At 67.3% G+C, this 113,165-nt stretch carries 102 protein-coding genes, 2 tRNA genes and 4 pseudogenes (2 of these 108 cut by a window edge); 49 read left to right on the top strand and 59 right to left on the bottom strand.

Translation table 11 applies throughout. The features are described from left to right. From DAETH_RS00960 to pgeF, 3 genes are all read right to left on the bottom strand, one after another. Window positions 1–2,649, bottom strand: partial view of a type II/IV secretion system protein gene (locus DAETH_RS00960; protein ID WP_264776092.1) — the 5' portion only. 24 nt of this gene lie to the left of the window's left edge; only the first 2,649 of its 2,673 coding nucleotides appear in the window; its start codon is at window positions 2,647–2,649; its stop codon lies off the left edge, out of view. An 82-nt stretch (window positions 2,650–2,731) separates the two neighbouring features. Then, window positions 2,732–3,250, bottom strand: coding sequence for a YqeG family HAD IIIA-type phosphatase (locus tag DAETH_RS00955; RefSeq protein ID WP_264776091.1), 519 nt, complete (start codon window positions 3,248–3,250; stop codon window positions 2,732–2,734). Beyond that, a complete protein-coding gene (gene pgeF, locus DAETH_RS00950) occupies window positions 3,247–4,020 on the bottom strand; it encodes a peptidoglycan editing factor PgeF (protein ID WP_264776090.1) in 774 nt (257 codons plus the stop codon). The genes DAETH_RS00955 and pgeF overlap by 4 nt, the downstream gene beginning before the upstream one ends. A 257-nt stretch (window positions 4,021–4,277) precedes the next feature. Between pgeF and DAETH_RS00945 the strand changes: the two genes are divergently transcribed. From DAETH_RS00945 to DAETH_RS00895, 11 genes and pseudogenes are all read left to right on the top strand, one after another. Beyond that, a complete protein-coding gene (locus DAETH_RS00945; RefSeq protein WP_264774762.1) occupies window positions 4,278–4,577 on the top strand; it encodes a transposase in 300 nt (99 codons plus the stop codon). Beyond that, the gene (locus DAETH_RS00940; protein WP_264774761.1) at window positions 4,574–5,221 is read left to right on the top strand and encodes an IS3 family transposase; all 648 of its coding nucleotides are present in this window, start codon (window positions 4,574–4,576) and stop codon (window positions 5,219–5,221) included. The genes DAETH_RS00945 and DAETH_RS00940 overlap by 4 nt, the downstream gene beginning before the upstream one ends. Next, complete coding sequence (locus DAETH_RS00935; RefSeq protein ID WP_264774760.1) at window positions 5,193–6,596, top strand: IS30 family transposase; 1,404 nt, start codon at window positions 5,193–5,195, stop codon at window positions 6,594–6,596. Before DAETH_RS00940 ends, DAETH_RS00935 begins: the two co-directional genes overlap by 29 nt. 43 nt (window positions 6,597–6,639) lie before the next feature. Next, window positions 6,640–6,885 (top strand): annotated as a pseudogene (locus DAETH_RS00930) (transposase); the annotation flags it as partial. 295 nt (window positions 6,886–7,180) lie between these two features. Then, window positions 7,181–7,966: an enoyl-ACP reductase FabI gene (locus DAETH_RS00925; protein WP_264777360.1), complete on the top strand. Its 786-nt coding sequence runs from the start codon at window positions 7,181–7,183 to the stop codon at window positions 7,964–7,966. Between the two features lie 82 nt (window positions 7,967–8,048). Continuing rightward, window positions 8,049–8,483 carry an isochorismatase family protein gene (locus tag DAETH_RS00920; RefSeq protein WP_264776089.1) on the top strand — a complete coding sequence of 145 codons (435 nt, stop codon included), beginning with the start codon at window positions 8,049–8,051 and terminating at the stop codon, window positions 8,481–8,483. A gap of 157 nt (window positions 8,484–8,640) precedes the next feature. After that, a complete protein-coding gene (locus tag DAETH_RS00915) occupies window positions 8,641–9,543 on the top strand; it encodes an acyltransferase (RefSeq protein ID WP_264776088.1) in 903 nt (300 codons plus the stop codon). A 24-nt stretch (window positions 9,544–9,567) separates the two neighbouring features. Then, a complete protein-coding gene (locus DAETH_RS00910; protein ID WP_264776087.1) occupies window positions 9,568–10,137 on the top strand; it encodes a DinB family protein in 570 nt (189 codons plus the stop codon). A gap of 55 nt (window positions 10,138–10,192) precedes the next feature. Beyond that, window positions 10,193–10,651, top strand: coding sequence for a DUF488 domain-containing protein (locus tag DAETH_RS00905; RefSeq protein WP_264776086.1), 459 nt, complete (start codon window positions 10,193–10,195; stop codon window positions 10,649–10,651). A 50-nt stretch (window positions 10,652–10,701) separates the two neighbouring features. After that, window positions 10,702–11,781, top strand: a complete 1,080-nt coding sequence (locus tag DAETH_RS00900) for a PilT/PilU family type 4a pilus ATPase (RefSeq protein WP_264776085.1) — start codon at window positions 10,702–10,704, stop codon at window positions 11,779–11,781. Window positions 11,782–11,886: 105 nt separating this feature from the next. Continuing rightward, complete coding sequence (locus DAETH_RS00895; RefSeq protein WP_264776084.1) at window positions 11,887–12,072, top strand: hypothetical protein; 186 nt, start codon at window positions 11,887–11,889, stop codon at window positions 12,070–12,072. A gap of 30 nt (window positions 12,073–12,102) precedes the next feature. On the opposite strand, the gene DAETH_RS00890 is transcribed toward DAETH_RS00895, so the two are convergent. The 4 genes from DAETH_RS00890 to dnaE form a co-directional block, all read right to left on the bottom strand. Beyond that, window positions 12,103–12,495 carry a type II toxin-antitoxin system death-on-curing family toxin gene (locus DAETH_RS00890; protein WP_264776083.1) on the bottom strand — a complete coding sequence of 131 codons (393 nt, stop codon included), beginning with the start codon at window positions 12,493–12,495 and terminating at the stop codon, window positions 12,103–12,105. Continuing rightward, a complete protein-coding gene (locus tag DAETH_RS00885) occupies window positions 12,492–12,707 on the bottom strand; it encodes an AbrB/MazE/SpoVT family DNA-binding domain-containing protein (RefSeq protein WP_264776082.1) in 216 nt (71 codons plus the stop codon). Before DAETH_RS00885 ends, DAETH_RS00890 begins: the two co-directional genes overlap by 4 nt. Before the next feature lie 362 nt (window positions 12,708–13,069). Beyond that, complete coding sequence (locus tag DAETH_RS00880; protein ID WP_264776081.1) at window positions 13,070–13,867, bottom strand: hypothetical protein; 798 nt, start codon at window positions 13,865–13,867, stop codon at window positions 13,070–13,072. A gap of 522 nt (window positions 13,868–14,389) precedes the next feature. Then, window positions 14,390–19,681, bottom strand: a complete 5,292-nt coding sequence (gene dnaE / locus DAETH_RS00875) for a DNA polymerase III subunit alpha (protein WP_264776080.1) — start codon at window positions 19,679–19,681, stop codon at window positions 14,390–14,392. A 483-nt stretch (window positions 19,682–20,164) separates the two neighbouring features. Here dnaE and DAETH_RS00870 point away from each other — a divergent pair, with 483 nt between their 5' ends. Further along, window positions 20,165–22,069: an N-acetylmuramoyl-L-alanine amidase gene (locus tag DAETH_RS00870; RefSeq protein ID WP_264776079.1), complete on the top strand. Its 1,905-nt coding sequence runs from the start codon at window positions 20,165–20,167 to the stop codon at window positions 22,067–22,069. Between the two features lie 59 nt (window positions 22,070–22,128). Here the strand turns inward: DAETH_RS00870 and DAETH_RS00865 are convergent, their stop codons facing one another. Beyond that, window positions 22,129–23,409 carry a cation:proton antiporter gene (locus DAETH_RS00865; protein WP_264776078.1) on the bottom strand — a complete coding sequence of 427 codons (1,281 nt, stop codon included), beginning with the start codon at window positions 23,407–23,409 and terminating at the stop codon, window positions 22,129–22,131. Window positions 23,410–23,499: 90 nt separating this feature from the next. Next, entirely contained in the window at window positions 23,500–23,799 is a 300-nt protein-coding gene (gene rpoZ, locus DAETH_RS00860) for a DNA-directed RNA polymerase subunit omega (protein ID WP_026332496.1), read from the bottom strand. A 199-nt stretch (window positions 23,800–23,998) separates the two neighbouring features. Between rpoZ and DAETH_RS00855 the strand changes: the two genes are divergently transcribed. After that, the gene (locus tag DAETH_RS00855) at window positions 23,999–24,595 is read left to right on the top strand and encodes a DedA family protein (protein WP_264776077.1); all 597 of its coding nucleotides are present in this window, start codon (window positions 23,999–24,001) and stop codon (window positions 24,593–24,595) included. Between the two features lie 5 nt (window positions 24,596–24,600). On the opposite strand, the gene DAETH_RS00850 is transcribed toward DAETH_RS00855, so the two are convergent. After that, complete coding sequence (locus tag DAETH_RS00850) at window positions 24,601–25,098, bottom strand: vitamin K epoxide reductase family protein (RefSeq protein WP_264776076.1); 498 nt, start codon at window positions 25,096–25,098, stop codon at window positions 24,601–24,603. A gap of 172 nt (window positions 25,099–25,270) precedes the next feature. Between DAETH_RS00850 and DAETH_RS00845 the strand changes: the two genes are divergently transcribed. The 6 genes from DAETH_RS00845 to DAETH_RS24605 all read left to right on the top strand — a co-directional run bounded on the left by DAETH_RS00845 (window position 25,271) and on the right by DAETH_RS24605 (window position 30,254). After that, the gene (locus tag DAETH_RS00845) at window positions 25,271–26,170 is read left to right on the top strand and encodes a lysophospholipid acyltransferase family protein (protein WP_264776075.1); all 900 of its coding nucleotides are present in this window, start codon (window positions 25,271–25,273) and stop codon (window positions 26,168–26,170) included. A 399-nt stretch (window positions 26,171–26,569) separates the two neighbouring features. Beyond that, window positions 26,570–27,043, top strand: coding sequence for a hypothetical protein (locus tag DAETH_RS00840; RefSeq protein WP_264776074.1), 474 nt, complete (start codon window positions 26,570–26,572; stop codon window positions 27,041–27,043). Between the two features lie 65 nt (window positions 27,044–27,108). Continuing rightward, a complete protein-coding gene (locus tag DAETH_RS00835; RefSeq protein WP_264776073.1) occupies window positions 27,109–27,297 on the top strand; it encodes a helix-turn-helix domain-containing protein in 189 nt (62 codons plus the stop codon). Window positions 27,298–27,427: 130 nt separating this feature from the next. Continuing rightward, window positions 27,428–28,666, top strand: a complete 1,239-nt coding sequence (locus tag DAETH_RS00830; RefSeq protein WP_264776072.1) for a hypothetical protein — start codon at window positions 27,428–27,430, stop codon at window positions 28,664–28,666. Continuing rightward, window positions 28,663–29,805 carry an AAA family ATPase gene (locus DAETH_RS00825; protein ID WP_264776071.1) on the top strand — a complete coding sequence of 381 codons (1,143 nt, stop codon included), beginning with the start codon at window positions 28,663–28,665 and terminating at the stop codon, window positions 29,803–29,805. Before DAETH_RS00830 ends, DAETH_RS00825 begins: the two co-directional genes overlap by 4 nt. Beyond that, on the top strand, window positions 29,799–30,254 hold the full coding sequence (locus DAETH_RS24605) for a TubC N-terminal docking domain-related protein (protein WP_406585090.1): 456 nt from the start codon (window positions 29,799–29,801) through the stop codon (window positions 30,252–30,254). Before DAETH_RS00825 ends, DAETH_RS24605 begins: the two co-directional genes overlap by 7 nt. Here DAETH_RS24605 and DAETH_RS00815 read toward each other — a convergent pair. Beyond that, the gene (locus DAETH_RS00815) at window positions 30,205–30,447 is read right to left on the bottom strand and encodes a hypothetical protein (RefSeq protein ID WP_264776069.1); all 243 of its coding nucleotides are present in this window, start codon (window positions 30,445–30,447) and stop codon (window positions 30,205–30,207) included. The genes DAETH_RS24605 and DAETH_RS00815 overlap by 50 nt on opposite strands. A 91-nt stretch (window positions 30,448–30,538) precedes the next feature. Here DAETH_RS00815 and DAETH_RS00810 point away from each other — a divergent pair, with 91 nt between their 5' ends. Next, window positions 30,539–30,823: a helix-turn-helix domain-containing protein gene (locus DAETH_RS00810; RefSeq protein ID WP_264776068.1), complete on the top strand. Its 285-nt coding sequence runs from the start codon at window positions 30,539–30,541 to the stop codon at window positions 30,821–30,823. After that, window positions 30,820–31,989, top strand: a complete 1,170-nt coding sequence (locus DAETH_RS00805) for a tyrosine-type recombinase/integrase (RefSeq protein WP_264776067.1) — start codon at window positions 30,820–30,822, stop codon at window positions 31,987–31,989. Before DAETH_RS00810 ends, DAETH_RS00805 begins: the two co-directional genes overlap by 4 nt. Window positions 31,990–32,083: 94 nt before the next feature. On the opposite strand, the gene DAETH_RS00800 is transcribed toward DAETH_RS00805, so the two are convergent. From DAETH_RS00800 to DAETH_RS00770, 7 genes and pseudogenes are all read right to left on the bottom strand, one after another. Beyond that, complete coding sequence (locus tag DAETH_RS00800) at window positions 32,084–33,379, bottom strand: hypothetical protein (protein WP_264776066.1); 1,296 nt, start codon at window positions 33,377–33,379, stop codon at window positions 32,084–32,086. A 153-nt stretch (window positions 33,380–33,532) separates the two neighbouring features. Then, window positions 33,533–33,607 (bottom strand) — tRNA-Thr (locus DAETH_RS00795). 1,238 nt (window positions 33,608–34,845) lie between these two features. Then, window positions 34,846–35,376: pseudogene (locus tag DAETH_RS24600) on the bottom strand (dynamin family protein); the annotation flags it as partial. Between the two features lie 62 nt (window positions 35,377–35,438). Continuing rightward, window positions 35,439–36,239, bottom strand: a complete 801-nt coding sequence (locus DAETH_RS00785; protein ID WP_264776064.1) for a type II secretion system protein — start codon at window positions 36,237–36,239, stop codon at window positions 35,439–35,441. Further along, window positions 36,236–36,700 (bottom strand): prepilin-type N-terminal cleavage/methylation domain-containing protein, encoded by a 465-nt coding sequence (locus tag DAETH_RS00780; RefSeq protein WP_264776063.1) that lies wholly within the window; start codon window positions 36,698–36,700, stop codon window positions 36,236–36,238. Before DAETH_RS00780 ends, DAETH_RS00785 begins: the two co-directional genes overlap by 4 nt. Window positions 36,701–36,704: 4 nt before the next feature. Continuing rightward, window positions 36,705–37,169, bottom strand: coding sequence for a prepilin-type N-terminal cleavage/methylation domain-containing protein (locus tag DAETH_RS00775; protein ID WP_264776062.1), 465 nt, complete (start codon window positions 37,167–37,169; stop codon window positions 36,705–36,707). Between the two features lie 8 nt (window positions 37,170–37,177). Next, complete coding sequence (locus tag DAETH_RS00770) at window positions 37,178–39,301, bottom strand: DUF4900 domain-containing protein (protein WP_264776061.1); 2,124 nt, start codon at window positions 39,299–39,301, stop codon at window positions 37,178–37,180. 213 nt (window positions 39,302–39,514) lie between these two features. On the opposite strand from DAETH_RS00770, the gene DAETH_RS00765 reads away from it, so the two are divergent. Next, window positions 39,515–39,721 (top strand): hypothetical protein, encoded by a 207-nt coding sequence (locus DAETH_RS00765; protein ID WP_264776060.1) that lies wholly within the window; start codon window positions 39,515–39,517, stop codon window positions 39,719–39,721. A gap of 75 nt (window positions 39,722–39,796) precedes the next feature. On the opposite strand, the gene DAETH_RS00760 is transcribed toward DAETH_RS00765, so the two are convergent. The 8 genes from DAETH_RS00760 to DAETH_RS00725 form a co-directional block, all read right to left on the bottom strand. Then, window positions 39,797–40,453 carry a M48 family metallopeptidase gene (locus DAETH_RS00760; protein WP_264776059.1) on the bottom strand — a complete coding sequence of 219 codons (657 nt, stop codon included), beginning with the start codon at window positions 40,451–40,453 and terminating at the stop codon, window positions 39,797–39,799. Between the two features lie 103 nt (window positions 40,454–40,556). Further along, window positions 40,557–41,414, bottom strand: a complete 858-nt coding sequence (ypfJ, locus tag DAETH_RS00755) for a KPN_02809 family neutral zinc metallopeptidase (protein ID WP_264777359.1) — start codon at window positions 41,412–41,414, stop codon at window positions 40,557–40,559. Window positions 41,415–41,611: 197 nt separating this feature from the next. Beyond that, window positions 41,612–45,043 carry an efflux RND transporter permease subunit gene (locus DAETH_RS00750; protein WP_264776058.1) on the bottom strand — a complete coding sequence of 1,144 codons (3,432 nt, stop codon included), beginning with the start codon at window positions 45,041–45,043 and terminating at the stop codon, window positions 41,612–41,614. Next, window positions 45,040–46,335: an efflux RND transporter periplasmic adaptor subunit gene (locus DAETH_RS00745; RefSeq protein WP_264776057.1), complete on the bottom strand. Its 1,296-nt coding sequence runs from the start codon at window positions 46,333–46,335 to the stop codon at window positions 45,040–45,042. Before DAETH_RS00745 ends, DAETH_RS00750 begins: the two co-directional genes overlap by 4 nt. 5 nt (window positions 46,336–46,340) lie before the next feature. Continuing rightward, on the bottom strand, window positions 46,341–47,390 hold the full coding sequence (locus DAETH_RS00740) for a TolC family protein (protein ID WP_264776056.1): 1,050 nt from the start codon (window positions 47,388–47,390) through the stop codon (window positions 46,341–46,343). Further along, the gene (locus DAETH_RS00735; protein WP_264776055.1) at window positions 47,387–48,853 is read right to left on the bottom strand and encodes a TolC family protein; all 1,467 of its coding nucleotides are present in this window, start codon (window positions 48,851–48,853) and stop codon (window positions 47,387–47,389) included. Before DAETH_RS00735 ends, DAETH_RS00740 begins: the two co-directional genes overlap by 4 nt. 92 nt (window positions 48,854–48,945) lie before the next feature. Then, the gene (locus tag DAETH_RS00730) at window positions 48,946–49,539 is read right to left on the bottom strand and encodes a TetR/AcrR family transcriptional regulator (RefSeq protein WP_264776054.1); all 594 of its coding nucleotides are present in this window, start codon (window positions 49,537–49,539) and stop codon (window positions 48,946–48,948) included. Window positions 49,540–49,642: 103 nt separating this feature from the next. Continuing rightward, window positions 49,643–50,662, bottom strand: a complete 1,020-nt coding sequence (locus DAETH_RS00725; protein WP_264776053.1) for a D-alanine--D-alanine ligase family protein — start codon at window positions 50,660–50,662, stop codon at window positions 49,643–49,645. Window positions 50,663–50,870: 208 nt separating this feature from the next. On the opposite strand from DAETH_RS00725, the gene DAETH_RS00720 reads away from it, so the two are divergent. The 3 genes from DAETH_RS00720 (at window position 50,871) to DAETH_RS00710 (ending at window position 54,713) form a co-directional block, all read left to right on the top strand. Beyond that, window positions 50,871–52,595, top strand: coding sequence for an ABC transporter substrate-binding protein (locus DAETH_RS00720; RefSeq protein ID WP_264776052.1), 1,725 nt, complete (start codon window positions 50,871–50,873; stop codon window positions 52,593–52,595). Between the two features lie 85 nt (window positions 52,596–52,680). Beyond that, window positions 52,681–53,703 (top strand): ABC transporter permease, encoded by a 1,023-nt coding sequence (locus DAETH_RS00715; RefSeq protein ID WP_264776051.1) that lies wholly within the window; start codon window positions 52,681–52,683, stop codon window positions 53,701–53,703. Beyond that, on the top strand, window positions 53,703–54,713 hold the full coding sequence (locus tag DAETH_RS00710) for an ABC transporter permease (RefSeq protein ID WP_264776050.1): 1,011 nt from the start codon (window positions 53,703–53,705) through the stop codon (window positions 54,711–54,713). Before DAETH_RS00715 ends, DAETH_RS00710 begins: the two co-directional genes overlap by 1 nt. A gap of 305 nt (window positions 54,714–55,018) precedes the next feature. Here DAETH_RS00710 and DAETH_RS00705 read toward each other — a convergent pair whose 3' ends face one another. The 3 genes from DAETH_RS00705 to DAETH_RS00695 form a co-directional block, all read right to left on the bottom strand. After that, complete coding sequence (locus tag DAETH_RS00705) at window positions 55,019–55,456, bottom strand: hypothetical protein (protein ID WP_264776049.1); 438 nt, start codon at window positions 55,454–55,456, stop codon at window positions 55,019–55,021. Continuing rightward, window positions 55,449–56,327, bottom strand: coding sequence for a CAF17-like 4Fe-4S cluster assembly/insertion protein YgfZ (gene ygfZ / locus DAETH_RS00700; RefSeq protein WP_264776048.1), 879 nt, complete (start codon window positions 56,325–56,327; stop codon window positions 55,449–55,451). Before ygfZ ends, DAETH_RS00705 begins: the two co-directional genes overlap by 8 nt. A gap of 94 nt (window positions 56,328–56,421) precedes the next feature. Further along, a complete protein-coding gene (locus DAETH_RS00695; protein ID WP_264776047.1) occupies window positions 56,422–56,829 on the bottom strand; it encodes a transposase in 408 nt (135 codons plus the stop codon). 244 nt (window positions 56,830–57,073) lie between these two features. Here DAETH_RS00695 and rimO point away from each other — a divergent pair, with 244 nt between their 5' ends. Both rimO and DAETH_RS00685 read left to right on the top strand, forming a co-directional pair. After that, complete coding sequence (rimO, locus tag DAETH_RS00690; RefSeq protein WP_264777358.1) at window positions 57,074–58,552, top strand: 30S ribosomal protein S12 methylthiotransferase RimO; 1,479 nt, start codon at window positions 57,074–57,076, stop codon at window positions 58,550–58,552. A gap of 99 nt (window positions 58,553–58,651) precedes the next feature. After that, window positions 58,652–59,794 carry a prepilin peptidase gene (locus tag DAETH_RS00685; RefSeq protein ID WP_264776046.1) on the top strand — a complete coding sequence of 381 codons (1,143 nt, stop codon included), beginning with the start codon at window positions 58,652–58,654 and terminating at the stop codon, window positions 59,792–59,794. A gap of 240 nt (window positions 59,795–60,034) precedes the next feature. Here the strand turns inward: DAETH_RS00685 and DAETH_RS00680 are convergent, their stop codons facing one another. The 4 genes and pseudogenes from DAETH_RS00680 to DAETH_RS00665 form a co-directional block, all read right to left on the bottom strand. After that, window positions 60,035–60,409 (bottom strand): hypothetical protein, encoded by a 375-nt coding sequence (locus DAETH_RS00680; protein ID WP_264776045.1) that lies wholly within the window; start codon window positions 60,407–60,409, stop codon window positions 60,035–60,037. Then, window positions 60,406–60,951 (bottom strand): VUT family protein, encoded by a 546-nt coding sequence (locus DAETH_RS00675; protein WP_264776044.1) that lies wholly within the window; start codon window positions 60,949–60,951, stop codon window positions 60,406–60,408. The genes DAETH_RS00680 and DAETH_RS00675 overlap by 4 nt, the downstream gene beginning before the upstream one ends. 85 nt (window positions 60,952–61,036) lie before the next feature. Beyond that, window positions 61,037–61,723, bottom strand: a complete 687-nt coding sequence (locus DAETH_RS00670) for an arginase (protein WP_264776043.1) — start codon at window positions 61,721–61,723, stop codon at window positions 61,037–61,039. A 666-nt stretch (window positions 61,724–62,389) separates the two neighbouring features. After that, window positions 62,390–62,638: pseudogene (locus tag DAETH_RS00665) on the bottom strand (IS701 family transposase); the annotation flags it as partial. Between the two features lie 54 nt (window positions 62,639–62,692). Here DAETH_RS00665 and DAETH_RS00660 point away from each other — a divergent pair. Continuing rightward, window positions 62,693–63,478, top strand: coding sequence for an IS982 family transposase (locus tag DAETH_RS00660; RefSeq protein WP_264774389.1), 786 nt, complete (start codon window positions 62,693–62,695; stop codon window positions 63,476–63,478). Between the two features lie 36 nt (window positions 63,479–63,514). On the opposite strand, the pseudogene DAETH_RS00655 reads toward DAETH_RS00660, so the two are convergent. The 4 genes and pseudogenes from DAETH_RS00655 to DAETH_RS00640 all read right to left on the bottom strand — a co-directional run. Continuing rightward, a pseudogene (locus DAETH_RS00655) lies at window positions 63,515–64,474 on the bottom strand (IS701 family transposase); the annotation flags it as partial. A gap of 36 nt (window positions 64,475–64,510) precedes the next feature. Further along, on the bottom strand, window positions 64,511–65,470 hold the full coding sequence (locus tag DAETH_RS00650) for a GNAT family N-acetyltransferase (protein WP_264776042.1): 960 nt from the start codon (window positions 65,468–65,470) through the stop codon (window positions 64,511–64,513). Next, on the bottom strand, window positions 65,467–66,435 hold the full coding sequence (locus tag DAETH_RS00645) for a GNAT family N-acetyltransferase (RefSeq protein ID WP_264776041.1): 969 nt from the start codon (window positions 66,433–66,435) through the stop codon (window positions 65,467–65,469). The genes DAETH_RS00650 and DAETH_RS00645 overlap by 4 nt, the downstream gene beginning before the upstream one ends. Next, entirely contained in the window at window positions 66,432–67,433 is a 1,002-nt protein-coding gene (locus DAETH_RS00640; protein ID WP_319993724.1) for a GNAT family N-acetyltransferase, read from the bottom strand. The genes DAETH_RS00645 and DAETH_RS00640 overlap by 4 nt, the downstream gene beginning before the upstream one ends. A gap of 73 nt (window positions 67,434–67,506) precedes the next feature. Between DAETH_RS00640 and DAETH_RS00635 the strand changes: the two genes are divergently transcribed. Then, window positions 67,507–68,187 (top strand): PIG-L deacetylase family protein, encoded by a 681-nt coding sequence (locus tag DAETH_RS00635; protein WP_264776040.1) that lies wholly within the window; start codon window positions 67,507–67,509, stop codon window positions 68,185–68,187. Beyond that, window positions 68,174–68,998, top strand: coding sequence for a phosphotransferase family protein (locus DAETH_RS00630; RefSeq protein WP_264776039.1), 825 nt, complete (start codon window positions 68,174–68,176; stop codon window positions 68,996–68,998). Before DAETH_RS00635 ends, DAETH_RS00630 begins: the two co-directional genes overlap by 14 nt. Before the next feature lie 179 nt (window positions 68,999–69,177). On the opposite strand, the gene DAETH_RS00625 is transcribed toward DAETH_RS00630, so the two are convergent. From DAETH_RS00625 to DAETH_RS00615, 3 genes are all read right to left on the bottom strand, one after another. Further along, window positions 69,178–69,477 carry a hypothetical protein gene (locus DAETH_RS00625; RefSeq protein WP_264776038.1) on the bottom strand — a complete coding sequence of 100 codons (300 nt, stop codon included), beginning with the start codon at window positions 69,475–69,477 and terminating at the stop codon, window positions 69,178–69,180. A 71-nt stretch (window positions 69,478–69,548) separates the two neighbouring features. Further along, window positions 69,549–70,643, bottom strand: coding sequence for a M20 family metallopeptidase (locus tag DAETH_RS00620; RefSeq protein ID WP_264776037.1), 1,095 nt, complete (start codon window positions 70,641–70,643; stop codon window positions 69,549–69,551). 79 nt (window positions 70,644–70,722) lie between these two features. After that, on the bottom strand, window positions 70,723–70,914 hold the full coding sequence (locus DAETH_RS00615; RefSeq protein ID WP_264776036.1) for a hypothetical protein: 192 nt from the start codon (window positions 70,912–70,914) through the stop codon (window positions 70,723–70,725). 295 nt (window positions 70,915–71,209) lie between these two features. Between DAETH_RS00615 and DAETH_RS00610 the strand changes: the two genes are divergently transcribed. After that, the gene (locus tag DAETH_RS00610) at window positions 71,210–73,231 is read left to right on the top strand and encodes a S9 family peptidase (RefSeq protein WP_264776035.1); all 2,022 of its coding nucleotides are present in this window, start codon (window positions 71,210–71,212) and stop codon (window positions 73,229–73,231) included. Between the two features lie 213 nt (window positions 73,232–73,444). Here DAETH_RS00610 and DAETH_RS00605 read toward each other — a convergent pair whose 3' ends face one another. After that, window positions 73,445–74,356: a hypothetical protein gene (locus DAETH_RS00605; protein WP_264776034.1), complete on the bottom strand. Its 912-nt coding sequence runs from the start codon at window positions 74,354–74,356 to the stop codon at window positions 73,445–73,447. A 293-nt stretch (window positions 74,357–74,649) separates the two neighbouring features. Between DAETH_RS00605 and DAETH_RS00600 the strand changes: the two genes are divergently transcribed. After that, window positions 74,650–75,621, top strand: a complete 972-nt coding sequence (locus tag DAETH_RS00600; protein WP_264776033.1) for an ABC transporter substrate-binding protein — start codon at window positions 74,650–74,652, stop codon at window positions 75,619–75,621. Window positions 75,622–75,890: 269 nt separating this feature from the next. Here DAETH_RS00600 and DAETH_RS00595 read toward each other — a convergent pair whose 3' ends face one another. Continuing rightward, complete coding sequence (locus DAETH_RS00595) at window positions 75,891–76,091, bottom strand: DUF2795 domain-containing protein (RefSeq protein WP_264776032.1); 201 nt, start codon at window positions 76,089–76,091, stop codon at window positions 75,891–75,893. Between the two features lie 56 nt (window positions 76,092–76,147). Beyond that, on the bottom strand, window positions 76,148–78,007 hold the full coding sequence (locus DAETH_RS00590; protein WP_264776031.1) for a RecQ family ATP-dependent DNA helicase: 1,860 nt from the start codon (window positions 78,005–78,007) through the stop codon (window positions 76,148–76,150). Between the two features lie 506 nt (window positions 78,008–78,513). Here DAETH_RS00590 and DAETH_RS00585 point away from each other — a divergent pair. From DAETH_RS00585 to lpdA, 7 genes are all read left to right on the top strand, one after another. Then, window positions 78,514–79,395, top strand: a complete 882-nt coding sequence (locus DAETH_RS00585) for an RIO1 family regulatory kinase/ATPase domain-containing protein (protein ID WP_264776030.1) — start codon at window positions 78,514–78,516, stop codon at window positions 79,393–79,395. 79 nt (window positions 79,396–79,474) lie between these two features. Beyond that, window positions 79,475–79,855 carry a VOC family protein gene (locus DAETH_RS00580; RefSeq protein WP_264776029.1) on the top strand — a complete coding sequence of 127 codons (381 nt, stop codon included), beginning with the start codon at window positions 79,475–79,477 and terminating at the stop codon, window positions 79,853–79,855. A 138-nt stretch (window positions 79,856–79,993) separates the two neighbouring features. Further along, complete coding sequence (locus DAETH_RS24595) at window positions 79,994–80,428, top strand: helix-turn-helix domain-containing protein (protein ID WP_406585089.1); 435 nt, start codon at window positions 79,994–79,996, stop codon at window positions 80,426–80,428. Then, a complete protein-coding gene (locus tag DAETH_RS24590; RefSeq protein ID WP_406585088.1) occupies window positions 80,425–81,108 on the top strand; it encodes an IS630 family transposase in 684 nt (227 codons plus the stop codon). The genes DAETH_RS24595 and DAETH_RS24590 overlap by 4 nt, the downstream gene beginning before the upstream one ends. Before the next feature lie 37 nt (window positions 81,109–81,145). Beyond that, window positions 81,146–81,646 carry a hypothetical protein gene (locus DAETH_RS00570; RefSeq protein WP_264776027.1) on the top strand — a complete coding sequence of 167 codons (501 nt, stop codon included), beginning with the start codon at window positions 81,146–81,148 and terminating at the stop codon, window positions 81,644–81,646. A 92-nt stretch (window positions 81,647–81,738) separates the two neighbouring features. Continuing rightward, the gene (locus DAETH_RS00565) at window positions 81,739–82,563 is read left to right on the top strand and encodes an HpcH/HpaI aldolase/citrate lyase family protein (protein WP_264776026.1); all 825 of its coding nucleotides are present in this window, start codon (window positions 81,739–81,741) and stop codon (window positions 82,561–82,563) included. 172 nt (window positions 82,564–82,735) lie between these two features. Beyond that, the gene (lpdA, locus tag DAETH_RS00560; RefSeq protein WP_264776025.1) at window positions 82,736–84,142 is read left to right on the top strand and encodes a dihydrolipoyl dehydrogenase; all 1,407 of its coding nucleotides are present in this window, start codon (window positions 82,736–82,738) and stop codon (window positions 84,140–84,142) included. 62 nt (window positions 84,143–84,204) lie between these two features. Here the strand turns inward: lpdA and DAETH_RS00555 are convergent, their stop codons facing one another. Then, on the bottom strand, window positions 84,205–85,632 hold the full coding sequence (locus DAETH_RS00555; RefSeq protein WP_264776024.1) for a phosphoglucomutase/phosphomannomutase family protein: 1,428 nt from the start codon (window positions 85,630–85,632) through the stop codon (window positions 84,205–84,207). A gap of 150 nt (window positions 85,633–85,782) precedes the next feature. Here DAETH_RS00555 and DAETH_RS00550 point away from each other — a divergent pair. Both DAETH_RS00550 and DAETH_RS00545 read left to right on the top strand, forming a co-directional pair. Then, window positions 85,783–85,857 (top strand) — tRNA-Glu (locus DAETH_RS00550). A 71-nt stretch (window positions 85,858–85,928) separates the two neighbouring features. Beyond that, on the top strand, window positions 85,929–87,449 hold the full coding sequence (locus tag DAETH_RS00545) for an O-antigen ligase family protein (protein WP_264777356.1): 1,521 nt from the start codon (window positions 85,929–85,931) through the stop codon (window positions 87,447–87,449). A gap of 155 nt (window positions 87,450–87,604) precedes the next feature. Here DAETH_RS00545 and DAETH_RS00540 read toward each other — a convergent pair whose 3' ends face one another. The 8 genes from DAETH_RS00540 to DAETH_RS00505 form a co-directional block, all read right to left on the bottom strand. After that, complete coding sequence (locus tag DAETH_RS00540) at window positions 87,605–89,431, bottom strand: polysaccharide biosynthesis protein (RefSeq protein ID WP_264776023.1); 1,827 nt, start codon at window positions 89,429–89,431, stop codon at window positions 87,605–87,607. An 89-nt stretch (window positions 89,432–89,520) separates the two neighbouring features. Continuing rightward, window positions 89,521–90,111 carry a sugar transferase gene (locus DAETH_RS00535; protein ID WP_264776022.1) on the bottom strand — a complete coding sequence of 197 codons (591 nt, stop codon included), beginning with the start codon at window positions 90,109–90,111 and terminating at the stop codon, window positions 89,521–89,523. Between the two features lie 26 nt (window positions 90,112–90,137). After that, complete coding sequence (locus tag DAETH_RS00530; RefSeq protein ID WP_264776021.1) at window positions 90,138–91,016, bottom strand: SDR family oxidoreductase; 879 nt, start codon at window positions 91,014–91,016, stop codon at window positions 90,138–90,140. Next, on the bottom strand, window positions 91,013–92,257 hold the full coding sequence (locus DAETH_RS00525) for a glycosyltransferase family 4 protein (RefSeq protein ID WP_264776020.1): 1,245 nt from the start codon (window positions 92,255–92,257) through the stop codon (window positions 91,013–91,015). Before DAETH_RS00525 ends, DAETH_RS00530 begins: the two co-directional genes overlap by 4 nt. 5 nt (window positions 92,258–92,262) lie before the next feature. Then, window positions 92,263–93,288 (bottom strand): UDP-glucose 4-epimerase GalE, encoded by a 1,026-nt coding sequence (gene galE / locus DAETH_RS00520; RefSeq protein WP_264776019.1) that lies wholly within the window; start codon window positions 93,286–93,288, stop codon window positions 92,263–92,265. Beyond that, complete coding sequence (locus DAETH_RS00515; RefSeq protein ID WP_264776018.1) at window positions 93,285–94,151, bottom strand: glycosyltransferase; 867 nt, start codon at window positions 94,149–94,151, stop codon at window positions 93,285–93,287. The genes galE and DAETH_RS00515 overlap by 4 nt, the downstream gene beginning before the upstream one ends. A gap of 26 nt (window positions 94,152–94,177) precedes the next feature. After that, a complete protein-coding gene (locus tag DAETH_RS00510; protein ID WP_264776017.1) occupies window positions 94,178–95,350 on the bottom strand; it encodes a glycosyltransferase family 4 protein in 1,173 nt (390 codons plus the stop codon). Then, window positions 95,347–96,564, bottom strand: a complete 1,218-nt coding sequence (locus DAETH_RS00505; protein ID WP_264777355.1) for an oligosaccharide flippase family protein — start codon at window positions 96,562–96,564, stop codon at window positions 95,347–95,349. Before DAETH_RS00505 ends, DAETH_RS00510 begins: the two co-directional genes overlap by 4 nt. A 649-nt stretch (window positions 96,565–97,213) precedes the next feature. Here DAETH_RS00505 and DAETH_RS00500 point away from each other — a divergent pair. Further along, complete coding sequence (locus DAETH_RS00500) at window positions 97,214–97,810, top strand: hypothetical protein (RefSeq protein ID WP_264776016.1); 597 nt, start codon at window positions 97,214–97,216, stop codon at window positions 97,808–97,810. Further along, window positions 97,810–98,853, top strand: coding sequence for an EpsG family protein (locus tag DAETH_RS24585; RefSeq protein WP_406585087.1), 1,044 nt, complete (start codon window positions 97,810–97,812; stop codon window positions 98,851–98,853). Before DAETH_RS00500 ends, DAETH_RS24585 begins: the two co-directional genes overlap by 1 nt. A 122-nt stretch (window positions 98,854–98,975) precedes the next feature. Here the strand turns inward: DAETH_RS24585 and DAETH_RS00490 are convergent, their stop codons facing one another. Both DAETH_RS00490 and DAETH_RS00485 read right to left on the bottom strand, forming a co-directional pair. Continuing rightward, a complete protein-coding gene (locus DAETH_RS00490) occupies window positions 98,976–100,604 on the bottom strand; it encodes a tyrosine-protein kinase domain-containing protein (protein ID WP_264776014.1) in 1,629 nt (542 codons plus the stop codon). A 52-nt stretch (window positions 100,605–100,656) separates the two neighbouring features. Beyond that, on the bottom strand, window positions 100,657–101,736 hold the full coding sequence (locus tag DAETH_RS00485) for a mannose-1-phosphate guanylyltransferase (protein WP_264776013.1): 1,080 nt from the start codon (window positions 101,734–101,736) through the stop codon (window positions 100,657–100,659). 405 nt (window positions 101,737–102,141) lie between these two features. Here DAETH_RS00485 and DAETH_RS00480 point away from each other — a divergent pair, with 405 nt between their 5' ends. The 5 genes from DAETH_RS00480 to DAETH_RS00460 all read left to right on the top strand — a co-directional run bounded on the left by DAETH_RS00480 (window position 102,142) and on the right by DAETH_RS00460 (window position 106,547). Further along, window positions 102,142–103,200, top strand: coding sequence for a glucose-1-phosphate thymidylyltransferase (locus DAETH_RS00480; RefSeq protein ID WP_264776012.1), 1,059 nt, complete (start codon window positions 102,142–102,144; stop codon window positions 103,198–103,200). 377 nt (window positions 103,201–103,577) lie between these two features. Next, window positions 103,578–103,754, top strand: coding sequence for a thioredoxin domain-containing protein (locus tag DAETH_RS00475; protein WP_264776011.1), 177 nt, complete (start codon window positions 103,578–103,580; stop codon window positions 103,752–103,754). 61 nt (window positions 103,755–103,815) lie between these two features. Next, window positions 103,816–104,418: a DUF177 domain-containing protein gene (locus DAETH_RS00470; RefSeq protein ID WP_264776010.1), complete on the top strand. Its 603-nt coding sequence runs from the start codon at window positions 103,816–103,818 to the stop codon at window positions 104,416–104,418. Between the two features lie 2 nt (window positions 104,419–104,420). Next, window positions 104,421–104,912: a cyclic pyranopterin monophosphate synthase MoaC gene (gene moaC / locus DAETH_RS00465; RefSeq protein WP_264776009.1), complete on the top strand. Its 492-nt coding sequence runs from the start codon at window positions 104,421–104,423 to the stop codon at window positions 104,910–104,912. A 45-nt stretch (window positions 104,913–104,957) separates the two neighbouring features. Next, a complete protein-coding gene (locus DAETH_RS00460) occupies window positions 104,958–106,547 on the top strand; it encodes a bactofilin family protein (RefSeq protein WP_264776008.1) in 1,590 nt (529 codons plus the stop codon). A gap of 62 nt (window positions 106,548–106,609) precedes the next feature. Here the strand turns inward: DAETH_RS00460 and DAETH_RS00455 are convergent, their stop codons facing one another. Next, window positions 106,610–106,999, bottom strand: coding sequence for a helix-turn-helix domain-containing protein (locus DAETH_RS00455; RefSeq protein ID WP_264776007.1), 390 nt, complete (start codon window positions 106,997–106,999; stop codon window positions 106,610–106,612). 289 nt (window positions 107,000–107,288) lie between these two features. Between DAETH_RS00455 and DAETH_RS00450 the strand changes: the two genes are divergently transcribed. Next, on the top strand, window positions 107,289–107,540 hold the full coding sequence (locus DAETH_RS00450; protein WP_264776006.1) for a hypothetical protein: 252 nt from the start codon (window positions 107,289–107,291) through the stop codon (window positions 107,538–107,540). 47 nt (window positions 107,541–107,587) lie between these two features. Here DAETH_RS00450 and DAETH_RS00445 read toward each other — a convergent pair whose 3' ends face one another. The 4 genes from DAETH_RS00445 to DAETH_RS00430 form a co-directional block, all read right to left on the bottom strand. Next, window positions 107,588–109,087 carry a carboxypeptidase M32 gene (locus tag DAETH_RS00445; RefSeq protein ID WP_264776005.1) on the bottom strand — a complete coding sequence of 500 codons (1,500 nt, stop codon included), beginning with the start codon at window positions 109,085–109,087 and terminating at the stop codon, window positions 107,588–107,590. A gap of 25 nt (window positions 109,088–109,112) precedes the next feature. Beyond that, entirely contained in the window at window positions 109,113–110,366 is a 1,254-nt protein-coding gene (locus DAETH_RS00440) for a bifunctional folylpolyglutamate synthase/dihydrofolate synthase (RefSeq protein WP_264776004.1), read from the bottom strand. Between the two features lie 50 nt (window positions 110,367–110,416). Continuing rightward, window positions 110,417–111,370 carry a manganese-dependent inorganic pyrophosphatase gene (locus DAETH_RS00435; RefSeq protein WP_264776003.1) on the bottom strand — a complete coding sequence of 318 codons (954 nt, stop codon included), beginning with the start codon at window positions 111,368–111,370 and terminating at the stop codon, window positions 110,417–110,419. 67 nt (window positions 111,371–111,437) lie between these two features. Next, a protein-coding gene (locus DAETH_RS00430; protein ID WP_264776002.1) for an S-layer homology domain-containing protein crosses the window boundary here: on the bottom strand, window positions 111,438–113,165 show its 3' portion. Its footprint extends 1,137 nt past the window's final position; the window shows 1,728 of its 2,865 coding nt (coding positions 1,138–2,865); its start codon lies beyond the right edge, outside the window — the gene reads right to left on this strand; it ends in the stop codon at window positions 111,438–111,440.

Raw genomic sequence — 113,165 nt, 5'->3', positions numbered from 1 at the left:
TTCCTCCAGGGTGGTCAGCCCCTGCAAGGCCTTCTCGATGCCGTCTTGCCGGAGGGTCCGCATCTCGCTCTCGGCCAGGGCCACGTCGCGGATCTCGGCGGCGGTCCTCCCCGCCCCGATGGCGCGGCGCAGGGGATCGTCGATCACCATGAGTTCGTGGATGCCCATACGGCCCTTGTAGCCCGTGCCGCCGCAACGGGGGCAGCCCGAGCCGCGCACGAGGTTGCCGCCGCTGACCTGGGCCTCGGTCAGCCCCAGGCGGCGCAGGACGTTGGGGTCGGCGTTCGTGGACTGCTTGCACTCGCCGCACACCCTTCTGACGAGGCGCTGAGCGAGCACGCCCACCACGGCGGCGGCGATGTTGAAGTGCTCCACGCCCATCTCCTCCAACCTCGTGATCGCGCCGGGGGCGTCGTTCGTGTGCAGGGTCGCCAGCACGAGGTGGCCGGTCAGCGCGGCCTCGGTGGCGATCTTGGCGGTCTCCACGTCGCGGACCTCGCCCACGAAGATGATGTCGGGGTCCTGGCGCAGGAAGGCCCGCAGCGCCCGCGCGAAGGTCATCCCTGCCGCCACGTTGACCTGCGACTGCACGATGCCCGGAATCTCGTACTCGATGGGGTCCTCGATGGTCGTCGTGTTCTTCTCGGGGCGGGCGATGCGCTTGAGGGTCGAAAAGGAGGTGAAGGACTTGCCCGAGCCCGTCGGCCCGGTGATCAGGAAGATGCCGTTGGGCTTGTCCGTCACGTCCAGATACCGCTGGAAGTTGTGCTCGGAGAAGCCGAGCTGCTCGACCTCCGGGATGTTGCTCGCCTTTTGCAGCAGGCGCATCACGGCCTTCTCGCCGTACACGGTGGGCAGGGTCGAGAGGCGCAGGTCGATGTCGATGGAACCCTTCTTGAAGCGGATGCGGCCGTCCTGGGGCACCCGGCGCTCGGAGATGTCGAGGCTTCCCATGATCTTGATGCGGGCGAGGATGCTCTGGGCGCTTCCCCTGGGCAGCTCGTTCTGCTCGCGCAGCACGCCGTCGATGCGGTAGCGCACCCGCAGGGACGTCTCGGTGGGCTCGATGTGGATGTCGGAGGCCTCCATCAGGGCGGCCTCGCGGATCAGGTTGTCCACCACCCGGACGACGGCGTTGTCGTCGAGGGCGGAGACGTCCACGTCCTCCTGCTTCTTGGCCTCGCGGCTCTTGCTCTCGGCGGCGAGCCTCTTGCCCAGGTCGGCCATGTCCTGACTGCCGAAGTAGCGCTCGATCAGCCGGGTGATGTCTTTCTCCGCCATCACCGCCGGGACGATTTCGCGCCCCGTGATGAGCTTGAGGTCGTCCAGCGCGAAGACGTTGCGCGGGTCCTTCATGGCGATGACGAGCGATTCGCCCTGGAACCGCACGGGCACCACCAGGTAGCGCCGCGCCGTCGACTCCGGGATCATCAGCGCGACCTTGGCGTCGGGCGGATTCCGGGCGGGATCGAGGAACTCGTAGCCGAGCTGTGCGGCGAGCGAGCGGGCGAGCATCTCGGGGCTGAGCTTGCCCGACTGGACGAGGGTATCCTCCAGGCGGCCCCCGCCCGCGTTCTGCTTTTGCAACGCCCCCTCGATCTCGTCCGCCTTGGCGAAGCCCAGTTCGAGAATCACCTCGCCGAGCGGCTTGACCTTGCCGCCGCGCGCCTGAACCTGAAGGGCTTCGCGCAGTTGCGCCCGCGAGAGGGTCCCCTGCTGGACCATCTGCTCGCCCAGGCGGCCACGCTGCGGGTAGAAGCGCTCGATCAGGGCCTCCACGTCGCGCGGCTTGGCGAGGACGAGCTGCACCGGGCGCCCGAGCACCGCCGCGAGGTCGTCGCGCTTTCGGGGGTCGCTCGCCACGGCGACCACGCCCTGCGGGCCCTCGTCCACCGGCACGGCCTGGAGTCGCAGGGCGTCCGCGCGCAGCATCCCGCCCAGCACGTCCTCGGTGGGTTGGAAGTCGCGCGGGTTGCGCACGAAAGCGACCCCAGCCTGCTCGGCCAGAACCTCGTAGAGCTGGTCCTCGTTGAGGATTCCCTGGGTGACCAGGGTGTTGCCCAGCGGCTCGCCGGTCTGCTGCTGCACGTCGAGCGCGACCCCAAGCTGCGACTCGTTCAGGAGGCCCCGAGCGATCAGGCGCTGCCCGAGCCGCCCACCCCCCGCGCTGTCCCCCTGCGACTCGGCAGGCATGGGGGCCGAGAGGTCCAGCTCCGGGTAATGGGTGGCGATGGACCACAGGATCTGGTCGCGCAGCGCCTGGTACGGCTCGATCATCAGCCCGCTGTCGTCCTCCAGCGCCTCGATGGCCACGCTGGAGAGGGGGTCGGCCAGGGCCACCCGCAGCGTCTCGCCGTCCAGCGCGAAGGGGAAGGCCTGCACCGTCTGCGCCGTCTGGGCACTGATCGCCGCGACCGCCGCTGGCTCGGGCGTGATGACCAGCAGGTCCACCAGGGGAATGCCCAGCGCCTCCTCGATGGCCCGCGCGATGCGTTTCTCGCCCACCATCCCCGAGTCGATCAGGATGTCGCTGAGACGACCCCCCACCTCCGCGTGGCGCACGAGCGCCTTTTGCAGGTCGAGGTCGTTCACGTACCCCTGCTCCAGCAGGATTGCGCCGAGGCGCCGGTCACCTATCGAGAGTGCCACTGTCAGTCCTCCGTGTTCAGGCGTTGGGAGTTCCGGCCTGGGGAGGGCCGGGGGAGTCGGGGTGGAAGGCGGGGCCGGTCATTCAGGGCCGCCAGTCGTGGCCGTAGCGTTTGAGGACCGCCCGTTCGAGCTTGCGGGCCGCGCGGGTGTGCGGGAGGGCGTTCACCGCCAGGGGCCGCACCAGGACGGTGTACATCCCGGCGAGGTTGCCGCCCAGCACGTCGGTGAAGAGCTGGTCACCCACCATCCCCACCTGCCGGGCGGGCAGGTCGAGCGAGGCGAGGGCCCGGTGGAAGGCACGCGGGTTGGGTTTCCCCGCCATCCCGACCCCCTCGAAGCCCAACTTGTCGACCCAGAAGCGGGCGCGCTTGCCGGTCGCGTTGCTCAGCAGGTAGAGCCGCGTGTCCGCCCGGCGCAGGTCGGCGGCCCAGCGCATCACGTCCGCCCGCTCCTCGTAGCTGCCGTAGGGGATCAGGGTGTTGTCGAGGTCGAGGAGCAGCCCGCGCAGCCCACGCTCGGCGAGGAAATCGGGGGTGATGTCGTGGATATGGTCGATCACGTCGCGCGGGCGCAGCAGACCCCGGGGGACAGAAAGACTCACGCCGCGCCCCCCTTCGCCCCCGGCAGGCCGATCACGGCCCACATCCGGCCCGTGTGCCCCCCGTCGCGGCGGTAGGAGTAGAAGTCGGGCTCGGTAGAACACCGCCCGCTCACCCAGATGTTCCCCGGGAGGAGGCCCGTCGAGAGCAGCACGGCCCGGTTCGCTCCCGCGAGATCGAGGTGGGGGGCGCCGCCCTTCTCCAGCACGAACTCGCCGAGGCCAGCCTCCCGGAACTGCCGCGCCACGTCCGCGCCCACCGGATACCGCTTGCCGCAGATGCCGGGACCGACCGCCGCCCGGAGACGTTCGGGGGTGGCACCGCGAGCCACCATCGCCTCCACCGTGCGCGCCCCGATCCTTCCCAACGTGCCGCGCCAGCCCGCGTGCGCCGCGCCGACCACGCCCGCCGTCTCGTCCGCGAGCAGGATGGGGTAGCAGTCCGCCGTGCCGATGGCGAGGAGAAGCCCCGGCTCGGTCGTCACCAGGGCGTCGCCGTCTTGCACACCCGCTCGCGCCTCGCAAACCTCGGTGCCGTGGATTTGGTTGAGCCTCGCCACCCGCTCCTCGTCAAAACCCAGGGCACCGGCCAGGCGGCGGCGGTTCTCGGTGACGAGGCCGGGGTCGTCCTCGCGTTCGTCGAGGTTCAACCCCCCGCCCTCAGACGCACCGTAGGCGCCCGTGGACACGCCCCCGGCGCGCGTCGTGAACGCGTGCGGCAGCGGCAGCAGGGGGGAACGCAGCAGCATCAGGGGGTCAGTATCGGTTCGCATCTCTCACCGAATTCTGACGGTCTACCCGGGCGGCGGGGGCAGCTAGGTTACGCTTGGAGCGTGGTGCGAAGACCGATCCTGGCCTGGGCGCTGACCCCGGACGAGAAACGCGACCCGCTGCGGGTGTGGTCACGGCCAGACGTGGTGTTCTTCAGCGCGGGGGCGTGCCACGTTGGAATGACCCCCCAGGAGCGGACCAGGAGGCAAGGCACTTCGCCCCCGTCAGCCCGTAGGCTGACGGCACCGAAGGAGCCCCTATGCCCGGACGCACCCACAGCCGTGAGTTCAAGCTCGACATTGTGAACCAGGTCAACGGGGGTCAAAAGACGACTGCCCAGCTCTGCCGGGAGCATGCCCTCTCACCCAGCCTCATTCACCGGTGGCGGAAGGAGGTCGAGGCCCGAGGGGAAGCGGCCTTCACCGACCAGGCCAAACCCGACCAGTCGTTGGAACAACGTATTGCCGAGCTGGAGCGGTTCTGCGGGCAGTTGTCGCTGGAGAACACGATCCTGAAAAAGTCGTTGGCGACGTACCGCTCGAAAGGAGGCACCAAATGATTCAGGATGCGCGGAGCGCGCATCCTGAGGTGTCGGTACGTCGCCTGTGTGAGCTGCATGGGGTCAGCCGCTCGTGGTTCTACAAACAGGAGGGCCGGGAGGAGGTAGACGTCGACCAGGCGCTGGTGAGCGACATCGAGGCGGTTGTGGAGGAGTTCGTCGGCTACGGGTATCGGCGCGTGACCCGCGAGTTGGCTCGACGAGGCCGCCCGGTGAATCACAAACGGGTGCTGCGGGTCATGCGGGAACGCCGCTTGTTGTGCCGCCCTAAACGTCGCTACCGAGCGACGACCCACTCGAACCACAGCGAGGCGCGCTTCCCCAACCTGCTGCCCGAGGTCATCCCGGTACGACCGGATCAGGTGTGGCAGGCCGACCTGACCTACGTGCGGGTCCAGCAAGGCTTTGTCTACCTGGCCTGCGTTCTGGACGGCTTCACCCGTGAAGTTGTCGGCTGGTCCATGTCCAGGTTCCTCGACGCGGACTTGCCGCTGACGGCCTTGAACAACGCGCTGGCCGCGCGTTGTCCGGCCCCAGGGCTCCTGCATCATTCGGACCAGGGCGTGCAGGGTGGATTCAAGTGGTCGTCGCAACACCCTGACCAAGGAGGGTGGGATGAGCACTGGGAAGCGAAAATCAGATAGTGCGGGGCGCTGTAAGCTGCATTCGCCAGGACGGCCAAGCGTCGCCCGACGGGAGCACCAGCGGCAGTTCTGGGTGTTGATTGCGGCGGGTCAAGGGAGTGAAGATGCAGCCACAGCCGTCGGTGTCTCGCCTGCGGTGGGCACGCGATGGTTTCGAGAGGCAGGTGGTATGCCCCCCACAACATTGGCTCCCTGGAACGCCACGCCGTCAGGGCGGTATCTGTCCTTCGCCCAGCGGGAAGAGATCGCGCTCCGTCGAGCACAAGGTCATGGCGTGCGGGAGATTGCGAGGCACTTGGCAAGGTCCCCGTCGACCATCTCGCGTGAACTGCGGCGTAACGCCGCCACGCGTGGCGGCGGCCTGGAGTACCGGGCGACGACTGCCCAGTGGCACGCCGAACGGTCCGCCCGCCGACCAAAACCAGCCAAACTCGCGGTGAACGTGGCGCTGCGGGCGTACGTGCAAGACCGCCTGGCCGGGCAGGTCACCTCGCCCTGCGGGGCAACTATTCCTGGGCCGACTGTGGCGTTCAAGGGCCGTCGGCACGGGCGGCGACAGAGTCGCCGCTGGGCCAGTGCGTGGAGTCCACAGCAGATCGCCCGCCGACTGCAACTCGACTTTCCGAATGACCGCACCATGCGCATCAGCCACGAGGCCATTTACCAGGCGCTGTACATCGAAGGGCGGGGTGGGCTGCGCCGTGAGCTGGTCACCTGTCTGCGAACCGGTCGAACGTTGCGTGTTCCTCGAGCGCGTCGCGCCCGAATGAGCAAGCCGTTCGTCGCCCCCGAAGTCATGCTCAAAGAGCGTCCAGGAGAAGCGGCGGATCGGACGGTGGCGGGCCACTGGGAAGGCGACCTCATCCTCGGCCTGGGGAGCTCGGCCATCGGGACCTTGGTGGAGCGCTCGACGCGGTTCACGTTGTTGCTTCATCTCCCTCGTCTGCCCAGCCACGGTGTGGAAGCTCGCGTCAAGAATGGCCCGGCGCTGGCTGGACACGGTGCTGAAGCGGTGCGTGACGCTGTGACGAGCGCACTCACCCTCCTGCCGGAGCAGCTCCGACGGTCACTGACGTGGGATCAGGGTGCTGAGATGAGCCAGCACGCTAAACTGCGCGGTGAAACCGGGGTCGCCGTCTATTTCTGCGAGCCGCAGAGCCCGTGGCAGCGAGGCACGAACGAGAACACGAACGGTCTGTTGCGCCAATATTTTCCAAAGGGCACGGACCTGAGCGTGCACAGCGCGGACGACCTTGCCGCCGTGGCCGCTACCTTGAACGCCCGACCTCGCAAGGTGCTCGACTGGCGAACACCCAAGGAGGCCTTCGAACACGCGCTGCACGCCATTCATACTGCTGTTGCAACGACCGCTTGAATCCGCCCAGTACGCCAGCCGGGTCTACGTCAACCGACTCCGCGAAGTGGGCATCACGCCCAGCATGTCCAGAACGGGGAATCCGTACGACAACGCCAAGATGGAGAGCTTTTACAAGACCCTGAAGACCGAGGAGGTTGATCTGCAAGAGTACGTTGATCTGGAAGACGCATGGCGGCACATTGATGCCTTTATTGCGAACCTGTACAACCGCCGCCGACTGCACTCCAGCCTGGGGTACGTCCCGCCTGCCGAATTCGCCGCTCGGTACACTGCCCCCCAGATGTGACTTGCCCTGCGGTCCGCTCGATTGGGGTCACTCCACGCAGGGCTTCGTTTCCGAGCGGGCGCTGCTTCGCCAGCACGTCCGGGCCTACCGCGCCCTCGACCCTGGGTGGCGGGCCGATCTCCACGCGGGCGGTCCTGACCTCGCCGCCTGCTGCTCCCGCTTCGGCCCGCGACCTCCCGAGGCGTTCCTGCACGATCCTTTCCCGCGCGCCAAGGCGTATCTGGCCCGCTTTCCCACTCCCGCCGCTTACACCCGCTCCAACGCCCGGCCCCGCCGGGTTGCTACAGTCACGCCCATGACCGTTTCCGTTGACCTGTCCGGCAAGACCGCCCTCGTGATGGGGGTCGCCAACGCCCGCAGCCTCGGCTGGGCCATCGCGGAGCAGCTTCTCGCGGCGGGGTGCCGGGTGGGCTTTTCCTACCAGGGCGAGCGGCTGAGGGGCGAACTCGACAAGCTCCTGGCGGGCCGGGAGGGCGTGTGGTCCCAGCAGGCCGACGCGACGAGCGAGGAGGACCTGACCGCCCTATTCAGCCGGGTGCGGGACGAGTTCGGCAGCCTCGACATCCTGGTCCACTCCATCGCCTTCGCCCCCCGCACGGCGATGGAGGGACGCTTCATCGACACGACGCCGGAGGACTGGAACACGGCCCTCACTGTCAGTGCCTACACGCTCGTCTCCACCGCCCGCCACGCCGAGCCCCTGCTCAGAGACGGCGGGAGCATCGTCAGCCTGACGTACCACGCCTCCCAACAGGTCGTGCCCAAGTACAACGTCATGGGCGTGGCGAAGGCGGCGTTGGAGGCGGCCACCCGCTACCTCGCCTCCGAAATGGGCGCGGCGGGCGTGCGGGTGAACACCATCAGCGCCGGGCCGATGCGCACCATCGCCGCCCGCTCGATCCCCGGCTTCGGCACGATGTACGAGAAGGCCGCCGCGAGCGCGCCCCTGGGCCGCAACGCCACCCCAGAGGAGGTCGGCAAGCTGGCCCTCTTCCTGCTCTCGGACCTGGGCAGCGGCGTGACCGGGCAGACGGTGTACGTGGACGCCGGGGCGAGCATCATGAGCATGAAGGTGGAGTAGGACGTGGAAGGCGGCGCGCAGCGAAGGGAGTTCTTTCCCGCGTCCTGCGTCCCATGCCCCTCACCCCGTTATCATCTCCACCATGACTTCCACGCCCGTCGCCCTCGTCCTGCTCACCGCCCAGCGACACCACCTGGAAGACCACCCGCAGGAGCAGGCGCTGTCGGCGGCGTGGCAGAAACGGCTGCAATCGGCGCGGGCGGCGGGGCACCTCGTCGTTCACGTGCAGTGGGACGGGGCCCTGGGCACGCCGGGCGAGACCTTCTCGCGGGGGTGGGTGCTGCACCCCGACTTCCGGGCGGAGACGGGCGATCTGCCGCTCAGGGCCACGCACCCGAACGCCTTCGCGGGCTCGGGGCTGGACGCCGAGTTGCGGCGGCGGGGGGTCACGGAACTCCACCTGCTGACCCTGCCCGGCACCGAGATGCTGCCCGCCACGGCGGAGGCGGCGCGGGGGCTGGGGTACGGGGTGCGGGTGCTGGAGACCCAACCCCAGATGCTGGGCACCCCGGGTTGAGCGGCACCCACCCCACCTGTCTAGGACCCGTGCCGGGCGCCTTCTGTTCTCCAGCACGACACTTTTCCCAGTGAAGGGGCGTGGGCGGCACCAGAACGATTTCCAAAACTGCTTTAAACTCTATGGTGGTGGGCGGAGGCGCGCTACAGTGGCGGGCGTGACGTGGCTGAAGCCGGTGAGCATCGACGGGGACGCGCAGGCCGCGTTTGGCGAATTCCTGCGTGACCTGGAATCACGCCTTGCAGACCCGGCAACCGACCGGAACGTCCTCGCGCGGGACCTCCTCGCGCAGGCGATGTACGGGCGGGCGTACGGGCAACTCCTCGCGGACGCGCCGGTCGCGGCCCTGAACCTCGACGCGCGCAACGTGACCTTCGAGGCCGAGTACTACATGGCGACCGACGCCGAGAAGTTCGCCCGGGTCAAGCCCCTGCTGTGGCTGTGGAAGAACCTCGACCTCACGCCGGTCGGGCAGAACCCGGTGACGGGCATCCCTGTCCGGCGCGTCCTCGCCGAGCGCATCTTCAAGCGGGTCGGGCGCAACTTCAAGTGCTGGCAGAACGTCGAGTTCTCGGTCGGGTACAACATGGAGGTCGGCGACGACGTGGTGGTCCACCGCTACGTCCTGCTCGACGACATCGGCGGGATCGAGCTGCACGACAACGCCTCGGTGAGCGACTACGTCAATATTTACAGCCACACGCATTCGGTCCTCGACGGGCCGGACGTGACCCTGCGACGCACGGTGATCGGGCGGGGCGCACGCATCACCTACCACTCGACGGTGCTGGCGGGCAGCGTGATCAGCGACGACGCCATGCTCGCCACCCACGCCCTGTTGCGCAGCGACATTCCGCCGCACGGCATTGCTATGGGCGTGCCCGCCAAGGTGACGCGCTTCAAGCTGCGCCCCCCGCAGACGTACGACGTGGACGCCCGCGTGTACCCGCACGACTCAGGCCGCAAGGCCAACCCGCAGTTCCCGAACCCGACGCCCAACCAGACGCGCAAGCCCACGCCCGAGGAGAGCCAGACCAGGACCCCGCAGGAACAGAGCTGAGCCGGGGGCCCGTACACTGGGGGCATGACCAAACGCAGCAAGGTGTTCGTGCCCGCCGTGGTGACGGTCGCCAGCGTCGGCGTCGCCGCCGGGGCGGCCTTTGTGGCCCGCAACCGCAAGGAGGACGTCAAGGACTTCCTCGTCGCCCAGGTGTTCGAGCGACCAGCGGCGCGGGTGAGCTATACCGAACTCGGGCAGGCGCTCGAACGGGGCGGCAACTTCCTGGCCCAGCGCGCTGCCCGCACCGCCGACACCGAGGCGAACCGCGCGGTCCTCTCCCACATCATCGGGATCGAGCGGTGGGGGCAGAATCGGCTACGGGTGGCGCTTGGGCAGCGCGAGTTCGTGCGCGACGAGAATCACGCCTACAGGCCGCCCGCCGACGCCACCCTGCGCGAGTTGCAGGACCTTCTCTCGCAGACCCGCTCGCAGACGGTGGACCTCGCCCGGCAACTCCACACGGTCCCCCCGCCTGAAGGCACGACCGTCGAGCACAACGACCTGGGGCCGCTCACCTCGAAGGGGTGGCTACGCTACCTGAACCAGCACGCCGACCTGGAGAGCCGCCGGTTACGCGGGGCCAAGGAAGGCTAGCCCCAAGCCAACCCCCGCCACCCTCCCGCCCGCGCCCGGCCCCTACGCTGGGCGCGTGACGTTGCCCTCCCTCCTCACCCTCGGCTACGAGAACGCCGACCTCGACGTCTTCCTCGCCACCCTCACCCGGAGCGGGGTGACCCTGCTCGTGGATACCCGAGAGCGGGCGCAGAGCCGCCGCCGGGGCTACAGCAAGACAGCGCTGGCGAACGTTCTGCGGGAACGCGGTATCGAGTACCGGCACCTGCGCGCCCTCGGGACCCCGCCCAGCCTCCGCAAGGAGTACCGGCTGAGCCACGACTTCGGCCTCCTCACGCGCGGCTACCACGCCCACCTCGCCACGCAGGGAGAGGCGCTGGAGGAACTGGGCACCCTTGCCGCCGAGCACCGCGCCTGCCTGCTGTGCTATGAGGCGGACCCCGGCGCGTGCCACCGCTCGCTGATCGCCCGGCGGTTACAGGAGTTGGGGCTGGTCGGGGAGGTGGAGCACCTCCATGTCGGCGGTCCGGGATGAGCTTGGAGAACGCATAAAAGTGTAAGAGGGCCGCACGTACCCTCGGGGCGATGAGCGTTCTGAACGGACTACTACAGGTCATGGTCAAGGGGGGGGCCAGCGACATTCACCTGCGGGCCGGGTCGGCCCCGGCGGGCCGCGTGAACGGGCTGATCCAACGCTTCGGCGAGGCGCGGCTGACCCCCGAACACGTCGAGGTCTTCGCCCGCGAGATGATGGGGCGCCCCGGCATGTGGGAGGAATTCGTCCAGCGCCGTGAGGCCGACTTCGCCTATGGAGTGCCGGGCCTGGCCCGCTTCCGGGTGAACGCGTACTTCCAGCGGGGCTCGGTGGGCCTGATCATGCGCGTGATCGAGGACAAGCCCATCCCCTCCTTCGCGGACCTCGGCCTGCCCGCCCACACCTTCGAAGGCCTCGCCGCCCACGAGCGCGGCCTGATCCTGGTCACTGGGCCCACGGGCTCGGGCAAGACGACCACCCTCGCCTCCATCATCGACTACATCAACGCGACGAGCGCGGTGAACATCGTGACCCTGGAAGACCCCGTTGAGGTCGTCCACCGCGACAAGACCGCCCTGATCTCCCAGCGCGAACTCGGCACCGACACCATGAGCTTCTCCGCCGGGCTGCGCGCCGCCATGCGCCAGGACCCCGACGTGATCCTGATCGGCGAGATGCGCGACAAGGAGACGGTGGAGGCCGCCCTCTCCGCCGCGCAGACGGGGCACCTCGTCTTCTCCACCCTGCATACTCAGGACGCCGTGCGGACGGTCAACCGCATCATCGACTTCTTCGCCCCCCACGAGCGCGACCAGATTCGCCTGGGCCTCTCCGAAAGCCTCGTCGCCGTCATCAGTCAGCGGCTGCTCCCCCGGCTGGGCGGCGGGCGCGTGCTGGGCATGGAAATTTTGCTGGGCACCCCTACCGTCCGCGAGTGCCTCAAGGACGTGGACCGCATGGAGGAGATCAAGCAGGCCCTGATGGAGGGCGGCTCACGCGGGATGCACACCTTCGACCAGCACCTCGCCGAACTCGTCGCCTCCGGCCTGATGAGCGAGGAAGACGCCATGCAGGCCGCCACCAGCCCCCACGAACTCAAGATCATGATGATGACCCGGCAGTACGCGTAGGGCCGGGGGAATAGGTTGACTTCCCCTTTGACCGTCCCTTGAGCGGGCCTCCACACAGTGAGGGGGCGCGGGATTGTTGCGCTGCGCCGGGCGTCCAATGCCCCCATGCAGAATGGACAGATGGACCCCTCGGAGCGGCTGGTGGCGGGCTTCGTCGGGCTGATGGTGGGGTTCTTCGCCTTCTCCTACGGCAAACCGGCCCAGAAGGTGATCATCGGGGGCTTCGCCGTGGTGGTGCTGCTGGTGGCGGCACTAGGAAGAAACCCGCTGGCGGGCGGGGCGGAGGAGTAGGGGGAAGAGGCGGGCCGGGAGGTCCGCTTTCTACTTGGCTACAACGACGGCAAGGCGTTCAGCGACCATTCGCGGGTCTGCCAGTTCACCGCGCGCAGTTGCTAGCACAAGATCGAACACCTCTTGGTCCTGCTCGGGTCCAGACAGCTCTGCCCCGTTCACCAACAAAAACATGGCGGCGCAGGTGTAGGCTGTGCGCTTGTTCCCATCAACAAAGGCATGGTTACGCGCAAGGAAGAAGAGGTAGGCGGCGGCCTTCTCTAGCAGCGTCGGATACATCTCCACCCCAAACGCTTCCATAGCCGGTTGAGCGAGAGCCGAGGCAAGTGCCCCCGGGTCCCGGACGCCGAGCGAGCCGCCGAAAGCCGCCATTGCGTCGTCGTGGAGTTCCAGCGCCTGCTCCAGGGTCAGGTAAACCGTCACGCGTTGCTGAGGCGTTCGAGCAAATCGCGCTTCTCGCGGAACAGCTTCGCCTTCGCCTCCTCAAAGCTCAGCCCCTTCCGCGCGGGCCGCAGCATCAGGCCGCCCTCCGCCGGTTCGATCTCCACCTCCTCGGTGAAGCCGTACAGCTCCAGCAACTCCTTGGGGAGGATGACGGCTCGGGATTTGCCGACGGTGGTAAGGCGCTTACGCATCCCTAAACTATAACCGGGTTAAAGCCATGTAGCGGCGGCGCAGCCGACACTGCCCTATGTGATTCTGGGGCAAAACCCGCTGGCGAAGGAGTAGAGGAAGGAGGCGGGCCGGGGCGCCCACTTTTTCATGTTCAGGCTTCGCTCAACCGTTTCAGGAGGTCGTGCTTCTCGCGGAACACGATCTCCTTCGCTTCCTCGAAGGTCAGCCGTCGCCGCCGAGCCTTGACCTACCGCCTGGGCCCGGGCTTCCGCTTGAATTTCAACCTGTGCATGGACACATCATAGGTGAGAGGGTTGGTAAAATTATAATAACAGGAGGCAAAAGGTTTTGCCTCCTGTCTCCCAGGTAATTATATGTCAGTTTAAAAAGGACTTCTATCGAAAAACTCGATGAAGCGACTCTCCAAGGGAGGAAAGTCTTGCAAAATGTATTTGACGATGGAATTCATACTTCCACGAGAAACACCCATTTTTTCTATCTCCTTATAAGCCTTTTCCCTGTTATCCGGATTGAAATTATATACTACGTGGCGCTTTCCCTCCGAATCCTTAATTGTAGTTTTATCGATTGCATCATTACTGCTAGATAGGTTTTGATAGAGCTTCATTGGATAAAGCTCTATCCAACGCGAATCCGGCGCTAAATCATTTTTCTTGAGCATGTCATAAAACTTTGACGCTAAGTCATTCTCAGCAGGGTCTACGTAAACCATTCCCAACTCATCAAGCAGCAGTTGAAGCAGCCTAGTCATGTCATTAAAATTATAGTTCTTGTTTCTACCCCCTATGGAGCGTACATCATTTAAAAATCTGGATGTAAACTCAGGAACAACATCGTACCATTCACCATCTTCGAGGGTTGGATAACCTTCTATAGCAAGAGACTCGACGAGTTCATCAACACTACCGTAGGTTATAATCGCGTTTTTTAAAGTATTCTCTGGGTAGTCAGCATCTAACTTCTTTCGAAGATTAACTTCAAACAATCGTACAATTCGCTCAGCCCGCTCTCTGTCAAATTCTAAATCTTTAGTAGACCAGTTCGAATCGGCCGCTTGAATCAACTCTGCAACATCCTCCAGAATTCTCCAATATGCATTAGAGTGTTTACTATTTTCTGTACCAGAAAGATTGGGTTCGATCTTATAAGTTAATGCCATATTGAACCACCTATGTTTAGAAGCACAGGCGATTATCTGCCGCCTGTGCTCACAAGTTATCTTGCTCGTCTATTGGCAGCCAACATGCTCAGAATTCTTCTCTCTCGGTAGAGAGACCCTGGCATGTGCCGCCAGTGAGCAGAGGGGACGCACCCGTGGCCTGCGCACGGCGTAACTGGTTCGCAATCCGGTTCAAAATCGAACCATTTGTGACCAGAACGTCGCAGCCTCGCCGTATCCTCGCGGGGATGCAGCCGCCAAGGATTACCGTAACCATCTCTGGCTTCGGTCATCGTCAACTCCTGGTGCAGCGCGTTGTTTCCTCAAGCTAGCCCTGCTAGCGCCCCAAACATCTGGAAGATTGAGCTACCCGGTCCTGCCCTCACTCGAAAATCGAGCTTAGAAATTAGACCTCAGTGTCCTGCGCCGTTATCTTCCAGATGTCTGATGTCCGGAGGCATCCGACTGGCAGCCCTGACGCTCGTTCCAGCGTAGCACAAGGGTCACCCAGTGGGTGCTTTCTTATGCTCTAATCCCCCCACCCTTGTTCGCCCATGCAGGCGGCTTGGGCGCGAAGCGGCTGAGAATGGTGCCCTGGTCGTAGGCGAGGTAGGCGTCGGCCCAGGGGAAGGTGGAGTTCAGGACGCGGATAGCCTCGGGGCTCCCCATGTTGTAATCGAGCTGGTAGAGCACGAACTGCTCGGGGGTCTCCAGGCGCAGGTAGGTGGGCATGGACCCGGCGTGTTCGTCGAGCACGCTCTGGAACTCGCCCACGGCGTCAGGGCTGGCGGTCTCCAGGTCAATGGTCACGTACATGACCTTGGGCACCTCGGCGAGTTGCTCGACCCCCACGACCTCCTCGGCGATGGCGCGCAGGCCGCCGTCCTCGGACTCCAGTTCGACGATGACGAGGGCGGGCGTGTCGTTGATCAGCTTCTCCTGGATGCGGTCGTAGGCGCGGGAGAAGGCGACGAGTTCCGTCTGCCCCGACTCGTCGGCGAGGATGAAGCGGGCCATCATGCCGCCCGACTTGGTGGGCTTCTTGACCACGCTCTCGATCATGCCCGCGAGCACCGCCTTGACCCGCTTGCCCGGCGCGACGTTCTGGGTGGTGAACCAGGCGTCGAGGTCGGAGATGCGGCAACTGGCGGCCTCGCGCAAGCCCTCGTGCTGCTCCAGCGGGTGCCCGGAGATGTAGAGGCCCAGCGATTCCTTCTCGATGGCGAGGCGCTGGAGGTCGGTGTAGGGGTCGATGCCCGGCCTGAGCTTCGGCTCCGGCGCCGTCTCGCTCATGCCGAAGAGGGCGTCCATGCCGCTGTTCGCCATCGCGGCGGCTCCCTGTGCCCAACTCAGCGCGTCCTCCAGGCTCTCCATCAGTTGCCGCCGCTCGCCGAAGCGGTCGAAGGCGCCGGACTTGATCAGCGACTCCATCGCCTTGCGGTTGCAGACCTTGTTGCCCAGCCGCGAGCAGAAGTCGGCGAGGGACTTGAAAACACCCGCACGCTGCCGCTCCTCCAGAATCTTCTGCACCGCCGCCTCGCCCAGCCCCTTGATCGCGTACAACCCGAACAGGATTTCCTCGCCCTGTACCGCGAAGTCGGCGGCGGAACGGTTGATGTCGGGTGGCAGCACCCGCACGTCCATCTTGCGGGCGTCGGAGACGTACTCGGCCACCTTGTCGGAGTCGCGGCGCTCGACGGTGAGGAGGGCAGCCATGAACTCGACGGGGTAGTTTGCCTTTAGCCAGGCGGTTTGGTATGTAATTACGCCGTATGCGGCGGAGTGGCTGTTGTGGACCACGAGGTCGTTTGCCACGAAGTTGTGGGTGCCGGGCACTTCCAGGTCGTAGGTCCGCGCCTCACCTGCGGGCTCGATGCTGACGATGGTGTCCCAGTACAGGTCGTCCGAGCAGGCGTCCAGCAGGTCCGGCGACTCGAAGAACTCTCCGAGTTGCCGGATGGTGTCGCGGCGGAAGCCCTCCTTATGGGCCTTGGGGGTGCCGTAGAACTCCTTGGTGCAGACGCCGGACTGGGCCTCGATCTGGCGCCAGGTCAGCCCGCTGCCGTCCTTCGCCCGCTGAACCCTGGCCTTGACGCTGGCGGGCAGGGTATCCACCGTCTCGCGGCCCGCCGGAACGCCCGCATAGTAGGCACGCAGGGCGGCAAGTTGAGCGTCCCGGCCCCTGACGTGCGGCGCGACGACCTCCAGAAAACGGTCGATGCTGCGCCGTCCGACGAGGTGGACGGTATAGCCCGCACGCCCCGCCGTGTCCTCACCGCGCGTGTAGGCAAAGTGCTTGCGGGTAATTTTGGAGACGATGCCCAGCCGCAGCAACACGTGGGCGAGGTCGTCCGCAAGTCGGCGGGAGGAGGTGGCGGCGAAAGGCGTCGTGTTCCCCACCCCGAAGAGAAAGCCGTCGCCCGACCAGTAGCGTCCCACCAGCACGGCGAGCGAGGCGTTACCCAGGCGGAAGGCCGCAGCGGGCAGGAACTTCTCGGTCGCCTTCACGCCGACCAGCCCCAGTTCCTCCAACCACAGCCGCGCGCCGGACTTGCCCCCGGCGCTGCCCCGGATGCCGCTTCCCAGGTACACCTCATGCACGTCCTGCCGCTCGGGGCGGGCTTTGGCGGTCGGGCGGGTGTTCGGAAACTGGGAGGCGAGCGCGACCATGTCCTCCACCTGCGCCGCGCTCTTGCTGTAGAGGTAGGCCCCGTGAGGGTGGCAGGTGTTGCCCTCGGCCAGAATCCAGCCGAGCAGAGCCGCCTCGTGTTCGGCCCAGGTTTCGGTGCCGAGTTCGGGCAGGCAGGCGGGAGCGGCGATGCGGTCGCCGGGTTGCAAGTCCTCCACGTTCCGCCAGCCGTCCAGCGTGAGGAGCGGGTGGTTGGCGGTGGCGGTCAGCCGCTTGCCGAGAGCCGTGCGGACCTCGAAGACGGGCTTTACACCATTGTCGAAAAATTGCCCCGTCGGGCGTAGTTCCAGCCGGTACTCGCCGTTCACGCTGGGAAGCTGCACGGGCCGCCCCTCGCGGTACAGGTCCTCGATACGGCGCAACTCCCCGCCTTGAACAGGAATAAGCGTATCCCCCGTCAAACATTTGTTGAAGCCGTAATTCGCAAATGCGTCAAGCAAATCGAATAGCCTATCACCTTCGTCCTTCGGAACGCCATTCTTCTCGGCTCCGTCCACGAAGATTTGCCGCTGACGCTTCATCTCCTCCGCGTCCTTCTTGCCCATCGCGCGGCGCAACAAGTCGGCTCCACCCAGGCTAAACCCGGCGACCTCCGAAGCGATCTGCATGATCTGCTCCTGATAGACGGGAATGCCATACGTCTCGGCCAGAATCTTTTCCAGCCACTGCGCGGAGTTGGGAAAGCCGTCCTTGACGTAATCCACCTCCTCGACCCCGTGGTGGCGGCGGACATAGGTGGGGATGTTCTCCATCGGGCCGGGGCGGTAGAGGGCCGAGAGGGCGATGATATCGGCGAGGCGGCGGGGCTTGAGGCGGCGGGAGGCGTCGGCGATGCCCGCCCCTTCGAGCTGGAAGACGCCCTTGTTGTCCCCGCGTGAGAGCAGCTCGAAGGTCTTCTCGTCGTCGAAGGGGATCGTGTCGAAGTCGATCTCGATGCCGCGCGACTCGCGCATGATGCGCTTGGCTTCGTCGAGGAAGGACAGGGTGCGGAGGCCCAGGAAGTCCATCTTGATCAGGCCGATGTCCTCCACGGCCTTCATGTCGTACTGACAGACCATGCCCTCGCCGGAGGTGTCGCGCATCACGGGCACGAGGTCGGTGAGCTGCGTCTTGCCGATCACGACCCCCGCCGCGTGGACGGAGGCGTGGCGGGTCAGGCCCTCCAGCTTCAGGGCGAACTCGTAGGCTTCCTTGAGCTGGGCGTCCTCTTCGAGCATCTGCTGGATGTCGGGCACGGCGTCGCGCGCCTGCTCCAGCGAGTAGGACTTGCCGAACTTGATGGGGATGAGCTTGGAGACCTTATCGACCTTGGCGTACTCCAGGCCCATCACCCGCGCCACGTCCTTGAGGCACGCCTTGCTCGCCATCGTTCCGAAGGTGGCGATCTGGGCCACCCGGTCGTCGCCGTACTTGCCCTGCACGTACTCGATGACCTCGCCACGCCGGGCGTCGTTGAAGTCGATGTCGAAGTCGGGCATCGAGATGCGGTCGGGGTTGAGGAAGCGTTCGAACAGCAGCTCGAACTCCAGGGGGTCGAGGTTGGTGATGCGGATGGCGTAGGCGACGAGCGAGCCCGCGCCCGAGCCGCGCCCCGGCCCCACGCTGATCCCCTGATCCTTCGCCCAGTTGATGTAGTCGGCGACGATCAGGAAGTAGTCGGGGAAACCCATGTTGTTGATGACCGAGAGTTCGTACTCGGCGCGGCGCAGGATGACGAGGGCGTGCCCGTGGTGGGCCGTCGTCGTCTCCTCGCCGTCGGCCTCGGGATCGAGTTCGATACTCGTGTCGCTGTCGCCGCGCCGGGCCTTGCGGCAGTCCTCGTGGGCGTAGGCGGGGAGCTTCCCGGCTTCGGCCTCCGTCTCCATGATCTCCAGCGCGGGGTATCCGGTGTACTTCTCCCCTGCCGCCTTTCCGCGCGCCTCCCACTCGCTTCCCATAAAGGCGAGGAGCGTGAAGAGGGTTTCGAGGTCGCAGGTTCTGGCATCGCAGCCGTTCACGCGGGCGAGAACGCGCGCCCTGTCTTCTGCTCCCAGCGCCTCCAACGAACGCTGGGCGTAATCGCGCAACAGGTTCTCCGTCGCATGTGCTGGGTACCGCTTCACCGTGCCCCGGTATGTCTGCACCCGCAGTTCCTCGGCCATCGTTCGGCCTTCCGGGATGGGCAGGGCGGGCATCTGGTACACGCGCTTCTTGCCCACAGGAAGCTCGACGTTACACATCTGGGCGATCATCGCCGTGTTGTCGAACGGCTCCTCGCCCCACTCGCTCACCGGAAGGGCCGCCTGCATCTCGTCCAGGCCCTTCACGTAGAACTCGTCGCAGGGGAACTTGAAGCGGTTCTCGTCGGCCAGCGTCGCCTTCGTCTGGATGGCGAGCAGCGTTTCGTGGGCCGTGGCGTCCGTCTTCTTGACGTAGTGGCCGTCGTTCGTGGCGACCATGCCGATGCCGAGTTCCTGGGCCCAGGCCTTCAGGACCGGGTTGTTCTTCCGCTGCTCGGGCAGCCCGTGGTCCTGAATCTCGATGAAGTAGTTCTCGCCGAAGAGGTCACGGTACCAGAGGAGGCGCTGCTTCGCCTCGTCCTCGCGGCCCTGGAGCAGGAGTTGCTGCACCTCCGAGCCCAGGCAGCCGGAAAAGGCGATGACGCCCTTGTGGTGCTCCTGCAACAGTTCGTGGTCGATACGTGGCTTGTAGTAGTACCCCTCGGTGTAGCCGCGCGAACTCAGGCGGCAGAGGTTCTGGTAGCCCTCGAAGTCGCGGGCCAGGAGGGTGAGGTGGAAGATGCCCTTCTCGCCGCTCACGCCAGGCTTCTTGTCGCGCCGGTTGCCGAAACCGGGGACGACGTAGGCCTCGTAACCGAGAATCGGCTTGACGCCCATGCCGGTCGCGTAGTTGTAGAAGTGCACCGCCCCGTGCATGTTGCCGTGGTCGGTCATGGCACAGGCGGGGTCGTTCGGCGTGACCTCCTTGACCCACTTCAGGAGGTCTTTCAGCTTGGCTGCGCCGTCGAGCAGGCTGTACTGGGTGTGCTGGTGCAGGTGCGCGAATCTCCTGGGAGCACAGCAGGAGCCGTCCGGGAGGTGAATGTGCCCGTCATGGGGGTGGGGTTGAGGCTCGGCGGCGGTCATGCCCAGAGTCTAGGCCGGGGGCACCCGAAGGTCAGTGACGGCGGAGGTTGACGGCCGCCGCCCCGCGCCAAACGGGGGGAGGAAAGACGCCGACCTCACCTCAACTTGCTCCTCGGCCCCGGTGGCACTCATCCCCACGGCAGGGGTTACTTCTGCCAGCCGGATTGCTCCCTTCACATGGGGAGGACATGAGGAACAGGCTGGGGGACTGGGAGGCGTCCGCTCCTGCAAACAGGACTAGGAATTATCGAAGGCCATACCAACGCTCCGCAGCACCGGGGAGAAGGTCTGGAAGCTGGCCCGGACAAAGCACCGTCGTCGGGCTGGCCGGGCTCCTCTCACCCATTGCTCCCCTTCAACTCCCTGGACCGAGTTCAGGCCGGGTAAAGAATTGTTGTTTTCCTTCCCATTCAGCCTATAATCGTGGACCTCATGAGGCGAAATGTGCGCTTCTCACGAGCCGTGGGTTCAATATGGAAACCCATGAAGCCGCGTGTCATCTTGCTCTCATCTCTTCTGTCGTGCGGGGTGACGGGGTCCTGGGCGGCGGCTCAGGCGGACCCCTTCCAACGTTCGGCGCCCGCGCAGGCCACACCTTCTCTTCGCGGCGCGTCACCTGCCCAGGCACCGGCGAGCGGCGCGGCGAATTCGGTGGAGGCGACCACGGTGCCAGCGGGGTCGGGAACGCTGAACCTGACCGGCATGACGGGGGCCACCTTCGGCCTGCCGCGAGCGAGCAGCGACGGGAGCCTGACGCGGGTGGTGTTCGACCTCGCGCCGGGGGTGACGTACCTGCTGACGCCGACCTTCGGGGGGCTGAGGATCGACGTGCGGGGGGCGCGGGTGCTGCCCGCCGTGAGCGCGCGGCTGGGCACCAGCGTGGCGGAGTACCGGGCGGGGGGCGGGCAGGTCACGCTCGTGACGCCCTTTCCGCTCTCGCTGACGGACGGCTGGCGGGCTTCCGAGACGACGGTGGCGACCGGGGCGCGGGTGCTGATCGTGGAATTCGCGCCGACACTGGCGGGGGGGGCCAGCGCCTCGCTGCGGTCGCTCGTGCGCGCGACGGCGGCGCCCGCGACTCCCGACGCGCGAAGCGTCCTGAGTGCGCCTCTGAGCACCGTTGCGACGGCGACTGCCGCGACGGCGGCGCCTCCACCCACCGCCCCGGCCCCCGCCCCCGCTTCTGCCCCGGCGGCCTCACGCCCCGCCCCGCCCGCCCCCCTTCCCGAGGGGTTGCCACCGGGGGACACGGTGTCTGCGGCGGGGAAGACGGCGGCTCCCCCGCCTGCCCCAGCCCTGCAAGGTCAGGACACCGACAAGCCGAGTCCCCTGAGCGGACGGGCGCCGGGGAACTCCCAGCCCGGGGCAGCGCTCACCGTGCCCAGGCTGGGCAAGAACCCCGGCCTGACGCGGGTGGTGATCGACCTGCCGCCCGGGGCGACGTACCGGATGGTGCCGGGCGGGGTGGGCCTGCGGGTGGAACTCGCGGGGGTGACGGCGAGCGCCCAGACCGGGCAGAACGTGAGCCCCGAGCTGCGGGCGTGGCGCTTCGAGCCGACTGAGGGGGGCGTGAACGTGACGCTGCTGACCGGAACGCCCGTGACCCCGCGCAGCGGGTGGCGGGCGCAACTGCTGCCCCCGGCGGCGGGGAGTGACCGCTCACGGCTCGCCATCGACCTGGCCCCGGCGCTGGCGGACCTCACGCCACTGACCTCCAGGGAGCGGGTGGTCACGGCGGTGCCCCCGGTGCCCGTGACGCGCGGCACGGCGATTCTGGCCCTGAGCGCGAGCCTCGTGCAGCCGCGCGTGGTGATCGACCCCGGGCACGGCGGGCGCGATCCGGGCGCGGTGGGCGCGATCACCGAGAAGGAGGTCACGCTGGACGTGGCCCTGCGGGTGCGGGCCCTGCTGCGCGCGGCGGGGGTGGACGCGGTGCTCACCCGCGAGACGGACACGGCCCTGCACGGCAACAAGGCGACCGACCTGGAGATGCGCGCGAGGACGGGCACGCCCGGCACCCAACTCTTCCTGAGCATCCACGTGAATGCGATGGACGCCCGCTCCGCCCTGCGCGGGTACGGGGTCGAGACGTGGTGGAACCCCAACCACCCCCTGTCGAACACCTTCGCCGCCCTGATCCAGAAGAACGTGGTGGGCGTGACGGGCGCGTACTCGCAGGGCCTGAAGGGCAACCGTTCCCTCTCGGTGCTGCGCAACAGCCGCATTCCCGCCGCGCTCGTGGAGATCGGGTACACCAGCCACCCGGTCGACGGCCTCAACCTCAAGGACGAGAACTACCTCGACCGGGTCGCCCTCGGCATCGCGCAGGGCATCCGCGAGGCGCTCGTCACCGGGGTCACGGCAGGCGGTGTGGCGGCGGGCAAGTAGCGCCGGGACGGTGGGCGGGGCGCTGGGGCGAGATGTCCGGCGCCCCGCCCCGTCTTTCCTCAGTGCTGTGCCGGGTCGGCCTGCGGCGGGGCTGCCTCGCCGCTCGCCCGGGCGGCGCGGTGGACGAGCGGCATGATGGTCAGCCCCTGCACGGCGATGGTGAAGAGCACCACCGCATAGGTGGCCGTGACGACGTGGGGGCGGTAGGGGCTTTCCGGCAGGCTGAGGGCGAGGCTGATGGCGATGCCGCCCCGCAGGCCGCCCCAGGTCAGCAGCCGCACGGTGAAGGCCCCGTACCCCTCGCGTGAGCGCACGAGCGCGAAGGGAAGCGCGACGCTGACCCAGCGGGCGGCGAGGGCCACGCCGATGAGCAGCACGCTCGCCGCGATCTGTGGCCCGGTCGTCTCGGTGAGGAGCACGTCGAGACCGATGAAGGCGAAGAGCAGGATGTTGAGCACCTGATCGATGGTCTCCCAGAAGCCCTCGACATGGGCGCGCGTCTGGGCCCCGAAGGCGCGGTCCTTCGTCGCCGAGATGATCAGTCCCGCGACCACCATCGCCAGCGGCCCGCTGACCCCCAGGGCGGAGGCGGCCACGTACCCCCCGATGACGACCGCGAGCGTGATCAGCACCTCGACCGCGTGCTGCTCGATGGAGTGCAGCAGAGCGTAGCCCACTCCGCCGAGCAGGGCGCCGAAGAGGACCCCCCCCAGTGCCTCGCGCACGAAGAGGCTCAGGGCGCCGGGGAGCCCCGCAGGCGCGTGGTGCTCGCCGAAGCCCGCCAGCCCCGCCAGCACGAGGAAGATCACCACGCCCACCCCGTCGTTGAAGAGGCTCTCGCCCGCGATCAGGGTCTCGATCCTGGCGGGAACCTGCGCCCGTTTGAGCAGGTCGAGCACCGCCACCGGGTCGGTCGGGCTGATGAGCGCCCCAAAGAGCAGCGCCCAGATCAGGGGCACGTTCAACCCCACGAGCGCGAACACGAAGTACGCCGCAAAGCCGATCAACCCCGTGCTGATCAGGGTGCTGAGCAGCGCCAGCGTCAGGATGCTGACCCGTTGTCGCAGCATCTGCCCCGCGTCCAGCCCCAGCGCCCCGGCGAAGAGCAGGATGCTCAGAATTCCGTTCAGAACGAAGTCGGTGAAGTTCAGCGTTTGAAGGAGTTCTCTCGCCCAGCCCCGCAGCCCCGGCACGCCCAGCGCGTCGAGCGCGATCAGCCCGATGCTCGCCAGCGCCCCCGCAAGGGTCACGCCTACGGTGGTGGGAAAGCGCAGCGTGCGCTCGTTGAGGTACGCCAACACGGCGGTCACGCTCAGGAGGACGGCGAAGGCGGTCAGCATGGGGCCCACTCTAGCCCGGGTCCTGTCGGCCGCGATTCCCACAGGAGAAGGGGCGAACCCCGTCGGGTCCGCCCCTCTTCGCTTCCCGGCTCAGTCGCGCTCGCGTTCGCGCTCGGCGTTGAGTTGTGCCTGGAGCTGGGCCTGCTTCTGGCGCACGTAGTCCTGATGAAAACGGCCCTCGTCCATCAGCTCGGTGCCGACCGTGAGCTTGCCGGTCGCCAGCTCGCGCATCGCCTGGGTGACCAGATTGCGGGTCCGCACACGCTGCTCGACCGGGAGTACGCTGGGCGCCCCCGACCGGAGTTGCAGGGCGCGTTTGGCGGTTACGACCGACAGCCGGTACTTGCTGTCAGTGAGGGAAAGCAACTTGTCGATATCCTTTTCGGCCACGGTGATACCCCTTTCGGTCCGGTGGGCCCCTTACGGAAAACAGTTTCCGGGGGCGCGGTGAGCACCGGCCACGCCACTTCCGGCGCGCTTCAGCCGTTCAGTCTACCCCGGGGTGGGGGGGTCGTACCACCCCGAGAGTCCGGGCCTTGTCTACAGGAAGGGGCGCCCCTTCTCCTGTCCGGGTCCCTACAGTGAGGCCATGAATCTCCCCGACCTGCCCGCCCTGCTCTCCGTCGCGGGTTACGCGGGCATCCTCGCCATCGTGTTCGCGGAGACCGGGCTCCTGCTCGGATTCTTCCTGCCCGGCGACAGCCTGCTCATCACGGCGGGAATCGTGGCGGCGCAGGGCAGCCTGGACGTGCGGGGCGTGATGGCGGCGGTGATCGTCGGGGCGATCCTGGGGGACACGACGGGATACCTGATCGGGCGGCGCTTCGGCCCGGCGGTCTTCCGGCAGCAGGATTCACGCCTGCTGCGGCCCGAGTTCCTCACCCGGACGCAGGAGGTCTTCGGGCGGTACGGCCGCCTCGCGGTGGTTGTGGCCCGCTTCATCCCGGTCGTGCGGACGATGACCCCCACCCTGGCGGGCGTCGGGCGGCTGCCCTACCCGGTCTTCCTGGGCTTCAGCGTCCTCGGGGCGGTGTTGTGGGGCGTCGGCGTGCCGCTGGCGGGCTACTGGCTGGGCGGGCTGATCCCGCACCTCGACCGCTACATCCTGCTCCTCGTGGCCGGGGTGCTCCTCGTCTCCGCCGTGCCGGTGGCGCTGGGGTGGCGGCGGGCGCGGCGACCGGGCTGAACCTCTCAGCGGCGCAGCAGGTTCCCCAGGGCCCGGCGGGTCTCGGGGAAGGCCAGCGGGATGGACGCGAGCGAGGCCAGGGTCGCCACCTGGCAGTAGGCGCACAGGGCCTTGTTGTCCCGCCACTCCTCGCGCCCGAGTTCGACGGCGGTCAGGGTGTCGCCCAGGATCTTGAGGCCCATCGCCACGGGGAGCAGGGGCAGGTCGGTCGCCCGGTCCTTGCCCCCCGCCGCCGCGAGCCACGCGGTCGCCCCGTAGCTCACGACCATCATCAGGGCGTCGGGCGTTTGCAGGCGCTTGTAGGCGTAATCCGAGGCGTCCACCCGGGCCGAGTCGAAGGGGCCGGGCGGATCGGGCAGGTCCTTGAGGATGCCCGTCTGGTACAGCGACACGACCTGCCCCATCGCCACGCCGAGGAGGGACAGCCCGACGATCCAGCGGCGGCGGTGGAGGTCGGGGGTGTGGGCTTCGCGCAGTTCACGGCTGAGTTGGGTGGGGTCCACGGCTTTTTCCTCCCTTGCGGGCGCGGGCGCCCGTGCCCGTCCACTCTCCCGGGCGTGGGCCACCGCCCGGATGAAAGGCGGGTGGCCTCGCCTTGGCCCAGGGAAAGGCCGGGGTTTATCGTCCGCACGTCTGTCGGGTTGCTGACGGCCCCGGCCGTGTGGGGAGGGCACGATGACGGGCAGCGTGCCTCCCGACTCTCCCCCCCCACCCCGACTGCGGCTGCGCCCCGAGACGCCGGAGGGCTGGGTGCGGCTGCACCTCGCCGGGCGCCCGCTCCTCGCCCGGCTGGCCCGGACCCTGGCAGCCCTCCCGGTGGACCTGACGCCCGCAGAGCGCACTGCGCGGCAGCGGGAGGCGAGCGGGGCACTCCTGGGTCACCTGGGGGTTCGACTCGACGTTGGGGGACTTGAACACGCGCGGGGTGGGCCCTTCGTCGTGGTCGCCCTGCACGAGAGCCTGCTCGACGTTCCGGTGCTGCTCACCCTACCTCTGCGGCTGCGCTTCGCCGCGCGGGACGAGATTTTCACCTGGCCGCTCGTCGGCCCGGCGGTCACCCGGCTCGGGCACCTCAGCATCACCCCCGAGCGCGGGGCCGCCGCATACCGGCACCTCCTGAGGGCGGGGCGGGCGGTGCTGGCGGGCGGGGAGAGCCTCGGCCTCTTTCCGCAGGGGTCGGTCCTCGGGCTGGAGACGGACTTCCAGCGCGGAGCCTTCACCCTGGCACGACACCTGCGCGCCCCCCTGCTCCCCGTGGTGCTGACGGGCGGGCACCGGATTTGGGAACACCCCTTCGCCCCCACCCTGCGCTACGGCCAGCGGGTTGGCCTGCGGGTGCTGCCACCCGTCCCCGTGGCGGAGGTCCTCGCCGTGCTCCCCGACATTCTGCGGGCCCGCGTGCAGCGCGAGATGAAGCGCGCGGCCCTCTCGGGAGACCTGCCCCCACCCCGCCGCTACGACCCCGAGCGTGACGGCTACTGGGACGGCTACCGCTTCGACATCGACCCGGCCTTTCCGGAGTTGCGGGGCCAGATCGAGGCGCGGCGCCTGCACCTGTCAGGCGAGACAGGATGAATCCCCCGCGCTCACCCGGGGAGGACGCTCAGCGGACCCTTCAGGTGCCGTGGGCGAAAACCAGCCCCCACCGGGGCAGGACCTTCAAAAGAAAAATCCCGTCCTGGTGGGGACGGGGCTTTTCCCTGGAGCCAGGGGTCGGATTTGAACCGACGACCTACTGATTACGAACTGGGCAGAATGACTTCACCTCTTTTCACTGTAAACGTTAGTATATCCCCGCTTATGCGTGCCCAGCGGGTGTTTTCCGCCCCTCATTCTCACCCTGCTTCACCGCTTATCACTGCTCTTCACCGCCTCTGTAGCGCATGGGTAGCGCACGCGTGTATTACGTCAGTCACGTTGTCAATAGCCAACACTTCACGTCCAACAGAAAGAGTGCTAGGGTGGAATGCAGTGATGAGCGGTTACGTTCAGAGGCTTAGTGCCAGCAACTCCCAAGACCTGTATGCCGCTCTGGGCCGGGTTATGGAAGCGCACTACGGCCCTGACTGGCGGAACGCTCAGCGGATAGGGGCCAGCGCGGCGGGCGCCCTTCACGGGCTGACCCGGCTTGAAGACCGGCCCACTCTGCTTTACCTGGCCCTCTCTGACCGGCTGACCCTGCCCAACCGCCGCTACCTGCCCGCCCTGCGGGTCAGCTTGCGGCTGCTCAGCCGGGCTTCCTGGCAAGCTCTCATCCTAGCCCTTCACGCCCGGCTCAAGGAAGAGTTGGAAGCGGCGCGGGACATGCTCACTGAGCGCCTGGAAGAGATGCTGGCTGCCGTCACCGTGCCCGACCTGCCAGAACGGGACCGGGACACAGGGCCGCCCCCGCTGACGCCGATAGAAGCCCGGCCCCAGGTCAGGCCAGGCGCCCCCTTTTACCTCTGAACTTCAGCCGCGTTTGAAGTTCTACCCCGGCCTTGTCGCCGGGCAGAGAGTGAGAGGGCCGTTTCATGGAACAACCCAGCTACTACAGCGTTGACGGTGCCGCTGCCCGTTTGGACGTTCACCCCAACCTGATTTACAGGGAGGTCAAGGCGGGCCGCCTGCCCCATATCAAGGTGGGGCGGAAGGTCATCAGGATTCCCCGGCAGGCGCTAGAAGCCTGGGAACAGGCCCAGCTTGAAGGGGGCAGGCAGTGAAAAGCCCCCACCAAAAGGCAGGGGGCAGCCACCCCAAGCATACCGGAAAACGCCCCATAGTTACGCTCTCCGAAAAATACCCCCTCGGCAGAAAAAGATGCGTGCTGGCCCCCGTTTTTGGCGGTGAGGCGTGAACGTTTCCGAACTGCTGGAAAGGGTCAACCTGCCTGACCTGATCGCCCAGGAATGGGGGCCTGAAGCTGTCCGGGGCCTGCCCCGTGAGCGGGGCGGCAAAATCTGTGACCGGCGGCCAGGGCAGGAAGAGTACCACCCCAGCTTCAGCGTGTTTCGCCGGGGTCAGGTCTGGTTCTGGAAGCGTCACGGCGGCGATGGGGCCAGCGGCAGTGCTTATGACTTCCTGCTGGAATGTGGTTACTCGGCAGCCCAGGCCCGTGTCGAGCTTCACCGCCTGGCCGGGGTGCCTCTTGACGGCTGGCCGAACGCATCACGGCCCAGCCGGGCCTACACGCCCCCCTCACCGCTGGCCCAGGCGCAAGGCGCACTGTCCGCCCTCTCCCCGCTGAACCCTGACGAACTGAATCGGGCGCGGCAATTGCTGGCCCCGCTGACCGGGCAGGACCGGGCCGCCCAGGACTTGCGGGCACGGGGCCTGTGGGGCTGGCCGGGCCTGCGGGTGGGCAAGCTCAGGCGGGACTACCGGACCCGTGACGGGCGCCCGCTGGCCCATGCCGGGGCGCTGGGCCTGCTCATCACCGGCCCGGATGGGCAGCCCTGGGGCCTGAAGGTCAGGAACCTAGGCCGCCCGGCAGACCTGGCAGCGGCGGGGCTTGACCGCTATGTGTACCGCCTGGCCCGGCACGGGGCGCCCGCGTGGTGTGCCCCAGGGTACGGCCAGGACGCGGCGGGGCTGATCGTTGAGGGTGAGTTGAATGGGGCCGCCGCCGCGCGGGCACTGGGCGCCGCTGGGCTGGCCCTGAACGTGCAAGGGCTGGCCGGGGCGGGTGGCCTGCCCCACCTGGCAGGCATGGCCGGGCAGACGGTCTACCTCTACGCCGACGCCGATCAAGCCGGGCGGGACTGTGTGGCGCGGGTCGGGCAGCTTGCCCAGGCTGCGGGGGCGGCTGAAGTGCGGGTGCTGCCTGCCCTGCCTGCCGGTGACTTTTGCGACCTTGCCGGGCAGTGCGGCACGGCCTGGCTGGGCCAGGTTTTGCGGGACTTGCTTCAGGCTTCCACCATTCACCACACCGTCTCACCATCCGGTGAAAGTGATGGTGCAACGGGGGGCGTGCGCTTTGCACCACCACACCAAGCCCTAGGAAGTGGTGTGGTGGTGCAAGCCCGCCCGGAAGCCCTGGCCCTAGCGAAGTACCGTACCAAGCTCAACAAAAGGCTAAGGGGGCTGCTGTGACAGGGGGCCGTGAACCCAAACTGTTGCCGAGCTTCAACGGCCTCACCGCCCCGCCTGTAGAGCCGGTGGATTGGTTGGTGGAAAAGTTGCTGGCGCGAGGGGCGGGCACCCTGCTTTTTGGACAGCCCGGCGTCAGCAAGACGGTTCATGTGGCGCATCTGGTGGCCTGTCTGGTGTTGGGGCGGCCCTTCTGCCACCTGAAGACGACAAGGCGAAGGCTGCGGGTGCTGTATCTGGACTTTGACGGTTCCTGGGAATGGAATCATGACCTGTTCCTGGCCGCCTTCCGGGGCCTCGGGTGTGAGGGCTTGCCCGAAAACTTCCACTACTACAGCCCGAACACCGAAGCGTGTAGCCCCGCCGAAGACACCGAACTGAAGTCCCTGGAAACCCTGGGGCCAGACCTTGCCCTTACCGCCCGGGAACTCGGTATTGATTTGGTGGTGTGCGACTCGCTGGGGCAGACGATGGTGGGGGACACGAACAATGGTCAGGACGTGGCGCTGGCCCTGCGGGTGGGCCTGAACGGGGCACGCAAGGCAGGGGCGGCGGTGTTGGTCATTGACCATGCCACCAAAGCGGCGGCGGGCAGCGGCGGCGTCCCTACCCCTATGGGCAGTCAGCAAAAGCGGGCATGGGCACGGGTATCTGTCGCCTTGGAGAAAGAAGAGGGCCAGGGCGAGAACGTCACCCGTTGGAGTGTGGACAAGAGCAACGCGGCCCCCTTTGAACCGTTCCTGACCCAAGCTGTCTTCACCAACATTGGTGAGCAATTGAACACACTGGACCTTCACTTTGTTGGTGAAGCCGGGCCGCGTTCCATCGGCCCTGAGCGTCTGGACCGTGGGCAGGAAGTTCAGCAAAGGATTCTGACCGCCCTTGAAGCTGGCCCGTTGCCCCGCGCCCAACTGGGCGAGCGCGGCGGCACGCTTGACCGGGCGCTGAAAGCTCTGGGAGACGCGGGCCGGATTGTAAAGCCAGCACGCGGGCTCTACGCCCTGCCTGACCCCACGGCCCCTGCCACACCACACCAACCCCTAGGAAGTACCGCACAGGAACGAAGCCCGGCGCCTCTGCCCCACACGCCCACAGTTCCGGCAGAGCGTGAGGAAGAAAGGCTAGAGGAACTGGCATGGTAGCCGCCGACCTGCTGGCCGAACTTGACCGGCTGGGCGTGCGCCTAGCCCTGAACGGCGAAGGCTTCACCACTCAGGCCAGGAAGGGCGCCCTGACCCCAGAACTTGCGGCGGCCCTGCGAACGCACAAGCCCCTGCTGCTGGGCGTCTTGAAGCTGGCCGTGCCACCTTCTCCCCTGCCCGCCCTGCCGCCCCTTCCCGAACCGCTGGGGCGCCTTGTCCATGCAGCGGCAGGCGGGCAGCTTCCTGGGCATTCCGTGGCCCTTCCAGACGGGGGCCGCGTGCCTAACTTGGCTGACTATGTGCTGGCATGGGCCGCCACCTACGCCGCTGGGGGGGACACGGGGCACTGCCTACGCCACCTCTGGGCGGCCCATGCGGTCTGGCAGCCCCGGCAGGCGGTCAGTACACACGGTCAGGCGGCGCCTCCACCTCTTCCCGCGTTGGGCTGACGGCCTCCACCGCAACCCCCAGCTTGTCTTCCATTAGGCGCAACATGTGGCCCTGCCAGAAGCCTTTCTCTGGGCCGTAGGTGCGGCTGTAGAAGTCACAGAAGGCCGTGAGCAGGTGGGCCAGGGCCGCGTCAGGGCTTTCCCACTCACCCTCTTCATTGAGAAAGGCGCTCAGACCTTCCAGCGTCACCACAGCGGGCATAGTGCCACCATGCTAGCCCCAAACCGGGGCGCCGAAACTTCCCCTTTACCGTGTCTGGAAATTGCGCCCCGCTGAGGTTGCCGTGCCCAAAAAACTTGACCACAACGAACAAAACGCCCATAGTGATACGAAGGTGGAACTATTGCTGGGGGACTTCCTACAGGCCCACGGCGTCACCGTCTACCGCCTGGCCGCCCATGCCAGGGGCAGAATTGCCCGCCGAACGCTGTATCTGCTGGCAAATGGCGAAAGCGGGCGGCTGGACCTCGCCACCCTTGCCAAGCTCATTCAGGCCCTACGGGAACTCACCGGGCAGCCCGTGGAAGTCCAAGACCTGCTCCGGTACAGAGAGGGAGACTCACCATGACCAAAGCCAAGCGCGGCAACGGGCAGGGCACTGTGCGCCGACTTCCCAGCGGGAATTGGCAGTGGACTATTACCCTAGGCATGGACGCCAGCGGGAAGCAAATCCGCCGTTCTGGAACCGAAAAAACCAAGAGCGAAGCAGAAAAGGCCAAAGCCCAGGCCATTGCCGATCACACGCGGGGCGGGCTGGCGGCCCCCAACCGCGTCACGCTGGGCGAGTGGCTGGACCGCTGGCTTGCCAGCCGTGAGTCAGAGGTCAAGGCGAAGACCCATGCCAGCTACGCCCGCTCTGTCCGGCTCTACCTCAAGCCCTACCTGGGCAGCAAGCGGCTTCAGGAAGTCCGCCCGGCAGATGTGCGCTACCTCCAAGACAAGATCAGGGGCGCCGGGCTGGGCACCGACACACAACGCCTGGCCCTGGGGGCGCTGAGCATGGCCCTCAAGGAAGCGGTGCGCCTGGAACTCATCACCCGCAACCCGGCAGAGGCGGTCAAGGTCATCTCTGACCGGCAGAAGGAAGGGCGCACCGCCCAGGCATGGACGGCGGAAGAGGTGGCGCGGTTTATCGAGGTGGCCCGGCAGGACCGGCAGGGCATGGTGCTGGTGTTCATGGTGTCGCTGGGCCTGCGGCGGGGTGAAGCGTGCGGGTTGCGCTGGGCCAATGTGGACCTTGAGCGCGGGGCGTGCCGCATCGTGGAAAACCTCGTCACGCTGGAAGGCAAGCCGCACATCAGCACGCCCAAGAGTGCCAACGGCAGGCGCACAGTACCGCTGTCACAGGAAGCGGCGGCTCTGCTCCGGACCTGGCAGGCGGCCCAGGCGGAAGAGCGGGCGGCGATGGGCGAGGATTGGCAGGACAGCGGGTACGTGTTCACCACCTACAAGGGCACGCCCCTTCACCCCGACAACCTGAACCGCGCCCTGAACCGGCTATGCGAGCGGGCCAGGGTGCGCCGTATCCGGGTCCATGACCTGCGCCATACCTACGCCAGCCTCATGCTCAGCCGCCAAGTCCCGCTGGAAGTGGTCAGCAAACAACTGGGGCACTCCACCCCAGCATTTACCCTAAGCACTTATCGGCATGTCAGCGTTGAGGAACATTCCCAGTATGCAGTCAACATAAGCGACTTGGTAAATCTGTCCACTAGTTTTCGAATAACCAATTAACTGCCTAAAACCCAATTACCAGAAAACAGCGGTGCTCCTTATAAAATTCTACTGACGGCTTAGCATAGCCAGTTAGGTCTACCGGTATTCCAATTCACATTACCTGTGCAGATCCATTTATTATTATTTCTGCGATAAATCTCAGTACAGGTAATTCCTTTAAAAGAGCCAAGTCGTCTTTAAAGGGTGTATACTTACTCCTGTCGCCATCCTTACTATGAACAATCGCATTTCTGGTTGAGTATATTCTTGAAGCTAAGTTTTTGTGAAATGACTCAAGATTTCTAAAATCTACTCTTCTACCTTTGCAAAAGGGGACTTCGGTATTAGCGTAATACTCTAGAAGAGACTCATCATATTCGTTTATCAAATCGGCTAAAGGTCCTGGCGATGGTATAAATTTTAATAAAGTTAGTCTTAGAGCCTCTGACTCACTAACGTTTACAGAATCCTCTGCAAAAGAGCGGTTAGAAATTGCCATTTTAATTAAATCTTTAATATCTCTATCTCTCTTATAAGAGAAGGATTCCGAGGTGATCTTGTCCCTTATCCTACTGACAATATCCTCATTGAAGATGTGCTCAAAAAAGTGTTCTATAACATGATAAAAAGAAAGATACTCTAGAGCAGGTATGTCAGCCGATATTCCTAACTGGTAGTGATAAACCAGGTCCGGATGGTATTGTTTGCGGGGAGCTACAAGTTCTGATTGATTTGTACGACGCACTCTTCTAATTCTATAAGACCTTAATATTTCATCAGACTGCCTAATGGGCACCAAAGCAAGATTCAAGTTGTAACCTAAGGAAAATAAATAGGAGTTTGAGAAATTATTGAAAGATGCTGCGCTACGTGGCCTCACTGACGAAATTTTCAGAGTCTTAAATCTCATTGCCTGCTTAAGCACATCCATAGCCAAAATAGGCCCGTCGCTATCTCTTGACATCCTTTCAATAAGAAAGGAAATTGGCAATGGCCTGAAAATATACCTATTTATATTTGGGTCTCTGAATTTTAATAGCAGGAACAGAACGTACTCATTACTGGGTCTGCCCAAGCTATAAGTGATTCTATTTTCTGCATCTTCCATCTCAGGAATAGAATCGCTAACTCTTCTTCCAACGGGCGTATTTGAATGCTCCATTAAAGGCATTTCAAATGAATTCTGCGATGCCAAGCTCATCTCTTCGAAAACAGCCAAAGACTCCAGAAGTGTAAGGCTCTCGGTTATTTGTGACTTACTCAAAGTGCATTTAACTGACCCACTTGAGCAAAACGAGTAGATAGTCTCGTCTTCAGAGAGCTCCAGACTAAGCGCACGCGCTATTAACTGTGCAACTTCACTATTATCAACTTCACCAAAAAATTCAGCAGTGTTTTGCGGTGTCACCCTGCACACTATACTAAAGAAAATTCAACCCGATCAGCGTATTTGACAGCCCACCTGAAATCGGTAGCGCACGCGTAGCGCACAAAGGTGCCGAAATGGGCTTCTCGCCCAAGAGGGCAAACGAAATAACCCCGTCCAGGACGGGGTTTTCTCTGGAGCCAGGGGTCGGATTTGAACCGACGACCTACTGATTACGAATCAGTTGCTCTACCGCTGAGCTACACTGGCCTACTCGGACGGCGAAAATACCGCACGGACAAGGGTAGACGATGCGCCCCGGCTTGTCAAACCTCGGCCGCCCCCTACCCCAGCGCCTTGACCTCCCGCCCAAGCGTGTCGAGCCGGGCGCGCAACTCGGCCGCCCGCGTCGCCGCCCCCGCCAGCCGGGCCTGTTCCTGCTCGGTAAAGCGGGTGTAGGGGCTGATGGCGTCGCGCAGGCGGGCGTCGGCGCGCTCCTGCTCGCGCTCGTACTCGCGGCGGACGATGCGCTCCAGGGCCAGCCGCAGCTCGGCGACCTTCTGGCGCAGGCCCCGGTGCGCCTGGAGCCGCTTGTTGGGCAGCACGAACAGGCCGAGGCTCCCGAGCGTCAGCCCCGCCAGGATGCCCCCGGTGAAGTCCAGCGCCGTCGCGCCGACGAGGGCCCCCAGCCCCGCCCCGATGCTAACGCCCCCGGCGAGGCCGCCCACCGCCCCCTTGAGGGCGTCCTCCGCGTCCTTGGAGAGCTGGCGGGCGAGTTCGTGCTCGGTGGTCGTCTCCAGGTGCTCGCGGGCACTCCCGGCAATCCCCTCCAGCAGGGCGCCCCGGTCGTAGGAGAAGCGGGTGCGGGCCACCTCGCTGCTCGGCTGGCGGCGGACCAGGAAGGCCTGCACGTCCTCCCAGAAGTGCAGGTTCGCCTCCACGAAGCGGTCGATCATCGTGCCGAACTGCCGGTCGATGGCGCCTGGAAGCTCGGCCACCGCCTCGCGCCGGAAATCCTCCTCTAGCTCGCGCCCGTTCATCAGGCCGCGCAGGTTGGAAAAGCGCAGCCGCGCGTCGATAAAGCGGTCGGCCCGCACCTCGAACTCGCTCAGCAACCTGCCCAGGCGGTTGAGCTGCCCGTCGAGTTCGCCCAGCATCGTCTCCCGGTGGCGCTCGCGCTGCGCCTCCAGGTCGCGCAGGATGGCGAGGTCCTCAGTCAGGGTCCGGCGGGCGGCCTCGGCGCGGGCCTCCTCGCCGCTGAGGATCTCGGCGGCGGTGCCGAGGGGACTTTGCAGCTTCAGCCGGGTGCGCTCGGTCTCCGAGAGGCGGGTGGTCAGCGCCTCCCGCAGCGCGGCGAAGCCAGGGTCACCGCCCCGCCGCTCGCCCCGCGCGCTGATCAGGAAGACGGGCGGCGTGAGGCCCAGCACCCCCCGCGCGCCCTTCTCCACGAACTCGCGGACCTGCTCGCGCTGCCCTTCGGTCTCCAGCAGGTCCGCCTTGTTCACGACCATAATCACACTGCGGCCCCAGCGGGCGGCGAGGCTGAGAAACTGCCGCTCGGACTCGGTGAAGGGACGGTCTGCCGAGGTCAGGAACAGCACGAGGTCGGCGCGGGGCAGGAAGCCCTCGGTGAGGGCCTGATGCTGGCGGATGATCGCGTTTGTGCCGGGCGTGTCTACCAGGGCCACCCCCTCCAGGCTGGGGAGGGGGTAGGTCAGGCGGCTCACGAAGGGGTCGCGGGTGGGTTCCAGCTCGCCGGGCCGCTCCCCGTGGACGAGGACGTAGATGCGGTCGGTGGTGGGCGTCACTCCCTCGGGCAGCACGTCCGCGCCCAGCAGGGCGTTCACGAAGGAACTCTTGCCCGCGTTGAACTCGCCGACAACCACGAGCAGGAAGGTCTCGTCAAGTGACCGAACCGCTCCCCGCGCGTGCTGAACCACCTCGGGGGGGGCGCCCTGCGTCTCCAGAAAGGCCTGGAGGTCGGCGAGCAGCGCCCGTTCGCGCGAGAGGAGGTCCTGCACCCGGGAGGTGACGAGCATGGGGGCAGTCTAGGGGAAGCGCGGCGGGCCCGGCCTTACGCCTTCCTGTAGCCGGGGGAGCTTCAGTTGGGCACCACCGGCTTGCCCACATTGCGAGGATAGACGGTCACGCTGTGACGGCCCGTGGCGGGGACAAGGACGGTCTGTCCCCCGAGCCGTTGGGTAGCGAGTTGGAGGGTCACACTGCTCACGCCAACTGAAGTGCTGTCAGTCTGGTCAAACAGCTTCTCCCCACTTGCAGGGGGCCGCAGGTAGTCGAGCACCATCAGGCCCGTTCCGCTACTGATTCCCGAGGCCAACGATGAACTGAGGGCAGTGATGGAGGCGTAATTCCGGCGGTACTCCATGAGCACCCAGGCAGAGGCGTCGTTGGTGGCGTCCGCTCCCGGGTTGTTGGCGCCCGTGGCGCCGCTGCTTCCAGTCATCACGTTGCGTTGCACTGGATAGTAGGCGTAGAAGGTGTAGCAGAATTTAGGTCCGGTGGTCGTGCTCTCCGAGGTGGAGCAGGTGCCCGGCGTCGTCGCCCGTGGCGGCAAGACGAACGCGATGATCGGGTCGGTGCCCACGGTCCAGGTGCCCGAGGAGGTAGTGCCGGGTTTGCGGGTGGAGTACCCTCCGGAGGTCCCCAGCACCAGCGTTGTCCCCGCCGGGAAGACGTAAGCGGCGTCCCGCAGCTTTCCGACGACGTAGTTCTGGGCGGTCTGCGTCTCGGCAAGTAGGTCGTTGCGTACCTGCAAGGAGGATGCCGAGCGGTTGGTGGAGAGGTTCAGGGAAAGCAGTGCAGTCAGGATCAGGCCGACGAGCGCCATACCGACCAGCAGTTCGAGCAGGGTGAAGGCACCCTCACGCCGGGAGGGCCTCATGGCTGGGCCACCTCGGCGATCAGGGAGGACGTGCGGTCCTGCACCGTGGCGGTCACTGTTACCCGCCGCAGCAGGGGTGAACCGGAGGGGGCGTAGGTCAGGCGGGGGCCGGTTTTCCCCGGGCAGGCCGTTGCGGAGCTGCGAGTCAGGGTCGTGGCCGTGCCGCTCGTCGCCCCCTGCACGGTCATGTTCTGCACCGAGACCGTGACCCCGCTTGGCAGGGCGCCACCTGCCACGCAGGCGGCGTCGTACTTGTCCCAATTCTGCCACTGGCCGCGAATGTCCTCCATTACCCCCTGAGCAAGCGCGGTGGCGTCGGTCTGCCGCATGCTCTGACGCGTGAGTCCGAAGAGCCCGGTCAGCGGCGCCAGAACCACGAGCACCAGGACACCTATTAGGAGGAGGGCCACCAGGATTTCGATGATCGTGAAGCCGTCCGTGTGCCCGCGAGCCGGGAGCATGCGGTTAATAGGTTGCACTGAGAATGACCTTTCCTGTCACGCCGACGAGCTTGACGTACAACTGATTGCTGACCAGCGGCGAGCTGACCACCCAGACCACGCCCGTCGTGTTCCCCAGCTCGCCGTACGGGGCGGTGAAGGTCGCCGTGTTCGGGGTGGTGCCCGTGGAGGGCGCGGCGCGGACGCCATTCGGCAAGGTGTACGTCCGGGCCGTGCCCGAGAGGGTCACGCTATAGCTGCCGCTGGGCACAGAGACTGAGGTGCTGCCCAAAGTGACGGTGCTGTCCTGCGAGTTGCGCTGAGCTAGGCTACGGGCCCGCTCCAGGTCGGCGACGAGCTGCCCCGCCCCTTCCTGGAGTTGCTGAACCCGCCACCCCCGCAGGGAGGTGAAGGCGAACGCCGCCGCCAGAATGCCGATGATGGTGATCACCACCAGCAGCTCGACCAGGGTAAAACCCGGACTCTTCACTAAACGTTTCATTGGCGGGCCTGCTGGGTGCCGCTGCCCTGAAGCTGGAGCCGCTGGCTGACGGGGATGTCGATGTCCCAGTTGCGCTGGGTGGGGAAGGAGGGCGGCGTGATCCCCTCGGAGGTGCGGGTGTCGTAGACGAAGTTGCGGCCGTAGCCTCGCCCGTTCGTCTGCCCGAAGGCACCGTAATAGTTTTCGATAATGCCGCCCATCAGGTTGACCCTGCCCCGGTCGTTCGCATCGGTTGGCCCCACATTGTAGCCGTCTACCGTCACCTTGCCCTCCGACCCGGCGGCCATCAGGATTGCCTGGATGGTGACGTTCTTGGGAGCGGCGGGCGTACGGGTGCCGAACGAGGCGCAGGCGCCACTGCTGTACGACGTGCAGACGTACCTGTTGACGATGCTGACGTCGCCGCCCGCCGAGTAGATACCCAGGATGTTCTTGGCGTCCGTGTTGTTGCAGACGGCGGTGGCCGCGTCCCCGCTGCCGCAGGGCGGGTCTTCGTACTTGAGGTCGGTCGTGATGTTGATGTCCCCGTCGGAGGCGAGCGTGAGCTGCGCAAAATCCGCCACTGCTGCGGGCGCCGTGTTGGGGTCGTCCGCGCTGGTACGTGCTGGACCCCGCAGGTTGCCAACGCCGCTTTGCGCGTAGATCACTCCGTTGAAGACCCCGGCGGCCGTGCCCGCAGGCGCCGCCTCCCAGGCACCGGTGGGCTGGCCCGACGAGTCCACAGCCTTACGCGCCGCGACGTAGCTGCCCTGATTCAGGATGAACATCCTCCCGTTTGTGCCGTAGGCGAGGTTGACGGTGGTGGCCACACCGCTCACCTGCTGCTGATAACTGATGAGCTGGGCTTTCTGGCTCGTTCCACCCAACGACACGGTGCCCACCGAGAGGGAGAGGTCGTTGACCTGCCCGGAGATGTAGAGCCCGCCAGCCTTCGCCGCCGCTATCTGATCGTTGCCGTTCTCGGGGAGCGCCACGAACTCGGCGTTCCAGTTCACCCCGCTCTGAAAGTTGGGGGTTGCGTTCCCGACCGTCATCGTGGGGGGATCGGAGGTCATCGCGTTGGGGGTGTAGAAGTTGCTGTTGTCGAAAGCTCCCGCACGGGTGGCAACATTGCACCCCGTGGCGGTCAGCTTTCCGGCCGGACACCCGGCGCTGGTCACCTGACCCCCGAAGTAGGGCGACCCGGTGAAGGTGAAGTTCTGGTTGGTGTGGACCGGCCCCGAGAAGCGGGTGTTCGAGGTCATGAAGATGCGGGCACCGTCGCAGGAGGAACTCGTGCTGCTGACGTTGCCGCTGGTGCCCACGTTGCTGCTGCCCGCACAGGCACTCTCTGCCGACGCGGACGAGTAGTGGTGGTTGGTGTAGAGGGCGTACTTGGCAAAGCTGCCCCGCCCGATCCTGAGGGTATACACGTTATTGACGGGATTTATGGTGATGGCCCGCGTGCTCGTAGAGTCTCCTCCCTGCGACACGACGCTTGGCACGGTGAAGTACACGGTGAACTGATCGGTGGCGAGCCTCTGCACGCCGATGATGTTCAGCCGTACGGCGCTGGAAAACGGTTGGGTGCCCACAGTCCCTGCGCCCGTGAGCCCCGCCGAACCCACCGCGTTCGACCAGAAGGCCTGCTCGTTGGTGCTCGCCGTGCTGCCCAGCGTCCAACCGCGCAGGGCGTAGGCGGTGTCGGGGATGTAGTTGGTGAAGAGCGACAGGCGGGCGGTGTCGGTGAGCAGGTTCGCAGTGGTTCCTAGCACACTGCTCGACGGGGTGGACGAGGAGAAGGGAGGGCTCGCGCCACACAGGACGCCACTGGCCGGAAGTGTGCCGCTCACGCCGCAGAGCGCCGCCACCCGAGCAGCCACTTCGCTTGTCGCCGTGCTTACGGGAATTGCCAGGTCGTCGGTGAGCAGGCTGTTCAGCAGGTTGAGTTGTGCCTGCGACCGGGCCACCCCACTCTCGGCGGCATATTGAGCACGCAAGGTGGCCTCCTGGTCGCCGCTGCTGCGCCGGGAGGAGAGTGTGATTTGAGCGGTGACGGCCAAGACAGCGGACATGACCAGCAGCATGATCAGCACCGTCACGATTAGGGTCGCGCCTGCCGTTCTACGGGAATCCTTCATCCTGCCCAGTGTGGCGACCCCGACCGCGTTCCGCTTCCCCCGAACTGGTGCCCTCCAATAGGGGCACTTTCTGTGGTCAGCCCCTTCAGGAAAGAACGCCCGCCGGGAAGACGGCCTTCGGAGAGGATGGGGTGAATATTCCTTCACCCCCCTCTCCCCCGCGCCTTTCCGGACGGGGCAATACTGCCTCATCCCAAACTAGGAGGTCCCCCCATGACATCCCCCTACGACCGTCCCCCCGCTCCCGCGACCGAGCCGACCGACGTTCCCTCACCCCTCCCCGAGCAGATGCCGGGCGGGGACGACACCGGGCCGATCATGGACCCGCCCATGAACCCAGACACCCCCGGGATGCCCGAGCCCATGCCGACGAGCAACCCCGACACGCCGGGCCTGCCGACACCCATGCCCGCGATGTGAAGCTATTGCTTTCAAATGGGAGTAAGGCGGCCAGGGCGTTCGTTCCCTGGCCGTCCTCTTGGACCTCACGCCCAGTCAAGGAAGCGCCAGGGTGTGCCCGTGTTCCTTCAGCCACGCCCGCCACCTCGCGTGCTCGGGCATCAGGCGGGCGACGTGCGCCCAGTAACGGGGCGAGTGGTTGAGTTCGAGCAGGTGCGCGGCCTCGTGCAGGGCGACGTAGGCGGCGACCTCGCGGGGGGCGCGGCTCAGGAGCCAGTGGAGGCGGATGTCGCCCCCGGCGGTGCAACTTCCCCAGCGGGTGCGGGCGGCGCTGAGGTGAACGGCTCGCAGGCGGTCCCGGGCGCCCAGCGCGTCCGCGTAGCCCTCCACCAGGGCGCGCAACTCGGGGAGGGCGGCCCGGCGGTACCACCGCTCGACGGCGCGGCGGACTCCCTCCAGGTCACCGGGGGGCACGCGGACCTCCTGCCCCGAGCGAAAGGGGGTACGCGTGCCCGGCGTCAGGCGCAGGGTCAGCGTCTCCCCCAGGAAGGATAGGGGGGCACCGTCCACGAGGGGCACCGGAGCCGACCGGGCGGCGTAGGTGGCGAGGTGGCGTTCGGCCCAGCCACGTTTGGCCTCCAGAAAGCTCTCGATCAACCGCTCGGGGGTGCGGGCCGGGGCATGGATCGTCACCGCACCGGGCGCGACATGCAGGGTGAGGGTGCGGCGGCGGGGACTGCGTTTGAGATGCACGGGAACGCCCCCGACTGTCCACCGGGGCTGTGGTCGGGGGCGCTGCCTAAGGGTCACGGGTGTATGAAAGCGCAGGGCGGCGCGACTTGGGTGAGGGAACAGGTCAAAGCCGCACGTTTTGCCCGAAGGTGTCGCACTTGTTCGGGTCGCCGCCCTGAAATCCGGTCATGAACCAGCGGACGCGCTGCTCGCTCGTGCCGTGGGTGAAGGAGTCGGGCACCACGTAGCCCTGGCCCTGGCGCTGGAGGGTGTCGTCGCCGATGGCCGTGGCGGTGTTGATCGCCCCCCGCACGTCCGCCTCGGTCAGGTTGGCGAGGCTGGAGACCTTGTTGCCCCACACCCCCGCGAAGCAGTCGGCCTGGAGTTCGAGCCGCACGCTGTAGCCGTTCGCCTCGGCCTCGCTGCGAGCCTGCTGCTGGGCGCGCTCGACCTGATCGGAAATGCCGAGTTCGTTCTGGACGTGGTGCCCGACCTCGTGCGCGATCACATAGGAGTAGGCGAAGTCGCCGCCCCCGCCCAGCCGCCGGTCCATCTGCGCGAAGAAGCTGGTGTCGAGATAGACCTTGTTGTCGAGCGGGCAGTAGAAGGGGCCCACGGCGCTGCTCGCTTGGCCGCACGCGCTCTGCACCACGTTGGAAAACAGGACCAGCGTCGGGTCGGTGTACGTCCGGCCTGCCTGCTGGAAGATGCCGCTCCAGACCGTGTTCGTGCTTCCCAGGATGCGGTCCACGAACTGATAGGCCTGGTCCTGCTCACCGGGCGCCGTCTGGGTCCGCGTCTGGGTGGTCGGAGCACTTCCCCCGCCGCCCAGGATCGCGCTCGGGTCCACCCCGAAGAACATGGCGATCAGGGCGATAATCAGGCCACCGACGCCGCCCACCGCGATGCCGCCGCCGGGAATGCCGCCGCCCCCTCTGCGGTCCTCGATATTCCCGCCACCGGGAAGGTTCTGCCAGTCCATAGTGAGGGTCACTCCTTCTCTTTGCCGGACGCCTCCAGCGCGGCCCGCCCGGGTCCTGCGGAAGGCGGCGGCTCGGCTCCTTCACGGCTCAGCCCGCATTGTAGGGAGCCCGGGCGGGGCGGGTCTTTAGCGATGGTGCAGAAAAACGAGAAAAAAGCCCCCGCCGCAACGGGCCGGGGCTCACGGGAGGCGGGCGATCAGTCGGAGGCGGGCAGGGCGGGCGAGGGGACCTGGGACAGGTTGATCTCGCGCGGCTTCTGGCGCCGCCGCTCGAACTGGTAGAAGACGCTGGGCACCACGTAGAAGGTGAGCAGGGTGGAGGTGATCACGCCGCCCAGAATCACGATGCCCAGACCCCGGCGAAACTCCGCCCCGTCCCCCTGCCCGAAGACGAGCGGGAGACTGATGACGAGCACGGTCAGGGTGGTCATGATGATCGGGCGGAAGCGCAGCTCGGCGGCCTCGATCAGGGCTTCCCGCAGGGGCAGGGTCCGCATCCGCTCGGTCACGAATTCGAGATACAGGATCGAGTTCTTCGTGGATAAGCCGAGCAGGATCACCATCCCGAGGACCGTGATCACGTCGAGGTTCACCCGGAAGAAGCTCAGGGTCCACAGCGCCCCCACGATGGCGAGCGGCACGGGCAGGAGGAGGTAGAGCGGGTAGCGGAACGAGTTGAACTGCGAGCCCAGCACGAGGTAGGTCAGGAGTACCGCGAGCACGAGCACGATGGGCCCGTAGAACACGAGGTCACTCGTCAGGCCCGCGCTCCCGAAGGCTGAGGCGTTGCCGAGCGTCACACCCCCCGCGAGCAGGCCCGCCGCCGCCACCTTGTCGGTGATCACCCGCTGGTAGGCGAAGGGGTTGGGCCCGCCCTTCACGAGGTTGATGTCGAGGGTGGCGGTGTACGCCTTGTTCAGGCGGCTGAGGGTCGCGGGGGCCTGCCGGAGCTGGAAGGAGCCGAGTTGCGCCAGGGGGAGGTTCCCGCCGAGGGCCTGCGAGTACACCGTTTGAGAAAGCAGGCTCTGCTCACCCTGCACCTGGGCGGGGTCGAGGCGGACCACGATGTCCACGCTGCGGTCCCCCGAGCGCAGGGTTCCCGCCGTCGTGCCGTCGTTGTAGGTCCGCAGGGCCTGCGCCACGTCGCTCGTCGTCAGGCCGCTCCCGGCGAGGCGGGCGGGGTCGGGCACGAAGGTCCGCTCCTGGCGGGTCGCGCTCAGGCTGCTCTCCAGGGTGGCGATATTGGAGTCCTGGCCGAGCAGCCGCACGACCTCCCGGTTGCGCTCCACGAGGAGGGCCTGGTTGGGGGCGGTGAGGGCCAGGCTGATGTCTGCACTGCCGCCGGGCCCGCCCTGCTCGGCGGAGACGCGCACCTCGGCGCCGGGGACGCTGGCGGCGATTCTTCCCAGGTCGGCCCCGTAGCGCGCGGTGAGGGTGTCGATGCCGGGGCGCTCCTCCTTGGGGACCAGGGTGAGGGTCAGCGTGGCGGTGTTCGCGTTCGTGCCGCCCAGGAAGCCGCCCGAACCCACGCTCGTCTGCACGAGCCGGACCTCATCGCGCGCCAAGAGGTTGTCCTCGACGCGGGCGGCCAGGGCGTTCGTGGTGGCGAGGTCGGTGCCGGTGGGGAGTTCCACGTCCACGGCCAGGATGCCGGAGTCGCTGCGCGGGGTGAACGCGAAGCCCACGTTCCGCAGGGCGAGCGGCACGCTCAGCAGGAAGAGCCCCGCGACGAGCATGACGACCCAGGGCCGCCTCAGGGCCCCGCCCACCGAGCGGGCGTACGCGCGGGCGGTGCCCTTCACGGCCCGGTTGGTGTACCCGTGCAGGGTGCCCGTCAGCGCCTCCAGGAGAGCGAGCAGGGCGGTGAGGACGTAACGCACGAGCGTCAGCAGCACGGGCGCGAGCAACACGGCGAGGACGGCCACGGCGGGCGTCGGCAGCCCGGTCGCCCGGTCGAGCGCGGTCCAGCCCACCGCCCCGAAGAGGGCGAGCAGGAGCAGGCCCGGCAGTCGGCGCACGCCGCTCAGGGACTCGAAGAAGAAGCGCGGCAACCGGGCGAGAACGCCGGGGACCTGACGCCACGAGATCGGCTCGGGGTCGCGGGTATAGGCCATACGGACGGTGAGGAAGAGCAGGCTCTCCAGCCAGCTCATCGTGATCGCGGCGGCGAGGCCCAGGCCGAACTGGCTGAAGAACTGCCCCAGGATGCCCGGCATGAAGCTCAGCGGGATGAGCACGGCGAGGAGGGAAAAGCTCGCGGCGGTCACGGCCGAGAAGACCTCCGACGCGCCCAGCAGCACGCTCCTGAGCAGGCCGTACCCCATGTCCCTGTATCGCTGCACGTTCTCCGCGACCACGATGGAGTCGTCCACGACGATCCCGATGGCGACGATGATGGCGAGCAGGGAAACGATGTTGAAGGTAAAGCCCAGCGCCGAGTACAGCAGCGGAGCCGCGCTGATCGAGATCGGGATGGCGAGGATGACCGCGAAGACGGTGTTCAGCCGCCCCAGGAACAGCAGCACGATGATCCCGACCGCCCCGATGGCGATCAGGAACTCCTTGAAGGTATCCTCGACGGTGGCGCGCGTCTCGCGGGTCGTGTCGCTGGCGAGGGTGAGGCGGTACCCGGCGGGGAGGGGCTGCGCCTCCATCGCCGCCCGCACGTTGTCGGCGACCGCCACGCTGTTCGTGCCGCTCGCCTTGCGCACGTCCAGCAGCACGGCGGGCTGGCCGTTGAGCCGGGCGTAGCTCGTCGCCTGGGCGGTGGTATCCCGCACGGCCGCCACGTCCGCCACCCGCAGGCCCGAGGCGGGGTCCACGACGATGCGCTCCACGTCGCCCAGGGTGGTCGGCGTGTTGCGGGTGGAGAAGCCGATGGTGTTGCCGCCCTGGGTCACGCTCCCGGCGGGAAGGTCGAGCGCCGAGGCCTGGATCGCCGCCGACACCCGGCCCGGCGCGAGGTTGTACGCCTGGAGGCGGGCGGGGTCGAGAAGCACCTGGATCTGACGCTCGGGGCCGCCGGAGACGCTCACGTCGGCCACGCCCTCGACCCGCTCCAGCCGGGGGACGAGGGTGTCTTCCGCGTAGGTCGTGACGTCCCCGGCGGGGGCCGAGCCGCCGTTTAAGGCGAGGGTGAGGATGGGCTGGGCGTTGGGGTCGAACTTCTGAACGACCGGGGCCTCGGTGCCCTCGGGCAACGTGGCGCGGATCGCCGCGACCGCCTGCGAGACGCCGTTCGCCGCCGAATCGATGTTCGTCTGGTCGGAGAAGGTGATCACCACCGCCGACTGGCCGCTCACCGAGGTCGAGTTGATGTCCACCACGCCGCCCAGGGTGCTCACCGCGTCCTCGACCGGGCGGCTCACCTCGCGGTCCACCTGGTCGGGGGTCGCGCCGGGGTACGACGTGCTCACCGCGAGGACGGGCACCTCGAAGTTGGGCAGCAGCTCCACGCCGAGGCGGGTCGTGGCGATCAGGCCCAGCAGCACCACGAGCACGAAGACGCCGATGGAGAAGACGTAATTGCGCACGCTGAAGCGCACGGCGGGGTTGACGGCGGGCTCGGGCGTGCCGTCGGGGAGGGTTCCGCGCGGCGCGTTGAATTCCGGCTGGTCGTGAACGCTCACGGGTTCTGCCCCCCTGCCTGGGCCGTGGGAGTCCCCACGCGGATGCTCGCCCCGTCCTGGAGGCTGGGCGGCACCGGGTAGATCACGCTCGCCCCCGCCGTGACTCCCCGCACGGCCACCCGCCCCTGCGACTCGGCGACGACGGTGACGGGCACCCGGCGGGCCGTTCCGCCCTGGACCACGTACACCGCGTTCTCGCCGCCCTCCACCTGAATCGCCCCGGTGGGCACCAGGACCCCGTTCCCCAGGGTGGCGCGGTAGCGCACCTGCGCCGTGCCGCCGACCGGGAGGTTGCCGCCCCCCTGCACCCGGGCCGTGACCGGCACCAGGCGGTCGGTTCCGGCCACCCCGCTCGCGTCCTCCACGACGGCGACGTAATTCACGCCCCCGTACCCCAGGTTGAGCCGCGTGCCGGGCGTCAGGGCCGCCGCGTCCGCCGGGGTCACGTTGAAGGTCGCCTTCACGCTCCCCTCGTCCACCAGGCGGAAGACGGGGCTTCCCTGGCTGGCGAACTCCCCGACCTCCACGGCGAGCGAGGCGATCACCCCGGCGAAGGGGGCCTCCACCGCCGTGCGGCCCAGGTTCTCCTGCGCCTGCCGCACGCCCGCCTGCGCGGTTTCGAGCTGCGTCTGGAGCAGGGCGAGGCTGCTCTGCCCGCCCCGGCCGTTCTGGGCGAGGTTGTTCCTGGCCTGGGCGAGGCCGCTCTGGGCCTGCGCGAGCGCGCTGCGGGCGGCGCTCAGGTCCGCCTGGCTGATCCCGCCCAGCCGGTAGAGGTTCTCGGCGCTCGCGGCGTCCTGCCGGGCCTTGGCAAGGCTCGCCTCGGCGGCCTGCACGGCGGCCCCGAGGGAGGCCGTCGCCTGCCCGGTGTTCGTGCGCGCCTGGTCGAGGCTGATCTGCGCCTGCTGAGCCTGAAGGCGGGCATTTTCGAGGGCCTGCCGCGCCCCGGTATCGTCGAGCTGCACGACGACCTGCCCGGCCCGCACCCGGTCGCCCTCCTGCGCGAGGAGCCGCTCGACCGTCCCGCTCGCCTGCGCGGCGACGTTGCTGTCACGGTCGGCGCGCAGGCGAGCGGAGGCGGTGCGCTGGACGTTCAGGGTGCCCGTGCGGGCCGGGACGGTGCGGACGGCGAGCGCGGTCGTCTTGGCGGGCGCGGCGTCGAGGTCGTTGCGGGTCGCGGCGGGGCGGGCGTTCCCGGAGCCCGACCCAGCCCCCTGCTGGCCCCCCGGAGAGCACGCGGCGAGGAGCAGCGCGAGGGTGAGCGGCAGGGTGAGGCGGAGGGGGAAATGCGGCATAGCGTTCACCTCACGAACCCGGTTACGTCGGTGCCGGACGCGGCGGAGAGGGCGGCCAGGGCCCGCCAGAGGTTGCCCTGCGCCTGCGTCACCCCGAACCCCGCCTGCTGCGCCTGCACCTGCGCCTGCTGCACGTCCACGGCGGCGGCGGTCCCGGCGCGGAGCCGCGCCTGCGCTTGGCTGAGGGTGGTCTGCGCGTTGGCGAGGGTCTGCCGGGCGATCTCCACCCGCTGCGCCGCGTCCTGAGCGGTGCGGTAGGCGTCGCGCACCCCCGTGTTCGCCGCGCGCTGAGCACCCTCCAGGTCGCGCCGGGCATTGGCGAGCGCCACCTGGGCGTCTTGCAGGGTCCTGGCCGGGGTGTAGTCGTTGTCGGAGATGCGGACCTGGAGGGCCGCGAACTCCGCCCCCTGCGCCGCCTGGACGACGTTGGGCAGCCGCTTTTCCAGCCCCGACTGGAGGCCTGCGAGCGTCACGCTGAGCTTGGGGGGCGCGGGCGGCGCGGCGAGGCGCAGGTCGGTGCCCGTGCCCAGCCCGAGGGTGCGGGCGAGCTGAGCTTCGAGGACCGGGAGGCTCGCCCGGGCGTCGGCGAGTTCCTGGCGGTCCTGGTTGAGGGTGGTCTGCGCGCGGTTCACGTCGAGCTGGGTGGCGACCCGGGCCTGCAACCGGGCGCGGGCGATCTGGAGGGTGCGCTCGTCGAGCCGCACCTGCGCCTCGTTCAGGGCGATACGCCCGGCGGCCTCGTAGGCGGCGAGGTACTGACCGATCACCGTCTGCGCCACGTTGAGTTTCGTGCCCGCCAGGGTGGCCTCGGCGGCGGCGGCGCCCTGCTGGGCCTGGGTGAGGGTGGTGATGACCGAGCTGGGGTCGGCCTGGGTGGAGCGCAGGGTCGCCTGCGCCTTTTGCAGGTTGGCGCGGGCGGTGGTCACGTCGGGGCCGCTCGCCAGCGCCCGGGCCACCGCGTCCGGCAGGGTCAGGCCCACCGTCTGCGCGGCGGCGAGCGGCGAGGCGAGGGTGAGGGCGAGGGCGATGGACAGGGCGGGGGATGGGCGGTTCATGGGCGGGCCTCCGGGGCGGGCGGGGTGGGGGGGGCGACGGTCAGGAGCGTGGGGTCGAGGTCGGTGGTCGCCTGGGCGAGCCGCAGCGAGGCGAGGTAGGCGTTCACGGTGGCCGTGTCCACTCCGAGTTCGGCCTGCCGCAGGTTCAGCTCGGCCGCCTCCACGTCGAGCGCCGTGGCGAGGCCCGCCGTGAGCCGCCCGAGCGCGGTGGCGAGGCCCGCCCGGGCCCGGGCGAGGGCGCCGCGCTGACTCTGAAGGGTGCCCAGCGCCGTCTGGAGGTCGGCGTACCGCTGCCGCACCTCCAGGTCCACGCTCTGCCGGGCGGTGTCGAGGGCCAGGGCCGCGCGCTGCGCCCCCACCTCGGCGGAGGTCAGCGCCGCGCGTCTCCCGCCGCCCAGAACGGGCAGATCGGCACTCAGGGTCAGGGCCAGCCCCGTCGGGAGGTCGCCGGGGTCGCGCAGCGGGAAGCTCACCTGCCCGGCGAGCACGCCCGTCTTCACGTCCAGGCTGCCGCCCACCGTGCGGGTGGCGGCACTGCTCTGGCCGGTCGTGATCTGCCCGAACTGCGCGGACGCGCTGAGGTCGGGCAGCCGCAGGTCGAGCTGCGCCGCCCGGAGTTGCGCCTGCGCGTCGGCGAGGTCGTTCTGCGCGCGGGCCACCTCGGGCCGGGCCGCCAGGGCGCGGGTGATCTGGGCGTCCAGGGCAGTGGGCTCCCCCGGCGCGGCGGGCAGCGGGCCGAACGCGGCGGCCTGGGCGGGCAGGGTGACGGGCTGGCCCAGCAGGTTGGCGAGCCCCCGGGCGGCGAGATCCACGTTCGTGTGGGCCTGGTCCTGAGCCGCCCGCGCGTCGTCGAAGGCCCCCTGCCTCACGAGCAGGCCCTCGGCGGTGAGCACGCCCGATTGCCGCTGGGATTGCGCCACCTCCAGTTGTCGGGCAGTGAGCGAGACCTGCGCGTCCGCTAGCGCGAGGCTCGCGGCGGCGTTGCGCGCCCCGAGGTACGCCTGCACCGCGCTCACGGCGGCACTCAGCCGGGCGGCGCGCAGGTCGGCCCCGGCGCGGCTCAGGCCCCGCTCCGCGCTGCGAACCGCCTCCAGCGCGGGTGACCAGGGGAGCACGCTCGCCGACACCTGCGCGGTGACGGTGGTGTTCAGGGTGAGGTCGCCCGAGGAGACGGGAATCTTGACGGCGCTCGCGTCCGCCCCGACGGTCACGTTCAGCCCGGCCCGCGCCCGGGCACTCTGGAGCGCGAGTTCGGCGGCCCGGTATTGCAGGTCCGCGCTCCGCCACCCCGGGCTCTGGCGCAGGAGGGTGAGCGTCTGGGCGAGGGTCAGCGGCGCGGGCGCGCCCTGGGCGAAGACGGTCGGGGACGGAGGGGGCGCGGCGGTTTGCGCGAGCGCACCCCCCAGGGCCAGGGGCGCCAGCAACAGCAGCAGGCAGGAAGTCAGGAAGGGCGGGGAACGCATGGAAACCTCAGAGGTCGGGGAGGAGAGTTAGTGAGTGAGAACTTGCTTACCCCGGGTGGGCGCCGCACGGACCTCATACGGCCCCGCCGGGGCTAGGGTTCCAGACCCGGCCACAGCACGTCGAAGAGGCCGCGCACAAGGCGTCCGGCGTCGAGCGGCTCGCGGGTGGGGTCGGGGGTCATGTGCTCGCGGTGGACGTAGTGGGTCAGGGTGCCCATCAGGGTCAGCGCCGTCACGTCGGCGTCCACCGGGCGCACTCGCCCGAGGGCGACCTCGGCGCGCAGGTAGGCGGCGACCGCGTCCGCGTCGTGGCGGATGGGGTTGCCAAGGCGCTCGAGCATGGGGTTGTGGGCCGGGGCGTGCCCACGCGAGAAGATCAGCATCAGGTGGGGTAGGACGCGTCCCGCCGTCTCGACGAAGCGCAGCGCCGCGCGCTCCAGGTTGCGCCGCACGTCGCCGACGCCGACGAGCATGGTAAGTTCCTCGCGCCACTCGGCGTAATTCCGCAGCCCCACGACCTCCTCGAAGATGTCTTCCTTGGAAGCGAAGCGTTTGAACAGGGTGCCCTCGGAGATGCCCGCGCGCCGGGCGATCTCGGCGGTCGTGGCCGAGAAGCCCTGCTCCAGGAACACCTCGCGGGCCGCTGCCACAATTCTTTCGTCGGTGATCAGGCGGGGGCGAGGCATTAGTGAGTGTTTACTCGCTTAACGGAAAACGAACACTGCACTGGATCACAAAGGGGATAGGCCGGATGGTCGAGGGTCACAGACCCACTTCGACCTTCGCCCCTCACCGCCGTTCGAGGGCCAGCTCCACCAGCCGGGTCACGAGTTCGCTGTAACTCAGGCCCGCCGCCTCGAAGAGTTTGGGGTACATGCTCGTGGTGGTGAAGCCGGGCATGGTGTTCACCTCGTTGAGCAGGAGCTGATCTGTCTCCTCGACGTAGAAGAAGTCCACCCGGGCGAGTCCGGCACAGTCGAGCGCGCGAAAGGCGGTCAGGGCCAGGCTGCGGACCCGCTCGGCCACCTCGGGGGGCAGGGGCGCGGGGATGTGCATGGTCGCGCGGCCCTCGGTGTACTTCGTCTCGTAGTCGTAGAACTCGGCGTCGAAGCGCAGCTCGCCGACCGGGCTGGCGAGGGGCGCGTCGTTGCCAAGGATGCCTACCTCCAGCTCACGCGGCTTATGGGCCGTCATCGCCTCCAGGATCACCCGGCGGTCGAGGTTGAAGGCGAGGTCGAGGGCGGCCTGAAGCTCCTCGGGGCGGCTCACCTTGGTGATCCCCACGCTCGACCCCAGGTTGGCGGGCTTCACGAAGAGGGGAAAGCCGAGTTCCCGGGCCCGCGCCCCCACCTCTCCGGGCCGGTCCTGCCACTCGCGGCGCACGGCGAGCCGCCACGCAACCTGCGGGATGCCCGCCGACGCGAGCACCTGCTTGGTCATCACCTTGTCCATGCTGACCGCCGAGCCCAGCACGCCCGAGCCGACGAAGGGAATCCCGGCGAGGGTGAGCAGCCCCTGGACCGTGCCGTCCTCGCCCATCGGGCCGTGGAGGAGGGGAAAGACGGCGTCGTAGCCCTCGGCGCTGGCGGCGCGGTGGAGCACGAGGTCGCCGCCCCCCTGCGCCCGGCCCGTCTCCAGCGCCCGCGCGGTCTCGGTGGGCGGGAGCCAGCGGCCCTGGGGGCTGATCACCACCGGGGTCACGTCGAACTGGTCGCGGGGCAGCGCGGCGAGAACGCTGCGGGCGCTCATCAGGCTCACTTCGTGCTCGCCGGACTGGCCGCCCGCCAGCAGCAGGATGCGTCTTTTCACGCGCCGCAGTATGGCACTCTCCCTACTCAAGCACCTCAGACTGAGTACAGAACGCTATGAAAAGTGTGTCTGGCACGATAGGAGGGCTCTTTGGAAACTCTCACATCCGCCGCTCAGCCTACGCTATGATGCCTAACGTCCATCTACATAGGTGCGGTCCCCACATCCCAGGCTGTGACGCGGCCCGCACCAAAACTCGGGAGGCTCAATGAAGAAATTCGCTCTGCTCAGCACCCTTCTGCTCGTCGGCTCGGCCTTCGCCGCCTCTCCCAAGGACACCCTGGTGATCCAGGAGAGCGCCGACATCCCCACGCTCGACCCCGGCGTGACCTACGACACGGCCTCGGGCGCCATCGTGGAGAACATCTACGAGACGCTGCTGACCTACAAGGGCAACAGCCTGCGCGACCTGGAACCGCTGCTTGCCAGCAAGCTGCCGACGATCAGCAACGGCGGCCGGACGGTCACCTTCGACCTGCGCAAGAACGTCAAGTTTCACACCGGCAACGCGATGACCTGCCGTGACGCCGAGTACTCCTTCGAGCGCAACCTGGTGACCAACAGCGCCGAGAGCGGCAACTGGTTCATCTCCGAGTCGCTGCTGGGCACCGGCAGCAACGCCAACGACGACAAGACGATCACCTGGGCGCGCATCGACAAGGCCGTCGAGTGCAACAACGCGGGCCAGCTCGTCTTCACGCTGCCCAAGCCCGACCCGGCGTTCCTCGCCAAGCTCGCCTACACCGGGCAGAGCATCGTGGACAGCAAGCACGCGATCAGCATCGGCGAGTGGAAGGGCACCGAGGCCGACTGGAAGAACTGGGTCGGCAAGGACCTGACCGGCAGCAACCTGAACAAGCAGCCCAGCGGCACGGGCGCGTACCGTCTGGTGCGCCGCGACGCGAACGCTACGCTGCTTCAGGCCTTCGACGGCTACTGGGGCAAGAAGCCCGCAATCAAGAACGTCGTGATCCAGAAGGTGCCCGAGATCGCCGCGCGCCAGCAGGCCTTCCTGCGTGGTGACGCCGACATCATCGAGGGCGGCGGGCGCAGCGTGGACGAGCAGCAGATCAAGGGCAAGCCGGGCGTGGCGTGGCTCGACAACCTGCCCAACACGAGCGCGTTCGCCATCTTCATGAACCAGAAGATCCAGGACCCCGCGCTGCTGGGCAGCGGCAAGCTCGACGGCAAGGGCATCCCGGCGAACTTCTTCAACGACGTGAACGTGCGCCGCGCCTTCAGCCACGCGTTCAACTACCAGCAGTACATTCAGGACGTGCAGCAGGGCAAGGGCAAGCAGCGCACCATGCTGCTGCCGGACACCTTCCCGGGCTACGACTCCGAGGTCAAGACCTACTCCTTCGACGCCGCGAAGGCCCGCCAGTACTTCCAGCGCGCCTGGGGCGGCAACGTCTGGAAGAACGGCTTCACCCTGACCGCGAACTACCGTGCGGGGAGCGTGCCCTCGCAGACCGCGATGGAGATCCTGAAGCGGAACATCGAGTCGCTGAACCCCAAGTTCAAGGTCAACATCCAGCAGAAGCAGTGGTCGGAGATGCTGGCCGACTCCAAGAAGGGCCGTGAGGCCGTCATCCTGATCGGCTGGGCGCCCGATTACGCCGACCCGGACAACTTCCTGTACACCTTCTACTCGTCCAACGGCTTCTACGCGCCGCGCAGCAACTTCAAGGACGCCTCGGTGGACAAGTGGCTGGAGCAGGCCCGCGCGACGGTGAACACCGCCCAGCGCAACCGCCTGTACAGCCTGGTGGGCAACCGTGTTTACGAGCAGGCCCCCTACATCAACGTTCCTGCGCCCGTGGCCTACACCTTCTTCCGCAACAACCTCCAGGGCGTGAGCGCGGCCACGTTCAACCCGATGACCAGCTTCAGCTACACCGGGACCCTCTGGAAGGACCTCAGCAAGAAGTAACCCGCATTCTCGGCGGGCGGGACAGTCACACACGGCTGTCCCCCCGCTTTCGGCGTTTACCCCCCGCCCCACCGAAGAGGACCCCATGCTCAACTTCATCGTCAGGCGCCTGATTCAGGTTCCGCTGGTGATGCTCGCCCTGTCCCTGTTCATCGTCGGGCTGACCCAACTGCTCACGCCCGAGCAGCGGGCCGCCGGGTACATCCGCAGCGACCAGCAGGCCGCCCGGTTGGAAGCCATTATCGAGGAACGCGGCCTGCGCGACCCCTTCGTCGTGCAGTACGGCAACTGGCTCGGCAGCACCCTCAAGGGTGACCTCGGCTTCTCGCGGGCCAGCGGTCAGGATGTGGTTCAGACCATCCGCGAGCGGCTGCCCAACACCATCGAACTCACGCTGCTCACCGCCCTGCCCATCCTGCTGCTCGGCATCGCGCTGGGCACGCTGAGCGCGCTGCACAAGGACAAGCTGATCGATCAGATCCTGCGCGTGCTGACCATTATCGGGTACAGCCTGCCCACCTTCGTGCTGGGGATCGTGCTGCTCGCCGTGTTCTACGGTTACCTGGGGTGGCTGCCGGGCGCGGGGCAGGTCAACATCATCAACCAGTTCGCCCTCGGGGACCTGCGGCACTATACCGGCCTGCTGAGCATCGACGCGGCCCTGAACGGGCGCTGGGACATCGCCTGGGACGTGCTTCAGCACCTGATCCTGCCCGCCGCGACCCTGACCGTTGTGAGCACGGCGACCATCGTGAAGGTGATGCGCAACAACATGCTGGAGGCGCTGACGAGCGACTACGTGCGCACGGCGCGGGCCAAGGGATTGGCCGACCGGGTAGTCAATAATAAGCACGCCCGGCGTAACGCCCTGCTGAGCATCGTGACGCTGGGGGGTTTTCTGATCATCAACCTGCTGAGCGGATCGCTGATCACCGAGTTCATCTTCGGGTACCCTGGGGTGGGCCTGTGGATGGTGGAGGCCGGGCTGCGGCTCGACATTCCCGCCGTGCTGGGCTTCGCACTGCTCTCGGCCCTGATCGTGGTCGTCGTGAGCACGGTCGTGGACATCCTGTACGGGGTCGTGGACCCCCGCGTGAGGTTCGACTGATGACGATCACCGCCCCCGCCCCCACCCGTGAGCGCAGCCGCTGGAATCTCTTCTGGACGGGCCCCGCGATGCGCAAGCTCCGGCGCAACCGCCTCGCCGTTACCGGGTTGATCATCACCCTGCTCTTCGGACTGGTCGCGCTGTTCGCGCCCCTGATCGCCAAGCCAGGTGGTAACTGCCTGCGCGACCTGAACATTGCCTCTCCGAACGAGGTGTACAACCCGCTGGGCGGCGCCTTCTGGCGTGCGGTGGTCGCTCCCCCCGCGAGCTGCTACGCCATCGAGCGCCTGAGCTTCTCCTCGACGCCCACGCCGCCGGGCCAGGAGGCCGTTTTCGGGACCTCCAACGGCTACAACATCTTCTATGGGCTGATCTGGGGCACCCGGACCACCTTCAAGATGTCCTTTATCATCGTCGCTATCACGCTGCTCATCGGCGTGATCATCGGCGCCGTCAGCGGGTACTACGGCGGCTGGGTGGACAACCTGATCCAGCGATTCATCGACGTGCTGTTCGCTCTGCCCCCCCTGATCCTGACGGTCGTGCTCCTCACCATCCTGCGCGCCAAGAGTCCGGGCGGTGATCCCACCGGGCCGATCATCCTGGCCTTCTGCGTGGCGGGCTGGGCCTCATACGCCCGTGTGGTGCGCGGCGACGTGCTGCGCACCCGGCAGCTCGAATACGTGGACGCGGCCCGGTCGCTGGGGGCGCGCGACTGGAGGCTGATCCTCAAGCACGTGGTTCCCAACAGCCTCGCCAGCGTCCTCACGCTCGCCGTGCTCGACCTGGGCACCATTCCGCTCAGCGTGGCGGCCCTGTCCTTCCTGGGGCTGGGCTTCGAGAGCGGGTACGCCGAGTGGGGCCAGCTCGTCGAGTTCGCGCGGCCCTGGCTCAAGCCCGACTACTGGTACGTGCTGGTCTTCCCGGCCCTCTTCATCGTGATCTTCAGCCTCGCGTTCAACCTCTTCGGCGACGGCCTGCGGGACGCGCTGGACCCCAAGAGCCGTTGAGCGAAGAGCAGGAAACGCCCCCCGGTGTGAAGGCCGAGGGGCGTTTTTGTTGTGCAGGAGGAGACGTTCTGTTTTCGTGGGATGCCCTGCCCGCTCACCCACCAGTCTCTCTCCCAGATACTTGATGCGCAGCGCGAAACTGACGAAGAACCCGTTTGCGTCGTCAAGAGGCAGGACGGGCTTCGCTCGTCACCCCCTCCCCCGCAGGGAGGAAGGGAGCAAAAGGCCCTGCCAACCCGACCTTCTCCTTCTCCTTACCGCAGGGGGAGGAGCAAAAGAAAAGCTGCCCCCTCTACGATCCTCTCCTACCGCTCACCCGCCACCTTCACCCAGCCGGGCACGCTTCCCCACGCGAGGACGAAGGCGAGGGCCGACACGAGCCACAGCACGGCGAGGGCGGCAGGTTGCTGGAAGAAGACGCAGCCGAGCAGGAAGGGGACGGCGGGGGCGGTTCCGGCCTGCATGGCGGCCGTCAGGGCGACCTGAGCCCCCGGCCGCGCGGGGTCGCGGGCGGCGAGGCGCGCGAGATGCAGGCCTGCGGCGGCAAGCACGGCGGCGAGCAGGACGAGGGCCGCCACCCACCCGGCGGGCAGGAGCGCGGGACGGGTCAGGAGGTACAGGCCCCCCAGCGGCAGCCCCGGCACGGCGAGGACCAGGAAGGCGGCGACGAGAGCCCGCCGCGCGGCGCGGGTGAGGTCGGCGGGGGTCCCGGCGCGCAGGTCGCGGGCGAGCGCCTCAAACATCGGCGGGGGCGGGGGTGAGGGCCTGCACGGTCGCGGGCACGCCGCCCACCTCCACCCAGTCGCCGGGGAAGAGTTCCTTGCGCAATCGGGCGAGGCTCAGGCCCCCCGCGTGCGCCCCCGCCTGCCCGACGACCTTGCCCTCGCGGGTGACCTCGGCGTGGTCGGGGAGCCCGTCGCCCGCGAGCCGCCCCAGGTGGTAACGGGCGTTGCCGCGCGCCTCCAGCCGGGCCATGATCTCCTGCCCCACGTAGCAGCCCTTGCGGTAACTCATGACGGGGAGGAGCCCGCCCACGTCCAGCCCCACCTCCTGCGGCAGCGTGCCCGTGAAGCCGTCACGCACCACGTCGGGGATGCCCGCCCACACCCGGGCCACTTCCAACGCGTCAAGGGAGGTCTCCCCTCCCCCGAGCGCCTCCCGCACCGCGTCCTCCTGCCGGGCGAGGAAGTGGAGGTCCACGCCGGGGGTTCCCGTCCGGTTCACCCGCCCGCCGAGCACGGTTCCCCCCGCCAGCTCGAAGCTCTGTACCTGCGGCCCTTCAGGTGTCCAGCCCGGCACGTCCTGACCCCAGACGTGGACGGTGCGCAGTTCCTCCGACACGTCCCGAACCTCGACCTGATCGAAGATGATGTAGCGCCGCAGCCGGGCCGCCAGCCCCCCTGCCTGCCCGGCGTCGAGGTGGAGGTACACGTCCCCCTCGCGCTTGTATGCCCGCGCGAAGAACTCGATCTGGCCGCGCACGTTGAGAAAGCAGCAGGCGACCATGCCCGGTGTCCCGACCCCACGCAGGTCGTTCGTCATCTGCCCCTGCACGAAGTCCACCCGGTCGGCGCCCGTCAGCCGCAGCGCGCTCGAAGGAAGGAGGGTCCACATGGGGGCAGGGTACGGGAAAAGGAGGAAGCGGATTGGGTGGTGGGTGCGCCTGGCAGGCGGTGAGTGGGAGGTGGAGAGTCTGGCGTCTTGCAGTTTAGGTTGAGGGGACGAGAAGTGCGTGCTGGAAGGCGTCGAGCGCGTCCAGTTCCAGTTGAAGTGCTGGGCGACGCACGTCGGGGACGAACGAGAACCGTACGGTTCTCGCCAGCTCGCCCCCGTCGGGCCACATGGTCGCTCCCCCCTCGGGCAGATCGAGGTCTTGGAGAGGGCAGAGGAGAAAGGCCGCTCCAGAGAGGCACCACCAGCGCACGACCCCCTGTTTGCTGTGCTGGGCGAAGCCTTCGAGCCCGAAGCGCCCCTTGACGGTCTTGAAAAAGGCTTCAATGCGCCACCGGCGCTTCCCCAGCCGAGTCAGGTACTTGCCCCCCGGATCGAGCTTGGACATCACGAAGCGTTGTTCAGGCTCTTCGTTGCGGTAGAGCCAGACCCAGGAGATACACATGGCCTGGCAGGGGCCCCGTGGGCTTGACCTGACTGCACCTCACCGTGCTGGTGCTGACCTTCGATCACCGACAGGCGAAAGTCGCTCGCGCGTTGGGGCTGAACGTCCTCTCCCTCCCACCCGGTCGGGTGTGACACCTGCCCTACCTCTCCCCTCCTCCGGCCCTGTAGACTGCTCGGCTGGAAGTCTCCGCGCCCTCTTTTGTGATACGCGGCGCGTGAGCGAAGGGGACCTGACCTTGACCATTGCAGATGGGCCCGTGCCCGGCACGGCGAACCAAACGAAGAAAGTCGGCTTCATCAGCCTGGGCTGCCCGAAAGCCCTTGTCGACAGCGAACGCATCCTGACCCAACTGCGCGCGGAAGGGTACGAGGTCGCGCCCAGCTACGAGGACGCGCACGCTGTCATCGTCAACACCTGCGGCTTCATCACGCCCGCCGTGGAGGAGTCGCTGAGCGCCATCGGCGAGGCGCTGGACGCCACGGGCAGGGTGATCGTGACGGGCTGCCTGGGCGAACGCCCCGAGAAGATTCTGGAACGGCACCCCAAGGTCGCGGCGATCACCGGGTCAGAGGCGGTGGACGACGTGATGGGCCACGTGCGCGAGCTGCTGCCCATCGAGACGGGTGCCTTCACGGGGCTGCTGCCCGTTGCCGCCCCCGGGATGCGCCCCGAGCGGGAGGCGACGCGCCACGGGGACGTGTTCGCCCCCTCCGTCAAGCTCACGCCCCGCCACTACGCCTACGTGAAGATCGCGGAGGGGTGCAACCACACCTGCGCCTTCTGCATCATCCCCAAGCTGCGCGGGCGGCAGGTCTCGCGCGACGCGGGCGCCGTGCTGTACGAGGCTTACCGATTGATCGCGGGCGGCACGAAGGAACTGATGATCATCTCGCAGGACACCTCGGCGTACGGGGTGGACGTGCGTTACCGCGAGAGCGAGTTCCAGGGCGGGCAGATCCGCGCGCACCTCACCGACCTCGCGGAGAAGCTGGGCGAGATGGGCGCGTGGGTGCGGATGCACTACGTCTACCCGTACCCGCACGTGGAAAAGATCGTGGAGTTGATGGCGGCGGGCAAGATTCTCCCCTACCTCGACGTGCCCCTCCAGCACGCCTCGCCCAGGATTCTGCGGCTGATGCGGCGACCCGGTGCGGGGAAGCAGCTCGACACCATCCGCCGCTGGCGTGAGATTTGCCCGGAGCTGGTTATCCGCTCGACTTTCATCGTGGGCTTCCCGGGCGAGACGGAGGAGGACTTCCAGGAGTTGCTGACCTTCCTGGAGGAGGCGAGGCTCGACCGCGTGGGCGCCTTCCCCTACTCCGATGTGGACGAGGCGGACGCCAACAAGTTGCCGGACGCCGTGCCCGAGGGGGTCAAGCAGGAACGGCTCGCCCGCTTCATGGAGATCGCCCAGCGCATCAGCGCCGAGAAGCTGGCGGAGAAGGTGGGGCACGTCCTCGACGTGATCATCGACGAGTTCAACGACGACGAGGGCGACCTGCCGGGCACGCGTCTGATTGGCCGGACCAAGGGCGACGCCCCCGGCATCGACGGGCAGGTGTACCTGTACGCGGGTGACTTCGTGGGGCAGGTCAAAATCGGCGACATCGTGCGGGCCCGCATCGAGGACAGCGACGAGTACGACCTCTACGGCGAGGTGGTCGAGCGGCCCGAGTGGCGCCCGAACGTGCCGCTGTTGGGGCATTTCGGCAAGCACTGAGCGGGGAGGGAACGGGGGTACGGGCCGGGTGAGCCGCGCCCCTTCCCTTGCCCGGTCCCCGCAAGCTCCCTGTCAGACTGGGCGGCCTAAACTCTGCCCGTGAGTCTCGACCTTCTCCTCGTGGTGTTCGCGGGTGTCCTCGGGCTGCTCGTGGGCTCGTTCTCGAACGTGCTGGTCTGGCGGCTGCCGCGCGGGGAAAACGTCGCCTTTCCGCCCAGCCACTGTCCCGGCTGCGATCACCGCCTCTCTCCCGTGGACCTCGTGCCGGTCGGCTCGTGGCTCGCGCTGGGGGGCAAGTGCCGCTACTGCCGCTCGCCGATCAAGAGCCGTTACCCGGTCGTGGAGGCGCTGACCGGCCTGGGCTACGCCGTCATCGCGGTCCTCTTCCCGCTGACCACCTACGGGGCGGGCACGCTGGGGCTGATGGCGCTGTTCACCCTGCTCCTCGTGGCGAGCGCCATCGACCTCGACACGTACACCATTCCCGATGAGTTGACGCTGCCGGGGGTGGCTTTGGGGCTGGCCTTCGCGTTCCTGAACACGCGCTCGGGGGCAGCGGAGGCCGGACTCCCGACCTTTCAGGGCGCGGTGCAGGGTGCCCTGCTCGGCGCGGGGCTGCTCGTCACCATCGACCTGATCGGGTCCTGGGTGCTCCGGCGGTTCCGGGAGCGGCAGTACCCGGAAGCTCCCATCGGCTACCAGCAGATCAGCCTCGCCCTGCTCGTGGGCGCCTGGCTGGGGCCGTGGTGGGGGCTGGGGGCGGCGCTCGTCTCGGCGGCGGTCAACCTCGCGGCGCGGCGGGTTGTCCGGGTGCCGGAGGTCGTCACGCTGGGCGGTTTCCTCGTCAGCGTGGCGCTGGGGGGCAGCGGCTTCGGGCCGGGCCTGATCCTGATGGTGCAGGGGGCACTCGCGGCGGCGGGCGCGGCCTCGCTCGTGGCGGGCATGTACTGGTGGCTGAGGCGCGAGCCCGAGGGAGAGGCTGACGCCCCCTTCGACCCCAGCGCGATGGGTTTCGGGGACGTGAAGCTCGCCGCCGTGATCGGCGCGTTCCTGGGATGGGAGCGGCTGCTCGTGGCGGTCGTCGTGGCGGTCGTGGCGGGGGCGATGCTGGGGCTGCTGCAACTCGCCCTGAAAAAGGAGAACCGGGTGAAGTTCGGTCCCTACCTGGCGCTGGGCGCGGTCGTCGCCCTGATCTGGGGCGGCGCGATCGTGCAGGGTTACCGGGGGATGCTGGGGTTGTAGCAGGAGGAGGTCGGGTCGTCCTCCACGTCTTCAGGGAAAGCGGCGTGGGCACCACCTCTGATGGGACGGGGGCCGACGGGGACGGGAACACCCAGCCCCTCCTCACCGTCGCCACGAAGACGGTGAGGAGGGCTTTCCTGTGTCGAGCCCTCGCCCGTGATCTGTCGGGCCCACCCCACCACGCCGGACATGAACAGGTTCCGGTTCGCCATGCCCAAGCGTACCCCTCCGGCCCTGCGGTCAGCCCACCTCGGGCCGCGCCACCACCGTCACCCGCTGCTCCTGCCTGAGTCCCTTGAACCGCACGTCGGCGCTCGCCGTCACCTCGGCCCCGATGGCATCGGCGGTGTCCTGGGCGACCGTTTGCACGAAGAACTCCATGTCGCGCACGACCGGGTGCCCCACGAAGGCGTCGATGTACGCGTCGAGGCTGAACAGTTCCAGCAACCGCCCGCCCGCCGCGTACCGCAGGGTGAGGGTGCTGCCCGGCATCGGGTTGTGGGTCACCGGGCACAGTTCGGGGAGGTGCAGGACGTGCTCGACGACGGTGTGCACCCCCGGCCTCGTGTTGGCGATGGTCTTCAGTCGCTCGGCGGGAACAGGGACGACGGTCACGGGGCGGCGGCGCGGGCGGCGTGGCGCACCCGCAGGGCGAACAGGGCGGCGATGGCGTACTTGGCGAGGATGTCGGCGAAGATGATCTGGAGGATGTCGCGCGTGCTCATGTCACCCCAGAAGGCGAGCAGCGTGAAGATGACGGAATCGAGCGGCACGCTCACGGCGTTGCTCGTCAGGACGCGGGTCCACCAGCTCTTCTGGATCAGGCGTTGGTACACGGCGGTGTCGGCGAGTTCGCCCACCAGGATCGCCAGGAACGACGCGCCGATAAAGCGCCATGGAGTGCCCGTCAGCAGCGCGGCGACGGTGTTCACGATCAAAGCCGCCGCGATGGCGAGGTACACGGCCCGGAGGCCCCCCTCCCGGTGGATGCGGTCACGCAGGGTGAAGACCGCCGCGAAAAAGATCGTCCCCACGCTGAGCAGCCCGAAGACGGGCAGGGGGATGAACTGATTCAGGGTCAGGTTGGCGAGCAGGATGCTCAGGGCGTACAGCAACGTCAGCAGCACGGTCGTGCGGCGCAGAACAGGAATAGTCACGGCGTCCTCCGGCCACAGCGACAGGACAGGTCACGGGCCGCGTCAAAAGGTAGCAGGTGCGCGGCGGCGAAAAAGGAAGGCCCCCTCACCCTGAACGGTCCAGCGGCGGCGTCAGCGGAACAGCATTCAATGCGCGGGCCAGCCCCAGAAAGGCCGCGTCATGCGCCGGACTCGTCCACGCGGGTGACTGCACGAGGAGGACGGCGTTCACCCCTGAAGGGTCGGGGAGGCCCACGCCGGGGTGGGCCATGCGCTGAAGGGTTACCCGCTCCAGCACCTCAGGCGGGAGGTGCAGTTCTATCTCTCCGCGAGTCCGCCCCAGGTCGAAGCCCTCGGCGACGGGCAACTCCGCGTGCCAGTCGGGGTAGAGGCAGGTGTAACGGCGAATCAGCCCCGCGCCCAGCCCCAGCCCCGCCCAGTTGCCGGGCCGCACCCGCCCCGGGTCGCCGCTCAGGCTCAAGAGGTCGTGGTGGCTGTCCACGTTGAGCACGTCCTCGCCCGGGTGGGCCTGAAGCCATTCCCAGGCGTCCGCGTGCGTGAGGGTGACGGCGGCGGGAACTCCAGCGTAGCGTTCCACCTCCTCCCAGCCCGGGTAGAGGGGGAAGTCGGCGGCAAGGGACGCCCAGCCCTCGGCTCGCGGGTCACGTCTGTGGGCCCGGTCCCGCCACGCCTCCAGCCGGTCGCGCTCGCGGTCACGGGTGCCCCAGATCGGTGCGTCGAAGACTAGGGGAACGGTGCCGCTGAAGGCGTCCCAGTCGAGGCTCAGGAGCATGGGGGAGAAACGTGGCGGGGGTCGCCGGGTGGGGGTGAGCTTTTTAGTTCGCTGCTCTCCATCCTCTCACAGCCGGGGCTCAGGCTCCTTTCCTTGTTCATTTTATAATCTCGTCTTAATGCTTGGTACGGCGAGCGCTCAACACTATGTTTAGAAGTTGAAATGGCAGAAGAACTATTAACACAGTTAGACCAAAGGCTGCTAGCCACCCCCTCCAGCTCCAAAACCCCCAGTTATTCGCAAGTCTTCTTGTTAAATAAGGAATAAGTATAAAGAGCAATGCCACTACCACAATATCAAGCCAGTTTGCCAGTACAAACTTTTTTGCCATAAAAGAAATTAGCACACGAGCAAAATGAGTGGCTAACCCCGTACAGGGGTAAGGGGAGGGAGTCCGCTGGGTTATGCCCCTGCTCTTGCTCCTTTCTTTGATAAATACGGCAAACCTAAATTATTAGCGAGCTGAAGATTCCGTGTGCCTCATTGCCGAACCCTAGTACTACAGCCGCAGTTAGCGGGAGGAGAGCCAGCGTTGTTGGCGGCGCCTGTGGCTTTGCCGGGCTCGTGCTTGGTGAAGTCGGCGCCACCAGGACCACCTCCACACCAGCGCTTTTGACTTGTTCTGCGGCAAGACCAAGAGCAAGAGGCGGCGCACTTCGGGCACGGTTAGCGGGATGAGGTCTTGGTCGGTCGCCGACCCCCCTTTTTCTCGCGGGCAGCGACCACGGTCAGGAAGGCGTGGGCCAGCATGGCCAAGGTGATGTGCCGATACCAGCCCACCCACGAGCGGACCTCGTACTGATCGAGGCCCACCTCACCCTTGGCCATCTCGAACGCGACCTCAATAGCCCAACGTGATCCAGCAGCTCGCACGACCTCTGCCAAGGTCGTGCTCGACGGAGCGAACGAGATGTAACCGCGAATAGGGGTTGACAGGGTGGGGGGAGAAATGGCAAAGGGACGGTGCTCATGTGCCGTCCCGACCTCAGTCTACTCCCCATTCCCGACGCCCTGCGACGCCTGACGGTCTGGCTGACCCCCCAGATGCCATCCAAGCTGGTCCACCCCCACGAGAAGATCAGTGACGCCGAATTGGTGGCGGTGGCCCTATTGCAGCGGATTCACAAAGCACCCTACTTCAGGGGCTGGTGGAGGATGCTCAAACTCAACCACTGTCCCCATTACCCTTCGGAGGTCCAGGCCCGTACCCGGCTGGAACGCTTGACCCCTGTGATCGAGGGCGCGAGTGTCGAAGTCCAGGCACTGGACTTCGTGGCCGTGGACTCCGAACCCCTCCCAGTCTGCACCTTCAAGCGCGCTCCCCGTTGCAAGTTCAAGGGGGCACGACACGGCTTCAGTACCTCCGGCCCGGTGTATGGGTTCAAGCTGCATGCCTGGACGACCCTGAATGGCAAAATCGCCCAGTACGTGCTCCGGCCCGCCAACGAGCATGACTTCACCGTCGGGTGCGTGATGAACCGCGACTGGCCCACCTTCGGTGGGCCGAAGCAGATTGGGGACAAAGGCTATCAGTCCGGCACGTACCTGACGCCACCCAAAAGCAATGCCAAGCGTCCTGACCCTCGTTGGAAAGACGAATATGCGGCTGCCCGCAAGATCATCGAGTCGGCGTTCTCGGTGCTGGTGGGTTCCGGCTTGCGGTGGGGGCAGGTCAAGACGATGGCGAGCTTGCGGCTCAAGGTCGCCCTCCTCGTCCTCGCCCACAACCTCAAGTTCTTTGACCTCCCCGCCTAATCACACTTGGCGCTCCGAGTCAATCCCTATTCGCGGTATGTAGTAGGCGAGGTCGGTCGGGTCCTTGAGCGAACGACGAGCCAGGACCCAACGCTGGAACCCGGCGGGCAGGATCGGCCCGAGTCCCGCCGCCACGGCGGGACCCATCAACTCGGTCACACTCACCCATGCCCAGTCGAACAGCCGCTCGCCCTTACTGCCTGAGCCCGCACTCAAGGTCTGCCACTGGTGCGGCTCAAACTGCCCAGCAAGATCGGCCACATGAAGTTGTGCCGGACCGCCCTGCTGCCAAACCCACACGTGGAAGTTGGCAGCAACTTCCAGGACGTAGGGCTGCTGTCGCTGTTCGAGAACGTCTCGAACGTTGTAGGCCGAGTACACCGCATCGCCCGTCACCCAGGCGGCGTGAACGCCGCCGTCGAACGCTCGCCGGAGCATGGCGAGCGCAAGTTGTGGTTTGGTGGCCGCAGTGATGCTGTCGGGAATGTTGGCCGCGGTCCGACGGGCAGGGTCGTCGATCCAGGTCTTGGGCAAAAAGAGTTCCCGGTCGATCAGGGCCGTGCCATTCGGCGTCGCGTAGGCCAGGAAAACGCCGATCTGGCAATTCTCGATTCGACCAGCGGTCCCGCTGTACTGCCGTTGAACCCCGACGGATTTGGTGCCTTTTTTGAGGAAGCCGGTCTCATCGAGGACGAGGATCGCCTCAGGCGTTTGGAGATGATCCAGCACGTACTCGCGCAGGTCGTCACGCACGACCTGCGCGTCCCACTGCGCGGTAGACAGTAAGCGTTGCACCCCATCCGGGGTGTGTTCACCGATCCGCTCGGCCACTTACCAGCCGTTCTTGCGTTCGACGGGACTCAGGAGGGCCTGTACGTAGGCCAGGGCACGCTGACGCTGTTCACTGCGGGCAAACCGAGGGGCGATCCGTTGGTGGAGCGTGCCGAGGTCTGCCGACCATTGGTGCGGACGAGGAGGTGCGCTGGAACGCGGCATCGCTAAGTCTACCGCTCCTTAACTGCGGCTGTAGTACTAACGCCTCCAGACATAGCTCACGCTCGCCGGGTCGCGCACGAAGCCCAGGCGGTCGTTCACCGCGAGCATGGGCGCGTTGTCGCTGGCGTTGTCGGTGCGGATCAGGGTGCCGCCCAGGGCACGGCCCGCCCGGATCGCGCGCAACTTGAGCAGGGTGGCGACGCCCTGGCCGCGCCACTCGCGCGTGACGCCCGTCAGGCCGGTGAGGAGATCGGGGCTCGCCTCGGAGCGGAAGAGGTTGGTCTGCCCGATCCAGCGACCGTCGTGCTCAGCAACGAGGTAGGCGTCCGGGAGCAGGCCGGGATCATTCAGCACGGCCTCCTCGAAGACCTCGCGGGAGAGGGGCGTGGCGGGTTCGGCGCGGGGCACGTCCCCCCGCACGTCACTCATCAGGGCGTGGAGGCGGGCGGCGAGGTCGGGTGTGCCCGCCGCGCGCAACTCGGTGAGACTGCGGACGCCCACGCCCCGGGCCCCCAGTCGGTCCTCCAGGGCACGGTAGGGCGCCTCGTCGAAGGCGGTCAGGTCGAGCGAACTCGTGAAGTACCGCTTGTCCCCCGTGAAGCCGCGCCGGGTCAGGAAGCCGGGGGCGACCGGGTGGTCCTCGCGGGCCAGGACGCGGGCAGCCTCGGCGCCGTGCCGGGTCAGATCGGCGTGAAGCGCGTCCCAGAGGGCACGCCCAATCCCCTGTCCCTGCCGCTCCGGGTGCACGGCGACCTCCAGCGTGTAGCGGCGGGGGTGGTAGGCGCCGGGGTTCTGGGAGTACGAGGCGACGCCGACCACTTCCCCGTCCGGGTCCAGCGCGACGAGGGTGGCGGTGGTGTAGCCCCAGCCGCGCTGCTCAGCATCCCGTTTGCGGAAATCGGCCCCGCTGAAGGGGTCATGGGGCAGGGCGAGGGTGTAGACCCGTCCGGCGGCGTCCCACTCGCCGTCCCGAACGGGCCGAACGGTAAAGATCATACGTCCTCCACCGCGCCGCGCCGCATCTCGATCCAGGCGGGCCGGGGGCGGAAGCCCAGGCGGGTGTTGAGGGCGAGCATGGGGGCGTTCGTGGTCGCGTTGCCCGTCCAGATGCTCGTCGTCCCCCGTCCCCGGGCGAAGTTGAGGGCGGCGAGCTTGAGGGCCAGCGCCAGCCCCCGCCTGCGGTGCGCGCGGCGGGCCCCCGTGAGGCCGGTGTGTAGTTTGGCGGGGTCCACGCCGTCTGTGTACAGCTCGGTCATCGCTGCGACTTCACCAGCGGGGGTCAACGCGAAGTAGACGCCTTCCGGCATGAAGCGCGGGTCTTCTCCACGCTTGCGGAAGTGCTCGAAGGCGAGCGGGGTGGCCTCCCCCGTGCAGGGCACGTCCTCCCGAATCTCCTCCACCGCGTCGAAATAGGCCTGCCAGGCGGCCTCCTCCCCCACCTCGGAGAGCAGTCCGGCGAGGGTCACCTGACGGTAGGGGGCGGGCAGACGGGCGGCGTCTCCCCAGGGGGCCGGGTTGAACTCGTCCAGGGCCAGCACATTGTCGAAAAAGCGCATCACCTCGCTGAAGCCCTGCTTGTCGAGGAAGGCGAGGCCGCGCGGGCAGTCCTCCCGGGTGCCCGAGAGCAGTTCCCGGGCACCGCGTTCCCTCAGGTGGCCGTCGAGCCTCCCGGCGAGCGCCCGGCCCACGCCCCGTCCCTGCGCCCCCGGGTGGACGAACACGTCCACGTGGTAGCGCCCCGGGTGGAACATCCCCGGGTACTGGATGGCGTAGGCGGTGCCGACGACCTGCCCGCCCTCCTCGGCGACGACGCGCCAGAGGTGGGGCCGCCGGGGATGGTCGCGCAGTTCACGGTCCTCGTGGGCGAGGAGGTCCCCGGTCGTGGCGTGGTCGGGCCACACCGCCCCTTGCAGGTCGGCGAGGGCGGGGTAGTCGGCGCTCTCGGCCTCGCGGACGTTCACGCCTCACCGCCTAGCCGCAGTTCGTAACGGAAGTGGGTGGGGCCGCGCCGGAAGCCCAGGGCCCGGTTCATCTCCAGCATGGCGGCGTTGGGTTTGTCGTTCATGGTGCGGATCTCGCCGCCGCCCCGCTCCATCAGCGCCCGCATGGCGGCCACCTTGAGCGCCTTGGCGACGCCCCGGCCCCGGTCCTCCCGCCGCACGCCCGTCATGCCGATCACGTAGGCGCCGCCGGGGGTCAGCATCAGGGTCGTGTAGCCGACGTAGGGGCCGGTGAGGGGGTCGTCCAGCCCGGGACGCAGGGCCACGAAGGACAACTCCGGCGCGAAGGTCGGGTCCTCCACCTCCTGCTTCACCCACGCCTCGAAGGGCCGCTTGGTCAGGGCGTTCCCCATCGGCACGTCCTGGAAGAGGAGCCAGTCGAGTTCCCACAGCCTGCGGTCGCGCTCGGGGTCGCCCGCCAGTTCGGCAATGCTGCGGAGTTCGATCCCCTCCTGGCTCACGCGGGCGAGCAGATCGCCGAAGGCGCCCAGGTCCACCTCCGCCGTGTTCAGGCGCGACTCGTACCGCTCCCAGGTGACGCGGAAGCCCCGCCGTTCCAGGAAGGCGCGGCCCGAGTCGTGGTGTGGCGCGTCGGTGAGCATGGTGCGGACCTCGCGGGCGCCCCGGGCCCTCACGCGCTCCAGCAGCGTGTCGTAGAGCGCCGAGCCGATGCCGCGCCCCCGCGCTTCCGGGTGGACGCTGAGGTTTCCCCAGTAGCGCCACTCCTCGAAGGCGAAGTCGTCGTGTCCGATGCGCCCGACGCCGACCACCCGGCCCCCGACCTCGGCCACGGCTTCGGTCATGAAGAGGCTGGGGTCGGTCGCCTCGTCCCACACGGCCAGGAGTTCGGGGGTGACGGGCCACTCGGGGTTGGCGGCGGTCAGGACCCACGCCGCGTCCGGGTAGTCGGCGGGCTTGCGGAGGTCCCGCAGGACAAAACTGGTCTGGGTCACGTTCATCGCTCCCATCCTGCCCCGCCCGGCGACGGGGACGCATCCGCCCATTGCGCTATGTCTCCCCTATCCTGCCTGCATGACTGGCCCCCTCAAACTCCTCCTGATCGTGCCCCACCCCGACGACGAGGTGTACGGCGCCTCGGGCACCCTGATGGAACTGCTGGAAGAGGGCCACCCCTGCGGCCTGGTGACCCTCACGCGCGGGGAGGCGGGGCGCACCCTGGGGCTGGCCGAGGGGCCCGAGGAACTCGCCCGGATGCGGGAGGCCGAGCTGCGCGCCTGCCTCGACGTGATCGGCCTGACCGTCCACGAGCAGCACCGCTTCCCCGACAAGTCCCTCAAAGATCAGCCCCAGGAGCCCCTGGTGGAGGTCGCGCGGGAGGCCATGCTCCGCCACAGCCCCGAGACGGTCCTCACCTTCCCGCCCAACGGCGGCAACGGGCACCCGGATCACGTCACCACCCACCGGGTCGTCCGCGCCGCGTGGGAGAGCCTGCCGGAGGCCGAGCGGCCCCGCCTGTGGTACTACGCCAACTCCTCGCCCCCCGAGAGCGAGGAGTTGCGCGCCCTGTGGCTCGCCCCCAACGTGCGCCGGGACGTAAGCCGCTTCGTCACCCGCAAACTTCAGGCCATCGCCTGCCACCGCACCCAGGCGCTGAGCACGGTGGATTTCCTGCGCAGGTTTCCGGGGCGAATCACGGAGGAGACGTTTCACGAGGTCAGTGGCACGAGGTCAGTGGGTAGTGGGCAGTGGTGAGTGGGGAGAGGCGGCGTCGGCCGCTCGCGCCGGGGTCCGGAACCTCGGGCACACCGTTCGGGAGGTGGAGCGGCTGCCGGGCGCGTCGGGCAACCCGAGTTGGCGGGTGAACACGGCGGCCGGGCCCTTCGCGGTGCGGCTGTACCCACGGGCCGAGGCGGAGACGGCGCACAGTCTCGCGCGGCTGGCGGCGACGCTGAGGGCGGCGTCTTACCCGGTGCCGGGTGTCGTGGCCGTGGGCGAGGTGGGGGAGCACACCGCCCTCGTGCAGGAGTGGGCGCCGGGGGTGCCGCTCACGTCGGCGTTGGAAAGGACGCCCGAACGTGCCGACAGCCTCGGCCTCGGGTTCGGTGAGACCCACGCGCGCCTCCACGCCCTGCCCGTCCCCGCCGAGGCGCACGCGGCCCTACGTCTGCTGCACGCACCGACAGTAGCCCCTGGCCCCCCGGCCTGGCTCCACCTCGACTACCACCCCCTCAACGTGCTCGTGGAGGAAGGCCGGGTGAGCGCCGTGCTCGACTGGGAAAATGTGGCTCTGGGCGACGCGCGGCTCGACGTGGCCCGGACGTTGAGCATCCTGAGCGTCGATCCGGCGGTGTGGTCCATCGCAGGAGCGCGGCGGCGGGTGCTCCTCGCCTTCCGGCAGGGCTACCTCACGGGGTACGCGCGGGGCGGGGGACGGCTGAGCGGCCTGCCCCCCTTCCTGGCCTGGGCGGGCGACTTCATGCGGCGGGACCTGGGGGGCCGCTTCACCGGGGAGGAATTGGGGCACGTCGCGCGCTGGACGCGGGCCTGGACGTTCGGGCGTTAGCCCCCAGTGGACGACCAGAGGGACTTTTCCGTCTCTCTCCCGAGGACGCCCCGCCCGTTCACCCCCTCTCCTGCGGAGCTGTACCTGTCCCAACCCTCCCTCTGCTTTGCAGCTCTGCGAGTCAAGGGGGAGGAGCAAGAAAATCACACCCACGTACTTCTGTGGTCATCCACTGGACCTCACTCCCACTCGCTCACTGGGATGAAGTCCACCCCCTCCGCCTCGGTGCGGGTCACCTTGTAGCGGTTGTCGAAGTGGACGACGAACTCGCCCCGGTCGAAGTGCTGCGGGCTGACGACGGGCTTGCGGAAGAAGTAGTTGCCGTCGTCGTCGATCCCGATGTGCGCGCTCTTGGTGAAGCGGAATTCGACGACCTCGCCGTGGGGGCGGGTGCGGACGCGGACGCGGAAGGTCTGGGCGTCGTCCTGGTGGACGTAAGGATTGGCGGAGGCTTTTTTCCGGCCGAAGAGGTTGAACATGGGGAGGCTCCTTGTCAGCAGGGTAAGCGGTGGGCTGGAAAAAGACGCTGCTCGCACGCACCGCCTCCCACCTACACCTCTCCCAGCAGCCGGGTCAGCAGCCGCACATGGTCCGGCCAGCGGTCGAGCCGGACGTGCTCGTGGGCCGCGTGCGCCCCGTCGCCGGGGGCCCCCAGGCCGTCGAGGGTGGGCGTGATCGGCGCGGTGAAGTTGCCGTCGCTGCCGCCGCCCACGACCTCCCCCCCCACCTCGAAGCCGAGCCCCCGGGCGATGTCCTGCGCCCGCCCGAAGAGGGCCAGGGTGCCCGGGCCCGGCTCGAAGGGGGGACGGTTCAGACCGCCCGTCACCGTGATCTGGACGCGCGGGTCGGCGGGGGCAAGGGCGCGGATGGCCTCGGCGACGCGCTCGCCCTCGGCGACGGTGCTCGCGCGCAGGTCAATCTCCAGGGTAGCCTCGGCGGGAATCACGTTCACCGCGCTGCCGCCCCGGATCATGCCCACGCTGACCGTCGTGCCCAGGTCCGGGCGGGCGAGGGCCTGCACTTCCAGGACGGCGCGGGCGGCCTCGGTGATCGCGCTCGCCCCCTCCCCCGGCTTGTTGCCCGTGTGGCTGGCGACCCCGTGGAAGGTCAGGCCGAAGCTGCCCACCCCCTTGCGCCCGATCTTCAGCGCGTGGGTGTCGGTGACGGGCGGCTCGACCACGAAGACGGCGCGGGCCCCCCGGGCGGCGGCCTCGATGTGGGGGCGGCTCGCGCGGCTGCCCACCTCCTCGTCGGGGGTGAGGAGCATCCGCACGCCGCCCCGGGGCCACCGGCCTTCCAACGCCCCCAGGGCGTGCAGCACTCCCACGATCCCGGCCTTCATGTCGTAGGTGCCGGGGCCATAGAGGCGGTCGCCCTCCGCCCGGAAGGGCATCTCCCCCAGCGTGCCGTGCGGCCAGACGGTGTCGGCGTGGGTGAGGACGAGGATGGGCCTCTCCTCCCCGCCCACGCCGAAGGAGAACTGCCGGGTGCCGCCGGGAAGCGGCTCGGCGACGCCGCCCAGCTCGCGGGCGCGGGCCTCCACCACGTCCATCACGCGGGCCACGGCGGCGGGGTCGGTGGAGGGCGACTCGATTTCCACCAGGGCGCGCAGGTCGGCGATCATGGCGGGCAGGTCGGGGTGCATGTGGGCATGCTACCCGGCAGAGAGGGACCCCGCCCGGCCCGGAGATGGGCACAGGGGCGGGGCGGCTCTGTTCGTGGGCTCAGGTCAGGAGGGCGAGTTGCTGTGTATCCGCGCGGAGCACGGCGCGGCCCTTCAGGTACAGCTCGTTCACGGCCTGGCGCCCGAAGATGCGCGCGAGGCGGGTACTCGTCAACTCGACCGTCCGGCCCGCGAAGCGAATGCGAACGATGTCGACCGTGCCGGGGACCCAGGTGCATGACAGTTCCTGCATCTTTCCTCCTGGTGAACGGGGGGTGGCCCGGGTGCCGGGGAGTCCGGGGGAGACGCTTCCGGCCTCACTTCCTCGAGGCCAGAACGGACGACGGCGGGCCAGGCCGCAGCGCTCGGCGCCGGGAGCGGTCGGCCGTCGCCTCCAGCCGGGCCGGAGGTCGTCGCCGGAGCCAGTGGGTACGCGCGGGGACGCTGCACGGTCAGCATACGTCGCCGGAGGTCCGGGTGCGCGAGAACAGCCCTAACCCGCCTTGAGCGAGGCGTCATGCGGCCCCGCCGCGTGCTTGACTGCGTGCATGACCCCCACCCCCCCGCTGCCCGGCCCCGAGAGCCTCCTCGCCCTCGTCTTTCCCTCCGACCCACAGGTGAGCGCGGACGGGCAGGGCGTCTTCTTCGTCCTCTCCCGGGTGGAGGAGGAGGACCCGGCGCGGCGCGAGGAGGACTTCCCGAAGCCCCGGTACCGCTCGAACATCTGGCAGTCGGAGGGGGGCGAGGCCCGGCAACTCACGCGCGGGGAGGGGCGGGACTCGTCGCCGCGCCCGTCGCCGGACGGGGGGACGCTCGCCCTCGTGCGCGAGGAGCGGGGGGAGAAGGGCCAGCTCTTCCTGCTGCCGCTGAGGAGCGGAGAGGCCCGGCGTGTGACGAGGTTCAAGGGCCCCGTGACGGACGTGACGTGGAGCCCCGACGGCCGCTTCCTCGCCTTCCTGAGCACCGGGGACGACGAGGACAGGCGCGACGAGCGCGGCGAGGCCCGCGTGATCACTCGGCCCCGCTACCGCTTCAACGGGCGCGACTGGCTCCCCGAACGCCCCGCCCGGCTGTGGCTCTACGACGTGGCGGCGGACGAGTTGCGCGAGTGGCACGCCCCCGGGGTCGAGGTCACCGCCTACGCCTGGTGGCCCGACTCGCGCGGCGTGCTCCTCGTCTCCAGCGAGACCGAGGAGGGCGCGGCACAGTGGCGGCAGGAGGCGTACACGCTGGGGCTGGACGGCACCCGCACCCGCCTCACCCGCTGGAACTCCGCCATCGTCTCGGCCACGCCCCACCCGGACGGCGAACGTTTCGTCCTGGTAGGCCGTCCCGAGGGCAAGGGCAGCTCCGAGGACCCCCACCTCTTCCTGGTGGAGCAAGGCGGCTCGTGGCGGCGGCTGGACGTGCATTTCGAGAACGGGGGATGGGACCGCCCGGTCGTCAACCTCGTAAACGGTGACTGCCACGTGGGCGCCTTCCCCGAGCGCCCAATGTGGCTGGACGGGGACACGCTGCTCTTCCCGAGCACGGTGGGCGGCTCGTGCGGCCTCTTCCGCCTGGGCCTGGACGGGACCGTCACCCCCCACGACCACCGCGAGGACGGGGTGATCTCCGCCTTCACGGCGCGGGGGGGCGGCGTGGCCCTGATCCGCGAGCGGGCCGACCGCTTCCCCGAGGTCGAGCTGAACGGGGCGCAGGTCACCGACCTCCACGCCCGCCTCCCCCTTCCCGCCCGGGCGCCGGGGCGCGTCTGTTTCATCAACGACCTCGGCGAGGGGGAGGGGTGGGTGCTCCTGCCCGACGGCGACGGCCGCGTGCCCGCCCTGCTCAGCATCCACGGGGGACCGCACACGGCCTACGGGCACGGCTTCGTCCACGAATTTCAACTGCTCGCGGCGCGGGGGTACGGGGTGTGCTATAGCAATCCGCGCGGCAGCGTCGGCTACGGGCAGGCGTGGTCCTCGGACATCCACGGGCGCTGGGGGAGCGTGGACATGGACGACCTGCTCGCCTTCTTCGACGTGTGCCTGACGAGCTTTCCCCGCCTCGACGGCGAGCGGGCGGGCGTGATGGGCGGCAGCTACGGCGGCTACATGACGAACTGGATCACGGCACACACGACCCACTTCCGCGCCGCGATCACCGACCGCAGCATCTGCAACCTGATCTCCTTCGGCGGCACCTCGGACATCGGGATGCGATTCTGGGACGACGAACTCGGCCTGAACTTCCACCGACGTGAGGACGTGCCCCGGCTGTGGGACATGAGCCCCCTGAAGCACGTCGAGGACGTCCGCACCCCGACCCTGATCGTCCACTCCGTCCTCGACCACCGCTGCCCGGTCGAGCAGGCCGAGCAGTGGTACGCCGCCCTGCGCCTGCACGGCGTCCCCGTGCGCTTCGTCCGCTTCCCCGGCGAGGACCACGAACTCTCGCGCTCGGGCAGGCCGGACCGCCGCGTGGGGCGGCTGGAGGAGTACCTGGCGTGGCTGGACGGTCACCTCCTCGGCGAGGCGGGGGAGGAGGGGGGACCCCTCGGCTTCGGTCACCACACGTCGCGCTCGTAGGCGGGGAGGAAGGGTCTTTTGCTCCCTCTCCTGCGGAGCTGTACCAGTCCCCTCTCAAGGGGGAGGGGCTTTGGGTGCTGTTTCCAACGAGGTTTGTGCCTCCCCGCCCCGCCTCATCCCCACCTTCCCGCATCCCCACCTTCCCGCTGGCTACATAAAAGGCGAAGGCCGGGAATCCCACCCGGCCCTCTCCCCTCTCACCTTGTTCCCTGGTTACTCGTCGTTGCGGCGGTTGCCCCAGCCCCGGTCGGTACGGGCACGCGGGCGGAAGCCCTCGCCCTGACCGCCCCCCTCGCCGCCCTGGGGGCGGAACTCACGGTCACCGAAGTTGCGGTCCTCACGCGGACGGAACCCGCCGCTCTGCCCGCCACGGTCGTCACGGGGACGGAAGCCACCGCCCTGCCCGCCACGGTCTCCGCCACCCTGGTAGCCGCCCCGGTCGCCCTGGAAGCCCCCACGGTCCTCGCGCGGACGGAAGTTGCCGCCGCCCTGCCCGCCACGGTCCTCGCGGGGTCGGAACCCGCCGCCCTGCCCGCCACGGTCTCCGCCGCCCTGGTAGCCGCCCCGGTCGCCCTGGAAGCCCCCACGGTCCTCGCGCGGACGGAAGTTGCCGCCCTGCCCGCCACGGTCCTCGCGGGGTCGGAAGCCACCGCCCTGCCCGCCACGGTCTCCGCCGCCCTGGTAGCCGCCCCGGTCGCCTTGGAAGCCCCCACGGTCCTCGCGCGGACGGAAGCTGCCGCCCTGCCCGCCACGGTCCTCGCGGGGCCGGAACCCGCCGCCCTGGGCGCCCTGGCTCTCGCGGAGTTCGCGCATCTCACGCCGCAGGCCGCGAATCTCTTTGCCCTGCGCCTCCAGCATCTCCTTCATCTCGTTCAGGAGGCCGATCAGGTCGTCGGCGTCAATGTACTCGTCCTCGCCCTCTTCGCCCTCACCCTCCTCGGCCCCACCCACGTTGCCGCTGTCCATCGCGGCCACCAGGCCCTCCTGCTCAGCCTCCTGGGCGTCGAGTACGGGGTCTTCGTCGGGCTCGCCCTGCAACTCGGGCAGAACGTCGCGCAGTTCCTCCGGGGTCTCGTGGAGGTCGCCCCGTGGATCGAGGGGGTGCTCGTTGGTGTCGTTGGTCATGATGGTCCTTTCCCCGCGCACCCGCGCAGGTGTACCCCGTAGTCTAACACCGCCCTCGCGCCCGGGTCTGCCCCGCCGGGATGAGGCGCGGCTTTGCCCGGGCCGCGCGGCGTTCATGGAGGAGCGTTGACTGGAGAGCCGCACGAACCACGTCGCGCCACGCCGCAGAGCAACCGCAGCCGTCCTCAGAACACCGGGAGAGACCGCTCTCCCCGCCTTCGCGCTCCCCTCAACCGTCCGACTTCGGGACACCCGTCATGGTCCCGGCGCGCGACCCTCCTATACTCGCCCTCATGAAGCTCGCCGCCCTCCTCGCGCTGCTCGCCCTCGGCACCGCCTCGGCCCAGAACACGGCGGCGCCGAGCGCGCCAGCGCGCACCGTCAACATCGGCCTCGGCTACCTCCCGAACGTGCAGTTCACGCCCTTCTACGTGGCCGACAAGCTCGGGTACTTCCGGGCCGAGGGGCTGAACGTCAAGTTCCAGCACGGCTACGTGTCCGAACTCATGCCGCTGCTCCTCCAGGGCAAGCTCGACTTCATCGTGGGCGACCCCGAGGACGCGGTCTTCGCCCGCAACCAGGGCGCCCCGGTGCGCTACGTCATGGCGGTGTACCAGAAGTTGCCCGTGACCGTCTTCAGCACCAAGCCGCTAAACACCGCCGCCGACCTGAGGGGCAAGACGGTGGGTATCCCGGGCACCTTCGGCAGCTCCTACGCCGCGCTGCGGGCCGTGCTCGACGACGCGGACCTCCAGGAGGGGCGCGACGTGCGGCTGGCCTCCATCGGCTTCACCCAGCTCGACGCGGTGCGGGCCGGTCGGGTGGACGCCGCCGTGGGCTTCGTGAACAACGAGGTCGTGCAGCTTCGGCAGGCGGGCACGCCGGTCTACACCCTCGACGTGACCTCCTCCTACCCGATGGTGGGCTCGGGCCTGATCACCCTCGACAAGACGCTCACGGGCGACCTCGCCCGGCGGGTGGTGCGTGCCTCCCAGCGCGGGCTGAAATTCACCGTCGCCGACCCCGCCCGCGCCTTCCGGGTCGCCCAGCCCGTCTTCGGCACGGGGGGCGGCACCCTCGACGTCCTGCGCGCGAGCGTGCCCCTGATGCAGAGCGCCTACACCCGCGCCAATGGCCTCGGCGCGAGCGACCCCGCCGCCTGGACGAAGGCGGTCGCCGCGCTCGTGAAGCAGGGCAGCCTGCCCGCCGGGGCGAGGGCGACCACCTTCTACACGAACGGCCTCGTCAGCAAGACGGTGCGTTAAAGCATCCGGCGGAGAAACAGGGCGTGCCGGGCCCCTCGCGCTGCCGCAAAGCCTCACAGAGCAGGGCGACGAGGTTTCTCCACAACGTCTGGCACAAGAACGATGTCAGGCTGAGCGAGGCGAAGCCTCTTGTCTCCAGCGCACGAGCCCCTCCGCTCCACCCGGGGTGACGAGTCGTTTGCCGTCGAGAACTCCAGTCCAACGTTCCGAGCCTCAAAGGCGGGGGGAGGGGTCACCCACCGGGTGTGTTCCCTCCCCCCGCCGGATGCCTACTCGTCGTCCATGCCGCCGAGCGCCTTGTTGACGGCGGCGGGCGTCTCGTACTCCTCGTCGGGCAACTCACCCAGCATGGAGCGCGTCTCGTCGTCCGCGCCGTTCTCCTCGGCGGCGGCCACAAGGTCTTGCTTGCTTGCCGGGTAGCTCACGCCCTTGAGGTGCTTTTGAAGCTGGATGGGGTTGATCTTCGCCATGTCGCCCTCCTGGGCCGATTATCTGCCCGCCCCGCCCGGATGCCCTTCACACCGGCTTAAGCCCCCAGCGGCTCCAGCAGCCCCTGTTGCAGCACGACGGGCAGCGCGAGCGTCTGGTAGCCCGGCCCGTCGAACAGCACGGTGATCTTCTCGCCCTCGTAGCGCATGACGAGGCCCTCCCCGAAGATGCGGTGCGCGACGCGGCTGCCCAGGGCGAAGGGCATGGTCTCCCCGGCGGGGGCCTCCTGCACGAATCCGGCCTCGCAGTTGTCGCAGGAGTCGCAGGGCGAGTCGTAGCTCTCGCCGAAGTAGTTGAGCAGATACTCCCGTCGGCAGCCCCCCGTCTCGGCGTACCCGCGCATCATCTCCAGGCGCGACTGCTCGAAGGCGCGGCGGTAAGCCTGCGCGAGCGCGGCCTCGGCCACCACCTCGGGAGAGAGTGCCCCCTCCGTGGCCGCGACCTCCCCGCTCGGGAGCACCTCCACGGCACCCACGTCCTCCAGGCGGCTTACCGCCGTGAGCACCTTCGTCTGGGAGAGGCCGGTCTCCTCGCGCAGTTCGCCGGGATCGACCGGGCCGTCGTGCTCCTCCAGGGCGCGCAGCACCTGCCCCACCTGATCGGCGTCGATGAGCGCACTTCCCGCGAAGAAGCGGCGCAGGTTGAGGTCGCCGGGCGTGTAGAAGAGGGTGGCCTCAGCCCCTTCGCCGCCCCGCCCCGCCCGCCCGATCTCCTGGTAGTAGGCGTCCACCGAGCCGGAGATGTCGAGGTGGTGCACGAAGCGCACGTTCGGCTTGTCGATCCCCATGCCGAAGGCGGTCGTCGCCACGATGACCTCCACCTCGTCCGCCATAAAGGCCGCCTGTGCCGCCTCGCGCGTCTCTACATTCAACCCGGCGTGATAGGCCGCCGCCCGCACCCCGCGCTCCGAGAGGTCGCGGGCCAGTTCCTCCGCCCCCTTGCGGGTCGCCGCGTAGACGATGCCCGGCCCCTGCGTGTTCGCCACCTCGGCGAGCAGGGCCGAGCGTTTCGTGCCCGCGTCCTCGAAGCGCCGCACCGCGAGCCGGATGTTCGGGCGGTCGAAGCCGCGCACGAGGATCTGGGGTTCCCGCATCCCCAGACGCTCGACGATCTCGGCGCGGACGGGGGGCGCGGCGGTGGCGGTCAGGGCGAGGACGGTGGGGTGCCCGAGGGCTTCCACCACCCCGCCCAGCCGCAGGTACTCGGGCCGGAAGTCGTGCCCCCACTCGCTGACACAGTGCGCCTCGTCCACCACGAAGAGGGAGGGTCCGGCCTCTCGCAAGCGGGCCAGCGTCTCCTCGCTGCCGAGCTGCTCGGGGGCCAGGAAGAGGAACTCGACCTCGCCCTCCTCGAAGGCGGCCAGGACCGACTCGCGCTCGGCGGGCTTCAGGGTCGAGTTGACGAGGGCGGCCTGCCCGGGGGCGCTCTCCTCCAGCGCCTCCACCTGATCGCGTTGCAGGGCGATCAGGGGGGAGACGACGACCGTGGGGCCGCCCAGAGAGAGCGCCGCCACCTGATAGATCGCCGACTTGCCGCTCCCGGTCGGCATGATGGCGAGGGTGTCCCGCCCCTTCAGGACGGACGCGATGGCCTCCTTCTGGGCGGGGTGGAGCCCGTCGTAGCCGAACACCTCGCGGGCGATGCGCTGCGCCCGCTGCATGTCCTTGGTGGGCCTGCCCCGGGGAGTGGCCGACCGGGCCGGGGCGGGCGGAGCGGGCCGGGCCGCGCGTTCGGGGGCCTTCACGCGGGATTCGGGCGTTCTGCCCCGGGCGGGCCCGAAGGCGGCGGGTTCGGGAACTCTGGTCCCGGGCGGGTGGGCAGTGACGGGTGGGGGGGTCGCGTCCTGGGGTTCGGCGGGCTCGGGCTCGGGGACCCTCACCCGGATGCGTCTGGGCATGGGGCTTCCTTTCTCGTCCACGCGGGGCGGCCCCTGGCGTGGAGAGAGCTAATCTGGCCGCTCTCCCCGACCCGGGACAGCCGGGGCCGGGAGGAGGCAGGGAGTCAGTCTGGCGGCCCCGCCCGCCCCGCAGATGATGCCCGGAACAAGCCCGCTTCACCGGACACGCGCGGGAGCCCCCGGCACGGTGAGGTGGGCTTCAGTCCCACCACCAGCGCCGCCGCGCCGCCCACATCACCCCGGCGGGGAGCAGCAGGAGGGCCGCCCGAAGAGGTCTCTAGGCGTGATGGCCTATCCCGGGCGTCCCCGCTTCCTCACGCCCACCTCACCTGCTACGGTGGGGGCAACACCGGAAGGAGGTGCTGCACATGACCGAGATCATCTTTGTCTTCCCGATCCGCCTGAACGCGACCGAACGAGGAATCCTCGCCCCTGCCCCCAGGAGTCACCGTGCAGCACCCGCTCCAACCGTTCCAGCCCCCGTGTAACGCCCGGCCGAGGCGCCCTTGAGCGCCCGCTGGCTCGAAGACGAACTCTCGGACGCGGATACCCGCCCGGAGAGGCGCCAGAAGCACAAGACGAAAAAGCCCCTGGGCCGCCGACGCCTCGCCGCCCTGCGCAACGAGGAGGAGGGCGAGCAGGACGACGTGATCCGCCGTCTGCGGGACCTGGGGCACGTCACCGAGGTCGTCGCTGAACTCAAGAGCGGTAAGGAGGCCACGGCGTACGTGGCGCGCGGGCCGAAGGGGAGCGTCCTCGTCAAGCTCTACCGCGAACTGGAGGCCCGCTCCTTCAAGCGCGACGGCGTGTACCGCGAGGGGCAGGTCATCCTCGACGAACGGGCGAAGAGGGCGATGGAGGGCCGCAGCAGGAAGGGCCTGGAGATGCTTCAGGCGGGCTGGGTGGCCGCCGAGTACGCGCACCTCTGGCACCTGTGGGGCGCGGGCCTGAACGTCCCCGAACCCCTCGTCGGCCCTAGCCCCTACGAGTACACCCAGACCACCCCCGCCGTGCTGATGCGCCTGATCGGCAGCGAGGACACCCCCGCCCCCCGCCTGAGCGACGCGGCCCTGACCCCGGAGGAGGCCCGGAATGCCTGGAACCAATCCTTGGACGGAATGGCACACCTGCTGCGGCTGGGTTACGCGCACGGCGACTACAGCACCTACAACCTCCTGTGGTGGGAGAACACCGTGACGATCATCGACTTTCCCCAACTCACGACCCGGCAAAACCCCAACTTCAAGGAGTTGCTGCGCCGCGACGCCGAGAGCCTCGCCACGAGCTTTCGCAGGCACGGGGTCGGGGCGAACGGCGAGGCCACCCTGCGCGAGGTCCAGCGGCGGGCGTTGGGCGTGGCGCCGACGCCGAGGGTGGTGCTGCCCTGAGAGCGGTCAGCTTTCAGCCGTCAGCAAAACCATTTCCTGCTGAAAGCTGATCGCTGACGGCTTGCCCTAAGCTCTCCCCATGCGCGCCCTCGAAACCTGCCTGTATGTGGACGATCTGGAGACCGCCGAAGCCTTTTACTCGGGCGTCCTGGGGCTGACCCTGTACGGCAAGGTTCCGGGGCGCCACCTCTTTTACAAATTGGAGGGCTCCATGCTCCTGCTCTTCGACCCCGTCATGAGTGCCCAGCCGGGTGACGTGCCGCCCCACGCGGGCAGACCCGGCGGGCACGCCTGCCTGGCTATCGGGCGTGAGGAGACGGACGCCTGGCAGGCGCGGCTGGAGGGGCATGGCCTGACCGTCACCCGCTACGCCTGGGGCAATCGGGGCGAGAGCCTGTACTTCGAGGACCCCGCCGGGAACGTGCTGGAGCTGGCACCGCCGAGCATCTGGGGACTTTGAATGGACGAGTTCTTCGCGCGGTTGGACGAGCTTGACCCGGATGAGTCAGATGCCATTTTGACGGCAGTCCATTTGACTGGCCAGGATCATGATGATCTAGTGGTCGACCACGGACAAGAGAAGGTCTAAGATGAGGGTATGGGACGGCGGAAGCAGTTTGTCGTGACGCTCAGCGATGAGGAGCGTCGTCAACTTACCGACATGACGCGAAAGGGCGTGATCAGTGCGCGGGTCATGACCCGCGCACGTCTCTTGCTTCTGGCTGACCAACAGTTGAAGGATGATGACGTGGCCGAGCGGCTGGACATCAGTCATTTGACGGTCGCCAGCATTCGGAAGAAATACACCCAAGGTGGGCTGCAAGCCGCCTTGTACGAGAAGGCTCGTCCGAAACCGCCGTCAAAACTGGGTCCTAAGGAGACAGCAATCCTGATTGCAGAAGCCTGTTCAGGAGGTCCAGATGGGCAAGCCAAGTGGACCATGCAACTCCTTGCAGATCGTTTGGTGACGCTGGGCGTAGTGGAAAGCATCAGTGATGAGACGATCCGGCGAACACTGAAAAAAACGACTTGAAGCCCTGGCAAGTCCAGAGTTGGTGCATCGCCAAAGTCGGCGCTGATTTCGTCTGGCGCATGGAAGAGGTGCTGGACACGTACGCTGAGCCGTATGATCCACTGTACCCCGTGGTCTGCTTCGACGAGAAGTCCTATCAATTGTTGGCGCACATCACTGAACCGCTTCCACCCGTGCCGGGACACCCGGCACGGGTGGACTACGAGTACAGGCGTTGTGGAACGGCCAATCTCTTCATTGCTTTTGAACCCTTGACCGGGCAGCGGACAGTCACCGTGACCGAACGTCGCAGCAGCGAGGAGTTCGTGGCACAAATGCAGGCTCTCCACTTGCGCTACCCCGAGGCGAAGACAATTCGCCTGGTGCTGGACCAACTGTCCACGCACACGCCGTCCTCGTTGTACCAGCACCTCCCGCCCGACGAAGCAAACGCCTTGAAGAGGCGGTTTGAATGGGTCTACACGCCGAAGCACGCTTCCTGGTTGAACATGGCGGAAATGGAATGGTCAGTTTTGGAGCGACAGTGCTTGAGACGACGGTTGGCAACCTCTGAGGAACTCAACAATGAAGTCAAAGCCTGGGAAGCGGATCGAAATGCTCGGTCAATTAAGGTGAGCTGGCAATTCAATACAGACAAGGCACGAGTGAAATTAAGCCGCCAATATCCGTCCCAAAATTAGGCCTAGCTATGTCTGTGGTTATCCACTAGCCCTGCACATGCTTCTGAAGGGGCAAACGTGGTCCCACGACGAGGTTGACGAACGCTGGCAGGTCGCGGCATTCAAAGTGGCAGAGCATCGTCTTGAGTTGGGTCGTGTGAATCCCACCCTGGAGACGGATCACCCACGCCTGCGCGAGCGACAGGAAGAGTGGATTCAGCTTATGTTTGCCGCTCCACCCTTGTCCGAAGCCAAACTGCTCAACGATCTGCGAACCGCACATTTGGAAAAAGAGTGGGGACTGTTCGGGCGCTTCGGCTTGGGGGGTCAACTCTCGTTTGGAAGTGGTGTCTTCGCCACCGGGCCACGCTCCCTCATGGCCGTCTACCGTCGAATCTTAGAGGCACAGGAGATGCGGCCCAGCGAACTCTGGTCTAGTCCCCACCCCGAGCACTACTATTCATCACCCCCTGTCCTCTGTCTGCACTTGAACGGAACAGCCTGGGTGGACGACACCTACGTCCTCGCGCAGTCCTTTCACGCGACACAGCTACCCTGACCCCATGAAACGCCCCCTGCGGTTCCTCCTCGCCCTCCTCCCCTTCCTCCTCGTGTCGAGCGCCGCGAAGCCTCGCCGGGAGAACGCCGAGCGTGAGCGTTAAACCCCTGCGCTCGGTGCTCTACGTGCCGGGCGACAAGCCGCGCGCCGTCGAGAAGGCACGCACCCTGGGGGCGGACGCCGTGATCCTCGACCTGGAGGACGCCGTCGCCCCGGAGGCTAAGGACGCGGCGCGGGAGAACGTGCGGGCGGCGCTCGGCTGGCGCTGGCCCCGTCCTGTCCTCGTGCGGGTGAATGGGCTGGGCACTCCGTGGGAACACGCCGACCGCGAGATGGCCCTGACGGCGGGCGCGGCGGGCCTGGTCCTGCCCAAGGTGGAAGACGCCCGCACCGTGCGCGACCTGCACCTCGGCCTCCCCCTCTGGGCGATGATCGAGACGCCGCTCGGGGTCCTGCGCGCCCCCGAGATCGCCGCCGTGACCGGAGTGGCGGGATTGATCGTGGGCGCCAACGACCTCGCCCGCGCGCTGCGGACCCGTCCCCACCCCGACCGCCTGCCCCTCCTCCACGCCCTCTCGGCGGTGGTGCTGGCCGCCCGCGCCCACGGCAAGGTGCCCCTCGACGCCGTGTTCAACGATGTGCGCGACCCGGAAGGCTTCGCCCGCGAGTGCGCGCAGGGCCGGACCCTGGGGTTCGCGGGCAAGACGGTCATCCACCCGGACCAGATTGCTCCCGCGAACCTGGCCTTCGGGGTTACCGGGGCCGAGGCGGAGGAGGCCCGTGCCCTCCTCGCCGCGTGGGAGGAGGCGCGGCAGGAGGGCAAGAGCGTGACGACCTTTCGCGGCGCCTTGATCGAGCAGATGCACGTGGACGAGGCGCGGGAGAGGGTGGAGGCGTGGGAGGCGGGGCGGGGGTAGGGCACGGCCCGCCCCCGTCTCAGCTCGGGAGCCGCGCGGCGCGAGGGACACAACGCAGACGGCCCCCAGTCCCTCCTCCCTTTCCGTGCGTTCCGTTCCCGCCCGCCTTGTCACGCCTCCGGGAACGCGCCGCATTTCCCATGAGGGGGCGGTGGTACGCTCGGGGACGGTTATGGACGCTTACGACGTAGTGGTGATTGGCGGCGGCCCGGCGGGGTATGTGGCCGCGATTCGCGCCGCGCAACTCGGGCTGGGGACGGCCTGCGTGGACGCCTTCGAGCGCGGCGGCAAGGGGAGCCTGGGCGGCACCTGCCTGAACGTGGGATGCATTCCCAGCAAGGCGATGCTCGACTCCAGCGAACGGTTCGAGATGATCACCCACGAGGCCGGGGAACACGGCATTCAGGTGGACGGCGCGCGGGTGGACCTGGGCAAGATGCTGGGCCGCAAGGAAGCCGTCGTGGACAAGCTCACGGGCGGCGTGGCCTATCTCTTCCGCAAGAACAAGGTGACGAGCATTCACGGCCTGGGCCGCCTCGTCCGCCGCGAGGAGGACGGCTGGGTCGTGGACGCGGCCGGGACCGAGGTGAAAGCGAAGAACGTGATCGTGGCGACGGGCAGCAGCCCCCGCGAGTTGCCCCTGGCCCCCTTCGGCGGGCATGTGGTGGAGAACAGCGGCGCGCTCGCCTTCGAGCAGGTGCCCGGCAGACTCGGCGTCATCGGCGCGGGCGTGATCGGGGTGGAACTGGGCAGCGTGTGGCGCCGCCTGGGGGCCCAGGTCACCGTCCTCGAGGCCCTGCCCGGCTTCCTGATGGGCGCGGACGAGGCGATCAGCCGCGAGGCCCTCAAGCAGTTCCAGAAGCAGGGCCTGGAGTTCCACTTCGGGGTGTCGATCAAGGCGGTCGAGCAGGCTGAGGCGGGTGTGACCGTCACCTACGAGGAGAAGGGCCAGAGCGTCACCGCGAGCTTCGACAAGCTCATCGTCTCCATCGGCCGGGTGCCCCACACGGCGGGTCTGGGGGCCGAGGCCGCCGGGCTCGAACTCGACGAGCGCGGCTTCGTGAAGGTGGACGGGCACTACCGCACCAATCTACCGGGCGTCTACGCAGTCGGCGACGTGATCGGCGGCGCCATGCTCGCCCACAAGGCCGAGGAGGAGGGCGTGGCGGTTGCCGAGCTGCTGGCCGGACACGCCGGGCACGTCAACTACGACGTGATCCCCTGGGTGATCTACACCAGCCCCGAGATCGCCTGGGCGGGCCTGACCGAGAAGCAGGCGAAGGACAAGGGCTTCAACGTCAAGACGGGCCAGTTTCCCTTCAGCGCGAACGGCCGGGCGCTGGGGCATGGCGACCCGCGTGGCTTCGTGAAGGTTGTGGCGGACGCGGACACGGACAGGATTCTGGGCGTCCACATGATCGGCCCGAACGTCTCCGAACTCATCGGCGAGACAGTCACCCTGATGGAGTTCGGCGGCAGCGCGGAGGACCTCGCCCGCACCGTCCACGCCCACCCCACCCTCTCCGAGGTGGTCAAAGAGGCCGCGCTGGCGACGGACAAGCGGTCGCTGCACATGTAAACGGGAGGGGAACGGGGGGCAGGGAGGCTGGAGGGCTTTCCCGTCTCTCCCCTTATGGCCCCTCAGCCGTGATGGGCCGGGTCGTGCGCGAGCACCCGTCTCGTCGCCTCGGTGAGGATGGCCCGCACGTCCTCCAGCGTCTGGGCCTCTACGTACACGCGCACGACGGGTTCGGTGCCTGAGGCGCGGAACATGGCCGAGGCCCCGCCCGCTAGGAGCAGCTTCACCCCATCGGCGGTCTTGCGGCCCTCGACCGGGTGCCCCGCGACCTCCCGGTACTCCCGCGCCTCGGCGAGGAGCGCATCCTTATCGAACCCGGCGCTCAGATGCAGATCGTTCCGGTCGTAATGGTGCCGGAAGCCCACCTCAGCCTCGATCTCGGCGAAGAGGTCGTCGAGGCTCTTGCCCGTGGCAGCGACCGCCTCGACGAGGAGCAGGCTGTTCAGCAGGCCGTCCCGCTCGGGGATGTGCCCGCGCGAGGAGAACCCGCCCGACTCCTCGCCGCCCATCAGCACGGCCTTGCCCTCGTCCGCCTGCCCCTCCAGGAAGGCGTCGGTGATGTACTTGAAGCCCACCGGGGTCTCCAGCAGCTCCAGGCCCAGGCGGCCCGCGAGCAGTTCGATCACCCGGCTCCCCGAGACCGTCTTTACCACCCGCCCGCGCAGGCCGCGCCCGTGGAGGTGCCTCAGGAGCACCGCGAAGATCTGGTGGCTGTTGAAAAACCTGCCTCCCGCCGTCACCGCCCCCACCCGGTCGGCGTCCCCGTCGGTGACCACACCGAGGACCGTGCCCGTCTCCTCCCACAGCCGCGCCGTCAGCTCGCCAAGGTTCTGGGGGATGGGCTCGGGATTCACCCCGTGGAAGAGCGGGGTGGGTTCGCCGTGCAACTCGCGCAGGTCGAGGCTCAGGCCCGCATGGCGCGCGTAGCCGGTGAGCCAGCCGCACCCCGCGCCGCCCATCGGGTCGTGAATGACGGTGCCTCGGTACGCGCGCAGGGTGCCCAGGTCGAGCTGCCGGTCGAGCGCGGTGTAGTACGCCTCCCGGATGTCGAGGGGCTGGATGGTGCCCGGCGGGCCGCCCCACGCCTCGGGGTTCGCCAGCGCCCGCTCGACCTCGGCGACCACCTCGGGAGTTGCGCTGCCCCCGTAGGGCCCCTTGAGCTTGTAGCCGCTGTAGGCGGGCGGGTTGTGCGAGGCGGTGATCATGACTCCTCCCGCCGCCCGGTGGTGGACCACCGCGTAGGACAGGGCGGGGGTGGGCAGGTACTCGGCAGCCAGGAGGACGTTCAGGCCCTGCCCCGCCATCACCTCGGCGACCACTCGCGCGAACCCCGCCCCCTGGAAGCGGGTGTCGAAGCCCACGACCACGAGGGAACCGCCCCTCGCCCTCAGCGCCTGGGCGTGAGCGCGGGCGACCACCCGCACGTTCTGATAGGTGAAGTCCTCGGCGATGATGTCCCGCCAGCCGTCCGTTCCGAATTTGATGGGCATGGGTCAGCTTTCTCCGCTTTCGGACTCTAGCAAGCGCGGCCTCACTCGCCATTGACGAAATGGGGGGCCTCCGGTATGCTTCCGGGCGTGCTGAAAAGCACCCCTTGAGAGGGCGGCCGAGCGCGGAAAAAAGCGTGAAGCTGTGGGTGTGGCCCCATCGTCTAACGGTTAGGACACTACCCTTTCAAGGTAGCGATACGGGTTCGAATCCCGTTGGGGTCACCAGAAAAAGCCTCCGCCTCGGCGGGGGTTTTGCCTTTGGCGTCCTTCGGGGGCCCGCTATAGTGGCGCGCGTGATGCGCCCCGACGACGCCGCCGCGCCGCCGCGCTGGCTTCCGGTCTGGCTGGCCGCCCTGCCCGTGGTGTACGTGATCTCCCCGCTCGCGCTGCTGGCGCTGCCCGCCTTGCGGCGGCTTCCACGCGTCGTGTGGTGGGTGCTGGGTGTTTACACCCTGAGCCAGCAGCTCCCGGCGCTGTTCGCCCCCGAGCCCCTGCTGGCGAGCGTGCTGGCACTGGCCCGCACCGGGCTGATGTTCGGGCTCATTGCGGTGGGCGTCCTTCTGGCAGACACCGGGCGACTGCGGGCGATGGTGCCGGGTCTGCTCGCCGTGTACCTGACAGCGTTCGCCTTCACGGTCCTGGGGCACGCCGACCTGCTTGTGCAGCGGCTGGGGCACCCCTACATGACGCCCATCACCCTCGGTCTGGCGGGGACGCTGGGGGTGTGGCTCGCCCTGTTCGCGCCCGGGCGCCTGGGGTGGCGCCTGCCGCTGGGCGTGCTGGCACTCGGGGTGCTGCTGCTGTCGGGAAGCCGGGGCTCGCTCGCCGCCGCCCTCGTGGGGTGTGCGGCAGGGTTCGTGATCCGGCGGGGCCGACGGCTGGCCGTGGGCGTGCTGGCGGGCGTCGCCCTGCTCGGGGTGGCCTTTCTCCTCGGGCAGCGCCTGGAACTCGGCGCGATCACCCGCCTGGGCAGCGCGGACACGACCGGGCGGGACATCGTCTGGGAAAACACCCTGAGCGTGATCCGGAGCGAACCCTGGAGCGGGGTGGGCAGCTACCGCCTGGGCGGGCGCCTCGCCGCGCCGGGCGACGCCTGCGAGCTGTGGGCGGCAGCGGACGGGCAGGCGCCGGTCTGCCCCGCGTGGGTGAGGGGGCTCGGCAGCCCGTGGCTGATCGCCCACAACGTCACGCTGCAACAACTCGCTGAGACAGGCCCAGTGGGACTGCTGGGGCTGTTCGCGCTCCTCGGGGCGGTCGCGGGCGCGGCGCTGGCCCAGCGTGATCCCCTGGGGATGGCGGTGATCTCCGGTCTGCTGGTCGCCACCGTCAACGACAACACGCTGCTCGTGCCCAGCCCCTTTTTCGCCGAGGTGTTCTGGATTGCGGCGGGCAGCCAGCTCCTTTCCCTGCGGCGCCCCAGCGCGGGCACGGGGGCGCTGACCGCCGCACTCATGCTGGCGCTGTCGGCCCCACTGCTGGCGAGCGCACTCCCCACCCCGCCCGGTCCGCCACCCCAGATCGCCCTGCTCAACGCCCCCACCACGGTGAGGAGCCCACACGACTACATCACCTTCGTCCGCTTCGACCTGCCGCCGGGCCGTTACCGGGCGTCGCTGCACAGTTGCCTGGAAAGTTGCGCCCGCATCGCCAGCCTGCCCTTCACGGTGGACGCCGGGGGCGCCCCGGTGATCACGCTGTCCGGGTCCCTGCGCCCGGTGAGGCGGCAGGTCCTGGAGTTGCGCCTGCATCCCGGCACCTCCTCCCTGCGTCCACAGCCCCTGGGGACGCGCCGCTGGACCGTGGAGGTGCGGCCTTGAGACCGTGGCTGGGCCTCGCGTTCGTCCGGCCTCTCCCGGTCTCGTGCCCCTGGTCCGGGTAAGCCCATCTTGCGGCGGCCGGGGCGACTTCCCCGGGCCGCGCCCGCAGCCTGTGGCCCAGGCGCCCACTTCCCCCGGGAGGAGGCGGGGACCGCTTAACGCAGGCTCCCGAACTTGTTCTCAGGAATGAGCTGTTCGAGGTACTGCCGGATGGCTGCCCCGTCACCACGTTCGGCGTAGACACGCAGCCGACGTAGGTGCTGGCTCAGCGCATGAGGATTGACCTGGCCCAGCCGGGCGCTGAAGATCTCGCTGTGGGTGGTGGCCCCCACGCCCTCGCCCGTCGTGAGGAGTTCCTCGTACAGCTTCTCGCCGGGGCGGATGCCGCTGTACACCACGTCCACATGCTGCGCCCCGCTCAGGCGGATGAGGTCATGGGCGAGGTCGGCGATCCGCACCGGGTCGCCCATGTTCAGCACGTACACCTTGCCGTTCTCGGCCAGCCCCCCCGCCTGAAGGACCAGCCGGGCCGCCTCGGGGATCGTCATGAAGTAGCGCACCATCTCCGGGTGGGTGACCGTGATCGGGCCGCCAGCGCGAATCTGTGCCATGAAGGTGGGCACCACGCTGCCCCGGCTGCCCAGCACGTTCCCAAAACGCACCGACACGAACGCCTGCGTTTCGCGCGCCCGGGCCGCCCCGGCCGACACGACCATCTCCGCGACGCGCTTGGACGCGCCCATGACCGAAGTCGGGTTCACCGCCTTGTCGGTCGAGATATTCACGAGCCGGGTCGCCCCGTACTCCAGGCACAGCTCGACCACGTTCTGGGTGCCGATCACGTTGTTGAGGATCGCCTCGGAGGGGGCTTCCTCCATCAGGGGCACGTGCTTGTGCGCCGCCGCGTGAAACACCACCTCGGGCCGGTAACGTTCGAACACCCCCCGCAGCCGGGCCTCGTCGCGCACGTCGCCGATCAGCCCAATCTGCTTGATGTCCGGCCAGTCGCGCACGAGTTCCTGCTGGATGCTGAAGACGCTGTTCTCACCGCGACCGAAGAGGAGCACCGTGCCCGGCGCGAAGGGCATGATCTGCCGCACGATCTCCGAACCGATGCTGCCCCCCGCCCCCGTGACAAGTACCACCCGGCCGCGCAGGTACCCCGCAATCTCCCCCGTGTGCAGGTGAACCGGCGGGCGGCGCAGCAGATCCTCCAAGTTCACGTCCCGAATCTGGGTGATGCTCACGTTGCCCGACAGAATCTCGAACACTCCTGGGATGATGCGGTAGCGCAGTCCGGTCTGGCGGGCCAGGTCCACGACCCGGCGCACGAAGTCGCCCCCCGCCGACGGGACGGCCATCAGGATCTCCTGCGCGTCCTCGCGCCCCGCGACCGTGACGAGGTCCTCCACCCGGCCGAAGACGGGCAGCCCCACCAGCCGCCGCCGCAGCTTACCGGGCTCGTCGTCGAGAAAGCCGATGGGATCGAGCCCCGCCTCCGGGTGGCGCTGCATCTCGCGCGCGATCAGGGTCCCCGCCTCCCCCGCCCCCACGATCAGGACCCGGCGCCGGGTGGGCGTGCCGCGTAGTTGCCTGCGCTCATGGGCAAGGCGCCCCGAGATGCGGGCGCCGCCCATCAGGAGAAAGCCCAGCAGACCCGCCATCACCGGCACGCTGCGCGGAAGGTTCAACCACGTCTGCAACACGAAGCCCAGCGCGAACACCACCAGCGTGGCGAAGGCGACCGCCCGCGCGAGCATCTGGAGGTCGATCACCCCCGCCCGGCGCCACGTTTGACGGTGCAGACCGTAGCGGGCCTCCAGCACCGCCATCACGAGCAGCGTCAGCAGCAGATAGCTCCAGACGCTCAGCGGAATCCCGCGTGCGATGAGCTGCGGCTGGCGGAAGGCGTAGGCGAGCAGCGCCGCCCCACCCCACAGGGTCAGGTCGAGGAGAAATTTCAGCCGAGCATTCGCGGTCATCATCAAAGCAGGTCCCCAGGCATCTCAAGGCGGCGTGGCTCACGCGCGGACGCGCTCATGTCTATCATGTCCGCACGGCTCACGGCGATCTAGTAGGCCCCACGCCCGCGCAGCACGCCCCGCACCGTGTAGACGAGCACGAGCACGTCGGTGACCGGTCCGACGTGCCGGAGGTAGGTGTGGTCGCGGAGCACCTTCTCCTCGTCGGGCAGGTCGTCCCGGCCCGTGACCTGCGCCAGGCCCGTGATTCCGGGGCGCAGTTGCGCCACCCCGGTCGCCTCCCGGCCCTGCAGCACGACCTCCTGGGTCAGGAGCGCGGGACGCGGCCCCACCAGGCTCATCTCCCCGCGCAGCACGTTCAGAAGCTGGGGTAGCTCGTCGAGGCTGGTGCGGCGCAACCAGGGACCCAGCCGGGTATAGGGGCTCAGCCCCAGGCGCCGCATCTCCTCGGTGGAGAGGTGGGGCGTGCCGCGCCGCATCGTCCGGAACTTGAGAATGGTGAAAGGCCGGTGCCAGCGTCCTGCCCGGGACTGCCGGAAGAGCACCGGGCCGGGGTCGTCCACGAAGATCGCCACGGCCACGAGAACGAACACGGGCCACAGCAGCGCGAGCCCCAGTCCCGCGAGCAAACGGTCGAACGCGAGCTTCAGGGGCTCGTACGCGGCGGCACGGCGGCTCACCCCCCCGGGCCTCCCGGAACTCGGGCTCACAGCTGCCCCACCTGCCGCAGCCGTGCCGCCTCCTGCTCGATTCCCAGCGCGAAGGGACGTGGCGCGTACCCCAGCTCCCGACGAGCGAGGCCGATCTCGAAGGCCTTGTCCTCCTGCAAGCGGACGACCTGTTCATGCCGCACGGGAAAGCGCGGCACCCGTTGGAACACCCCCACCAGGGCGGCGACCGGACGCACCGGCACGAACAGCAGCACGCCCCGACATCCGACGGCACGAAAGGCCTCATCCACGATCCGGCGGTAGGGCAGCGCCTCGGGACCCGCCAGGTTGAACTCCCCACGCGCGTCCCGCACGACCGCCTGCGCGATGCCCTCGGCGAGGTCCTCCACGTGGACCGGCTGCATCAGCGCCCGTCCCGCCCCGAAGACCGGGTAGACCGGCACCCGGGCGATCAGACGCAGGAGCCGATGCATGTTGTGGTCGCGCTCGTTGCCGTAGATCATGCTGGGCCGCAGGATCGTGACCTCCACCGGGCTGCGCCGCATCTCCTCCTCGATCTCGCGGTACAGCGCCGAGTACGAGTGGTGCCGCGAGAAAACCCCCGTCGTCGTTACGCAGAAGGCCCGGGTGACCCCCACTCCCGCCAGGGCGGGCAGCATTCGCCGCGCATGCCGGAGATTGGCCGTCTCCAGCAACACGTCGCCGGGTCGCACCACGCCCCGGTAGGTCGCCGGGTCGTCGAGGTCGCAGACGTGCCACGGCACCCCGAGTTCATCCAGCGCCGCCGTATCGGTGGTGGGCCGCACCAGGGCGAGCACGGGCCGCCGGGGTTGCAACGCCCGCAGCCGCCGCAGGGTGAAGAGGCCGGTGTTCCCGGTCGCGCCCGTCATCAGGAGACGTGGCAGCCCGTTCATCCTCTCCCCCGTCGCCCGAATATTCCCACCACACGCGCGGTCAACTCGGTCAGCACGAGCACTGCGCCCGTCCCCAGAGCCAGCCTGCGGGTCCGGGCGGCCCGCTCCCGGCTCTGGGCCCACAACCGCCGATACAACATGTCCCACTCCTTCCAGAGGCGTTCTTGCGCGAAATCGTGCGCCACCCACGCCTGGGATTCCTCCCCCAGGCGCCGCCGCAGCCCGGGGTCTTCCGCCAGACGCACCATCGCCCGGCTCAGGGCGTCTACGTCCCCCACCGGGACCCGCAGGCCCGTCTCGCCCTCGCGCACGGCGTCGCGCGCCCCGGTCGCGTCGGTCGTGATCAGGGGCAGCCCCGCCGAGGCGGCCTCCAGCGCCACCGTGGGAAAACCCTCCCGGTAGGTGGGCAGCACGAGCACGTCCATCAGAGCGTAGTACGGCGCCACGTCGGTGACGTACCCCGCGTGCAGGATGCCCGCCTCCCCGGCGAGCCGGGCCCGCGTCCCCGCGTCCACCGGGTCGCCCGCCTCGAAGTCTCCCACGAGCAGCAGCGTGGCGTCCGGGTACGTCTCCCGCACCCCCAGGAAGGCGGCCACCAGCTCGCGGATGCCCTTGTCCCGGGTGAACCTCCCCACGAAGCCGAACACCACTCCGCCCGGGTTCAGGCCCAGACGTACGCGCGCACGCTCGACCTCCGCCGGGTCCGCAACCACGGGCCGAATGCCGTTCACGCTGCCGTGGTGGAGGGTGACGATCTTCCCGGGCGAGGTCAGCCCCAGTTCCAGCGCCCGCGCACGCAGGCTGGGGCTCACCGCCACGACGCGGTGGGCGCAGCGCATGGTCACCCACTCGCAGAGCCGAAGCACCTGCCGCTTGCGGCCCGTGACCGTCTCCAGCCGCAGCCCGTGGAGGGTGTACACCCGGACCGGGACCCGCCGTGCCCACGACACCAGCCCGCCCACCAGCCCCGTCTTTGGATTGCCGAAATTTACGATCTGGGGCCGCACCCGGCGCATGATCCGGTGGAGGTGCCACATGGACACGAGGTCGCGCGCCGGGTCGATCTCGCGGCTGACGTCCAAGGGATAGACGGCCACCCCCTCCCGGCGCCCCACCTCCGCGAGTTCCCCGCCCTCTCCCCGGGTCGAGACGAAGGACGTGTCGTAGCCCGCCGCCTGCATATGGGCGAGCTGGCCCCTGAGGTACCACAGGGCGCTGTGGGGAATCGTCAGGAGGTACATCAACCTCAGCCCCACGCGGGCCGCTCCTCCCGCCGGGCCACGCCCTGCCCGCCCGCCCGGAAGCGCTCCTCCCAGGCCAGGGCGTCGCGGATGCCCTCCTCCAGGCTGCGCTCGGGGCGCCAGCCCAGGCGCGACTCCGCCTGTCCCGTGTCCGCGTACGCGCCCGCCGTGTCGCCGGGCCGCCGCCCGCCCACCCGCACCGTGAGCGGCAGGCCCGTCACCGCCATGAAGGCGTCCACGAACTCACGCACTGTGACGCCCGACCCGGACCCCACGTTGACCACCGTGCAGCCCGGCCCCGCGCCGTTCACGTAGTTGAGCGCCGAGAGGTGCGCCCGGGCGAGGTCCCACACATGGACATAGTCACGCACCGGGGTGCCGTCGCGCGTCGGGTAGTCGTCCCCGTTGATCACGAACTCGCCGCCACCCACCGCCGCCAGCCCCGTGAGCTTCCCCAGGATGTGCGACGGGTCGGGCTTGTAGGGTCCCGAGCGCAGGGCCGGGTCGGCCCCCACCGGGTTGAAGTACCGCAGCGCCACCGCCGACGCCCCGAACTGGGCGCACAGGTCGCTCAGCACCCCCTCGAACATCAGCTTCGAGCGGGCGTAGGGGCTCAGAGGCTCGGTGGGCGCGTCCTCGGGCAACCCTCGTGAGCCGTCTCCCCCCCGGTACACCGCCGCCGTCGAGCTGAAGATCACCCGCCGCACCCCCCGCCGCAGCACCTCCTCCAGTAGCGCCGCCCCCTTGCAGAGGTTCTCCCGGTAATAGAGGGACGGCAGCCGCGTGGACTCCTCCACGTCGATGCGTGCCGCAAAATGCATCAGAGTCGAGATGTCGGGGTGCTCGGCGAAGATGCGGTCGAGCATCCCCACGTCTGCGATGTCCCCCATGTAGAGGGAGTGACCCGCCGCGAACTCCGCCCGCCCCTGCACAAGCGAGTCGAGGACCACCGGCACGGCGCCCGCCTCTGCCAGCGCCGAGACCACCGTGCTGCCAATGTAGCCCGCACCGCCCGTGACGAGCACCTTCATCCGTCCCCGCCCCCATCGTGTAATGCCTGTTTTAGATCGGCCACGGCGGTCAGGAGTTCACCCGGAGGAACCTTTTCGGCTCTCTTTCTCATCAAGTCCTCCTGACTGCCAATCTGTGACGCCACCCTAAAGACAGCCTGCTTCAAACCAGATTCCAGAATATACCTGCCAGCCCCAACAATGTCGCCGGATCTAAGACCGTAATTGAAAAGCACACGCCGCTTTCCTACGGACGTATAATGGTATTTCTCCTTGTAAGGCAGCCCGAGTTCGCGGTAGTATAGAAGAGGTTCTGTTAGATTTACAAACACAGATCTCTCAAAGGTCCTCAACCAAAGTTCATAATCTTCTATCCTTGGCGATTTTAAATCATACTTGTTGTTTTTAAACCAAGCCGCTTTGCCCATAACAGAGGGGTGTATCATGGGACTGGTGCTTAGAAAGTCGTTCTTCTTCAACAAAGTCTTCGCTCTTCTAACACCATAGATATTATTATCTATATCTATTAGGTAAGCGCTGCTTCCAACAGCGTCCACGCTTCTGTTATTTCTCATGTATCCAAGCTGGCGCTCTATTCTCAGCGGATGCATAATGTCATCCGCATCCATTCTTACAAGATAATCACAATCTACCATTTCAATTACCTCATTTAGCCTAAACGCCAAGCCTTTATTCAAACCGTCTGAAATAATTTTAAATCTTTTGTCAGCCAATTTCTCGACCATTTCAAGGCTGTTGTCAGAAGAACCATCATCCAATACGACACATTGCCATTCCTTGTAAGTTTGATTCTTAATTGATCTTATCGCATGCTGCAGATACTTCTGTGCGTTAAACACGGGTACAGCGATTATCACGCTCATATAATCAGCCCTCCAACAAAAAGGGGCTACTCATTGTAGACCTCTGTAATTTGGGATACCCAAGCTTGGGTAGACCACTCCTCTTTTACATAGCTTCTCGCGCTGATACCCAGCTCCGCATGCTTCTCCGCATCCACGGTATCGAGAAGGCTGGCTAAATCATCAATGTCGAAGGGTTCGTATAACATGCCGTTAACATTATGGTCTATCATTTCAGCCAGCCCGCCGATACGAGAAGCTATAACAATCTTACCCATAGCCATTCCTTCCAGGGCAGCGATGGATGTCGCCTCGACGACACCATGAGCAGGTACGGACGGAACCAGTACTACATCGGCCTCCTGCATCAATGAAATGACCTCACTTCGAGGGAGACCCCCAAGAAATGTCACGCGGTCCTTGACGCCCAGTTCTTCTACTCTCTTCTCCAACGCATGCCGCAAAGGACCATCGCCCACAATCCAGAAACCTACGTCAGCTTCTGTGCGGGCCAACGCTTCTATTGCAACCTGAACACCATTCTTCTCGACGAGACGGCGGGCCAAAACAACGTTCTTGCTTCTTTTTATTAAAGTTCCCACAAGCTCTTGAGTCCGCTGTCTGCCCGCTACGGCGACCTTGTATAGCTCTTCTATGTCCACAGTGTTACGAATAATGCGTATTTTGTGCTTCTTTGCACCGAAATCCTCTATAGCTATATTGGCTTGTCCTTCATCAACAGCGATTAAGCGGTATGCTCGTTCATAAACCTGCTTCTCCATTTGGGATGCGTATTCGCTGAGCGCGTCGTCGTTGAAGTCCATTAGAATTTCTCTTGAGGCCGGCCCATGGATAGTATGAACGATTTTGACATCGGGTTTGACAGAAAACAAGGCATACGCAGTCCAGACATCATGGGTGTGAAATACATCCGAGGGGCAGATGTCGAGCTTAGCAAACCAGCTCTTCACCTGCCTCTGCTTCTCTATAATCATGATACGCCTTGCCCTGTTGATGTTCCCCATACTTGACAGAGCAAGCACTATCATCTTGAGCAGGGAGGGTCTGGTTGGATGTACGAGTGCTACATTCCTTTTCACAGATTTAAGGGCAGATGCGAGCGTTTCAACGTGAGAGGAGACGCCGCCCTGCCCCATTCCATAAGTGATAATGTAGACAGAACCAACCTCATCGTTAGACCGCCATTTTATTACCTTCATCCCTTTCCTACCATCCTTTTGGTGCTCCAAACTATGAGCACGGATGCAACTACCAATAAAATCAACTGAGAGGCAAGATAGGAAACTACCGCGCCATATTCTTTCATTGAGGGGATAAGGATGAGATTTAATGTAACGTTAGCAGCAACACCACCAAATGTAATAATCATTCTCAGTTTTTGGAAACCCATTGCCGTCAAGGCGTCCAGAATAGGCCAATACACCCCTTGAAGAACCACGGCCAAGGCAATCAGCTTAAGCAAATGGGTGCTGCTCGCATATTCCTCGCCAAACAGATTGGGCAACAAAGGAGCAAGTACCTGGAGGGTAAGAACACAAAGAACTGAGTACACCAGGGCGGTCAGGATAATCTTCAGCAAGTACCTTGATAGAGCACCAACTTCGTTGGAGTCCATTAGCCTGAACATCTTCGGGAAAGTCACATTTAACAGAGCGTTAATGGGCATGTAAGAAACCTGGATCAGCCTGACAGCCATCGAATACCTGCCAACAGCGGGGGCACCAGCCAAATTTAACAATATAGTCTTGTCCAACTCACTATAAGCACTCTGGGCCATACCACCGAAAGCGAAGGTCCAGCCCTCCCGGAGCCTTTCCACAATGGCATTCCAGCTACCACCCGCGCCGATCCTAATCCTCTCAGCTCGCGTGGTGAAAAGAAAAAATAGAAAACCGACCACTCCGTAGATGGAGGCGTACATCAGGAACCATGCATCCACCTTACCGCTTCCTATCAATTTGACCGAGAAGGCTCCTATCAACAGGGCTAAGCTCAGCCCCATATCGAAAACAGCATTCCGACTAAATTTAGAAAGGGAGGCATTTACAGCTTGGGCTACATACATAAACCGCATTCCAACAAAGACGCCCAACCCCAACAGGATCGTCAATATTAGATTCAACTCTTTGAGCGCCAAATAGGAAGCTGCAGTTAACACCAATATGGCCACCGGAAGGAGCACGGAGGTGGTCTTGAGGGTTGTACCGAGGGAGGTGGCAAGTAGATGAGGGGTTTTGGAGTCGCGCACCGTTATCGCGTAGGCGCCCATTTCGACAAATGGAGCAAGCACCAGGGTAAGGGCTAGGGCGGCGGAGAAAGTTCCGAAGCCGGAAGGCCCTAACTCTGAGGCTATCAGGATGAACGAGAAGGTCTGCAACACGAACCTTCCCAGAAGGCCAGTAAAACTCCACACAAAACTCTGGGGTAATCTTTTAAGTGCTTTGGAAAACACAGTCGAAGGCGCCTCTCAAGGAAGGGGGCAAGGTCTGCAAGTCGCTATAGGATGAGGGCACGGGTTCGGAGCTCAGATTCCGGCTCCACGATGTCTTCCTCCAAGATATGCCACGTATATACCGTGCAGCAATGCACCTTTTCATAGCGCGAAGGCTCCCGAGCCGTCCGACGGCTGTCGTCGCGGTTGGGGCAGAGATGTCAGTTCCTCCCCCATGGCCCGCCCTCAGGTCGTCGGCCATTGTACAGCAGCCACCAAACCCACCAACCTTGCCTCCCAGCCTAGCCCGAGCAGGCTGGAGGTGGAGGGGACCGGGTGGCCGGGTTAGCTGAAGGAACTTGAGAGCTAGCTGGGGCTCGTGGGCTTGAGCGATACTCAGGGGGTGTCTCCCCTCCCCTGGAAGTCCGTCTTCTGTGTCGTGATCCCCGCAGGCGTAGCTGCAGCAAGCGTAACGGCCTTGGGAGTCAGAGAACCGGAACAGCCATTACTCACAATGACACCACCGAAATTGACCTGTACCAACCCGCCAACTTTCCGAGTTGGGTATCAGCAGTACCCTAACGGCGTCCAACTTACCGAACACGGCTTTGACTTCCAAAGCCTCTCGTGGGTGGAAGCCGACCTCTGCTCCCCTGGTACACTGAACATCACGGCCGTGGGTCAAATTGCTGCGGCTGAAGCTCCTGCGCTGACGGTGTCGCTTAATTCTCAAATAGTCAGCGTGGAGGCGTTTTCGAGCGAAAGGACAGCGTCAATACACCTACCCACTGGCCGTTTAAGGCTGACTTACTTTAACGATTACTACTCGGCTGTCGTCCGCCGAGCTTTCTTAAACAGAATAAAATTTTCCACTCCTTATTGTAAAACCTTCGACATCAGAGGTCCAAGTGACGCTTGGTATCCAACCGAGCGGACGATTGTACTTAATTCACCAACTCCTATCATCCTTCTACCCTGCTCTGCTGGCCGCTTATTCTTCAATTTAACTGGACAAAAGGTTGTAGGCGAGTTCGCCAAAATTAACATCATTCAAGAGGGCAATAGTATTTTTAATAGCTTCACAGGTGAATCCGTAAAAAGTGTGAGCATAGATGTGAGTGGAGCGGCGTTGATTGTCCAAATGTCCAACCCCTTCGGCGAAGTCCTTGCCGACCGTAATCTAACGGTAAAGCACTGGAACTTCAAGCCCGACGGAGCAAACTACTAATGCGCAGTGAGGAACCGAGGAACACGATGAAGTCAAAAAGAGCAGCGTGGAATATTATAAATATTATTCTTTCAACTTCATTTATGCTTGCTTTTATACCTCTTATATGGTGGGCAGCTCCTAAATCAGTTGGTGATTACGCCGATCTTGTAAGTTATAATTGGATATACACTCTTGCATACACACGCCGGCTGGATGTAATGATAGGTTTTGGAACTTTTGAACCTGGATTCACATATTTTTTGTGGCTGTTCTCAAAGAGCGGGATTCCGTTTTTGACTTTTGTGTTCCTAATAAAAACCGTTTTCATGACATCAGTATTTGTGTTTATAAGAAACGTTTTTCCTTCTTTTGGTCCTTTTAACATATTATTTTCGATCATTCTTCTATTGTATGCACCGTTCGTCAGCATGACCAACAATGTAGTACGTCAAGGTGCTGCAATGTCTTTTGTTTTTTTCTTTCTTGCCTTCAGTATGTCAAAAAAATGGCAGGGGATGGGATCAAAAGCAAAAATTTTACTATCTGTGGTGGTGTTTGGTATAGCAAGCTTATTTCACTCCTCTGTACTCATCCTGATGCCCACTTGGCTACTTAGTCGTGTTATAACAATTCGCACCGCCTTGACAATATGGTTTATTATAGCTCCTTTATACGTGGTCAATTTCATCGGATTATCTTCCGTAATAGCATACATATTTAGGCCGCTGACAAGTTTGAATAGGAGTGTGAATTTGAGTTACACCAATTATGAATTAGGTTTTAAACCGGCCTTTCTACTTGCGAGCTTGATGCCAGTAATAGCATATTTGCTTATTAAGCTACTAAAGGTAACGCCTGATCGTAAATACAATAACTTATTTAACTTTTATTTGATATTAAACGGCTTTGGGATGTTGATGTCATACCTACCCTATCATGATAGAATATTCCTGTACAGTTGGTCTTTTATCCCCTTTCTCCTAGTGGGTAGCATGCAACTAACCTTGAAACAAATACGCTTCCACTGGAATAACCCCAGCAAAATAAACCATCATACGTAAGTAAGCGGAGAGCTAATCTGTTCTGGTTGGCCCCCCTAAGGTTGGAAATTAAGCCCATCGCCACGGCGCATTGTCTCTAGGCAGGAGTTATCAAGCCTTCGGCTCCTATCCGTGTCTGCCTCTTAAACCTTCATCCCTTCCTTGCGCGGCGCGTAGGAGTACGAGTACCCGTAGCTCGACTCCTCACGCGCGTCCGACTTGTTGATCACGAAGCCGAGGAGGTTGAGCCCCGACCGCTCGGCCCGTCGGATCGCACTCCGGACGGCCTGGATATTGGTGCGCCCGTACTCGGTGACCATCAGGACGGCGTCGGCATGAACTCCCAGCACCAGCCCGTCGGCAAGGGCCAGCAGTGGGGCGCTGTCGAGCAGGACGATGTCGTACCCCGGCCGCCACAGGTCGAGCGCCCGGCGGATGTCGGCCTGATTGAAGACCGAGAGGCTGTCGTGCAGGCCCGGCCCGGCGGGTAGCATGTCCACGTTCGGCTCCACCCGCAGAACTTGCACGTTCTCGGGTTGCAGCAGGGCCTCGCGGGTCGTGCGGACGCCGCCCGCGCCCACAAGTTGCTGCCAGTCGCCCCCCTGGTCGAACTTCTGCCACACGGCCGCCTGGGTGCCCCGGCGCAGGTCCGCGTCGATGATCAGGACCCGCTGGCCGCTGGAGGCGAACCCGTCGGCCAGGGTGGCAGTCAGGCTGCTCTTGCCCTCGCCGGGAGCAGTGCTCGTCATCATCACGACGGGGTGGGGGCGGTTGTGCAGGGTAGTCATCAGGTTTACGCGCAGGAAGCCGATAGCCTCGTACAAGCCTGCCTGGCGAGCAGCGCGCACGATGCCGTTGAAGACGATGTCCCTCTTGCGCAGGCGAGGAACGACGGCCAGGGTCGGCACGTTGAGGGCCAGTAAGTCGTCCTCGGTGCGGACGGTGCGGTCGAGCACGGTGAGCAGCGCCACCACCCCGGCGGCGAGAAGCAGCCCCAACAGGCCCGCGAGCACCGCGTTGCGCAGCGGCTTGGGCGACACTGGCCGGGCCGGTTCGACGGCCGCCGACAGCAGGCTCAGGACTCCGGTCGCCGAGTTCTCCAGGATGCTGACCTGCGCGAGGTTGTCCTGGATGGTGGCGCGACGGCTGATCAGCGTCTGCCGCTCGACCGGCGTCTGGTCCCCAGTTCGGAGCTGCTGCTCGATGCGCAGAAGTTGCGCCTGGAATCCGGCCTGGGCGCGGCGCACCGTTTGCAGCGCGCGGTCCGTGTCCCAGGTGCGCAGGGCATCCACCGTCAGGTTGGCGAGCGTCTGCGCCGCCGGGGCCGTTCTGGCACGGGCCCGCACCGTGTAGATACCGCTTCCCCCCGGGTCCAGACGAGCCGTCAGGGTAATCGTGCGCAACCTCTGTTCACTCAACTCACGGCTGAGCCTGCCCACCAGGCGCTCGCGCTCCTCTGCCGGGATGGCGCGGCTTTCGCGCACCGCCGTGATCAGGGGACCAATCACGAGCGGACTTTGCAGGGCCTGGTTCACGGCACCTTCGGGCAGGGGCGGGGCCTTGACCACCGCGCTCCCGAAGGGGCCCTCCTGCCCCTGATTGTTCGCCGCGATCAGGCTGGCGCTGGCCTCGTAGACAGGAGGCTGGAAGCGCGACCACAGGAAGGCGGCGAGGGCCAGCACGGCGGCGGTTCCCAGAATCCACCCCAGGCGGCGCCTGAGCCCCCGCCACAGGACGCTCAGGTCGAGTTCCTGTTCCGGACGGTTGGTCACGGCCTCTCCCCTCTCTGGCCGCCAGACCCCGGCAAGTGCTGGTGCCCCGTGGTCATGCGAAGCGCTCCAGTTCCGGGTGCGCCTTGAGCTGCTGCACGACCTTTTTAATGTCCTGGGTGCGGTCCTTGCGCACGACCAGCGTGACCTCGGCGGTGCGCACGACCACCACGTCCTCCAGCCCGATGGTGGCGATCAGGTCGTCCCCCTGGGTGGTGTAGAGGATGGCGCCGCCCGTGTCCAGGCCCACGTGACGCCCGACCGCCACGTTCGCGTCCTCGGTTTTCAGCAGCCTCTCCAGCGCGTTCCAGTCGCCCAGGTCATCCCAGCCGAACTCGGCGGGAATCACGGCGACCTGATCCGACTTCTCCAGAATGGCGTAGTCGATGCTGATCTTCTCTATGGTCGGGAAGACGGCGCGCACCCCCGCGAGCGAGCGACCCTGGCCCACCGCCTCCCTAAGGCGCGCGAACATATCGGGCTGGTGCTGCTCGAAGGCGGCGAGGATTGAGCCCACTCGCCAGATGAACATGCCGCTGTTCCAAGTGTAGCGGCCGTCGGCGAGAAACGCCTGGGCCGTCTCCGCGTCGGGCTTCTCGGTGAAACGGCTCACCGCGTAGGCGGGCAGCTCGCCCCCCAGCAATTCCTCGCCCGCTTGGATGTAGCCGTAGCCCGTGGCGGGGTAGGTGGGGGTGATGCCGATAGTGACGAGCCGCCCGGTCGTGTCGGCGACCTCGATGGCCCGGCCCATCACCCGGTCGAAGGCCCCGGCGTCGGTGACGCGGTGGTCGGCGGGAAAGACTCCCATCACCGCGTCGGGTTGTTCCTGCGCCAGCCGTAGCGCGGCGTAGAGCACGGCGGGGGCAGTGTCCCGCGCCACCGGCTCCACGAGCAGGTTCTCGATGGGCATCTCGGGCAGATGTTCGAGCACCTGGGTGCGGTAGTCGCCGCCCGTCACGACCATCACGCTCTCGGGCTGGCCGCTCACCCGGCACAGGCGGTCGCTCGTCGCCTGAAGCAGGCTGCGCCCCGTCTCGTCCAGAGCCAGGAACTGTTTGGGACGGTTGCGGCGCGAGAGGGGCCAGAACCGTTCGCCGCTGCCGCCCGCCAGAATCACCGGGACGAACGTCGTCATGCCCGGACACCCCACGAGCGGGCAGAGGAAGTCTCGACATCTCGCGTCGGCCCGCGACCCGCACGTTGCGCCGCCAGACCTGATCTAGGATTTCTCATCGCGTCTCCTGAAGAAGCGGCCCCACTAGAGCCATCACCTGAACGTTATAGCAAGAGTCGTAACCCTTGGGAAATGCCGAGAAGTGACGTCCTCATCGGCACTCATGTTCCGGTCAGCTTGGAGCGGAGGTGACCCCTCCCTCTTGTCGGTACGGCGAGGAGGGGCGGCGTCAGGCGGAACAGGCTGGCCGGGCGTGGCGCCGTTTCCCTGACCGGATGGGAACGGCTCTTAGCAAAGGGTGAACCTTCGGGGGTATCCTTTCCCTCACGACCCGCCGGGGGGGCAAGGGCCTACACTGAGGATCATATGAAGGCGATCATCCCCGCTGCGGGTCTGGGAACCCGTCTCCGTCCCCTGACCTTTACCCGCCCCAAACCCGTGCTGCGCGTCGCGGGCCAGCCCATCATCCGCCACGCCATTCGCACTCTAGCGGAGGCGGGGATCACCGAGATCGGGGTGATCGTCTCGGAGGTGACCCGCGAGGAGATCGGGGACGCCCTGCGCAAGGTGCAGGGGGTGGAGGTCACCCTGATCGACCAGCACCAGCAGCTCGGCCTGGGCCACGCCGTCAAGATGGCGCGCGAGTGGGTGGGCCAGGACGATTTTTGCGTGTACCTGGGCGACAACCTCTTCGAGTTCGGCGCCCGGCCCTTCGTGGACCGCTTTCGCCGGGAGCGGCCCACCGCCCTGATCGCCCTGGTGGAGGTGCCCGACCCCACCGCGTTCGGGGTGGCGCAGCTCGACGGCGAGCGGATCACCCGCCTGGTGGAAAAGCCCAAGAACCCGCCGAGCAACCTCGCGGTGGCGGGGCTGTACTGCTTCACCCCCGAGGTCTTCGAGGTCCTCGAAACCTTGCCTCCCTCGGCGCGCGGCGAGTACGAGATCACGGACGCGATCCAGGGCCTGATCGACCGGGGCCGTCTGGTGCTGGGGCAGCGGGTGGAGGGCTGGTGGAAGGACACGGGCCGACCGCTGGACCTCCTCGACGCCAACCGACTGCTGCTCGAACGAATCGAACTCGACGTGCAGGGCACCGTCACCGACTCGCGCCTGACGGGCCGGGTGGTCATCCCCGCCTCGGCGCGGGTGACGCGCAGCAAGATCGTCGGGCCGGTGCTGCTGGGTGAGGGCGTGGTCGTCGAGGACGCCTACATCGGCCCCTTCACGAGCATCGGGCGCGACAGCGTGATCCGCCAAGCCGAGGTCGAGCACAGCGTCATCGACGCCGAGGCGCGCATCGAGTGCCTGAACACCCGGCTGCAAGACTGCCTGATCGGTGTGCGGGCCCAGGTGCGCGGCGGGCGCAAGGTGCCCAGCACCCACAAGCTCACCCTCTCGGACGCCAGCGTGGTCGAACTGGCGTAAAGGCGTCGGGCGGTTGGCGGAGGGCCTCGTCGCACCAAACGACGACGGGGCCTGCGACCACCTGCCGGGGAGGAAGCTGCCCCCCGTCCCCTGACCGCAACGGGCGGGAGCGTGGTGGACGTATCCGCGCTGCCAGGGAGGACAGTGCTCTACGCCTACCCGCGCACGGGGCGCCCGGATAAGCCTCTACCGACCGACTGGAACCTGATTCCCGGCGCGCGGGGCTGTACGCTCCAGTCCTGTGCCTTGGGCGACCACCAAGCGGAGTTGCGGACGTGAGGGGCCCGCGTCTTCGGGCTGAGCACCCAGGACCCCGAGGATCAGCGGGAGGCGGCGGCGCGGCTACACCTCCCCTCCCCCTGCTGTCGGATGCGCGGTTGAGCTTCGCCTGGACCCTCGGGCTCCCCACCTTCGAGGCGGACGGGATGACCCTGCTGCGCCGGGTGACACTGATCCTGCGGGATGGGGTGGTCGAGCACGTCTTCTACCCGGTCTTCCCACCCGACCGAAACGCGGCGGACGTGCTCGCCCGGTTGTCGGCGCACCCCGTTTAAAACGCGGCCGGACCGTGTGCGGGGCCCGGTGATGTCCGCGCGGCGGGCCTATCATGGAGGGATGACCGACACGCCCCATATTCACCTGGGTTCGCTGCTGCGGACGTCCTCGGACGCGCACGCGGCGGGGAACCTCGATCACCTCAGCTACGAGCAGGGCGGCGAAACCCAGACCCTGCGCTTTGTGCGGCCGGCGCCCTACCGGATTGACGTCAATCCCCTTGGCGGAAACGAGATGTACCTTCAGGGCTCCTTCGCCCCCACCATCATGATGGAGTGCGCCCGCTGCCTGCGCGACGTGGAGGTGCCCCTCGACCTGCGGCTGGGCACCCTGCTGCGCTACGAGCCCTCGGCGGACGCGCCGTACCTGGAGGAGGCCGAGACGGGTGAGGAGGTGCTCGTCTTCGGTGACCCCGACCTCGACCTGAGCGCCTACCTGGCCGAGACGGCCCTGCTGCAAGCCCCCCTCACCGTGCTTCACGCCCCCGACTGCAAGGGCCTGTGCCAGGTCTGCGGCCACGACCTCAACGAGGGTCCCTGCGAGCATATGGCCCAGGTGCCCGTCGAGGAGATCGACGACCTGCTGGGCACTCCCGAAGGCTCGGCACACACGACCCAACATCCCTTCGCCGCCCTGCGCGACCTCAAGCTCCCGGAGGACTGAGGATGGCCGGAGCCGGGAAGACGCCGGAACTCACCCATTTCCGGGACGGCCTGCCCCGCATGGTGGACGTGAGTGGGAAGGCGAGCACGCTGCGAACCGCGACGGCCGAGGGCTGGGTGCGGCTGCCCCCCGAGGCGCGGGCGGCGCTGGAGGCGGGCACGAACCCCAAGGGCGACCCTCTCACCGTGGCCCGGCTGGCGGGGCTGGCCGGGAGCAAGCGCACCGCCGACCTCGTCCTGCTCTGCCACCCCATCCCGGTCACGGGCGCCGACGTGCAGGTCACCCTGGAGGAGGAGGGGGTGCACGTCGTCGCCACCGTCCGCACCACGGCCCCGACGGGGGTGGAGATGGAGGCCCTCACCGCCGTCACCGTCGCCTCACTCAACGTCTATGACATGCTCAAGGCGGCGAGCAAGGCCATCGAGGTGACGGGCATTCGCCTGCTCGCCAAGACGGGCGGCAAGAGCGGCGACTACCGGGCCCCCGGGGTCTAGGCAGGCGCGGGAACCCGGCTGGCCGGGCGCACGTAGAAGGAATGTATGGCCTCGGAACACGACCTGCTGGACCTGCTGCACCGCGAGGCGGAGGGCGAACTCACCCCCGCCGAGCGGGAGCGGCTCGCCCGGCTGGCCCGTCCGCCCGAGGCTGAAGAGCTGCGCCGCCGCCTCACCCGGACCACGGCCGTTCTGAGGACCCTGGAGCGACCCACGCCCCCTTACCGTTGCGCGGCGCAGGTTGCCGGGGAGATCGCCTGGAGTGCGCGGCTGCGCGGCTCTCCCGTTCCCCCGGTCTGGGTCGGCGTGGCCGCGTCCGTGGGGGCGGAGGTGGCCCTGGACGCATCGCTGGCCGCCTTGCCGGTGCCTGCCCCTGCCCGGAGCGTGGCCGGGGAGGTGGCGGACCGGGTGCGGACGGCCTCCCTGCTCGCCCCCCGCTCTCCGGCGCCCAGCGTAGCCTCCCGGGTCGTCTCGGAGATCACCTGGGCAGGGCGTCTGGCACGGCCCGCTCCTCCCCTGCCGACAGGGCTGGCGGGCCCGCTGGCCTCGCGGATCGTCCAGGAGGCAACGCCGCAGACCCCGACCCCGGACCTCTCCCCGCCCCCGCTCCATAACCCCGCCCCGCTGCTGTTGGTGTCGGGACTGCTCGTGGGCTTGACCCTGCTGGCGGTCACGAGCGCGTGGCCGAACCTGGCGGCCGGGGCGACGGTCTTGCAGACCCTGGTGGCGCAGGTCTCGCCGCTGGCGGGGGTGGGGCTCGCGCTCCTGCTCGCCGTGAGCGTCCTCATCGCGTGGCGCCCCACGCCCGCCGTGCAGCGGTTCGGAGCCGGGGCCTTCGTGCTCTGCGCCGTGCTGACGCTACCGCCGCTGTATGAGGCCTTCGGGCGCAGCGGCGTGACGGTGGGACATGACGTGACGGTGCGGGGCGCCATCGGCGGCAACGTGATCGCGGTAGGCGGGAACGTGACGCTGGCCCCGGGGGCACAGGTGGACGGCGAGGTGATCACCCTGCTCGGCGACGTGCGGCGGGCACCGGGCGCGTGGGTCTCGGGCCGGGTCCATGCCCTGCTGGGGCACGCGCCGGGGGACGCGACCGCCCTGGAGACGGCGCCGCCCCCCGGGCTGAGCGTCGCCACCGCCTCCGCCTTCCGGCCCCTGCTGGGGTGGCTGGGGGGTGCGGCATGGAGCCGGGTCTTCGTGGTGCTCACGGGCGCCATGCTGCTGGGGCTGTTCGTGGCGGGGGTCGCGCCCATGCTGGCCCGGCGCCAGCGCCACGCGCCGCTGCGGACCCTCGCGCTCGGGGTGCTCGCTCTCGCCGTCCTGATCGGCCCGGCCCTGGGGCTGGCGCTCGTCGGGCTGCTCGTCCCCGCGCTGCTCGCCACCGCCTTCGCGCTCCTCACCGTCGCCACCGGCCTGAGCGTCACCGCCTACGACGTGGGCCGCGCCCTCGCCTTCCGCCTGCGCCTGCCCCTGCCCGACGTGGTGGGTGCGCTGCTGGGGTTGTGCACCGTCGCCGCCTCCCTGAGCGTGCCGCCGCTCGCCCTCGTCCTCGTGCTCGTGGGCGGCGCGTGGGGTGCGGGTACCCTGCTCCTCACCCGGCAAGGGCAGGAGGCGGGCGGGACGTCCCGGGCGTAGAAAACGAAAGGCAGAGGGCCGGAGCACTTCACGCTCCGGCCCTCTCCTTTCCCACCCGGCGCTCAGCTCAGAATGCGCTTGAGATGCAGGTAGATCTCGTACCAGTCCTGCTTGTCGCGGGGCCGCTTGCCGCGCAGCTCGATGCGCGACAGGGTGCGGACCCAGTCGGGCGTGAGCTGCCCGCCGAGCGTGGGGTCGGCGACAAGGTCGGCGAGCCCCTTGGGCAGCGCGCCCTCGGTCGAGTCGCCGTAGAACTCGACGCCCTCCAGCAGGTCGTGCACGGTGATGGTGTAGGCCCCCGCCAGCGTCTGGAGGGTTTCCAGGCTGGGGTTCGTGCGCCCGCGCTCCAGGTCGCTGAGGTACGGAACACTGATCCCGGCGGTCTCGGCCACATCCTTGAGCCGCAGCCCGCGTTCGCTGCGCAGTTCGCGGAGTCTTTCGTGCAGTTTCATCTTTCACCTCCTTGGCTGCGGCGTCGCCTCGCCTCCTGCCCCCGGACGATCCGGGCAAGGAGGTGTGCCGCCTGGGGGCAAAGCCGCTCCCCACACCACTTGCCTGTAGGCAGAACGGGGCACCCTTGCTTGGAGTGTAACACCGGCTTTCGGTACGGTCAATACAGAATGAGGGCTTGCTCTTCTTGCCTCTCCTTAGACACTTTGCTATTATCGTAATCGAAGCATGAATTCGCATCTCAGCCGCAACCCTGGGTTGTGCTTGAGCATCGTGACAGGAGGGCGGGCTATGCGCGCACTGGACATCATCGCCGAGAGTATTCGCGTGGGGTACGTTCACCCCACCACCGTCCTCAACACCCTGATCGAGGCCGAGAACGAGGGTGGGCTGGGGGCCGTGCGTCAGGTCGAGCGTCACCTCTCGGTCGGGAACCTTGCCCTGCGCGAGCGCAGTCACCCCCACCAGGACCTCGCCCAGCTCTGGCTGGGAGCCACCCGCGCCTACCTCGTCACCCAGGCGGAGCGCAAGCAGGCGGTGTAGACGCGAGAGGCCGAAGGCAGAAGGCCGGAATGCCTCTGCCCTCGCTTCTATTCTTGGCCTTCTGCCTTCAGCCCGTAGATGTCCTCGTACTTCCCGTGCAGGTACGCGACGTAAGGGTCCGCACTCAGGGGGCGCCCGGTGGCCCGCTCGGTGAGTTCGGCGGGGGTGAGGCTTCGTCCGTACTGGTGGACGTGCTCGACGAGCCACGCGAGGAGGGGGCCGTACTCGGCGCGCTCGACGCCTGAGGCGACCTCCGGGTCCCGCCGGGCCGCCTCCAGCAGTTGCACGCTCAGGAGGTTGCCGAGGGTGTAGGTCGGGAAGTAGCCGATCAGCCCCGCCGACCAGTGGATGTCCTGCAAGACGCCCTGCGCGTCATCAGGGGGGGTCAGGCCCAGGTACTCCCGCATCTTCGCGTTCCAGGCCTCGGGGAGGTCGGCCACCCGCAGCCCGCCCTCCAGCAGGGCGAGTTCGAGTTCGAAACGCAGCATGACGTGGAAGTTGTACGTGACCTCGTCGGCCTCCACCCGGATCAGGCTGGGCTGGACCCGGTTGACGGCGCGGTAGAGCGTCTCCGCGTCGAGCCCGGCCGTCACCTCCGGCGCGACCTCGGCGAGGGCCGGGAGGTACCGCCTCCAGAAGGGCCGCGAGCGGGCGAGCAGGTTCTCGAACATCCGCGACTGGCTCTCGTGAACGCCCAGACTCGCCCCCGCCGCCAGGGGTGTGCGCTCCCAGCGCGGCGCGACTCCCCGCTCGTACATCGCGTGTCCGGTCTCGTGCCAGGTGCCGAAGAGGCAGGCGGGCCAGTACCCTTCCACCCGGGTCGTGATGCGCACGTCGTCCCGGCTGAAGTTCGTCTGGAAGGGATGGGCACTCTCGTCCTGCCGGGCGAACTCCGGCCGGAGTCCGAACGCCTCTCCCGCAATCCGCCACGCGAAGGTCTTCTGCGCCTGGGCCGGGAAGGGGCGGGTGAGCACGCCGTAGTCAGTCGCGTCCCCCGCTGCCGTGACGCGCCGCAGCAGGGGGAGGGTGCGGTCACGCAGGTCGGTGAAGACCTCCCGCACCTGCGCGGCCTGCATCCCCGGCTCGTACTCGTCGAGCAGGGCGTCGTAGGGGTGGTCCTCGTACCCCAGCAGGTCGGCGCGGCGCCGCGCGAGGTCCATCATCCTTTCGAGGTGGGGAGCGAAGGTGGCGAAACTGTTGTGGTCGCGGGCGTCCATCCAGGCGTGATGCGCCTCGTTGCGGGCGCGGGCGGCCTCCTCGACGAATGCGGTGGGGAGCCGGGTCGCCCGGTCGAAGTCGCGGCGGGTGACCCGCACGATGGCCGCGTCCGTGGCGTCCCCGGGGAGGCCCACCGCCCCCAGCAGGTCGGCGGTGTGCGGCGAGGTGAAGAGTTCGTGCGCGAGGCCCTCCAGGGTCGCTATCTGGAGGCCCCGCACCCGGGCGGCCTGGGGGGGCATCTGCGTCTCCTGGTCCCAGGACATCAGCCCAGCGGCGGCGTTCAGGTCACTGACCTGCCCGAGACGGCGTCTCAGTTCGTCCATGCTCATGCCCGCAGCCTAGCGTCCGGCGGCCTCATTGCCAGCGTTCCCACCCCTCCCCCGCCTCGCCGAGGAGGAGCGGGCGCACCTCCCCGATCAGGTACAGGCTCCCGCACACGACCGCGAGCCCCCCAGGCGGGAGGAGGTCGAGGGCGGCGGCGGGCGAGTCGGCGAGGTGGACGGGAAGGTCCCCGAACAGCGGCGCGAGGGCGGCAGGGTCAGCGGCGCGCGGGCTGAGGACGGCCCGAGTCAGGATGACCTCGGAGGCCACCTCGCGCAGGGCCGCCGCCACCCCCGCCACGTCCTTGTCCACCGCCGAGCCGAAGACCACGGGCAAATTCCCCACCCCCAGGCCCCGCAAGGCTGCCGTGAGGGCCCGTGCCCCGTCCGGGTTGTGCGCCCCGTCGAGGAGCACCCGCCCCCCCCGCCACGGCAGCACCTCCAGGCGGCCCCGCCAGCGCACCCCCGCCGCGCCCGCCCGGGTAGCCTCCTCCCCCACCCCCAGGCGGTAGGCGGCGGCGGCGGCGAGCGCCGCGTTCCGCGCCCCGTGTTCGCCGAGCAGCGGGGTGCGGAAGGACAACTCCGCCCCCGGCAGCCTCAAGCGCACGTTCCAGCCCTCCCAGCCGAGCGGACTCGTCTCCAGGGTCACCTCCCGCCCGAGGGCCCAGAGGTCGGCCCCCCGCGTCTCCAGCCGGGGCACGAGGTCGGCGTCCGCGCCCGTCACGGCGGGGCGCCCGACGCGGAGGATGCCCGACTTCTCCGCCGCAATGGCCTCCCGCGTGTCGCCCAGGATGGCGGTGTGGTCGAGGGCGACGTTAGTCACCACGCTCAGCACCGGGTCGAGGACGTTCGTGGCATCGAGCCGCCCGCCGAGCCCCACCTCCATCACGGCCACGCTCACCCCGGCCTCGGCGAAGAGCAGACACCCCAGGGCCGTCACGATCTCGAAGAAGGAGGCGTCCTCTGCCTCGGCGTGGGGCCGGACGCGGGCCAGGGCCTCCAGCACGACCTCGGGGGGACACTCCCGGCCCGCGACCACGAAGCGTTCTGAAAAGCGCGTCAGGTGCGGGCTGGTGAACAGGCCCGTCCTCTCCCCCGCCGCCGTGAGGATGGCGGCCAGGGTGGCGGCGGTGCTGCCCTTCCCGTTCGTGCCGCCGACGAGCACGGCGCGAAAACGCTCCTGGGAGTCCCCCAGGCGGGCGAGCAGGGCCCGCACCCGGGACAGGCCCGGATGAACGCCGAAGCGTTGCCGCGCGAAGAGCCACTCCAGGTCGGCCGTGAGAGTCATGCGGGCAGGATAGGGCGGGAGTTACCCCAGCCCTCCGCCCTGTCCTGCCGTCAGGTCCGGGGCGCGAAGTAGGCTTCGAGCGTCGGCACGAGCTGCTTCTTGCGGCTGATGCGCCCGCCCAGGTCGGCGAGGCTGTCCTGGGGCTCCGCCCCGAACGCTTCGCGCAACACCTTCTCCTCGGTCGCCGACAGCACCAGGGTCTTGTTCGTCTCGTTGAGGATGTCCACGACCGAGAGGAGCACGCCGTTCAGGCCATCCTCCGCGCGAACCCGGTCCATCGCGGCGAGGAGTTCGGCCTTCCGCCCCAGCACATAGCCCGGGTTGGTCGTCTCGATGACTCCAATTCCCCACTGTTGCAGGGTCTGGGGCTGGGCCGGGTCGCCGAAGGGAAAGACCTTGTAGTCCATCCGCAGCAGGGTATCGGCAGGCGTGTCTCCCAGATCGCTCTTGGCGGCGAACATGGCGAGCGCGTAGGCCTCCACGTCCGCTACCTCGGCGATGGGCGCCAGGAAGGCCACCGCCTCGCGGTCGTCGGGGGTGGTCGTCGGGCTGCGGAAGTGCAGCGTGTCGCTGAGGATCGCGCTCAGCATCAGCCGCGCGTCCGTCCGCTCCACCGGCACCCCTGCCTCGCGGTGGAGCTTGAGCAGGATGGTCGCCGTGCAGCCCACCGGCTCGAAACGCAGGGAGGGTGGCTGCGAGGTCGTCAGGTCGCCGAGCTTGTGGTGGTCTACCACCCGCGTCACCGTCAGTTCGGAGAGGTTGGGCACCGACTGGGCGCTCTCGTTGTGATCGATGAGGGCGACCTGCGAGCCCGCCGCCAGTTCGGTCAACAGCTCCGGAGCCTCTACTCCCGCCTCGCGCAGCACGAAAGGCGTCTCGAAATTGAGTTCGCCCAGCCGGTAGGCCCGCGCCTCCACCCCCTGACGGCTGAGCAGTCGGGCGTACACGAGGGCCGAGGTGATCGCGTCGGTGTCCGGGTTGGTGTGTCCAAAAACAGCCAGCATGGCGAGATTGTAAGGCCCAGGGCAAAAAGAAGAGGCCCCGAAGGGCCCCTTGCTCAGGAGAGAGGGTTTAGAACTTGAAGGTGTAGGCAACCTTGAAGCCCTGGGCGACGCTGCTGTTGGCGGGCGTGTCGAAGTCGTCCTGGTAGAACACGCCGTAGTTCGCCGACAGACCGTTCCAGTCAAGCTGGGCGAACACGCCCTGCACGCGACCGCTCTGGGTGCCGAAGTTGTCGCCGCCGAAGGGGGTGCCGCCACCGCTGAAGGGGCTGGCGTAGATGCGGTCCGCCGCCGCGCTGTAGGTCGCGCTGGCCGCGCTGGCGCTGGTGCCCGTCGCCGTGCTGGCGACGTTGAAGCCCTGGTAGTAGGCGTAGCCGAGGCTGGCCTTGAGGTTGGGCGCCAGGAACTGGTTGAAGGAGACGCCCGTCTGACCGAACAGCTCGGTGGCTGTGCCGGTCGCGTTCACCTGCACCTGGGTGCCCGGGTTGGTGATGCGGTTAGCGAAGTTGAGGAACACGCTGGGCTGGAAGAACACGCCCGTCAGCGGCTGGGTGCTGAGCTTCACACCGTACTTGATCGTGTTGTAAGTCTGGGCCGTGAGGTTGGGCGCCGTGTAGGAGGTGTTCCCCGTGTCTGTAACCGAAGCGTTACCGGGCGTGTTGAAGAGGTGGTAGCGGGCGAACGGTTCGACTCGGACGCCGAAGAGGGTACCCGTGTAGTTGGCGTACGCCTGGAAGTCGTTCGCGCGCAGCTCGTCCTCGTAGAAGCGGGCGTAGGCGACGGTGAAGCTCAGGCCCGGGACAAGCGCGTTGGGCGCGGCGCCGTCGTGCCGGAGCCGGGCACCGAACGTGCTTGAGAAGGCGAAGGGCACGTCCGCCACATCCTGGTAGGGCGTGGTGAGGTTGTAGGCGAAGAAGTTGCCGTCTGCGGAGATCAGCGCGTTGTCTTCCGTGGCGCGGTTGTAGAAGCCCACCAGGCTGAGGGCCCCCAGGCGCGCCCCGGCGCTCACGCCGAAGCTGGTGCGGCGGATGGTGCTGACGTCGGTGAAGTAGGGCACGTAGGTGTCACCGTACGCGGCCAGCGCGACCGGCCCCAGGTTGGTGCCGACGCCCGCGCCGAAGCCCACCTGATCAGGGTCCCAGGGGCGGCTGGTCTTGTTGCCCTGGTAGTAGGCGGCGTCGTTGGCCGACATTCCGGCGACACCACCGTCGAACCGGGGATCAATCGCGCGGAAGTTCGCGCCGACCCTGGCAATGCCGAAGTCCGCCACCGCGTTGGTGTAGAACGCCTGGGCGCGGCTCTCGAAGGCGTTCTGGACGGTCCCGGTGCCACCGGGACCGAAGAAGCCGGCGGCCGAGTTGGGAATGCTGGCGACGTACGCGCCCGTCACCGTGAAGGGCGCGTTGCCCTCGGCGTTCCTGCTGCCGAAGCCCAGGTTGTAGTCCACGCCAAACGCGCTGCGGTTGTTGGCGTTCTGGGCGTAGGACAGGGCCAGCTCGCCCAGCCCGAAGGGGTTCACGGCCGCACGAACGCCGTAGTAGTCGCCGACCAGGATGTTCGGCGTGCCACGGTTGTTGCGCGCGTTCCCCACGACCACCGTGAACTTCGGCGCGAGCGCCACCTCGTTCGGGTTAGCGGCGATGTTGATCACGACGCCACGGCGCTGCGTCACCTCTTCGGTGTCGTTGTCGTTGGCGAAGAGGTAATCGTTGAACTTGAACTTGCTGTTGGTCCGCTCGTAACGGACGTCGAACTTGTTCCCGGCGATGGCACCGTCCGCGCTGGCGCTGCCCAGATA

This window comes from Deinococcus aetherius (assembly GCF_025997855.1).
GTDB classification, from domain to species: Bacteria; Deinococcota; Deinococci; order Deinococcales; family Deinococcaceae; genus Deinococcus; species Deinococcus aetherius.
Note: the sequence above shows the minus strand (reverse complement) of the source record. Positions and strands in the feature narration are given on the sequence as shown.

Coding starts and splice junctions, on each gene's coding strand:
- pgeF (WP_264776090.1), bottom strand. CDS start 4,020: ATGCGAACCGATACTGACCCCCTGATGCTGCTGCGTTCCCCCCTGCTG.
- DAETH_RS00945 (WP_264774762.1), top strand. CDS start 4,278: ATGCCCGGACGCACCCACAGCCGTGAGTTCAAGCTCGACATTGTGAAC.
- DAETH_RS00940 (WP_264774761.1), top strand. CDS start 4,574: ATGATTCAGGATGCGCGGAGCGCGCATCCTGAGGTGTCGGTACGTCGC.
- DAETH_RS00935 (WP_264774760.1), top strand. CDS start 5,193: ATGAGCACTGGGAAGCGAAAATCAGATAGTGCGGGGCGCTGTAAGCTG.
- DAETH_RS00925 (WP_264777360.1), top strand. CDS start 7,181: ATGACCGTTTCCGTTGACCTGTCCGGCAAGACCGCCCTCGTGATGGGG.
- DAETH_RS00920 (WP_264776089.1), top strand. CDS start 8,049: ATGACTTCCACGCCCGTCGCCCTCGTCCTGCTCACCGCCCAGCGACAC.
- DAETH_RS00910 (WP_264776087.1), top strand. CDS start 9,568: ATGACCAAACGCAGCAAGGTGTTCGTGCCCGCCGTGGTGACGGTCGCC.
- DAETH_RS00900 (WP_264776085.1), top strand. CDS start 10,702: ATGAGCGTTCTGAACGGACTACTACAGGTCATGGTCAAGGGGGGGGCC.
- DAETH_RS00895 (WP_264776084.1), top strand. CDS start 11,887: ATGCAGAATGGACAGATGGACCCCTCGGAGCGGCTGGTGGCGGGCTTC.
- DAETH_RS00885 (WP_264776082.1), bottom strand. CDS start 12,707: ATGCGTAAGCGCCTTACCACCGTCGGCAAATCCCGAGCCGTCATCCTC.
- DAETH_RS00880 (WP_264776081.1), bottom strand. CDS start 13,867: ATGGCATTAACTTATAAGATCGAACCCAATCTTTCTGGTACAGAAAAT.
- dnaE (WP_264776080.1), bottom strand. CDS start 19,681: ATGACCGCCGCCGAGCCTCAACCCCACCCCCATGACGGGCACATTCAC.
- DAETH_RS00870 (WP_264776079.1), top strand. CDS start 20,165: ATGAAGCCGCGTGTCATCTTGCTCTCATCTCTTCTGTCGTGCGGGGTG.
- DAETH_RS00865 (WP_264776078.1), bottom strand. CDS start 23,409: ATGCTGACCGCCTTCGCCGTCCTCCTGAGCGTGACCGCCGTGTTGGCG.
- DAETH_RS00855 (WP_264776077.1), top strand. CDS start 23,999: ATGAATCTCCCCGACCTGCCCGCCCTGCTCTCCGTCGCGGGTTACGCG.
- DAETH_RS00845 (WP_264776075.1), top strand. CDS start 25,271: ATGACGGGCAGCGTGCCTCCCGACTCTCCCCCCCCACCCCGACTGCGG.
- DAETH_RS00840 (WP_264776074.1), top strand. CDS start 26,570: ATGAGCGGTTACGTTCAGAGGCTTAGTGCCAGCAACTCCCAAGACCTG.
- DAETH_RS00835 (WP_264776073.1), top strand. CDS start 27,109: ATGGAACAACCCAGCTACTACAGCGTTGACGGTGCCGCTGCCCGTTTG.
- DAETH_RS24605 (WP_406585090.1), top strand. CDS start 29,799: ATGGTAGCCGCCGACCTGCTGGCCGAACTTGACCGGCTGGGCGTGCGC.
- DAETH_RS00805 (WP_264776067.1), top strand. CDS start 30,820: ATGACCAAAGCCAAGCGCGGCAACGGGCAGGGCACTGTGCGCCGACTT.
- DAETH_RS00785 (WP_264776064.1), bottom strand. CDS start 36,239: ATGAGGCCCTCCCGGCGTGAGGGTGCCTTCACCCTGCTCGAACTGCTG.
- DAETH_RS00780 (WP_264776063.1), bottom strand. CDS start 36,700: ATGCTCCCGGCTCGCGGGCACACGGACGGCTTCACGATCATCGAAATC.
- DAETH_RS00770 (WP_264776061.1), bottom strand. CDS start 39,301: ATGAAGGATTCCCGTAGAACGGCAGGCGCGACCCTAATCGTGACGGTG.
- DAETH_RS00765 (WP_264776060.1), top strand. CDS start 39,515: ATGACATCCCCCTACGACCGTCCCCCCGCTCCCGCGACCGAGCCGACC.
- ypfJ (WP_264777359.1), bottom strand. CDS start 41,414: ATGGACTGGCAGAACCTTCCCGGTGGCGGGAATATCGAGGACCGCAGA.
- DAETH_RS00745 (WP_264776057.1), bottom strand. CDS start 46,335: ATGCCGCATTTCCCCCTCCGCCTCACCCTGCCGCTCACCCTCGCGCTG.
- DAETH_RS00740 (WP_264776056.1), bottom strand. CDS start 47,390: ATGAACCGCCCATCCCCCGCCCTGTCCATCGCCCTCGCCCTCACCCTC.
- DAETH_RS00735 (WP_264776055.1), bottom strand. CDS start 48,853: ATGCGTTCCCCGCCCTTCCTGACTTCCTGCCTGCTGCTGTTGCTGGCG.
- DAETH_RS00730 (WP_264776054.1), bottom strand. CDS start 49,539: ATGCCTCGCCCCCGCCTGATCACCGACGAAAGAATTGTGGCAGCGGCC.
- DAETH_RS00720 (WP_264776052.1), top strand. CDS start 50,871: ATGAAGAAATTCGCTCTGCTCAGCACCCTTCTGCTCGTCGGCTCGGCC.
- DAETH_RS00715 (WP_264776051.1), top strand. CDS start 52,681: ATGCTCAACTTCATCGTCAGGCGCCTGATTCAGGTTCCGCTGGTGATG.
- DAETH_RS00710 (WP_264776050.1), top strand. CDS start 53,703: ATGACGATCACCGCCCCCGCCCCCACCCGTGAGCGCAGCCGCTGGAAT.
- DAETH_RS00705 (WP_264776049.1), bottom strand. CDS start 55,456: ATGTTTGAGGCGCTCGCCCGCGACCTGCGCGCCGGGACCCCCGCCGAC.
- ygfZ (WP_264776048.1), bottom strand. CDS start 56,327: ATGTGGACCCTCCTTCCTTCGAGCGCGCTGCGGCTGACGGGCGCCGAC.
- DAETH_RS00695 (WP_264776047.1), bottom strand. CDS start 56,829: ATGTGTATCTCCTGGGTCTGGCTCTACCGCAACGAAGAGCCTGAACAA.
- DAETH_RS00670 (WP_264776043.1), bottom strand. CDS start 61,723: ATGCTCCTGAGCCTCGACTGGGACGCCTTCAGCGGCACCGTTCCCCTA.
- DAETH_RS00660 (WP_264774389.1), top strand. CDS start 62,693: ATGTGCCGTCCCGACCTCAGTCTACTCCCCATTCCCGACGCCCTGCGA.
- DAETH_RS00650 (WP_264776042.1), bottom strand. CDS start 65,470: ATGATCTTTACCGTTCGGCCCGTTCGGGACGGCGAGTGGGACGCCGCC.
- DAETH_RS00640 (WP_319993724.1), bottom strand. CDS start 67,433: ATGAACGTGACCCAGACCAGTTTTGTCCTGCGGGACCTCCGCAAGCCC.
- DAETH_RS00635 (WP_264776040.1), top strand. CDS start 67,507: ATGACTGGCCCCCTCAAACTCCTCCTGATCGTGCCCCACCCCGACGAC.
- DAETH_RS00625 (WP_264776038.1), bottom strand. CDS start 69,477: ATGTTCAACCTCTTCGGCCGGAAAAAAGCCTCCGCCAATCCTTACGTC.
- DAETH_RS00620 (WP_264776037.1), bottom strand. CDS start 70,643: ATGCACCCCGACCTGCCCGCCATGATCGCCGACCTGCGCGCCCTGGTG.
- DAETH_RS00615 (WP_264776036.1), bottom strand. CDS start 70,914: ATGCAGGAACTGTCATGCACCTGGGTCCCCGGCACGGTCGACATCGTT.
- DAETH_RS00610 (WP_264776035.1), top strand. CDS start 71,210: ATGACCCCCACCCCCCCGCTGCCCGGCCCCGAGAGCCTCCTCGCCCTC.
- DAETH_RS00605 (WP_264776034.1), bottom strand. CDS start 74,356: ATGACCAACGACACCAACGAGCACCCCCTCGATCCACGGGGCGACCTC.
- DAETH_RS00600 (WP_264776033.1), top strand. CDS start 74,650: ATGAAGCTCGCCGCCCTCCTCGCGCTGCTCGCCCTCGGCACCGCCTCG.
- DAETH_RS00595 (WP_264776032.1), bottom strand. CDS start 76,091: ATGGCGAAGATCAACCCCATCCAGCTTCAAAAGCACCTCAAGGGCGTG.
- DAETH_RS00590 (WP_264776031.1), bottom strand. CDS start 78,007: ATGCCCAGACGCATCCGGGTGAGGGTCCCCGAGCCCGAGCCCGCCGAA.
- DAETH_RS00580 (WP_264776029.1), top strand. CDS start 79,475: ATGCGCGCCCTCGAAACCTGCCTGTATGTGGACGATCTGGAGACCGCC.
- DAETH_RS24595 (WP_406585089.1), top strand. CDS start 79,994: ATGGGACGGCGGAAGCAGTTTGTCGTGACGCTCAGCGATGAGGAGCGT.
- DAETH_RS00570 (WP_264776027.1), top strand. CDS start 81,146: ATGCTTCTGAAGGGGCAAACGTGGTCCCACGACGAGGTTGACGAACGC.
- lpdA (WP_264776025.1), top strand. CDS start 82,736: ATGGACGCTTACGACGTAGTGGTGATTGGCGGCGGCCCGGCGGGGTAT.
- DAETH_RS00555 (WP_264776024.1), bottom strand. CDS start 85,632: ATGCCCATCAAATTCGGAACGGACGGCTGGCGGGACATCATCGCCGAG.
- DAETH_RS00545 (WP_264777356.1), top strand. CDS start 85,929: ATGCGCCCCGACGACGCCGCCGCGCCGCCGCGCTGGCTTCCGGTCTGG.
- DAETH_RS00540 (WP_264776023.1), bottom strand. CDS start 89,431: ATGACCGCGAATGCTCGGCTGAAATTTCTCCTCGACCTGACCCTGTGG.
- DAETH_RS00530 (WP_264776021.1), bottom strand. CDS start 91,016: ATGAACGGGCTGCCACGTCTCCTGATGACGGGCGCGACCGGGAACACC.
- DAETH_RS00525 (WP_264776020.1), bottom strand. CDS start 92,257: ATGTACCTCCTGACGATTCCCCACAGCGCCCTGTGGTACCTCAGGGGC.
- galE (WP_264776019.1), bottom strand. CDS start 93,288: ATGAAGGTGCTCGTCACGGGCGGTGCGGGCTACATTGGCAGCACGGTG.
- DAETH_RS00515 (WP_264776018.1), bottom strand. CDS start 94,151: ATGAGCGTGATAATCGCTGTACCCGTGTTTAACGCACAGAAGTATCTG.
- DAETH_RS00510 (WP_264776017.1), bottom strand. CDS start 95,350: ATGAAGGTAATAAAATGGCGGTCTAACGATGAGGTTGGTTCTGTCTAC.
- DAETH_RS24585 (WP_406585087.1), top strand. CDS start 97,810: ATGCGCAGTGAGGAACCGAGGAACACGATGAAGTCAAAAAGAGCAGCG.
- DAETH_RS00485 (WP_264776013.1), bottom strand. CDS start 101,736: ATGACGACGTTCGTCCCGGTGATTCTGGCGGGCGGCAGCGGCGAACGG.
- DAETH_RS00480 (WP_264776012.1), top strand. CDS start 102,142: ATGAAGGCGATCATCCCCGCTGCGGGTCTGGGAACCCGTCTCCGTCCC.
- DAETH_RS00470 (WP_264776010.1), top strand. CDS start 103,816: ATGACCGACACGCCCCATATTCACCTGGGTTCGCTGCTGCGGACGTCC.
- moaC (WP_264776009.1), top strand. CDS start 104,421: ATGGCCGGAGCCGGGAAGACGCCGGAACTCACCCATTTCCGGGACGGC.
- DAETH_RS00460 (WP_264776008.1), top strand. CDS start 104,958: ATGGCCTCGGAACACGACCTGCTGGACCTGCTGCACCGCGAGGCGGAG.
- DAETH_RS00455 (WP_264776007.1), bottom strand. CDS start 106,999: ATGAAACTGCACGAAAGACTCCGCGAACTGCGCAGCGAACGCGGGCTG.
- DAETH_RS00450 (WP_264776006.1), top strand. CDS start 107,289: ATGCGCGCACTGGACATCATCGCCGAGAGTATTCGCGTGGGGTACGTT.
- DAETH_RS00445 (WP_264776005.1), bottom strand. CDS start 109,087: ATGAGCATGGACGAACTGAGACGCCGTCTCGGGCAGGTCAGTGACCTG.
- DAETH_RS00440 (WP_264776004.1), bottom strand. CDS start 110,366: ATGACTCTCACGGCCGACCTGGAGTGGCTCTTCGCGCGGCAACGCTTC.
- DAETH_RS00435 (WP_264776003.1), bottom strand. CDS start 111,370: ATGCTGGCTGTTTTTGGACACACCAACCCGGACACCGACGCGATCACC.